The following is a 115,343-nucleotide window of genomic DNA, read 5'->3' as shown; positions in this document are numbered from 1 at the left end:
CAGGTCGAAGCGGCGCCGCCGCGACAACCTGCGAGAAGACCTTGACCGACCAATTCAACCAGAGCGACATCGACGCCGTCTACCGCGTTATCGCCGCGCGGCGCGACGTGCGGCACTTCGTGCCGGGCGCCATCGACGAGGCACTGTTCGCAAGGCTGGTCAACGCGGCGCACCAGGCGCCCAGCGTGGGGCTGATGCAGCCGTGGCGCTTCATCCGCATCCGCAGCGAAGCGGTACGCGAAGCCATCGTGAAGCTGGTCGACGAGGAGCGCCTGGCCACGGCCGACGCGCTTGGCGAGCGCGGGTCGGAATTCATGCGGCTCAAAGTCGAAGGCATCCGCGAATGCGGGGAACTGCTGGTGGTCGCGCTGATGGACCGGCGCGAGGAATATGTGTTCGGCCGCCGCACCCTGCCCGAGATGGATCTTGCATCGGTCGCCTGCGCGCTGCAGAACATGTGGCTGGCCTCGCGCGCGGAGGGGCTGGGCATGGGCTGGGTGTCGCTGTTCGATCCAGACAAGCTGGCGGCGCTGCTGTCGATTCCGGAGGGAGGCAGGCCGGTGGCGGTGGTCTGCATCGGGCATGTGGCGCAGTTTTATCCGATGCCGATGCTGGAGATGGAGGGGTGGGAAAAGCGCAGAAAGCTTGAAGATCTGGTGTTTGTCGATAGCTGGGACCAGAAGGATGTGTCAACTGCGTAATCGCACCGAGGTTCCAGCTTCCGCTGCCCGCTTGAGTCGCTTCCGCCACCTCCACCGTCGGTTCTGGCAGTGCCAGAGACGACGGCGGCATCAAGGCTTCCTCGGATACCCCGTAATCTCCGCAATCTGCGCATACATCGGCTGCAACCGCGCGTACATCTTCCGGTACACCTGCTTGTACAAGCGGTCGTACATCGCCTGGTTCGCCGCAATCGGCTCGAACACCCGTCCAATGCGCGTCATCCCCGCAATCGCCGCCGCAAAGTCCGGATACAAACCCAGCCCCACCGCCGCCGCAATCGCCGCTCCCAGTCCCGACGTTTCATACACATGCGGACGCGCGGTCGGCAGCCCGAAAATGTCGGCCGTCAGCTGCATCGCCGCGTCGCTCTGCGACCCGCCCCCCGACACGCGCAACTCGGTAATCGGCACCCCGCTGCGCTTTTCGGTGCGTTCCTTCCCCTCGCGCAGCGCATACGCCAGCCCTTCCAGGATCGCGCGGTACACATGCGCGCGCGTGTGCACATCGCCAAAGCCGATAATGGCGCCCTTCGCCTCCGGCCCCGGCACGCGGATGCCCGGACTCCAGTAAGGCTGCAGCATCAGTCCCATGGCCCCCGCCGGCACCGCGTTCACCAGTTCATCGAACAGCTGCTCCGGTGCCACATCCTCTTCCAGCGCACGCGCGCGTTCGTGGTGGCCGAACTGCTCCTTGAACCAGTTGACCATCCAGTAGCCCCGGAAAATCTGCACCTCGGTGCTGTAGGTATCCGGAATGGCCGCCGGATACGGGGGAATGAAGGGCGTCACTTCCACATAGCGCTTGCTGGTGGTGTTGATGGTGGCGGTGGTACCGTAACTGAGGCAGCCGATATGCGGCGCCTGGCAGCCCGCCCCGATCACTTCGCACGCCTTGTCGGCCGCCGCGGCCAGCAGCGGAATGCCGGCCGGGATGCCGGTCAGCGCGGCCACCGCGTCGCCAATGAGGCCGATCACGGTACCGGGCGCCACCAGCTCGGGCAGCATCTGCGGCGTGATCGCGAGCGCCTGCCACTTCCAGTCGCGCGGCCCGGCCCAGCGCTGGCACTTGTAGTCGAACGGCAGATACGCCACCTGCGAGCCTGTCGAATCGACGTAGCGCCCGCACAGCCGGTAATTCAGGTAGCCGGACAACAGCAGCACCTTGTGCGTGCGGTCCCACACCTCCGGCTGGTGCGCCTTGATCCAGTTGATCTCGGCCTCGCCGCGAAAGTAGTCGATCGTGCCCTTCACGCGCGCCACCCGGAACGCGGCGTTCCACCACATGCCCACGCGCGGCGCCAGGTCGGTGCGGCGCTGGTCCAGCCAGGTGATGGCCGGGCGTAGCGCCTTGCCATCCTGGCCCACGTTGATCACCGTGCCGCGCTGGGTGGTGACGGCCACGCCCTGCACCAGCGCCTTGTCGGCACCAGGCTGCTCCCATAGCTGCTTGCAGGCGCGGCACAGCGACTGCCAGTAGTCTTCCGGGTCGTGTTCGGCCCAGCCGGGATGCTCCGAAAAATAGCTCTCGAAGTGCACCTGGGATTTGGCGACGATATTACCCTGCAGGTCGAACAGGATCGCACGCACGCTCTGCGTGCCGTTGTCGATGGCGAGGATGGTCTTGTCAATCATGGCTGTTCATCCTCTCGGTCGGGCTGGAAGGCCGTAGTGCGCCTGCCATAATGCCAGATAGGCCGCTTCGCTTGCATTCCAGCGGGCGTCGTCCCATTCCAGCTCGCGCTGGCAGATGGCCCGGATGCGCGCCATGTGGCGCACCCCGCCGCCGCGCAGCTGCAATCCGAGCCGCGTGCGGCGCAGCAGCAGGTCTTCCAGATGCTGCACCGCTTCGGTGCGCGCAGCCCAGCGCAGTTCAGCCCACAGCGATTCGGTGCCGGGGATGGTATCAAGCTCGCCCGTTTCGGCAGCGTCGATCAATGCCTGTGCGTGCGCGCCGTAGCGGCCCCGCAAGCGGCGCACCACTGCCGCGCGCAGCGGTGCGATCACCGACGGCGCTGGCGCGAACACGGGGCGCGGCGCAAGGTCGTCGCGCCAGCCTGCCAGCAACGGCATGGCGTGGCGCAGCGCATCGAGGGCGATCACGCGGAAGGTGGTCAGCTTGCCGCCGGTGACGCTCAAGAGCCCGTTTTCCAGCCACACGGCATGGTCGCGCGATGCCTTCGACGGATCGCCCGCGCCGCTGTCGATCACCGGCCGCACGCCGGCGTAAGTGGCAATCACGTCCGACTCTTGCAGCGCCAGCTGCGGAAACTGCGCATGCAGCGCCGCCATCAAATAGTCGAGTTCCGCCCGCGTGATGGCGGCTTCGCTGGCCAGGCCGTCGCCATGATCGACGTCGGTGGTGCCGACCAGCGTAATGCCTTCCCAAGGAAAGGCGAACACCGGGCGCCCGTCGGCCGGGTGCATCAGGCTGACCGCCTGCGCCAGCGGCAGGCGCCACGCCGGCAGCACCAGGTGACTGCCGCGCAGGGGGCGCAGGCGCGGCGCGGCGCCGGCATGGCCGCGCAGCTCGTCGGCCCAGGCGCCGGTGGCGTTGATGACCAGGCGCGCGCGCACCTCGTGGGCGGCGCCATCGCGCCCATCATGCAGCAGCGCGCCGTTGACCGTGCTGCCACTCCTGAGCAGCGAGCGCGCGGCCATGTAGTTGATCGCCACGCCGCCATGGGACTGGGCTTCCTGCAGCACGCGCAGCACCAGGCGCGCGTCGTCGGTCTTGGCGTCGGTGTAGAGCATGCCGCCCTGCAGACCCGCGCGCGCCACGTTGGGCGTCATCATCGCGAATTCAACGTCGTTGACGTAGTGGCGTTCGCGCTTTCCGGCCATCAGGTCGTAGATCGCCAGTCCGACCAGGAAGGTCTTGCGGCCCGGTTTGCGGCCCACGTAGTCGCCGAAGGCGAAGCTTTGCGGTTCCACCAGCCCGGCGGCGCCGGCCAACAGCGCGTCGCGCTCGTGCACCGATTCGCGCGTGAGAGCGAATTTGCCCTCTTTCAGGTAGCGCAAGCCGCCGTGCACCAGTTTCGACGAACGGCTTGACGTGCCCCAGGCAAAATCGCGCTGTTCGACCAGCAGCGCCTTCAGGCCGCGGCGCGACGCCTCCAGCAGGATGCCGGCGCCGGTGATGCCGCCGCCGATGATCAACAGGTCCCATTCGCGCGCCAGCAGCACTGGCAAGGTCTCATGCCAGCCGTTCTGCCAGTGGGCAGTCACGGCGACACCAGCTTGCCCGGGTTCATGCGCCCGTCCGGATCGAAGTGGCGGAACAGCGTGCGCATGGCGCCCATGCCCAATAATCCTTTTTCGGATGCGAGGTAGGGCGCGTGGTCGGCGCCGACACCGTGCTGGTGGCTGATGGTGCCGCCATTGATGACGATCGCTTCCGACACGGTGCTCTTCAAACGGCGCCAGCGCCGCAAGTCTTCTTCGTAATTGCCCGACAGGCGGTACACGAAGGTGGTGTAGACGCTGGCGCCCTGCGCGTACAGGTGCGACAGGTGGGTGTAGGCGTGCACCCGCTCGCCGCAGGATGCCATGGCCTGCGTGGCGGCATCTTCTAACGCGTGCATCATCGGGGTGACGCCCGGCCAGTCGACCGCCGTCTCCACCGTGTCGATGGCGTAGCCCTGCTCCCATGCGGCATTGCGCAGGTAGACGTTGCGGAAGCGGTTCTGCTTCCATTTGTCGCCCATGGTGCGGCCCACGTGCACGCCGCCGCCGGCGCGCGCGACCGCCAGCGCGGCGCGCAGCGCATGTTTCGCGTTGGCGGCGGTGCCGCTGGCGCCGATCATCAGCATGCATTTGCCGTCGGCGCAGCCGCGCCAGCGCAGCCAGGTTTGCAGCGCGCCGATCAGGCGCTTGTGGCCGGCCAGGGTCAGCATGGTCAGCGTTTCGAGGGGATTGGACAGGCGCAGCATCGACAGCGGCAGTTTGGCCTGGGCCAGTTCGCGCGTGGCGGCGGCCGCCGATTCCCAGTCGGGGAAGAACACGGCGTGGAACGCTTCGTACTGCGGCAGGCGGCTCACGCGCACCGTCGCTTCGGTCAGGATGCCCAGGCGTCCTTCGGAGCCGAGCACGATCTCGCGCAGGTCGGTACCCGCCGCCGACGCCGGAAAGGTCGGCAGGTCGAGCGTGCCGGCCGGCGTTTCGACCCGCCCGCCGGCGAACAGCTGTTCGATGCGCCCGTAACGCAGCGATTGCTGGCCCGAGGAACGCGTGACCACCCAGCCCCCCAGGGTCGAATATTCGAACGATTGCGGAAAGTGGCCCAGCGTGTAGCCGAAGGCGCGCAGTTGCGCTTCCAGGTCCGGCCCCAGCACGCCGGCGCCGAACGTAGCCAGCTGCGCTTCCTTGTCCAGGTCGATCAGGGCGCGCATGCGCGTCATGTTGATGGTGAGGACAGGCGCCGCTCCCGCTTCCACGCCGACATGGCCGGCCACGCTGGTGCCGCCGCCGTAGGGAATGACGATGGCGCCGCTGCGTGCCGCAAAATCGAGCAGGTCGCGCACTTCTTCCCCGCTTTCCGGATACGCCACGCCGTCCGGGGCGGTGTCGATTTTGCCGTAGCGAAGACGCAGCCAGTCGGGCAGGCTCTGGCCGAGCGCATTGGCCAGGCGCGCGCCGGCCGAGGTGTCGACCAGCGGATGCGGCGGCAGGCGGCTGGCGCCGATGCGCGCGCAGGCGTCGGCGTGGCTGGTCTCCGCCCCGGCGGTCCCGGGCCCGAGGCGCTCGCCCAGAAACGCCAGCGCGTCCGCATTCAACGCAAATTCAATGGCATCGTCGCCCCATCCGTTCCACCGCTTCATCGTTTTTTCCCGTTATACTTGGCTGTTCATCCACGGCCGCCAGCGTATGCGAAGGCGGGCTTCACGTATTGCGCTTTTATGACAACCGCTTTGTTCAAACATGCCAGCGATGCCCCCAGTGCTTCGGCCTGACGCGCGCCGCGTCACCGGGTCCTATCTGCAGCCGCTGCTCGAAGCGGCGCAGGCGCGCGGCGTGGCCCCGGCCGCGCTGGCCGGCGCCGCCGGCCTGCCCGCGACGGCGCTCGACCGGCTGCCCGACTCGCTCGGCGCGGCCGACTACGTGCGCCTGCTGGGCGCCGGGGCCGAGCTGGCGGACGACCCGCATTTCGGGCTGCACGTCGGCGAACGGGTAAAACTGGGTACTTACAGCGTGTACGGACTGATTTTGCTGTCGTGCCGCGATTTTGGCCAGGCATTTCAGCAGACCTTGCGCTACGAGCAGCTGGCGCACGACCTGGGGCGCTCGCTGCTGCATCTCGACGGCGAGCAGGCGCACTACGAATGGGTCAGCAACTACCCCGAGGGCAACCGCCATCTGGTCGAAAGCGTGTTTGCAGGCATCCGTACCTTCAGCACCTGGCTGGCCGGGGCTGCGCTGCCGGCGCCGCAACTGCGGTTCACGCATGCGCAGCAGGCCGACGGCGCCGAATACGAGCGCATTTTCGGCGTGCTGCCGCGCTTTGGCGCCCCGGTCAACGCGGCCGGCTTCGACGCCCAGCTGCTTGGCTGGCCGGTGCCAAACGCCGATGTGGGGCTGTATCCGGTGCTGCAGCAGCACGCCGAACAGCTGCTGCGCGAACGCAGCCGGCGCGACGATGGCGTGGCTGCCCAGGTGCATGCGGCCATCATCCGCAACCTGGCGCACGACCGGGTGCGGCTGGCCACCATCGCCGAGGAACTCAAGCTCTCGCCGCGCACCCTGCAGCGCAAACTGAGCGAGGCCGGGGCCAGCTTCCAGCAGGTGCTCGACCAGGCGCGCTACGCGCTGGCCACCGATTACCTGCGCCAGGGCAGCCTGTCGCTGGTCGATATCGCGTTTTTGCTGGGCTATCAGGAGCAAAGCGCGTTCTCCCACGCGTTCAAGGAATGGTCCGGCGTAAATCCCGGAGCATGGCGCGATGGCGGCCATTTGCGCCTATAATACGTCGCTGTTCCGATCTACGCTAACCCTGCGCTTCCCCTGCGCCAAACCTGGCAACGCCGTGAATCCACATCTCGATAAACTGCATCCCTACCCTTTTGAAAAACTGCGCCAGCTGTTCGCGGGCGTGACCCCGAACCCGGACTACGCCGCCATCAGCCTTGGCATCGGCGAGCCGAAACACCCGACGCCCGCCTTCATCCAGAAGGCGCTGGCGCACGGCGTGCCGGGTCTGGCCACGTATCCGACCACGGCCGGCACCGACGCCTTGCGCGGCGCCATCGCCGGCTGGCTGGAACGCCGCTACGGCGTGCCGGCCCTGAATCCGGCCACCCAGGTGCTGCCGGTGAACGGCTCGCGCGAGGCCCTGTTCGGAATCGCCCATTGCGTCGTCGATGCCTCCAGACCGGCGCCGCTGATCGTCTGCCCCAATCCGTTCTACCAGATCTACGAGGGCGCGGCCTACCTGGCCGGGGCCACGCCGTACTTCGTCAATTCGGAACCGGGCCGCAATTTCGGCTGCGACTACGCCAGCGTGCCGGACGATATCTGGCCGCGCGTGCAGTTGCTGTACCTGTGCACCCCGGGCAACCCGACCGGCGCCACCCTGTCGCTGGAAGACTGGAAGCAGCTGTTCGCGCTGTCGGACCGCCATGGCTTCGTGATCGCGGCCGACGAATGCTATTCCGAGATTTACCACACCAGCACCGCGCCGCTCGGCGCGCTGGAAGCGGCGCACCAGCTGGGACGCAGCGGCGGCGAGACCCCGTACGCGAACCTGATCGTGTTTTCCAGCCTGTCCAAGCGCTCCAACGTGCCGGGCATGCGCTCGGGCTTCGTGGCGGGCGATCCGGCCGTGATCAAGAAGTTCCTGCTGTACCGCACCTACTGCGGCGGCGCCATGTCGCCACCGGTGCAGGCGGCGTCCATTGCGGCCTGGGGCGATGAAACCCACGTCCAGGAAAACCGCGTCAAGTACCGCGAGAAATTCGCCCTCGTCACCCCGCTGCTCAAGGAAGTAATGGATGTGGAACTGCCCGACGCCGGCTTTTACCTGTGGGCCGATGTGCGCCGCAGCGGCCTGTCGGACACCGAATTCGCGCGCCGTCTTTACGCGGAATATAATGTCACGGTCCTGCCGGGCAGCTACCTTGCGCGCGAGGCCCACGGCATCAACCCGGGCAGCAATCGCATCCGCATGGCCCTGGTCGCCGAAGTCGACGAGGGTGTCGAAGCGGCCCAGCGCATCGTCCAGTTTTGCAAGGCCCTGAAGTCGCAATGAATCCGTCGCACCGAATCCGCCACACCACCTAACAAGATACCGATCATGACCCAACAACTTCAAAACCTCATCGACACCGCCTGGGAACAGCGCGCCGAGATCACCCCGGCCAACGGCACGGCGGAACTGCGCGACGCAGTGGCCCACGTGATCGCAGGCCTGGACGACGGCAGCATGCGCGTGGCGCAAAAAACCGGTGCCGACTGGGTCGTCAACCAGTGGATCAAGAAAGCGGTGCTGCTCTCCTTCCGCCTCGAGAACAACAGCGTGATGACGTCCGACGGCACCATGCAGTTCTACGACAAGGTACCGACCAAGTTCGCCAACTACACGGCCGACGATTTCGCGCGCGGCGGTTTCCGCGTGGTGCCGCCGGCAGTCGCCCGGCGCGGCAGCTTCATCGCCAGGAACGTGGTCTTGATGCCGTCGTACGTCAACATCGGCGCCTACGTCGATGAAGGCGCCATGGTCGATACCTGGGCCACGGTCGGTTCGTGCGCGCAGATCGGCAAGAACGTGCACCTGTCCGGCGGCGTGGGCATCGGCGGCGTGCTCGAACCAATGCAGGCCAATCCGACCATCATCGAAGACAACTGCTTCATCGGCGCCCGTTCCGAGATCGTCGAAGGCGTCATCGTCGAGGAAAACTCGGTCATTTCGATGGGCGTGTACATCGGCCAGTCGACCAAGATCTACGACCGCGCCACCGGCGAAGTGAGCTACGGCCGCGTGCCGGCAGGTTCCGTGGTCGTCTCGGGCAACCTGCCGTCGGAAGATGGCAGCTACAGCCTGTACTGCGCCGTGATCGTGAAACGTGTGGACGCCAAGACACGCGCGAAAACCGGTATCAACGAATTGCTGCGCGGTATCTGATACAGTAAAAGTCCAAACCAGGAGAAAAAAAATGGCAATGGACCGCTTGTTCCATCTGATGAAAGAAAAAAACGCGTCGGACATGTTCTTCGCGGTCAATTCGCCCGTCCACATCAAAATTAACGGCAACCTGATTCCCATCAATCAGCAAAAGCTGGAGCCGGAAAACATTTCCGCCCTGCTCGCGGAAATCTGCACCCAGGCGCAGATGGATGAGTTGATGCGTGAAAACGAGCTGAACCTGGGTATTTCGGTCGCCAACCTGGGCCGTTTCCGTTTGTCGGCCTTCCGCCAGCGCGGCACCATTTCGGCCGTGTTCCGCTTTGTGCCGGCCGTGATTCCGGCACTGGAAGACCTCGGCCTGCCGCACGTGCTGGCCGACCTGATCATGGAAAAGCGCGGCTTGCTGCTGCTGGTCGGCGCGACCGGTTCGGGCAAGTCGACCACCATCGCCTCGATGCTGGACCACCGCAACGAATTGCGCGCCGGCCACATCCTGACCCTGGAAGACCCGATCGAGTACCTGTTCAAGAACAAGAAATCGATCGTCAACCAGCGCGAAATCGGCAGTGATGCCAGCAGTTTCTACACGGCACTGCGTAATTCGATGCGCCAGGCGCCCGATTGCATCCTGATCGGCGAGATCCGCGACAAGGAAACCATGGCTGCCGCCCTGGCCTACGCCCAGTCGGGTCACCTGGTACTGGCGACCTTGCACGCGAACAACTCGTACAATGCGCTGAACCGGATCATCAGCTTCTACCCGATCGAAAACCGGCCCGCGCTGCTGCAGGATCTGTCGTCGGCGGTCAAGGCCATCGTCTCGCAGCGCCTGGTACGCTCGGCGGCCGGCGGCACGCGCCAGGCGGCGGTCGAAATCATGGTCAACACGCGCTATATCGCCGACCTGATCGACAACGGCGAGATCGGCCAGATCAAGGAAGCGATGGAAAACAGCCTCTCGCCCGGCTCGCAGACGTTCGAGTCGGCCTTGTACGAACTGGTCAAGAGCGGCCTGATCACCCAGGAAGAAGGCCTGGCCAATGCGGACTCGGCCACCAACCTGTTGTGGCTTCTTAACAACGGTCCGGAAGTGCGTGCGGCCAGCACCCAGGAGGCGGCGCCCAAGCCGGTCGAGGAATCGTCGTCGTTTACCGAGTTCACGCTCAATAGCTGATTCCGGCGGCGCCGCCGCTGCCCACCTCTGCGCCACCCGTGCAGGGGTTCTTCCCCGGCTACGCCACCCGCGCAGCGATCGCCACCCGGGCGACTGCGCTGGCAGGGTCGCGCCTGTGGTATCCTCCCGGGTTCCCCAAGAACACTCAGGCAACCACGCCCGCATGCCGGGTGACGGCTGGCCGCGCTCCTGATCGACCATGAAAAAAACCCTGTACGGCATTCCCAACTGCGACACCGTCAAAAAAGCCCGCACCTGGCTGGCCGACCACGAGCAGGCTTTCGACTTCCACGACTTTAAGAAGCAGGGACTCGAACGCGCCACCGTGGCCGCCTGGCTTGAGCAGCTCGACTGGGAAGTGCTGGTCAACCGCAAGGGCACCACGTGGCGCAAGCTGCCCGACGAGCGGCGCGCGGCCATCGTCGACAAGGCCAGCGCGCTCGAACTGATGCTCGAACAGCCTTCCGTCATCAAGCGCCCTGTCCTCGCAGGCGCCGGCAAGCTGTCGGTCGGCTTCTCCGACGACCAGTACCGCCAGATCTTTTCACTGTAATGCCCTGCTAAAGAACTCAATGACCTTTTCCCGTACCCTCGCGCTGACCGAAAAACTGATTGCGCTGTCGTCGATCACGCCCGATGACAAAGGCTGCCAGCAGCACCTGATCGACCTGCTCTCGCCGCTCGGCTTCGCGTGCGAGACCATCGAATCGAACGGCGTGACCAATCTGTGGGCGCGCAAGGGCAGCGCGGCCCCGGTATTCGTCTTCGCCGGCCATACCGACGTGGTGCCGACCGGCCCCGTCGAACAATGGCAATCGCAACCCTTCATTCCGACCCAGCGCGACGGCAAGCTGTATGGCCGCGGCGCGGCCGACATGAAGACCTCGATCGCGGCCATGGTCGTGGCGTGCGAAGAATTCATCGCCGAACACCCGGACCACACCGGTTCGATCGCCTTTCTCATCACCAGCGACGAGGAAGGCCCGGCCACCGACGGCACCGTGGTGGTGTGCCGCCTGCTGGAAGAGCGCGGCGAAAAGATCGATTACTGCCTGGTGGGCGAGCCGACATCGGCCAATGTACTGGGCGACATGATCAAGAATGGCCGCCGCGGTTCGCTGTCGGGAAAACTGACCATCAAGGGCATCCAGGGCCACATCGCCTACCCGCAGCTGGCGCGCAACCCGATCCACCAGAGCGCCCCGGCGCTGGCCGAACTGGCCGCCGAGCAGTGGGACGCGGGCAATGAATACTATCTGCCGACTTCCTGGCAGATGTCGAACATCCATGCAGGCACCGGCGCCAACAATGTGATCCCGGGCGACGTGGCGATCGACTTCAACTTCCGCTTTTCAACCGCCAGCACGGCCGAGGACCTGAAAGCGCGCGTACATGCGATCCTCGACAGGCACGGCCTCGAATACGACCTGGCGTGGACCTTGTCCGGCCTGCCCTTCCTGACCCCGCGCGGCACCCTGTCCGATGCGCTATCCAGCGCCATCCTCACCGAGACCGGCTTGCAGACCGAGTTGTCGACCACGGGCGGGACCTCGGACGGGCGCTTCATCGCCCGCATCTGCCCGCAGGTGATAGAATTCGGCCCTCCGAATGCCAGCATCCACAAGATCGACGAGCACATCGACGTGCGTTTCATCGATCCGCTCAAGAATATCTATCGCCGCACGCTCGACAACCTGCTGGCGCCTGCGCCGCACAACACATGACCCGAGAACAGCCATGACCACTACCCTGTTTACCACGCCGCGCGACCTGCTGCGCTATGCAATCACCCGTTTCAACGGCGCCAAGCTGTTTTTCGGCCACGGCAGCGCCGAAGCGCTGGACGAAGCGGCTTACCTGATCCTGCATACGCTCAAGCTCCCGCTCGACAAGCTCGATCCCTTCCTCGACGCCCGCCTGCTGCCGGACGAAGTACTGCAGGTGCTGGCCGTGATCGAACGCCGCGCCAACGAGCGCGTGCCGGCCGCCTACATCACCAGGGAAGCGTGGCTGGGCACCTATGCTTTTTATGTGGACGAGCGCGTGATCGTGCCGCGTTCCTTCATCCATGAACTGATCCCGCACCAGTTCAGCCCCTGGGTGGAAGATCCGTACGCGGTCGAGAACATCCTCGAACTGTGCACCGGGTCGGGCTGCCTGGCGATCATGATGGCCGACGCCTTCCCCGACAGCGTGGTCGATGCGGTCGATATTTCGCCCGATGCGCTGGCCGTGGCCGAGCACAATATCCGCGAATACAAGCTCGAAGGGCGGGTCAACCCGATCGCCTCGGACCTGTACCAGAATGTCCCGTTCAAGAAGTACGACCTGATCATCTCGAACCCGCCGTACGTCAATTCGGCGTCGATGGCGTCGCTGCCGCCCGAGTACCTGCGCGAGCCGCAGATCGCGCTCGATGGCGGTGCCGACGGCATGGACCTGGTGCGCAAGATCGTCGCCGGTGCGGCCGAACGCCTCACGCCAAACGGCATCCTGATGGTCGAAATCGGCAACGAGCGCGATTACGCGGAAGCGGCCTTCGGCCACCTCGGCCTGACCTGGGTGACCACCAGCGCCGGCGACGACATGGTTTTCCTGCTCACCGCAGAACAGTTGCAAGCACAGTAATCCCCACTCATTACAAAAAGTAGAACATGATCCGTTTCCTGAACGTTAGCCTGATGCGCGGCACCAAGCCGCTGCTGGAAGGCGTCGACCTTACCCTCAACCCGGGCGATAAAATCGGCCTCATTGGTGCCAATGGCGCCGGCAAATCGAGCCTGTTCGGCATGCTGCGCGGCGAACTGCACCCGGACCAGGGCGAGATCGATTTCCCCGCCAAATGGCGCATGGCTTACGTGGCCCAGGAAACGCCGCCGCTCGAACGCGCGGCGCTCGACTACGCCATCGACGGCGACGTCCACCTGCGCAAACTCGAAGCGGAACTGGCGCGCCTGGAATCGGAACCTGAATCGACCGAGAACGGCATTGCCATCGGTGAGATCTACAGCGCGCTGGCCGACGCCGACGCCTACACGGTGCAGTCGCGCGGCGAACAGCTGCTGCTGGGCCTTGGCTTTTCGCTCTCGCAGATGCAGCAGCCGATCGCCAGCTTCTCGGGCGGCTGGCGCATGCGCCTGAACCTGGCGCAGGCGCTGATGTGCCCTTCCGACCTGCTGCTGCTCGATGAACCGACCAATCACCTGGATCTGGACGCGATCATCTGGCTGGAAGACTGGCTCAAACGCTACGCCGGCACCCTGATCATCATTTCTCACGATCGCGACTTCCTCGACGAAATCGTCAACGTCATCGTGCACATCGACGAGCGCAGGCTGAAACGCTACTCGGGCAACTACTCCGGCTTCGAGCGCCAGCGCGCGGCCCAGATGATCCTGGCCGCCGGGGCGCTGGCCAAGCAGCAGCGCCAGCGCGCCCACCTCGAGTCGTTCGTGAACCGCTTCAAGGCGCAGGCCTCGAAAGCGCGCCAGGCCCAGAGCCGCATGAAGGCACTCGAAAAGATGGAAGAACTGGCGCCGTTGCGCGCCGCAGCCGAATTCTCGTTCGAGTTCCGCGAGCCGCTGGCCGCACCGAATCCGCTGCTGGTCATGGAAGACGTGGACGCCGGCTACCATATCCTCGACGAGCATGGCGACAAGGTCGGCGACAAGGTGATCGTCTCGAACATCAAGTTCTCGCTGCAGATCGGCCAGCGCATTGGCCTCTTGGGTGTGAACGGCGCCGGTAAATCGACCTTGATCAAGACCATCGCCGGCGAACTGATGCCGCTGACCGGCGACGCCACGCTCGGCAAGGGCCTGTCGATCGGCTACTTCGCCCAGCACCAGGTGGAAATGCTGCGCCATGACGAATCGCCCCTGTGGCACCTGGCGAAAATTGCGCCGACCGTGCGCGAGCAGGAACTGCGCAACTTCCTGGGCGGCTTCAACTTCCCGGGCAATATGGTCACCAGCCCGATCCGCCCGTTTTCCGGCGGCGAGAAGGCGCGCCTGGCACTGGCGCTGATCGTCTGGCAGCGCCCTAACCTGCTGCTGCTCGATGAACCGACCAATCACCTGGATCTGGAAACGCGCGAGGCGCTGACCATGGCGCTGGCGCAGTTCGAGGGCACGCTGGTGGTGGTATCGCACGATCGCCACCTGCTGCGCGCCACCACCGACCAGTTCATCATCGTCGCCGACGGCAAGCTGCAGCCGTTCGACGGTGACCTGGACGACTACAAGGACTGGCTGTTCCAGACCAAGCTTGGCAAGGGCACCACCGTGCTGCCGGCGGCGGGCAAGGACAACAAGACGGCCTTCCCGGTCGCAACCGCGGTGGCCACGCCAGCCGCTCCGGTGGCCGACAAGAAGGACCAGAAGCGCCAGGACGCGGAGCTGCGCCAGCGCACGGCCGCGCTGCGCAAGCCGATCGAGGGCAAGATCAAGCGCCTGGAAGAGCAGATCGCCAAGCGCAACGAGCAGAAGGCGGACGTTGACGCCAAGCTCGGCGAAGCGAGCATCTATGAAGCGGCCAACAAGGCCAAGCTGAAAACGCTGCTGGCGGACCAGTCGTTCTACAAGAAGGACCTGGCGCAGCTGGAAGCGGAATGGCTGGAGCTGCAGGAGCAGCTGGAAGGTTTGGCGGCTTAACCCCACGGTCGCCGCGCACTCCCCGTCGGCCACGATCCCCCGTCGCCCCCGCCCCCGCGCAGGCGGGGGCGACGGGGTTGCGTTCAGCGGGAGAGCAAATGCGCAAATGCGCGCGGAGACGGCGCCAAATGCGCGCCGGGGCGGCAGTGCTTATGCGGCCTTTTGCGCGCCGGCGACGGTCTCGCGCCGGATCGACATCAGCTTGTCGATGTCGACCAGGATCAGGCGCCGGCCATCGGTTTCGCCCAGTCCCATTAAATAATCGCAATCGCTGTCGCGGGTCAGCCCCGGAATCGGCGTGATCTGATCCGGATACAGGCGCACCACATCGGTTACCCCATCGACCACCATCCCCATCACGCAAGTCGACAACTGCAGGATGATCACGTCGGTCATCGGGTCGGGCGAGGCGGCGCGCTCGTTGAACGCGACCCGCATGTCTACCAGCGGCATGATCACGCCGCGCGACACCGCCACCCCTTTAACAATCGCGCCTTCGGACGCGAAGCGTTCGAGCGACTTGAATGTGCGCAATTCCTTGACCTTACGAAAGTCCACCCCGTATTCCATACCCCCCAACTGGAAGCTCAGGAACTCCATCTTGCCGATGGGGGCAGACTGCGTTGAAATCGTGTGCATGGTGGTCCTTTCGTCTCTGCGGGGGCTGCGGCAAGGTCGCGAAACCCCATCGTAATGCGCGTGTGCAAGCCTCTCGTTGAGCGCGATCAAGGTTTCCAGCCGTCTGGCTGTGCTTGCAATGCAAGCGGAACGCTTTACAATGGGGCGGCAATATTCCGGGGCGACAATTGCAAACTTGAAGGATGGATAATGTATCAATGGGTGAAGCGAATTTTTTCGGCTTCCGAGCCGGCGCAGGATGCGCCTGGCCAGGTGCCACGCAGCCAGCCGGCACCTGCCGTTGCCGCAAGCGCGGCGCCAGTGGGCAGCGCCGCCCAGCTATCTTTCGAGCAACGCGACGGGGTCAACGGCAGCTACTTCAATTGGCTGTTCGACAATGCCGACGTAACCGGCCTGGACACCACGCCGCATGAAAACCGGGTACTCGATGCGCTGACGGCCATCCTGGCGTCGCAGCAGTCGGGCGCGGCGCTGGTGCGGCGCCTGCCAGGCCTGCTGCCGCAGCTGCTGCAAAGCCTGCGCAGCGATAACTTTTCGGGCGCGCAACTGTCGCGTACCATTTCCAATGATGTGGTGCTGGTGGCGGCCGTGATCCGCATGGCCAATACCTCGTTCAAGGGCAGCGGCACCACGATCAGCAGCGTCGAACACGCGGTCATGCTGATCGGCCAGGAAGGCTTGCGCCACCTGCTCACCAGCGTCGCCTTCCGCCCCATCATCGACCTCAATTCGGGCCAGTACACGCGCCTGCTGGCGCCGCGCATCTGGGACCAGTCCGAGCGCTGCGCGGTGGCCAACCGCATGCTGGCCGAGGACATGGGCATCGATCCCTTCGAGGCCTTCCTCGCGGGCCTGGTGCAGAACGTGGGGCTGATCGTCACCCTGCGCATCATGGACCAGATGAGCCGTGACGATAAAGAATTGGGCTCGGAGATGTTCTGCGCGCGCCTGGTGCGCGACGCCCGCATCCTCACCTGCAGCATCGGGCGCGAATGGAATTTCCCCGAAAGCGTGGTCACCGCCATCGGCGAACAGGCCGGCATGCGCAAGGGCGTGACGGTGTCGCCGCTGGGACGCTTGCTGACCCAGTCCGATTACCTGAGCAAGGTGCGCCTCCTGGTCGATAACGAGCGCCTGGACAAGGACGATCCGGTGCTGTTCAAGGGCCTCTCGCCACGGGCGATGGCGTGCTATCGCGAGCTCGATGCGATCGCTGACGATGCGCCGGCGCCGCCGGGCGCTGCGCCGGCGCCGTGAGCGCGGTCATCGATCCGGGCGAAGTGGAGTTTTCCGCGATCCGCGCCCAGGGCCCGGGCGGGCAGAACGTGAACAAGGTCTCGTGCGCGGTGCACTTGCGCTTCGACGTGGTGGCGTCGTCGCTGCCGGACGCCATCAAGGAACGGCTGCTGGCCTTGTCGGATCAGCGCATCACCCAGGCGGGCGTGGTGGTGCTCAAGGCGCAGCAGTCGCGCAGCCTGGAACAGAACAAGGAAGATGCGCTGCGCCGGCTGCAGGAACTGGTCGACAGCGTGGCCGTGCTGCCCACCGTGCGGCGCGCGACGCGGCCGACCCGCAGCTCGCAGCGCAAGCGGCTCGATTCCAAGACGCGCAGCGGGCAGACCAAGGCGATGCGGGGCAAGGTCAGCGAATAAACGGCCGTGTTTCACGCCCTTTGCCGCAGCGTCGCCTCATGCGCCCGATGCGCCGCTCTGCCAGTCCACCGCCCCCTCTTCCGCCACTAAAATCACATCGCCCACGGCGCGCTTGGTGCGCAGCTTGAGCTTGATGTCCTTGGCGGGAAAATCGTAGATGCTGGTGCCGTCCGGGTTGTAGGTCATCGAACGCACCACGGTTTCGCCCTCAAGCCGCTTGACCGCCACCGAACTGACGCCGGTGCTGTCGCTGCGCTGCCGCACCAGCTCCGCCACCAGCGCGGCGCCGGCCTGCTGCTCCGTCTCGGCCGCCTTCACATCCAGCGATACCTTGGCGATCGCCTTCAACGCCGGCCCCACGGCCAGCGCCATCTTCTGGAACATCGGCACCTGCTCCTCGGTGAGAATCAACTCCTTCTTGCGCACCTTGGAGGCCAGCATGACGTACTTGCGCACCTCGGGCTCGTTGGTCATCGCTTCCATCTCGGCCTTGCGGCGCGCCGCCAGCTCGCCGAACTGCTCGACCCGCGCGGACATCGCCGCGATCACCTCGTCCAGGCGCGCCGTGTCGGGCTGCAGCGCGAAGATGCTCATCTCGCTCTGGCGGCGCGGCCCGGCGCTGTTGATCGCGACCGTGCGCGCCGCGATGGCGCAGCCCTCGGCCTGGCTGATCACGACTTCGTCGGCCATGATCTCGCAGTTCACCGCATGCGTGATCGTCACGCGCGTGCCCGACACGATGCAGCTCTCGGCGCGGTTGATGACCACCTCGCCCAGGCTGGCCTGAATCACCGAGCCCGAGGCCACGCCCTTGACGCGGATGTCGCCGCGCGCATTGTGCGCGCTGCCGCCGACCAGGTTGCGGTTCAACAGGACCGCCCCGCCGCGCGAGATGATGCTGCCGAAGACGTCGGCGTGGATGGTGATGCCCTCGCCTTCGACCACGCGCTTTTCCTGCACCTCGCCGAATTCCTCGAAGTCGCCGGCCAGCTTGAGGTTACCCGTGGTGCGCGCGCTCACGCCATCGCGGCTGACGATCTTGTCGCCCACCGAAATCCGTCCGGTCGCGCTGTCCACGTTCAGAAAGCCGGCCTGCTGGGCGATCAGGAATTCTCCCTCGCCCGACACCTCGACCACAGTGCCCTCGCCGGCCATGGGCGCCACTTCGGTATCGTTGGGAATGGGCGGATCGATGCGCAATCCGGACAGCTCGAAACCGGCCGTGCCGGGCACGCGCGGCACCTTTTTAAGCAGCCGCACGCCCTTGTCGACTTGCGGAAAGCGGTTCTGGAACGCCATCAGATCGAGCTTGCCGTTGGCCAGTTGCAGCGGCGCGTCGCTGCGGTGCAAGTCGCTGGTCACTTCGATCACGTGCGCGTCGCGCCCGGGGCGCGGTTCGAGCAGGCTGGCCACCACCACGCGCTCGGACTTGCCCGCGTCGATGGCCTGGCGCACCGCCTCGACGTCGATGCCGAAGCGGATGCCCTTGCCCCACATGTCGGCGATGAATTCGTCCACATCGAGCTGGGCCAGGATTTCCGGCCCTTCCGGATCGTCGGGGTCGGGCACGTACACCGGCTCGAAAAAGTATTCGGCCTTGCCGCGGTTGATCTTGACCGCCTTGTAGAGCGGCCGGCGCAGCGGACTGAACGGCTGGATATCGGAAGCGAGGCGGATGATCATGTGGCCGTCGGGCGAGCGCGGCAAAGGAGCACCGGCGCCGTAAATGGCCTTGATCATCAGCGGATAGTCGAGGTCGACCAGGTAGCTGGTGGCGAAAATGCGGTCGATGGCGGCCCCGAAGGTCGTGCCCAGCACGCTCGGGTCGCCATACACGCCGTCGGGGCGCTTGATGATGCAGTGGTCCAGCTCAAGTTGCGCATCCCCCGCTACCGCGGGCGAACGCGGCGCACTGAGGCCAGATGATTCAATCGACACGACGGCACTCCATTGCAGGCTTATATACCTGGCAAGTATATTTCGCTATTAGTAAGTTTTTCCTAGCGTAACAGGTTGTGCCGCCCAAATAAACATGCGGACGCGTAAAACTCAACAAATGTAAGGTTTTGGACGGGGAGGCGGACGGCGCGGGTGGTGCCAGCGGGAACGGGCGCCGTGGCGCGCCCGGAAAGGCGGTCAGCGGCGCGGCGCGTTCCGGTAGATGTCGACGCCGGCTTCGTTGATCTGGCGACGCAGGTCGCGCCGCTCGTCGGGCGTCATCATGCGGCCGCCGCGGCGCGCCGCATCGGCATTGTTCTGCGCATTCTGGTCCTGCTGGGCCTGCAGCTGGCGGCGCTGCTCGTCGGCGCGCGCCTCGAACTGGCGCTGCGTATCCTGGCGCTGCTGTTGCTGGGCACGCTGGGCATCCGCGATGCGCTGGGCATCGCGCTCCTTGTCGCCGGAATTGGCCTGGGCCATGGACAAGCTGGCGCAAGCGAGCAGGCAGCACACGGCCACACGACGGACGAACGCACGCCCGCAGCGCTGTGCGCTTGCGACTGCCTTGGTTTGTGTGTGCGCGTTATTCATAATGATTCCTCTTCCGCGATGCCTGGTAAACATATAAGCTTGACTTGCTTGAACCCAGTGTATGACCATTTGCACCGAGGCATAAGCCGAATTGGGTAAAGTTTGTAACAGTATGTAATGACCTTCGTGCTGGGTGTTTTATCGGGCGATATGACGTTACCATAGCGACATGAATCTGACAAATCTGACAGCCAAATGAACACACCCTCGACCCCGATCTCAGGCAACAATACAACGCAGGCTAACGCCAATGGTCATGCCGCCAAAATTATGGTAGTCGACGATGACGTGCGCCTGCGCGATTTGCTGCGCCGCTACCTCACCGAACAAGGCTTTTCGGTGGTCACAGCCGAAAGCGCGCCGGCCATGAACAAGCTGTGGCTGCGCGAGCGCTACGACCTGCTGGTACTGGACCTGATGCTGCCCGGCGAAGACGGCCTGTCGATCTGCCGCCGCCTGCGCGGCGCCGGCGACCAGACCCCGATCATCATGCTCACCGCCAAAGGGGAAGACGTGGACCGCATCGTCGGCCTCGAAATGGGCGCAGACGATTATCTCCCGAAACCGTTCAATCCGCGCGAACTGGTGGCCCGTATCGGCGCCGTGTTGCGCCGCAAAGGTCCGGACGAGATCCCGGGCGCGCCATCGGAAACGCCGCAATCGTTCGAGTTCGGCCAGTTCGTGCTGGACCTGGGCACGCGCACGCTCAAAAAGAATGGCGACACGGTGCCGCTGACCACCGGCGAATTCTCGGTGCTCAAGGTGTTCGCACGCCATGCGCGCCAGCCGCTCTCGCGCGAAAAACTCATGGAACTGGCGCGCGGACGCGAATACGAAGTCTTCGACCGCAGCCTGGACGTGCAGATTTCGCGCCTGCGCAAGCTGATCGAACCCGATCCCTCCTCGCCGCTGTACATCCAGACCGTGTGGGGCCTGGGCTATGTGTTCATTCCTGAAGGCCAGCCACGCTAGTGTTTTCGCGCGATTCGACCACGCCCCCGGGCACGCGCCTGAGCTGGCTCAGGAGCGGCCTGTTCTGGCGCACCTTCCTGCTGCTCAGTATCCTGACCACGGTCTCCATGGCCTCCTGGATCGGGATGATCAGCGCGGTGCAGCGCGGCCCGCAGGTCGAGCAGACGGCCGACCTGGTCATTTCGGTGGTGACTATCACCAAGGCCGCCCTGACCCACTCGGCGCCCGAACTGCGGCGCGAGCTGCTGTTTGAACTGGTCAGCAACGAAGGCATCCGCATCTTTACGCTGGAAAGTTCGGACGCGGTCGATCCGCCGCCCGACAGCGCCCTGATGCCGGAAATCGAAGCCATCATCAAATCCAAGCTCGGCGCCGACACGCGCTTTTCCAGCCGCGTGAACGGTACCGCGGGCTTCTGGATCAGCTTCAAGATCGACGACGACGGTTACTGGCTGATGCTCGAACGCGAACGCCTCGAAGGCCTGACGGGCGTGCAGTGGCTCGGCTGGGCCACGGTGGTAGGCGCCCTGTCGGTGGTCGGCGCGGCGCTCATTTCGAGCCTGGTCAACCTGCCGCTGGCGCGCCTGACCGCGGCCGCGCGCGCCATCGCCCAGGGCAAGAAGCCGGACCGCCTGCCCGAAAAAGGCTCGAAGGAGATCATCGAGGCCAATCGCAGCTTCAACCAGATGGTGGAGGATTTGCAGCAGGTCGAATCGGACCGCGCCGTGATTTTGGCCGGCATTTCGCACGACCTGCGCACGCCGCTGGCGCGCATGCAGCTCGAACTGGAAATGGCCAAGCTCAGTAACGAGGCCCGCGAAGGCATGCAGTCCGATATCGGCCAGATGGACGCCATCATCGGCCAGTTCCTCGACTACGCCAAGCCGACCGAGGCGGCCACGTTCGTCCCGATCGATATCAGCGAGCTGCTGCAGGACACCGCGCGCGAAGCGGAGCGCATGCTCGACATCCATGTGAGCACCCACATCGAAGAAGGCGTGCACGTGATGGGCAACGCGACCGACCTGCGGCGCGTCTTCAACAACCTGGTGGAAAACGCGCGCCGCTACGGCAAGACGCAAGGCAGCGACTTTACGGAACTCGACATCTCGTGCCGCATCAAGCCGCACGGCCTGGGCAAGCGCGTGGTGATCGAAGTGCAGGACCACGGCCAGGGCGTGCCGGACGACCATATCGAACTGCTGCTCAAGCCCTTCACACGCATGGACAGCGCGCGCGGCCAGGCCAACGGCGCCGGGCTGGGGCTGGCGATTGTGGAACGGGTGGTGTTGCGCCACAACGCCGAACTGCAGGTCAGCAATCGCGAAGGCGGCGGCCTGCGTATCGCGCTGGTGATGCCGCTGGCGAGCTGACGCCACATGCCGCGCGCGCCGCCGTGCGGCGGCGTGCAGGGCCCGCTGTCAGCGCGATTACGGCGATGGAGTGCGCGCTAAAAAGCGCCAGCTTCCGCTAGCTTTGTCGCGATTCCAGCCGATGCTGGTCGACACGCAGAGAAAATTGCTCTGGCAACTGTTACCTCGCACATCCAGATACGTGTGCGTGTCGTTAATAACCTTACGATTTAGCAAATGGATTTCCTGCTCTAAATTAATAGACTGTCCCGTCGGCACCCCACCCGCAGGAAGAATCTGCCAGCTACTGCTACTGGCGCTGGTATTTTTTGTCAGGGACGTCGACACGCACAGCACGTTGCTTTGGCAACCCTCGCCACGGGCGTCGAGGTAGCCGCCGGGAGCGCCATCGCCTGTCCCGGTTGTCGCTGGATATTGATTTATCACATACACGTGATCTCCCTCGATCACCGGGTCCCCGTTCCTCTTCGTCACATCCACGGGAAGGATCATCCAGCTGCCACTGCCCCGGTCCCGATTGACCAGTTTAGCGGTGGATACACACAAGGTGTTGCCGTTGCAGCGGCTATCGCGCACGTCAAGATAACCGCCGGTCCAGTTCATGTAGCCATTTTGCACGTGATAAATCTGGCCATAGCGCATGGGGACGGGGTCTGCCCCCATGCCTGCTTCGCTCGTGTTCGCTGCGCTTTCCTGTGCGAAAGCAGGTGGAATGAAACAACACAGCAGCATCATTCCGATGAAGCGGACAAGGCTGGCGCGTGCTGAGGAACTTGCTGACATACATCTATTTTTATTCATGAACATGGTTTCTCCCGATGGGTTAACTACATGAAAATGATCTATTTGAAGATGTGAAGCCCATTGAGCTTACAGGAGATAACACTGCTGCTCCACCTTTCCGAAACAAGAATTCGCTGCTGTCATCGCGTGTCGCAACGACGCGACGCATACCTTCATGCGCTTCCCATTTCAAGCCCGCACGATGTAGTTGCCGATGTCGAAGCGGCGCGTAGCCCTGCGGTAAGTAAAAGTGAAACCGGGCCAGATCGCGTAGTTCCTGCCATGGCTGTCGAGGTACCAGTTCTTGCAGCCGCTGCTCCACACGCCGCCGCGCAGCTTGCGCTGCAATGCCGCGTTCCAGGCGCGCTGCACGTCCTCCTTCACCTCGACCGATTGCAGCTTTCGTGCGCGCATGGTCTTGATGGCGTCGACGGCGTAATTGACGCCCGATTCGATCATGTAGATCATCGAGCTGTGCCCCAGGCCCGTATTCGGCCCGACAATTGTGAAGTAGTTCGGGAAGCCGGCCACGGTGCAGCCCTTGTAGGCTTCCAGGCTGCCGGCGAACATGCGCTTGCCGCCACGTCCGCGCACCTCGACGGCATGCAGCACGCGCTCGACCTCGAAACCGGTGGCGAAGATGATCACGTCGGCCGCCAGTTCGGCGCCGTCCTCGCTGACGATGGCGCTTGCGCCCACCTGCTTGACGCCGCCGGTGATCAGCTTCACATTCGAGCGCGTGAGGGCCGGGTAGAAATCGTTCGCCATCAGCACCCGCTTGCAGCCGAACTTGTAGTCGGGCGTGAGCTGGCGCCGCAGCAGCGGATCGGCGATTTGACTGTGCAGGTGGCGCCGCGCCAGCCACTGGGGCAGCGCCAGCATGCGCGGCGTGTAAAGGAACAGCGGCGCGCGCGATTCGTACAGCAGGTAGTTCAGCGCGCGGTAGGCCAGCCGCAGCGGCGCCACGCGCGCCAGCAGGGAGCGCTCGCGCGGGCCGATCATGCGGTCCGGACGCGGCATGATCCATTGCGGCGTGCGTTGATAGACATCGAGCTGCGCGACCAGCGGCGCAATCTCCGGAATGAACTGGATCGCGCTGGCGCCGTTGCCAATGACGGCAACGCTTGCCGCGCAGGTCGACCGTATGGTCCCAGCGGCTCGAATGGAATGTGGGGCCGCTAAAGCCGTCCAGGCCGGGCAAGGCGGGAATGGCTGCGCGGCTCAGGGCACCGGGAGCGCTGATGACGCTTCTGGCGGTCAGCGCGCCGGCGCTGGTGCGCACGGTCCAGTAGCCGCCCGCTTCGTCGAACTGCGCGCCTTCGTATGCGGTCGACAGGCGCAGGTGCGGCGCCAGGCCGAAGTCGCGCACCACCGAACGGGTGTAGTCGAGCAGTTCGCCCTGCCCCGCAAAACGGCGCGTCCAGTGCGGGTTGGGTGCGAACGAAAATGAGTACAGATGGCTGGGAATGTCGACCGCGCAGCCGGGGTAGGTGTTGGCCCACCAGGTGCCGCCGAATTGCTTGTCCTTTTCGAGGATGACGAAGTTGTCGATGCCCGCCTGCTTGAGGCGCACGCCTGCGCACAGGCCGCCGAAGCCGCTGCCGATGATGACGGCATCGAACTGCGGAACTGTCATCGATTCGGCACGCGCCTCTGCACCAGTTCGGCCCTGAAGCGCGGCTTGCCGTCGCGGTCGAGCGCGTAGCTCAGTTTCAGGCCGTCGGGCGAGACGCTCAGGGTCCAGACATTGGTGGCGGCGGCGGGAATCAGCTTGGCTGTGTAGGCGTCGGCATGAAACGATTGCGCAATGGCGCTGCCGTTGCTGCCGGCCGCGCCGCCGTACATCGTTTGCGCGTCCGGCGTGCCGTCGGCGTGGCGGTGATCGTGCTGCAGGGTGAGGCCGGACGGCGTACGGGTGACGATCCAGGTGCGCGACGTGTCCTCGCCGACGGCGAAGGGAATCCGGATCTCGCTGGCATTGCAAGCGCTGACGGTGGCGACCAGCTTCTTGCCGGCGAAGGCTTCTCCGCCATCGTTGGGCGCGACCGATGCGCCTTCGTAGACGGCGCCGCACAACTTGCCGAGGTTGGCGAAAAATGCGTCGCGCGCGCCGTTGGCGTCGGCCGCATTGCAGGGCAGCGCCAGCGCGCTGGCCAGGACGACGGCTGTGGTGCGCAGGATCATGGGCTTATTCTCGTAGGGTGATGGTGGCGATGACGATAGGCGCGCGCTACGTAAAAGTCAACATGTTGCGCGCGAAACGCTATGCGCGAATCCGCACATACGTGCATTTATGCAAGAGGTATAACGGTAGAACACTGTTCATAACCAGGAGAAGAAGATGATGAAGAAACTGTTGATTGCCGCCCTAATTGCCGGCTCGCTCGGCAGCGCCGCCATACCCGCCAGCTCGGCGGTGATCATCGTGCGCGAAGCGCCCCCGGAACCGCGTTCCGAGCGGACACCGCCGCCACGCCGCGGCTATGTATGGGCCCCGGGCCACTGGGACTGGCGCAACAATCATCACGTGTGGGTGCGCGGTGCCTGGATCCGCGACCGCAAGGGTTACCACTATACCGCGCCGGCATGGCAGGAGCGCGATGGCCGCTGGGAAATGCAACGCGGTAACTGGGCACGCGGGCGACGCGATAACGACGGCGACGGCGTTCCGAACCGTCACGATGAACGGCCAAACAATCCGAATCGTCAGTAATTGATGGCTGGGGCCTGGCCCGGCGCCGCGCGCCGGGTTCAGCGTCCCGCTCAAGCCGCGCACTGCAGCTTGAACCGTCGCCCCGCCCGCACGGGGCAAAAGCAACGGATGGCGCGAGGTTCAGCAAGGCGACGGCTGGCCGCCGCATTGCGTGACAAGGTAGTCGCGCACCGCGCTCACGTCGGTAAACGGCATTTCCCCGATCACCTGGCGGATATGCCGCAATGCATCCCACAAGAATTCATACTGCCCCTCCCGCACCGGCACCAGGCTGTACACGCCCGTGGTGGTGGTGAAAAAGTGGCGCTCGTTAGGGACAGTGAACGCCGGCATCAGCGGTGCCCCCTCGTCATCCCAGAAACGCCACAGCGTCGCCTCGACATCGACCGCGTCACAGTAGGCGGACGCCGTCAGCGCGTCGGGAAAGACGAGCAGGGAGCATTCTTCGGTGTCGGCGGCAAAGATCATGATGTCCAATCGGGTGCGCGGGGCGATGTTTTTCTGGCATCACCCTTACCTCAACCGTAACACACAAAACAACATTTCGCGACTGTTTGCCCCGTAAATGCAGCGCTCCTGGGTAAGCGAGCTCCATCCGGGCAGGATTAAGCGTTTTCATCGCCATCCGCGCCGTCATGACGCGTCCGCATTTCACCCGCGTTCGCCGTAGGAGCCGGTTGGGACAGCTTGACAGGGATAGGGATAGGGAGGCCGCCGCACGCGCTGGCGGGCAGGCAATGGCATGCGTCTACGCCGCCAGCGCCTTGCGCACTTCGTCCGTATCGGCCGGCCGCACCACGCGCGCCACTTCCTGCCCATCTTTGATGACCACCACGGTGGGCCACAGCTTGACCTTGAAGGAACGGCCAAGCTTGCGGCCGCTGCCATCTTCGACCTTGATATGGCGCGCATCCGGAAACGCGCCCAGCGCCTGTTCGATCAGCGGCGCCGCCGCGCGGCAATGGCCGCACCAGTCGGTGCCAAAGTCCAGCACCACGACGCCCGGCGAGGCGTCGATGTCGCTGCGTTCCGGCTGCGCCGGGGAATACGGTGTGCTCATGCGCTTGCTCCTGATGTCATCCGCATAAGCCTACCGCAAAAATCCGCGCGAGGCTGCACAACTCAGACTATATGAAACGGAAACATTGCCAAAAACCAATTTAAGGCTTAGAATAAACCATTTTATGAGTAGGGTCATTATGGCGATCGAACTGTTCAATAACGGCAAGCACATTTGCCTGATGTTTTCCGACCTGGTCGATGAAGGCGAGGGGGCGTCGGTGCAGTCGAACCAGTTCCTGATTGTTCAGGACGGCACCGGCATCCTGCTCGATCCGGGCGGGATACTGACCTACAATGAGCTGTACATGGAAATGAGCAAGTACTTTCCGCCCAAACAGCTACGCTATGTGTTCGCTTCCCATGCCGATCCCGACATCATCGCCTCGCTGCCGCGCTGGCTTGCCGGCTCGGATACCAAACTGCTGATCTCGTCCATCTGGTCGCGCTTCGTGCCGCATTTTTGCGCGCAAGGCAAAACCGAAGGCCGCATCATCGCCATTCCGGATGAAGGCAGCCTGGTGCCGCTGGGCGATACCGAATTCCAGATCCTGCCCGCCCACTTCCTGCATGCCGAAGGCAATTTCCAGTTCTTCGACCCGGTCAGCCGCATCTTGTTCTCGGGCGACATGGGGGCATCGATGCTGCCGGAGGGGCTGGCCATGGACCCGGTGCAGGATTTCGACAAGCACCTGCCCTACATGCGCGGCTTTCACTCGCGCTACATGGTGTCGAACAAAGTCTGCCGCTACTGGGTCGAGATGGTGCGCAAGCTCGATCCCGAATGGATGGTGCCGCAGCACGGCGCGCCGTTCAAGGGCCGCGCCATGATCGCGCGCTTCCTCGACTGGATCGACACCCTGCCCTGCGGCGTCGACCTGATGACCCAGGAAATGTATCAGGCGCCGCGCCGCATCAACGTCGCCCTCTGATAATTGCCGAAGACAAATTTATTTTCAATCGCGAGGATTGCCCCAAGTAGTCTCGTACTGACATAGTCGCGGGAGCTGCCGCAGCTCCCCGGCCGTGCGATGTCGATAGTCAGCTGGTCCGTTGCGCGCCTCGCGCGGCGGCAGTCACTTTGGGAGTCACCTTGGTAATGCGTAGTCAAAAATGGCTTGTCGCCGCGTGCAGTCTGCTGGTTTTCCAATCCTCGTTCGCCCAGCAAAAACTGTCCCAGCCTCCTCCGTCTCAAGTTCCCCTGCTGCTGATCGGTGCCTCGTTCGCCGAAGGTAAAACGCCGTCTCACGGCGCCGACGCGCCACTGGGAGGCATCGCCGTTGGCTTCGGCAATTACCTCAGCCTGGGCCAGGCGCTCACCCGCCACCGCAAGCTGCCAGGCTATGTGATCAGCGAGGCACAGGCCGGCGCGGGCACCTTTGCCCGTGCGTTCTGCGCACCCGGAGCCGCCACCTGCGGACCGGCCGGCTGGGACAGTTACCAGACCCAGCTCGAACGTGCCCTGTCGCGCGTGGCCCTGCCGCCGACCTTTACCTCGTACACGGCCAAGTACGTGGTGGTAACCACCGCGAACGATTGCCTGCATGCGGACGCCGCGGGCATACCCCAGTCGGAATCGCAGCCGTGCACGCTGAACGACATGAACGCAAGCATCGACCGCCTCGTTGCGGTGGGCAAATTCGCGCTGTCGAAAGGCGTCACACCGATTTTTGATGTCGCTCCACAGTATGACCACCTCGATCTGCCGAAGTTCCAGTCGGCATTCGGGCTGGCGTGGGTGATCGGCGAGCAGGATTACACCCAGTTGCGCACGCTAGGTACAACACGCCTCAAGGCCGAGCTGCCGGGCGCCATCGTGCTCGATATCTGGAAGGATTACACGCATATCGGCGACGGCATCCATCCCGATTACGAGACGGCCGAAAGGCGGCGGACGTGATCGCCAGACACTTGCGCAAGCTCGACCGCTAAGAACCAGGTAGGCAGGCACAATGATTGCGAATTCAGTTCCGAAATCTTTCATCAAGATTCGGCTTCGCTGAGCAACTGGTTGCGTTTCTGACTGACGAAGCGCCGCCAGAAATAATTGGGCTGCTTTCACAAGTTTTCGATCCGGCTCAACTCAGGCAGGTAAGGCGACAGGTCATACAGAAACAGCCCTATACCATCAGGCCGGCCTGTAACGGCGGCGCATAACTGCAGTATGGTTACAGTCCGTGCTGGGCTATTTTTTCAATCCCGCCTGTTTTCGCAACACTCGCGTTTGCGAGGTTGCCCGGATCAGCCGGTAGGAATAGACTTTAAAACGCGGGCGTTCCACCTCGTAGTCGCTTACTCGCTTCTTCTGGAGAATGGGAGAGTCACGTGCATATTAATTTTCGCCGCACCAAGGCGTCTATAGCCATCAGTCGATTGATAGGTGTTGCCCTGCTGTTTTCGCAACTACCGTCCAGCGCCCAGAAAGACTGCCCCCCGTTGACCCTTCCTCCTGTTTCTATTGCGTCGTGGGATGCGGATACCGCTTACGAAATGACCGTACGCGACCTTGGAGGAGGACAGCTGCGCATAACCATCGTCGGAGACATCCTGATGGTCGATGCGGCACGGTTCGCTTCGTTGGTGCGCACCGTGGACAAAGCACCAGGCAACGTGGCAGAGGTTGTCTTAGATGCGCGGGTCGTAAGAATATTAGAGCCGATCGCGCTGCAAAGTGGGATGCTGCGCATATTCGCTGACACGGTGTCGATTGAAGAACGGGGCTTGGTGGCGCTCACCAAAGCACCAGGTTCTGCCACGGACGGCTTGGAGATCAATGCCACAATGGTTGACGTACGCAGCGCGATACCAATCCCACTCCAATTGTCGGTGAAGGCAGGCAGCCCCCGGCGAGTCAAAATCAGGGCCGCACGCCTCATGACCAGCGCCGGCCAACTTCAAGGAGCGCAGGCAGCCCGCACATTATGGCGGCGCAGTGCGAACTTCGACGGAATCATCCCCGACAAGCTGCCGCCGGAATGGGAGGTAGACATCAGCGATAAGGGCGGTGCTGATGCCATCATGGCGATGCAGCAGCCTGCTGCATGGCCCGGCTACCTGGCTTACAAGCTACGGAAACACCATTCTCTAGCGCCGTTCGATAAAGCCCATCAGCTGGACTTGAATGGTCGTATCCGCGTCGTCCGCCCGCTCATCGAACAACTTCAGCGGGCCGACGTGTTGATGGAGTTGGACGCAGTCTCGTTGCTGATGAATCGCAACATTGATCGTCGCGGCTACGGACCTGCGCACGTACCGTCAGAAGACCTTGTCGTGGCGATGCGTCGTTTCGCCACCACGCGGATCGAAGCACAAAAACAGCTGATTAATTTGCGGACGATTATCGCTTCAGCCCACCAAAGTCCAAAGCTCGATGTGGGGGCACTTAATACGGCAAGATCGCGGATCCGGTTGCTCAACGATGCGCAAGAACAGACTCGAGCGGAAGTAGGTGTAGTCTTCACAGACATAGCCGTACTGCAGGCGCAAGGGAAGGAAATCGACGCGGCGATCGTCATCGAACGAGAAAACAGTCGGAAAGCGCTCGAAGACCTCAAGAAGAAGCAGAAGGATTTGGACAATATCAAGCTGGCGACCACCGTGGTCGCCGTTGGCGCTTCATTTGTCGGTACCCCGGCCGCCGGCGCTGCAATCGCCACTGGTGTCGGAGTGGCAGGCGATTTGGTGTACGCCCATAATGCCGGAAAGCCAATGAATGTTGAAACGCTTGTGACGATCGGTGCAAAAAGCGCAGCGAATTTCAAGAAATTTCAAGATGCGCGCGAGGCCTGGGATAAGCACAGTGAAAACCTCAGCATCGCAAAACAGGTTTTCGACGGCAAAGCTGTGACCATGAAGGGGGAGAAAAAGATCCTCACGAAGATGGATGCGGCAAAGCGCGTTGGCGATTCGGCCGGAGATTTTGCCAAAAAAGTAAAAGCGGTGGCAGACGGGCTTGGTGCAATCCCTAAGCCAGATATGATGTCCCAAAACGGTATTGAGGCAGAAAATACGGAGCTGCAGCGACATCTTGGAAGGCTCGTAGAAGTGCAGCGGCAGTTATCGGAAAAAGCGGCGCGTTTGGACGGGCTGCAGAGCGCTCTCACAGCAGATGAGGCGGCGCTAGCGGAGACCCGTTTGGTCGAACAGGTGCTTCTTGAACTGAAACCCGCGAACGATCAGGAAGTTATGCGTTGGAAGACCGCAGCGCTTCAGCTATGGGCGCGCGAGCTGCAAAGCCTGTACCAAGACGCAATGGACCTTCGTCGCAGCCTTTTTTTCGAGACCTGGAAGACACCTACCTTGTCGCAAGATGTGCTTCACTATCCCGAAGAATTCACAGCCTATCTCGCGGCAGGGAGATATTCGCCAGAGGCCCCGAACGCTACCTCTCCAATCGCGCTAACCACGGCCCATCTTGATAATGAAATCGCGAGACACATGGCTGTGCTCGATGGGATTGCGCGCAGCGTTAGCGATACATGGAATGTTTACCAGGCCGAACGCGCAGCCGGTGCACAGCCTTTTTTCGATCAGCAAGAGATATCCAGCAGGGAAAGCGCACCGCCCTCGGTTAAATTTTTCATCGAACAAGTGAATGCCCAGATCCGTCGGCAGATCGAAAGGCCTGAAACCCGCGACAATCTTCAATTTACCTTGCTTATTCCGTTCGACATGACGCCCCCACCAACTGATCTTCCCGAAAGGTTATTGCAGGCTGGCGTAGTCACCCCAAAATTCGAGAATCCGACTTCGCTAGTAGGCAAGAAACTCATGTTTGACGTTACCTACCGACTAGCCGGCGAAATCAAGCGCAACCAGCAATGCGCCTATGTCGATCTCAGCGTCCCGGGCGGAAACAAGACGTCCGTTTGGCGCAGCTCTTCAGATGAAATAGCAAGTATCGAGTCGAAGCGCGCAGAAGCAGAGCAACCACTTACGTTTACTTCCTTACGTCAGTCACGTGCAGCACCGCCAGCCCGCACTCTCTACTTTCTCTCGGTAATTGTCGGCGGATCGCCCCAACACGGCAATTGGAAAAATGTCCCGACACTCGACAGTTTCACTTTTTGGAGGAGGATCGTGCAATGAGATTCCATGGTTCAAAAGTGTCACTTGGCAGACCGGTTACAGCTGCCGTATTTCTCGCTGCGGCGGCTCACCATGTGCAAGCTGCCGATGTCCCTTTTAGGGTGGCTTTCGAGGCTGCTTCCGGGCAGGACGTGATCTCTATCGCAATTCCCGATAGCGACACACTCGTGTTCGACGGAGGATCCTTCTACACCCAGGGGCGTCGAATCAATGTTGTGGCCGCTAAGGCACGAGCGACCGACGCAACCCGAATCGGCTTTTTTGCTCCCGATAATCGTCCATTACCCAAGACTGGCGTTGCAGGTACCGGCACTGCGGGTGCAGGGGGACCGAATGCCGCGTGTGGCGGTAACGGCTGCAACGGCACTGTCGGCGGAACCGGTGCACAAGGCGTCGCTGGTGACCCCGGTGCTGCTGCGTCAACTATGGTCTTCGACATAGGTACGCTTACAGGCGGAGGCAAAATTCATTTGTCAGCCACAGGACAAGCGGGAGGTCAGGGGCAAAAAGGTGGAAAAGGAGGCACAGGTGGGCCTGGAGGCGAAGGTGCGCAACGCTCGTGCGGTGGCTTTTTTGGCCTCGACACAAGATCAGGACCGGGTAACGGGGGGGCAGGCGGGACCGGCGGGACGGGTGGTATCGGCGGAACTGGAGGGCAAGGCGGTGGCAGCGGGTTCCTCGCACTCTCTTCGAACCTTGAAGCGCTTGTGAAGTCAGGCATATTAATTACCGACCTCGTCCCCGCGGCCGGTGGCCCGGGAGGAGATCCGGGCGATCCCGGCGACCCGGGCGGCCCCGGTGGCATGGGGCGCGGTAACAGCTGCGGCGGTGGCGGCAGCGGAGGGAACGTTGGTTCGCCTGGATCGCCAGGCGCCATTGGCGGCACGGGACTTAGCGGTGGCCAGGGCACATTGCGCTATTTGGCAAGCGAGCTGGCGAGGCCTGTCGCTGTGCCAACGCCCGGAGATAAAAAATAGCCCGTTCCCCGTATCAGGCGTTAGTCGCAGGCAAGCACGGAGGATTTACCGGGTCCCAATGCGATAGGTAGAGTAGCCCCCGCAGCAATCCGATTTTTTGACGAGAGGCGAGCCCAATGAACAGGAACTGCGACATTTTGCTCACTTGTCGTCAAATCTTTGTGGCGGCAGGATTCTCGATTGCCGCCATCATGCCGACCACGGCTGCGGACATGTCGTTTAGGGCCGCGTTCGACGCAGCCTCAGGCCAGGACGTGATCTCAATCGCGGTTCCCGACACAGACACGTTGGTGTTCGATGGCGGCGCTTTTTATTCGCAAGGGCGTCGTATCAACATCGTCGCAACGAAAGCCAGGGCGACGGGAGAGACGTGGATTGGATTCTTCGCGCCGGAAATTCGGCCCCCGACCTTACCCGGTGTCGCCAACACCGGTGAGGCGGGCGCAGCCGGTGCCGGAGGCGCTTGCAGCAGGAGCGGATGCAATGGCGCTGGCGGCGGACAAGGGGCGGAAGGGGCAAAGGGAACGCCTGGCGCTGCGGCCCCGTCATTGGTATTCGACGTTGTAAAGCTCGAAGGTGACGGCCGAGTCGTTCTAGCATCTGCCGGACAGGGAGGCGGGCAAGGCCAAAAAGGTGGAAAAGGGGAACTGGCGGCAGCGGCGGCGACGGCGCCAAAAGATCCTGCGGAGGCCTCGCGGGCCTGGATACCAAAGCTGGTCCGGGAGATGGCGGCACGGGTGGAGCCGGTGGCGTGGGAGGCATGGGCGGGACTGGGGGCCAGAGTGGCGACAGCGGCCTCATCTGGGTGAACACAACGCTAGGGGAAATCATCAAGGCCGGGGTCTTGGCCGTTGACCTGAGTCCGGCCGCCGGCGGCGTCGGCGGTGAACCGGGAGATGCCGGGAATTCCGGCGGGGGTGGCGGCATGGGACGGGGCAGCTCGTGCGGAAAGGGTGGCAAAGGTGGATCGAGAGGCGCTCCTGGCACACCGGGCCCTCGTGGCGCTAACGGGGCGACAGGGAAGGCAGGATTGATGCAGTATTTGGCCAGCGAAATCCCAGCTCCCGTGGCGACATCGGCGGCGCGCAGCGATTAGTCTAGTTTTCTAAGGCAAGTACGATGCAGGCAGTCGCGCCAATTGATTGTGAATACGGCTCCAAGAGCTTGCATCAAAAATACAACGCTGTCGACTAACTCGCTGTCTTTCTGCCTGTCGAGGTAAGTCAGAAATACTCGGGCTGCTTCCACTAGATTTCGATCCAGTTCAGCCCAGGAATGTAAGGCGGCAGGTAATACAGAAACAGTCCTGGTGCCTGCGTTGGCGTTTTTCGATAACCGAAGGCGGGCCGCCTCAGCGCGTCAGTACCGTCGCGCCCAGCCGGTCGGCCAGGAAGTCCACCAGCGCCGCCACCCGCGGCGCCAGCGCCCCCTGCTTGTAGAACACCGCCCACACCGGCTGCGACCATGGCAGGGTCAGCGGTTCGAGCACCGGCACCAGCCGGCCAGCCGCGACATCGGCGCGCGTCAGGAAATCCGCCAGGCAAACGATACCCGCGCCCGCCAGCACCAGGTGGCGCAGCGTTTCGCCGCTTGATGCGGTCACGGCCGGCGTCACACCGACGCCCTCCACGCCCGCGTCCGCCAGGGGCCAGGTGTTGAGCGAGGCCGGCGCGGTGAAGCCCAGCAGCCGGTGTGCGCCGAGTTCCCGTACCGTGGCAGGCATTCCGTGCCGGGCCAGGTACGATGGCGCGGCCAGCAGACGCAGGGCGCTGCTGCCGAGGTGGCGCGCATTGAGGCTGGAATCGGCCAGCTGGCCGATGCGGATGGCAACATCGGCCCGTTCTTCGATCAGGTCGACCAGCGTTTCGCCGCTGGCCAGTTCAAGCCGGATCAGGGGATAGGCCTCCAGAAAGGCCGGCACCAGCGGCGCAACCAGATGGTCGAGCGCCGGTGTGGCGGCGTTGACCCGCACCAGCCCGGACGGCTGGGACCGGCGCGCCGACACCTGTGCTTCGGTATCTTCCAGTTCGGCCAGGATCTTGCGCGCGCGGCCGAGCAGCCAGTCGCCCTCTTCGGTCAGATCCTGGCGCCGCGTGGTGCGGTGCATCAGCGTCATGCCGAGCTGGGATTCGAGGCGGGCAATGGCGCGGCTGATGCCCGATGGCGTTTGCCCGAGCCGTTCGGCGGCGGCGGAAAATGAACCGGTATCGATGACTGCGGCAAACGCACTCAGCGCTTCGACGTCGATCATTACTCGCTCTCCCCTGTTTGGCTCATGTCAGAAGGCATTGTACGGGAGAGCGGCGGCAGGGGTTTCAGAAAGCCGTCCCGGTCACGGCCGCCTCCGCCGGGGGGGCAGGCAGGGCAATGCTGCGCTGTGCGAACGGCTCGGTTGCTTGTCCGCCTCGCTTGCCGAACAGGATGCCGAATAGCGATTCCACGACAATCACTTGCCCGTCGCGCACCGCGCCGCTGACCGGCTCGGCCAGGCCGTCGGCAAGCGTGGTCAAGCTTGGCCGACGGCCGCGCAGGTCGAGGATCGTCACCCGTCCGTTGCCACCGTCGATGTCGTTCCCGAAGGCGAGCAGAATTCCGCGGGACAAACTGCGCAGCGCATCGTCTCCCGCAAGCGGCTGCGGTGTCGATGAAATGCAGCATGACAGCTGGGGAATTCATGAAAAAGGGCTTTGCACTCATCGGATAACTGAATATGATTCAGCAATGACCAATATGAATCTGGACGCCTTGTCCGCCTTTGCCGACATCGTCCGCTGCGGCAGCTTTCGCGCGGCGGCGCCGGAACGCGCCGTCACGCCATCCGCCCTGAGCCATGCCATGACCAAGCTGGAGCGCGACCTCGGCGTGCGCCTGCTGCGCCGTACCACGCGCGCCGTGGCGCCGACCGACGCCGGAAAGCGCTTGCTGGCCCGCGCCAAGCCGGCGCTCGACGATATTGCCGGGGCGCTGGAGGAGTTGAACGAGGTGCGCGACACGCCGTCCGGACGGCTTCGCATCACGGCGCCGCGCATGGCGGCGGCCACCGTGCTGGCGCGGGCGCTGCCCTCGTTCGCGCGCGCCTATCCGCGCATCGCGCTGGAGATCAGCGTCGATGACGGTTTCCAGGACCTGGCGGCAAACGGTTTCGATGCCGGCATCCGCCTGGGAGAAGCCTTGCAGCCGAACATGGTAGCCGTGCCGATCAGCGCCCCGGTAGCGATGGCTGTCGTTGCTGCACCAGCCTATCTGGAGGCGCATCCGGCGCCCGCATCGCCCGAGGACCTGGCAGCGCACGCCTGCATCGAGCTGCGGCTGCTCAGTTCCGGAACGCTGTATGGATGGGAATTCGAGCGCGGCACGCAAAAGCGGGTCGTCAACGTCGGCGGCAGGCTGCTCATGGATGATCAGGAACTGATTGTGCGGGCCGCAATGGACGGCTTGGGGCTGGCCTATTCGGCACTCGACTACGTTGCGCCGCACATCGAGCAAGGCCGGCTGCGCCGCGTACTGGCAGACTGGACGCCCGAGGGACCGGGGTTTTATTTGTACTATCCAAGCCGGAAACATTTGCCAGCGGCATTGCGCGCGCTGATCGAGCATCTGCGCCACAGCGCGTAATCGTCCCGCATTACCTTCGCACAGGCGGGATGAATGTATCCCAAACCCCTTCATTAGTGACTCACAGTCAAAAGTCTAGTGTGCCGTGGGGCATTTTTCTTCCTTCTCGTTCCGGGCACACTGCATAGCATCGCAAACGCCTCAACTGGAGAATCCATGCCACTCGCACTCTGGGCGCTGACACTGAGCGCTTTCGCCATCGGAACCACCGAATTCGTCATCGTCGGCCTGATCCCCACCATTGCCGCCAGCCTTGGCGTGTCCGTTCCCTCCGCCGGCCTGCTGGTGAGCCTGTACGCGCTGGGCGTGGCCATCGGCGCGCCCGTCCTGACCGCCCTCACCGGGCGCGTGCCGCGCAAGCAGTTGCTGCTTGGCTTGATGGCACTGTTCACCATCGGTAACCTGGTCGCCTGGATGGCTCCCGGCTACTTCGCCCTGATGGCCGCGCGCGTGCTCACCGGCCTGGCGCACGGCGTATTCTTCTCGATCGGCTCCACCATCGCCACCAGCCTGGTGAGCAAGGAAAAAGCCGCCAGCGCCATCGCCCTGATGTTCACCGGGCTGACCGTCGCGCTGGTCACCGGTGTTCCGCTGGGCACCTGGATCGGCCAAAGCTTCGGCTGGCAATCGACCTTTCTGGCGGTCTCGCTGCTGGGTGTGATTGCCTTTATCGGCAGCTACTTCCTGGTGCCGCCCACCATCGCCATGAGCCCGCCAGCGAGCCTGATGACGCAACTGGCGGTACTCAAAAAGCCGCGCCTGCTGCTGGTGTACGCCATGACCACCCTGGGCTACGGCGGCACCTTCATCGCTTTCACCTACCTTGCCCCGATCCTGCAGGAAGTGTCCGGCTTTTCGGCATCGAGCGTGAGCCTGGTGATGCTGGTCTACGGCGTGTCGGTCGCATGCGGCAATATCTGGGGCGGCAAACTGGCCGACAAGAAAGGCCCGATCAAGGCGCTGCAGATTGTGTTTGCGCTGCTGGCCGCCGTCTTGCTGCTGCTGACCTTTACCGCATCGAACATGTGGCTGGCGCTGGGCACGGTGCTGCTGTGGGGCGCGGTTGCCTTCGGCAATGTACCCGGCCTGCAGGTCTACGTGGTGCAACGTGCCGAACGCGACGCGCCGCAGGCCGTCGATGTGGCATCGGGCCTGAATATTGCCGCCTTTAACGTCGGCATCGCGCTCGGCGCCTGGGGCGGCGGGCTGATCGTGGCGCACGTGGGACTGATGGCCACGCCGTGGATCGGCGCCATTGTCGTGGTCGGCGCACTGGGACTGACGACGCTGGCCGGCTGGCTCGACCGCCGCGACGGACTGGTGCATGTGGCGGGAACCGGCCGCGCGGTCGCCGCGCACTGAGTGCCGGCGTGCGGCCACAGGCTGCGCGGGCTGCGGGGTGCGACAGAACCCGCAGCCAGTACCGTACTGTCCTTCACCCCAGCGCCCCCCGCACTCAGCGGTCGAGTTCGGGGTAATGCCGGAATATGCCGTCTTCGTTAAACGCAATCCTCCGCTTCGAGGCCAGGTAGGCGGCAATATTCGGCCGTTGTGCCACGTGGTCGTGCAGCGCGACCAGCCCGGGATAGTCCGGTTCCAGCCGCTTCATTGCCTTGGGAAACGCATAGCGCAAGCCCTCCGTCACCTGGAACATGGACAAATCCGCATAGGACAGGCGCGAACCCGCCAAAAACCCGCCACGGCGCTTGGGCTGCTGCAGCACACCCTCAAAGTAAGACAAGAACTTGGGGATCCGGTTCCCGACAAAGTCGGCGGCGCGTCGTTTGGCTTCCTTTTTCTGATCCTCGTAATACAGCGACACGCCGACAGGATGATGGGTGTCGTGCGCTTCGTTGACGAGGTCGGCAATGGTCAGCTGCAACTGATGCACCCACAAGCGGCCCGCTTCGGCGCGGGGCGCGAGGCCATGACGGGCGCCGAGGTACAGCAAAATATTGGCAGTCTGGCCGATGGTCAGCGCGCCGGCGGTGAGAAAAGGCGGCGCGAACGATGGCGTGGCCTGTGCCGCGAGGGCGGCGGCGACCTTGCCGGCGCCATTTTTCTGGCGTCCCACGTCGACATACGCGGCGCCGGCTTCCTCCAGCGCCAGGCGGACGAATTCGCCGCGCCCCTGGATCGTCGGCCAGTAATAAAGTTCGTACGTCATCGTGCCTCCCTTGCATGGATCAGTCGAGGGACGATGATGGCCCATCCGCCGTTTTCGCCCGCCTCCCGCAAGAATCCCGTGCTTGAGCGATAATCTCCCACCACCAGTTTGCCCATACAAGGAACCACCGTGCTCAACTTCGACTTCTACAATCCGACGCAGATCCTGTTCGGCCAGGGCCAGATCGCCGCCATCGCCAAACAGATCCCCGCGTCCGCGCGCGTGCTGCTCGTCTACGGCGGCGGCAGCATCAAACAAAACGGCGTCTACGACGAAGTGCTGGCCGCACTGGCCGGCTTCACCGTCACCGAATTCGCCGGCATCGAACCGAACCCCAGCTACGAAACGCTGATGCGCGCCATCGCCCAGGTCAAGGCCGAAAAAATCGACTTCCTGCTCGCCGTCGGCGGCGGATCGGTCATCGACGGCACCAAGTTCATCGCCGCCGGCGCCCTGCTCGAAGAAGATCCGTGGACGATCCTCGAAAAGCGCGGTAACAATATCGCCGCCGCCATGCCCTTCGGCGCGGTGCTGACCTTGCCCGCGACCGGCTCCGAAATGAACAGCGGCGGCGTCGTTACCCGCAAATCGACGCACGAAAAATTCTCGTTCATGAGCCGCAAATGCTTCCCCAAGTTCGCCGTCCTCGACCCGAGCAAGACCTATTCGCTGCCCACGCGCCAGGTCGGCAACGGCGTGGTGGACGCCTTTGCGCACGTGATGGAGCAGTACATGACCTACCCGGTCGGCGCCAAGGTCCAGGACCGTTTTGCCGAAGGCCTGCTGCTCACGCTCATCGAAGAAGGCCCGCAGGCACTGGCCAATCCCGACGATTACGACGTGCGCGCCAACGTCATGTGGTGCGCCACGCTCGCCCTGAATGGCCTGATCGGCGCCGGCGTGCCGCAGGACTGGGCGACTCACATGATCGGCCACGAGCTGACTGCCCTGCATAATCTCGACCACGCGCAGACGCTCGCCATTGTGTTACCGAGCATGCTGCGCGTGCGCAAGGAGGGCAAGCGCGCCAAGCTGCTGCAGTTCGCCGAACGCGTGTGGAACCTGTCCGGCGGCGATGAAGATACCCGCATCGAGGCAGCCATCACCCGCACCGAGGAATTCTTCGAGCAGATGGGGGTGAAAACGCGCCTGGGCGACTACGGCCTTGGCGCCAAGGACCTGGACGGCATCTTGAGCGCGCTCGAAGCGCACCGCATGGTCAAACTCGGCGAACAGCGCGACGTCACGCTCGACGTGAGCCGCAAAGTGCTGGAAATGAGCCTGTAATACGGGCGTCAGGCACGCCACACACGCTGGCGCGGGCAGCTGCGCCCGTGCCAGCTGTGATAAAATCGCCATTCGCTAGGGGTCCTGGAAGTTACTTTCCGGGTGAGAGATACCCTCCGTACCTGATCTGGATAATGCCAGCGAAGGAAAGCGCAAAGTAGTCCCCTCCTTTGTTTGCTCCCCCGTTGGCTCCGGCTTTTTCAAGCAACGCACCGCACGCCGGCGCGTAATACGAGCACACTATGTCATCGCCAAAATTCAAGCAGTCCGTCATCGCCCTGTCCATCGTGCAGGCGTTCGCCTTTTCCGTTCACGCGCAAACGACCTCGCAGTCGATGCCTGAAGTTGTCGTCACCGGCGCCAAGCAGATCGCCGCCGAGCGCGCCAGCGTGGCCGGTTTCTCCGACACGCCGCTGCTGTACACGCCGGCGACGGTGGTGTCGATCAGCCGCGAGCAGATGCAGGACTACAGCATCCGCAACAGCACCGACGCCATGAGGTTCGACGCCAGCGTCAGCGATTCGTACAACGCCGTCGGCTACGCCGAGCAGTTCTCGATCCGCGGCTTCGCGCTCAATAACGGCGCGAGCTACCGCAAGGACGGCATCGCCATCTCGGGCGACACCCAGATCCCGCTCGAAAACAAGGAGCGCATCGAGATCCTGAAGGGCTTGTCCGGCCTGCAGGCCGGCGTGACCGCGCCGGGCGGCATCGTCAACTACGCGCTTAAACGCCCGACCGCCACGCCACTGCGCTCGGCCACCGTGGAAGCGCGCGAGCGCGGCACCGTGTACGGCGCGGTGGACCTGGGCGGCCGCTTCAACGACAAGCGCTTCGGCTACCGCGTCAACGCCGCCGGCGAGCGCCTGCGCTCCTACGTCAAGGGCGCGGACGGCGAGCGCTCCTTCGTGTCGGGCGCGTTCGACTGGCAGATCTCGCCCCAGGCGCTGCTGCAGCTCGACATGGACTACCAGAAGAAATCGCAGATCACCGCGCCCGGCTACCAGCTCATTGGCGGCGTCGCGCTGCCGACCAATATCTCGGCCAAGACCTTGCTCAACGAGCAGCCCTGGACCAAGCCGGTCGACACGCGCACCAGCAATATCGGCCTGCGCTTCGAGTATCTGATCAACGACGCATGGCGCACCACCATTACCGCCAACAAGCATGAATTCAAGCGCGACGACTTCACCGCCTTCCCTTACGGCTGCAGCAACGAGGGCGAGGGTTTCTATCCGGGCTACTGCTCGAACGGCGACTACGACGTGTATGACTACCAGAGCGTGGGCGAACGCAAGTCGCCGCTCGGCGCGCAAGCCCTGTTGCAGGGTAAGTTCGCCACCGGCGCAATCGGCCACGAACTGACCATCGGCGCGACGTATCTTGAGCGCAGCGACAAGGCCGGCGAATACGTGTACGACTACGTCGGCTTCAGCAATATCTACAACAACCTGATCGTACCGCCGGTGGACGCGAGCCGCACGACCGGACCGCTCACGGAACGCCTGAACGATCATGAACGCGGCTTTGTGGTGCAGGACATCCTGTCGCTGAGCGCGCAGTTCAAGCTGCACACCGGCTTGCGCTACGCCGCCATCAAGCGCAACGCAAGCACCGACACCAGCTTCCTGCTGCCGAACGTCGCGCTGGTGTACAACCCGACGTCCGACTGGACGATCTACGGCTCGCTGGCGCATGGAATGGAACACGGCGGCGTGGCACCCAAGCGCACCACCAATCAATTCGCGTCGCTCGAACCGAGCCGCTCGAAGCAGGTAGAATTTGGCGTCAAGGCAATGGTCAACGAGGCGCTGAGCATGTCGGCGTCGGTGTTCAGCATCGAAAAAGGGCTGGAATACACCAACGCGGCCAATACGTTCGTGCGCAGCGGCGAACAAAAGCACAGCGGGCTGGAACTGGCTGCCCAGGGCAAGGCTGGCAAGGATTTGAAGTACAGCGTCTCGCTGATGGCGCTGGACACGCAGCAGGAAGGCACCGGCACCGCATCACTGGACGGCAAGCGCGTGACCAACGTACCGAAGTTCAAAACGGCGACGGTGCTGGAATATGCGGTGCCGGCGGTCGCGGGTTTGAAGGTGAACGGCATGTGGCAGTACACCGGCAAAAAGGCGTTCGACATCGAGAACAAGACGATGGTGCCGGGTTACAGCGTGTTCAATCTGGGAACCGCGTACGCGACGCGTATCGCCGGTGTGTCGACGACAGTGCGTGCGACCGTGGACAACGTGGCGGACAAGTTCTACTGGCGCGATGTGACGCAGGAACTGGGCGGATACCTGCTGCCGGGTGCCCCGCGTACGGTACGGGTGTCGGCGCAGTTTGATTTTTAAGTAAGCCCAAAAACCGTCGTTCCTGGCACTGCCAGAAACGACGGCGAAGAGTTAGCGGAACGCGGTGAGTAACCGTACCGCCTGCACCATCCGCTCTTCCAGGCTACCTGTGACAAGCGAATACCTGATCCCCCGCTCATCGAGCATCTGAACCACCCGCTCGTGAATCGTCTGGCGCACCGCCTCCGATTCACGCTGCAACCCATCCGCTTCCCAAGGCCCATCGGGCGCCGTCACCAGGGTATACGCATACGCGTGGCGCTGCTCCAGCACCGATAACTGCGCATCGACCCTGTTCCAGTACCAGCGGCTGTAAATGGCCGTCATCAGCGGCGTGGTATCGCAGAACAGAAAACGGCTGGCTTGCCGAGCCGCCGCGTCTTCGCGCGCCATCTGGGTCAGCGCAATCGAAAACTGGTCGCACTCTTGCGGCACGCGGCCGCTGGTATGGACAAATTCGCGCAGGTACTCGGGCACCCACACGGTTCCGAAGTGCGCCGCCAGCGCCGCGGCCAGCGTCGATTTTCCCGACGATTCAGCGCCCAGGATGGCAACCCGCAGCACCGGCGTCATAGCTTGCCGTCCGCAATGCGCACCCAGGCGCGCCATCCGAACCACGCCATCACGACAAAAGCTGCGTACAGCACTGCCGTCACATGCAGGTTCTGGTGGATGTACAGGCCGACATACAGCACGTCAACCACGATCCACACGAGCCAGTTTTCGACCTTCTTGCGCGATAAAAGCAGTTGGCCGAGCAGGCTGCCCGCCGTAAGAAAGCCGTCGATGCGCCACACGTGGGAGTCGGTGTATCTGTGCAGCGCGTAGCCGATCACGGCGTACAGCACCAGCCAGCCGGCAATACCGCCAATCCAGCCGATGAGGCTCGACCGCGTCGCCACGAGCGGGGAATGCTGCTCGCCGCCATACAGCCACTGATACCAGCCCCACACCGACACGGCGATGAACACGCCTTGGAGGCACATGTCGCCGTACAGGCGAGCGTTGAGGAAGACGATGCCGTAGACGGCCGACGAGATGATCGCAAACAGCCACGCCCAGTGAGTCTGGCGGATATTGAGTACGACGGTGATGACCGCCAGGACCGACGCCGTCAGTTCGAGCGGCGTGGTGGCCAGGCCAAGCAGGACAATGGATTCGTTCATACGGAGGGAGTGGCGGAAAGTGGCGCAATTGTAGCGTATGCGCCGCTTTCCAAAAGGTGGAAACGCCGTCCCCACCTCGCCCGCATTTATTTGCGCGGGTACTTGATGGTCATTTCCTTGAGCAGGTTGTCGGCATGATCGACTTCCTTCATCACCCACAGCATGTAGCGGATGTCCACGTGAATGGCGCGGGTGATGTCGCTGTCGAAGTACCAGTCCTTGGTCACCGATTCATAGGTCGAATCGAAGTTCAGGCCAACCAGTTCGCCGCGCTTGTTCATCACGGCGGAACCGGAATTGCCGCCCGTGGTATCGGCGCTGGACAGGAAATTGACCGGCACCGTGTTCAGCACCGGGTCCTTGAACACGCCATAACGCTTTTCCTTGACCGCGTCGAGCAGCGGCTTCGGTGCGTTGAACGGCTCTGCCGCGGTATGCTTCTCGACGATCCCTTCGACGGTCGTGAACGGACCCTTGACGATGCCGTCGCGCGGCGAGTACGGCGCCACCGTGCCGAAGGTCACGCGCAGGGTCGAATTGGCGTCGGCGTAGACCGGCTTGCCTTGCGATTTCTTCCACGCGATCACGGCCGACATGTATTGCGGGATGATGCGTTCGAGATTGCCGTCAATTTCCTTGCGGCGGTTTTCCAGCGCCATGGTCACGTCATGCAGCTTGACGGCAAGCTGGATGAAGGCGTCGTCCGATTTCGCAAACGCCGCCGCGTCCTTGCCGATCCAGCCCAGGCGCTTGGCGGTCTCGCCCAGTTCCGACTGTTTGTACAGCGTACCGACGGCGCCAGGTGGCGGCAGCAGCGCGTCCAGGCCCTGCGGATGCATCTTCGCGGCCAGCTTCTGGTAGCGCTGCAGGCCGGCGACGAAGCGCGCCTCGTCCACGCTGCCCACGTACGATTGCTCAAGGCGGGTCAGGCGCGCCTTGATGAACGACAGGTCGCGCTCCTGGTAGCCGGTTTCGCGCTTGGCATCGGGCTTGGCCGCTTCCAGCGCCAGGCGGTAAACCGTGCGCGCACTTTTCAGCAGGTCGCTGTTGCTGGCGACTGACCATGCAAATTCCTGTTCCGACAGCGCCATGTCGGCGGCGATGGCGGCGTCCAGGTCCGCCAGCAGCGTTGGCGACACGCCCTGCTGGTTACCCGGCTTGTTGAACCAGGTGCGGAATTCGGCGTCCTGCACGTCCTTGATCGAGGCGATGTCCTTGCGCGCGAAGCCGTCGAGCAGGCCCTGGGTTTTTTTGAGCACGTTGTTGATGCTCTTGACCACGCTGGCGTAGCGCACGTCGTGGGCGGCGTTGCCCTTGGTGGCGGCGGCGATGACGGCCAGGTCGGCCTGCATGTCGGCCACGCGAACCGGGAAGTTGGCGTCGCGCGCGAAACGGATCTCGGACGGCAGTTTGTAGCGGCTGGTGCGGCCTGGATAGCCGGCCAGCAGGATCGGATCGCCGTTCTTCAGGCCTTCGGCCGAGACGACCAGGAAGTCTTTCGACTTGTACGGCACGTTGTTCGGTGACGGATCGGCCGGACGGCCATCCTTGCCGACGTAGGCGCGCAGGAAGGCGTAATCGCCGGTCTGGCGCGGCCACTCGAAGTTATCGACGTCGCCGCCGAAATTGCCGATCATGTCCGACGGCGCGTACACCAGGCGCACATCGCGAATCATCAGCTGGCGGATGCGGTAGTACTCAAGGCCGCGGTGAAAGCTCGGTACCGAGCAGCGATACGCTTTGTCGGTCTCGCATTCGGCGGTCAGGGCCTTGATCCGGTTCTGGACTTCTTCGTTGCGCTCGCGCCCGGACATGGATGGCGACAGGCCCTTGAGCACGCGGTCGGTGACGTTTTCGACTTTTTCGGTGACGTACACCAGGGTATTCGGGCCACCCGGCAGTTCGGCGTCGCGCGTCTTGGCGAGGAAGCCGTTGACGATGTAGTTCTTGTCGGCGGTCGAATTGCGCTGGATGGCGCCGTAGGCGCAGTGGTGGTTGGTGACCACGAGTCCATCGCCCGACACGAACGACGCCGAGCAACCGCCCAGCGACACGATGGCGCTCATGGGGTGCTTGGACAGGTCGGCGAGCTTCTCGGCAGGGATGGTGATGCCGATGCGTTTCAGTTCCGACGACAGTTGCGGAAGCTGGTATGGCTGCCACTGGCCTTCATCGGCATTCGCGGTAGCGAATACGCCGAGCAGGGCGACGGGTAAGGCGATGGATTTCAACAAGATATACCCCAGAAGATAAAAGCAAGCGGGGAGTATATCGCTGATGCAAAGCGGTGGAAATGATTTTGTCGGCGTCGTATTGACGGCCCGGCATGGCGCGAGTCGATGCGGGGCGGCGGGCCGATGGCACCGGCGAAGCCCTGCGTTACAATCAACTGTTGACAAATAATTACCCTCGCCCCATGCCTATATCGCCTGTCCTCATCAGAAACCCCATGAAAGCAGCGGGCGAACTGCCCGATCTGCTGGTGCTTCATCATGGCCAGGTGCGCCAACCTGTCCCCGCCGTGTTGCAGGTGCTTGGTGCATTTTGCGACGACGGCACCGGCGGCGCCATCGCGGCGGCAGTCGCTGTCGACGGGCGCCATGGCTACCTTGACGCCAGCGGCGACTGGGTCGTCGAACCAACGCTGAAGGACGCGCGTTCGTTCGGCAGCGATGGACTGGCGCGCTTTTGCGACCAGGGCCTGTGGGGTTACCGCAATCTGAAAGGTGAGGTCATCATCGCGGCCCAGTACGGAAAGGCGGAAGCGTTCAATTTCGGCCTGGCCGCCGTCATGATCGGCGAGCGTCGATGGCGCTACATCGACACCAGCGGGCAGTTTGCATTCGATGGTTTCCTGCGCCATGCCGGGCCATTCAGCGCGGTCGGCCTGGCGGTGGCCCGGGGCTCGACGTACAAATGCGGCTACATCGACCGCACCGGCGCCTGGGCAATCGCGCCGCGCTTCGAGCGTCCGGCGCCGTTTTCACCGCTTGGCGTGGCCCCGGCCACCGAGAACGGCGAGCTGTATGGCCTCATCAACCAGCAGGGCGAGTGGGTACTGCAGCCATGCTACAGCCAGATCGACGCCTTCAACGACGACGGCCTGGCGTACTTCCGGGTGGACTGGAACCACGAAGGCTACCTCGATGCCGCCGGCATCCCCGTGATCAGCGACATGCACCACCTTTCGCGGACCATGCGCAGCGGTATCGTCGTGGAGACCAGCCGCTCGTACCTGACCGCATCCGGTCCGCTGGTATTCGACGCGGCCCTGAACTGGTGCGACGACTTCAACACGCACGGCTTCGCGCTCGCACGTGCCCTCGACCCGGCACAAGGGCCGGTGTGGGGCATCGCGCGTCCGGATGCAAGCTTCGCAATTGCCCCAGCCGACATGCTCGAACCGCTGACGGACAAGGACCACAACATCGCCGCCCCACCGGTCGGCACGCCGCTGCTTGCCTTCCTCGCCCGCGATGGCAGCATCGCCATGCTCGACCGCGATGCCCGTGTGGCCTACCGCTTGCGCGCTCACACGGGCCCGCAGGGTAGCTACGCGGCGCTGTACGACGATGCGGACCGCTTGCTGTGGCAAGGCCCGCCGTGCGCCGCGCTGCAGCTGCCGCAGCCCTACTTTTGCGCGTCCCCCGATGCGCTGCTGGCCGAATTACGCACCGTCGACGAGCTGGTGGACTACGCCGAATCGATGGTTGCGGCAACCGAGGCCAAACTCCACAACATCGGCGCGCTGCTGCTGGCCGTGGAAAACGGCGAATCGGAGCCCGACGACGCATATGCCTACAACACGGGCAATGATGACGTCTTCAACCACGACGATGATCTCGACGCCGGCGGCAGGCTGGCAAAATCGCTGCATACCAGACGCCGGATTTTCCGCTCCTACCTCGACGAGGGCGAGAACATGAGTTTTGAATTCCTCAACGATGAGCGTTACGAGATGATGAAAACGGTGCACGCACGCTGCGTGGAGCGCCTGACCGCGCATTTCGGCCCACCGTCACTCGATCCCGACTACGCCGGCGCAGCGGCGCCGCCGGACACGCAAGCCTGGGGTATCGGCCAGCTATGGCTGGGAATCTGGGCCGACAGCGAGTATGGCGACGGCGACTCATGGCATCACATCTGGCTCGTCTGCACCCCCTCCCGGCAAGCGCTTGATACGGCTTTGGCGAGCCACCGCGCGCCCTGAGCGCAAACGATCACTACCCAATTGAACGAGACACGCGACATATGATTACCCAGCCTACCCTCATCAGAAACTACATGATTCGACCAACCGACGAGTGGAACGAACTGCTCGTGCTTCACGACGGCGAGGTGCATATCGCTTCCCCCGGCCTGCTGCAAGTGTTCGGGCCATTTCTCGATGACGGCGCGGGAGGCACCATCGTTGCCGCCATGTCCGTCAACGGCAAGTACGGTTACCTGAACGCCACTGGGGCCTGGGTGGTCGAGCCGGCGCTGGAGTATGCATTCCCATTCAGCGAGGGACTTTCGCACTTCTGCGAAGATGGCTCATGGGGTTACCGGAACGTGCGTGGAGAGGTCGCCATCCCGGCTCGATTCATGCGGGTAGAACCGTTCCACCAAGGCCTCGCCGCGGTGCAGATCGGGCGTGACAAATGGCGCTACATCGACACCAGCGGCCAGTTCGCTTTCGACGCCAGCTTCGGCCACGCCAACTCGTTCAGCGTGGTCGGCCTGGCCGCCGCGCGCGGCACCTCAAGCAAATATGGCTATATCGACCGCACTGGCGCCTGGGCGATTGCGCCGCGCTTTGCGCTGCCTTACGCATTCGCACCGGCAGGCGTGACGCCGGCGACCGAGAAAAACAACAAGTATGGCCTCATCAACCAACAAGGAAAATGGATTCTGGAGCCGGCCTACGAGCAAATCCACGACTTCAATGACGACAATCTCGCCTTTTGCAGGGAGTCGTACAACCATGAAGGCTACATTGACACGCATGGTGTGCTGGTGATCCGCGACATGGACCGCTTGTCGCAAACCATGCAGTGCGGGATTGCCATCGATTCCCATCGCACGTGCATGACCGCGCAAGGCGCGCTGGTATTCGACGCTTCCCTGGACTGGTGCGACCAGTTCAACGCCGACGGCTTCGCGGTCGCGCATCTGCGCAGTGCAACGCAAGCATCTGCATGGGGTATCGCCCGCAGCGACGGCACCTTCGTCGCGACACCCGCCGACGTCATCGAACCGATCAAGGTTCAGCATGCGCATGTCGTTCCGTCGGAAGCGAACACCCCGCTGGTCGCCTTCCTGGCGAGCGACACGCGCGTTGCCCGGCCGGACGGCGCCCCTCGCGCCAGGAGCATCGTCCTGATCGACCGCGACGCGCGCATCGCCTACCGCTGGTATTCAGAGCCCTGCCCCGAGGGCAAATACCCCGCGCTGTACGACGGCGCCGGCCAGCTGTTGTGGAAAGGGGCACCGAACGCCGTGCTGCATGCGCCGATGTTCTTCTTTTCAGCGTCCGCCGATTCCCTGCTCACTGAGCTCGGAAAATTCGACGATCTGACCGGGCTGGCCGAATCGATGGTGCAGGCAGCCGAGGGCAAACTTCACGATATCGATGGGTTGCTGCAGATGCTGGCAAGCGGCGAGGACGAAGGAACCATTTACAACAACGATAAAGATGACTTCGAGGAGTACGACGATAGCCTCAGCAACGAAGAGCAGCTGGCGAAGTTGTTACGTACGCGACACCGCATCTTCCGTTCCTATCTCGACGAAGATGAAAACGCCCGCTATGAGTTTCTCGCCGCCGAACGGCAAGCGCTGATGGAAGCGATGCATGCGCGCTGCGTGGTGCGCCTGACGCAGCGCTTCGGTTGGCCGGAGCGCGACCCCGATTACGCCGGCGAAGCGGCCACCCCCGACACCGTGGCCTGGTGTATCCAGCTTACCCAACCGGTGGCAGGACCGGAATCGGCGCGGCCGGAATCGAACCAGCTCTGGCTGGGAATTTCCACCCAGGTCGGCTATGGTGACGGCGACGTATGGCACCACATCTGGCTGGATTGCGCACCGTCGAAAGAGACGCTGGAGGCAGCTCTCGCCGGCCGCACTTTGCCCCAATACGGGCACGACGTAGACGACGGCGATCCCGTACCAGACACTGGCAACGACTGGCTGGCGCGGGTACGCGCATCGCCTGAAACCATCCTTACCATGCCAGAGGAACTGATCGACGACGCAATCGCCGATGCCGCCATCGAGTCCGACATCCGCGCTTACCCGTTCCTGCCGCCGCGTTTGCAAACCGCTGCACGGCTGGAAGTGCTGATTCGGCGTGACGCATCGACTGCAGCAAACATCCCGCCGATGGTCATGAACGCCGACGGCCTGGCCCTGGCGCGCTCGCTATATGCCGGCAACCCTGAATGGAAGTACTACGACGCGCGCAATTCGGCCATCCCCTCCAAACTTGATCATGCGTGCCTGGACCACATCTGGGGCTGCCTGCTCGACGAGAAAATGTGCGAGACGGCCTTGTTAAACGATGCGGATATCCGCCATGTGCCGTGGTGGCTGCACAGCGAGAAGATCGCCGGCATGGCGCTGGCCGAGAACATCAACAACATCTATTTCATTGCCCGTTCGGCGATCACGCCGGAACTTGCCGAGTACGTGGCCAGCCGGGGCAACCCGAAGCTGATCGCACGCATCCCGCCCGCGCTGCTGACCGAGGAACTGTGCCTGCGGGCGGTTCTGAAGAACGAGGACGCGTTTGCAGCGGTGCCCGATGCGCTCAGGGAGGCAGTGGCCAACGCGCTGATCGTGCGCGATCCGGACGCGGCGGGCGGCACCGGCAGCCGCTGGCATGCCTTGCGCGCCTGGACACATCTGGCAAATGGTGATCGCGATGCGGCAATCGCCGATGCGCAGTGCGCAATCGGCCGCACCGACTCCCCGGTGCACATGCACTACGTACTTGCCAGCGCCTGGCGCGACAAAGGCGATCTTCGGCGCGCCGCGCTGGAAGCGGCCAAGGTGCTGTCGCTGTGGAGCGACTACGTTCCCCGTTTCGACCCGGACGCCGACATCGCCTGGCTGCACGCCCTGGCACAAGGGGCGGCAAGCCAGGCGGACGACGCAACGCTGCTGGAAGAACTGGCATCGCAGCCGCACCTGCTGGCAAACATCCCGGGGCGACGCATCACGCGCGCGATGGTCGACCTGGCCGTTGGCGTCGATGCGCAAGCCGTGCAATTCGTGCCGCGACGCCTGATGACGACAGCGCTCTACGAACTGGCATTCAGCGAAGGCTGCAAGCAGTTCGAGCAGCTTGCGCCGTCGGTGATGAGCGAGGCGTTTTGTCTCTCCGCCGTGAACGAGCAAGGCTACGAACTGAAACATGTGCCGCCGGAGTTGCGCACGCTCGCCCTGTGTATCGCATCGGTGCGCGCACGTAGCTGGGTGATCGACGACGTGCCCGCACCACTGCGTGAAGCCGTCCTTGGCGCGCTCGCCACGTCGTCCACCTGAACAATCACTTACACGAAAGCCGTCCGCACATGATCGAGCAGCCCATCCTCATCCGAAATTACATGCACGGGCACGATGAAGAGCCCTACCTGCTGGTGCTGAACCATGGCCAGGCAACACAGCCCGCCCCGGCCCTGGAACATGTCCTGGGCGCGTTCCACGACAATGGCCAAGGCGGGGGCATCGCGGCGGCCAAGGCGACCGATGGCCGCTATGGCTACCTTGATACGCACGGCGCGTGGGTGATCGAGCCGACCCTCGACAACGCGCGTACCTTTGGCGACAACGGCCTGGCGCGCTTTTGCAGCGATGAGCGATGGGGCTATCTCGACCTGACAGGGAACACCGTCATCGCGCCGCAGTACGAGAGCGCACAGGCGTTTAGCGCAGGACTGGCAGCCGTGCGGACAGCCGCGAACAAATGGACCTACATCGACACCGGCGGCAAGCCAGCCTTCAAAGGCACCTTCCGCGAAGCGCGTAGCTTCAGCGCCGCCGGCCTGGCCGTGGCGAGCATCAAGCGCGACCTGTTCGGCTACATCGACACCAGCGGCGCCTGGGCCATCGCGCCGCGCTTCGCAAAGGCACTGGCGTTCAGCGCACAAGGTGTGGCGCCGGCCTCGGAAGACGGTGAGCTGTTTGGGCTGATCGGCCTGCGGGGAGAGTGGATCTTGCAGCCTTGCCACCGGAAAATCGGCCAATTCAATGTCGACGGCCTGGCCTACTGCGAAGAAGCCGGCGAGCGCTGGGACGATGGCGGCTATATCAACACGCGCGGCGAGCACGTGATCCGCCACAAACGGCGCCTGTCGCCGAGCATGTCGTGCGGGTTCGCGGTGGAAGCCGACAGCGCGTACGTCAACGCGCAAGGAACGCTGGACTTCGGCGTGTACGTCAGCTGGGCGCATCGTTTCAACCAGTTCGGCTTCGGCATCGCGCGCTTCGCCGGCGTCGAACAAACACCGCAGGGCGCGGTCGATCTGCCGCCCGTGTGGGCCATTGCCCGGGACGACGCAAGCATTGCGATGCCACCCGCCGGCGTGCTCGAACCGGTAACGGATGACGACTGCATGGTTGTATCGGCCGAGGCGAATACACCCCTGGCTGCCTTCATCGCCAGCGACAAGAGCGTCGCCCTGCTCGACCGCGACGCGCGCGTGGCGTACCGCCTGCGCGCCGAGCGGGGGCCGCAAGGCCGCCATGCAGCACTGTACGACGCCGCTGGCGCCCTTCTCTGGCAAGGTGCGCCACATCCGGCGCAGCACATGCCCCATCCGTTTTTCTCCGTGTCCGCCGATGCGCTGCTCGAAGAGATCGATAGCGTGGACGATCTGATCACCTTCGCGGAAGCGATGATGCTGAAGGCGGAAGAAAAACTGCACAATATCGACGCCCTGCTGCAAGCGCCCGACGGCACGGATGAGGATGAGGATGAAGATGAGGATGAGGATGAGGATGAAGAGGACGACGAGGACGAGGAGGATGATGACGAGGACGATGACCTCGACAGCGATGGGAAACTGGCAAAATCGGTCAGCACCACACGTCGCATCTATCAGTCCTACGTGGACGGACACGTGAACGCCGTGTACGAATTCCTCAGTTTCGAACGCGAGCGGATGTCCGAAGCGATGTACACGCGTTGCATGGAGCGCCTGGTGGCGCACTTCGGCCCGGCCGACCCGGACCCGGACGTTCCGGACGGCTCGCCCGGGGACGGCCTGCCTGGGTGGCAGGTTGCGCTGCGCCAGCCGATTGCCGGTCCGGATGCGACCCGGCCCGAATCGAACCAGTTATGGCTGTCCATCGAGCTGGAAAGCGACAATGGCGACGGCAACGAATGGCACAACATCCGCCTGCTTTGCTCCCCTTCCAAGGAGACGCTGGAGGCCGCGCTCGCAGGGCGCTGCCCGGCCGCACCGACGCCGCCGGTCGAAGAAAAACCGGTGCCGCAAACCGCGCAGGAATGGTTTGACTGGGCCTACGGCACGAAACACGCCATCACGCACATGCCGCCGGAACTGATCGACGACGCCGTCGCGGATTACGCCGTCGAGCGCGACGCAGAAGCCCTCCAGGAACTGCCGGCGCACCTGCAAACGCCGGCACGACTGGAACGCATCATCAGGCGTGGCGCCGATCACGCCGCGGATGTACCGGGCCGCTGCATGACGGCCGAGGGACTGGCGCTGGCCCGCTCGCTGTACGGCGATGACGATGACTGGTGCCGGCGCGACAAGCGCAGCTCGCGCGTCCCCACCACATTTGACGTCAACTGCCTTTACGACGTCTGGGGTTGCCTCATCGACGAACAATTTTGCATGAGGGCCCTGGCGGCCGGCGCCGGTCTCGGCTCGGTACCCCTGTGGCTGCGCAGCGAAACCATGTACGCCACCGTGCGACTGGGCAGCAGCGCCAACCTGCGCCACATTCCCCGGGCATCCATCACGGCGGACATGGTCATGCGCGTCGATGCCAGCGATCTCGCGCTGATCCCCGAGGCGCTCCTGACCACCGATGTATGCCGGGACTGGATCAGGACCGACCCGATGGCGCTGGGCTACCTGCCCGAAACGCTGCGCAGCCCCGAGCTTTGCCTGGCGGCCGTCAAGCGCAACGCGCAGGCGTTTTCCGGCGTGCCGGACGCGCTCAGGGAAGATATCGCCACAAGCATCATCGCGCGCCACCAGGGCCCGGCCGGGACAAAGGAAACCGGCTGCCGCTGGCACGCACTGCGTGCCTGGACCCGGCTATGGAACAGAAATTGGGAAGGCGCGATCAGCGACGCGTTGCTGGCCCTCGGGCATGTCGACGAGCCCGCGCACATGCACTACGTGCTGGCCAGCGCATACCGCGCGAACGGGCAGGCGTTTCGGGCTGCCGGGGAGGCCGCCAAGGTGCGGTCCTTATGCAGCGATTACGAGCCCGAATTCGGGCCGGCGGTCGATACGGACTGGCTGCGCACCATCGCGCGCACCGCTTTCAATGAAGCCGACGAGGCAACGCTGCTCGAGGAACTGCGCTCCAATCCGCTGGTACTGTCGCAAATTCCCGCGCGCCGCATCACCCGGGCGATGGTGGACCTGGCGGTCGGCATTGACCCGGAGGCGGCAGCATATGTGCCGAAACGCCACAAGATAAACCCCAGAAGATAAAAGCAAGCGGGGAGTATATCGCTGATGCAAAGCGGTGCAAATAATGTCGTCGTACGCGTATTGACGGCTTGCGCGGCCGGATGCACCGGCAAAGGCCTGCTTTACAATCGATGCTTAAACAATCGTCGCTCCACGCCCCATGCCGCCCGCGCCTGCCGTCGCCCAAAACCACTTCCATGCGGAGGGTGCCGCCGCCGAACTGCGGCTGGTGACCGCAGGCCGTGTCGGCGCTGCGGCCATATCGACGCCAGCGGCGTATGGATCGGCACTGCTGACATGGATGACGCGCGCGGCTACTGTGACGAGGGCATGGCGCGCTTCAGCGACGCCGTCCCGGCCCCGCTGTCGCCTGGCTTACAGACTATCGAACCATCCATCAGCGGAAGGCACGCCGACCAGCTCGATCACTGCCGCGGAATGGCCGGCCCGCTCGGGCGCATTCAGGTCGCCCGACGTGCGTGGGGCCGAGATGGTGTTGATCGCGGCGGTGATCGGAGCGTGCATATACATGACATCCGTTTCGTTCGTGACACTGGCCAACAGCCCGCGCGCGGCGGCTGCCGCCGCACTGCCGCTGTAAGCCGCCGCCCGCTCGACCGTATCGAGAGCGAAGGTGAAGGTCGATGCCACATCAATCTTGTTCGCCACCGTGGTGCTGTCAAGCAGCCCCTGGGCCGAGGTATTCGACTGGGCACCGGCCATGATCGACAACGATGCGTTGGCGCGGGTCAGTACGCCCGAGTCGATCGCCTCCGACCAGAACTTGAGTCCACTTTCGGCCGGCGCCCGGTTCAGCACATTGTGGAAAATGGCGTCAACGAAGGACTTGCTGTCGCCCTGGTAGAGAAGCTTCGATTCCGCACTCAAGCCGAAGGAATCGATCAATCCCTTGATGGCTGGATCGAGCGCATATTTCGCCGCCAGCTCATTCGCACTGCGTGGCGCACCCATGCCGATCAGCTGGTCCTGGAAGCTTGCCAGGCCCTTGGGGTCGGCCGCGCGCCCGAAATACGCAATGTACAGCGACTGGGCCAGGTCGTTGTAGGTGATGGTGAGCGGCTTACCGTTAAATTCGATCTTTTCGATGTTGGTCAGAATATCAAGATCGGCAAAGACTCCCGCCTGGACGCGCAGTTCGGCGCCGTGTTTGACAATCGAATACCCGACCTGCTGTACTTTATAGACCACCGTGTCGATGCCGGCACCACCGTCGATGTTTTCGTTTTTCGCAGTCGCAGTCAAGCGGTCATCGGCTGCCGTTCCGATCACATTTTCGCCCACCGGGCGGACCGCGTCACCGTGAATAGCAATGCTTAACGCGCTCGAAAAGGGGCTTTTGTCCCACCCGGGTGTGATGTAGAACTTGCCGGAATAGGGAGCGACGAAGTCACGGATCATATCCGTTGCAGCCAGGTTGTCGTTACTGTACGCGACAACGTTACCGAACCTGTCGTACAGTTGCAAAACGAGGAACGGATATTTGTTGTTGTTGGCGTTGTTATCGCTGGACAAGGAGTAGCTCCTGTCCTGAACGGCGTCAAAAGCAAACGTAACATGATCAAACGCGGTTTTCCCGCGGTTTTGAAAATAGGCGATGGTGTTATCCCGTTGAACAACTGACGGGTCTCCAAACGGGCCGTAAGGCTGGAACGTCAAAACATGGGCGCTGGCCATCTGCTCGGCGCTCAAATCAGGCAGCGCATCAATCGTCAAATAATTCATGAATTAGGATTTCAATATGATAAAAGTTGCTTAATTATAACATATATTTCCCAATATACTTGATGATCGATACCGCCCAAGCGCCGGACGGCGTGTAATCGATACCACACCGGCAAGCAATCAGGCGGCAAGCGGCTCAGCGACGCTTGCGTTTTTTCGGTGCCAGCATGGTGCCGGTGCAGGTGGGCGCGCCGCAGCGGCATTCGAACGCCTTTTTCACGGCCGGCGTGTGGCGCTCTTCGTAGATCAGGGCGTAGTTATATTTGAGTTCTTCGTCGCGCATGATCGGGTGCAGCGCATGGATGAACACCCTGCCCTCGTCTTCCTGCGCTTCGCAATTCGGTTCGCAGGCGTGGTTGATGAAACGCGAATCGTTGCCGCCACGGCCACCGTCGATGACCATGCCGTCGGCCAGCGAAAAGAAAAAGGTATGGTTGACCGGGCCGCCGCCGGCTTCGGCGCGCGCCGCCGATTCGTCGGCCGTGATGCGCTCGCCCGTGTATTCGGCGATCTGCTCGCCCGGTTCGATATCGCGTGTGGCGAATACGCCGTTGCCGTGGATGGTGGAACGCCGTACTTCGTAGCAGGCGGGTTCGGTTGTACCGGATGTGGAGGGTGTGGTCGTCATCCGCGTATTTTACTGCGCTTGCCAGCCGCCGCCCAATGCCTGAATCAACGAAATCGCGGTGCTCTGGCGGTCGCCCTGGGCCTGCACCAGCGCGCGCCGCGCCGACAGCGCACTGGCCTGGGCCTGCACCACATCGCTGTATCCCACCTGCCCCGCCTTGTAGCGATTGAGCATCTGCGCCTCGACCTGGTCGGCCGATTCGGACGCCTGGCGCCGCAGCACCAGCTGCTGCGCCAGCACGCGCGTGGAGGAGAGCTGGTTTTCCACGTCGCCTAAGGCGTCGAGCACCGTCTGGCGGTAGCGTGCCACTGCCGCCTGCTGCCCGGCCTCGGCGCCCGCCACGCTGGCACGCGTGGCACCGGCGTTGAACAGGCTTTGCGCGGCACTCAGGCCGAAGGACCACAGCGCGTTCGAGGCGCTGAACAGGTCCGACACGCGGCTGCCCGCGTTGCCCACGGAGCCGCTCAAGCTGATATTCGGATAATAGGCCGAGCGCGCGATGCCGATCTGCTCATTGGCCGACGCCACGCGCCGCTCGGCGGCGGCGATGTCGGGCCGGCGCTGCAGCAGCGCCGACGGCACGCCGACCGGAATCTCGGGCACGAAGGCCTGCCACGGCGCACTTGCCAGGGTAAAGTCGGCCGGCGCCTTGCCCAGCAAGATGGCGATGGCGTGCTCGAACTGGGCGCGCTGGCGCGCCAGCGACAAGGCGTCGATCCGGGCGTTTGCCAGTTGGGTGCTCGCCTGCAGCACGTCGGACTTGGTGGCGATGCCGGCGTCGAAGCGGTTCTGGGTGATCTGCAGCACCCGCTGGTAGCCTTCGATGGTCGTCGCCAGCAGCGCCGCCTGGGCGTCGGTCTGGCGCACCACAAAATAGTTCGCGGCCAGTTCGCCCTGGGCCGACAGGCGCGCCGAGGCCAGGTCGGCGGCGCTGGCCTGGGCGTTGGCGCTGGCCGCGGTCACGCTGGCGCGCAGCCGGCCCCACAGGTCGGGCTCCCAGCTGGTGCCGATGTTGAGACGGTAGTTGTTGTCGGCGCCGGCATTGCGCGTGCCCGAACGCTCGCCGCTGGTACTGAGCGACACGCTCGGGAACAGGCCCGCGCGCTGCTGCTGCACCAGCGCGCGCGATTGCGCATACGAGGCCACGGCGGCCGCCACGTTCTGGTTCGACACCTCGATCTGCCCCGCCAGTTCGTTCAAGACCGGATCGTTGAAGAGGGTCCACCATGGACCGCGGTCGAGCGCATCGGCCGGCGCGGCGGGAGACCAGCCCTGCGCTTCCTTGAATGCCGCCGGTTCCGGCGTGCTGGGTTTCACGTACGCCGGACCGACGGCGCAGCCGGCAAGCAGGAAGGCGGCCAGCGGTAAAAGACGAAGGAACGGGGTCGCGCGCATAGGAATACTCATTGTGGATTAGGTGAGGCAGTGTTGTCGGCGTGATGACCGGGCTGGCGCTCGGTGGGGCTGCGGCGGCGCAGCTTGTCCATGACGACGTAGACCACGGGTGTGGTGAGCAGGGTCAGGACCTGGCTGGCGATCAGGCCACCGATGATGGCGATGCCGAGCGGGCGGCGCAGCTCCGAACCTTCGCCGAAGCCGATCGCCAGCGGCAAGGCGCCCAGTGCCGCCGCCAGGGTCGTCATCAGAATCGGGCGGAAACGCAGCAGGCAGGCCTCGCGTACCGCTTCGAGCGGGGTCAGGCCACGCGTTCGTTCCGCTTCCAGCGCAAAGTCGATGATCAGGATCGCATTCTTTTTCACGATCCCGATCAGTAAAAACACGCCGATCAGGGCAATGATCGAAAACTCCATCTTGAACAGCAGCAGGGCCAGCACCGCGCCCACGCCGGCCGACGGAAGGGTGGAGAGCACGGTGATCGGGTGCACCAGGCTTTCGTACAGGATGCCGAGCACGATGTAGATGACGACGATGGCCGCCGCAATCAGCATCGGCTGCTCCTTGTTCGACTCGTCGGCCGCGCGCGCCGTACCCTGGAAGCTGCCGCGCACATTGTTCGGCATGCCGATGTCGGCCTCGGCCTGCTTCACAGCCGCCTGTCCGTCGGCCAGATTGCTGCCCTGCGCCAGGTTGAACGACACGGTCGTGGCCAGTTCGCCATCCTGATGGTTGACCGAGGTCGGGGTCGAGCTTTCGGCAAAGCTGGCAATGGCCGACAGCGGCACCATGGTGGTAGCGGCACTGCTCAGGGCCTGGCCGCTGGACGGATCGCGCGCGGCCGTGGTGTTGGCCGGCGCGGCCGCGCCACCGGCGCTGGCGGTGCCGCGCGAAGGCACATACACGTCGTTGAGCGCCTCGGGCGTCTGCTGGTACTGCTTCGCCACGCCCATGATCACGCTGTACTGATTAAGTTCATCGTAGATGGTGCTGACCTGACGCTGGCCAAAGGCGTTGTAGAGCGCATTGTCGACGTCGCGCGGGTTGATGCCCAGGCGCGCGGCACTGTCCTTGTCGATCTGGACGAACATCTCGACCCCGTTTTCGGCCTGGTCGGTGTCGACATCGACCAGCGCCGGTTGGCGCTTCATGGCGTCCGCCAGCTTGCCGGCCCACTGTTTGAGGTCGGCCCGGTTGTCGCTCTTCAAGGTGTACTGGTAGGTCGAGTTGGACTGGCGCCCGCCCATGCGCAGGTCCTGCACCGGATTGAGGAACATCGACACGCCGGTCACCTTGGCCAGTTGCGGGCGCAGGCGCGCAATCACCGCCTGGCCGCCGTCGCTGCGTTCGGACACCGGTTTCAGATTGATGAACATGAAGCCGCCGCCGGCCCGTCCGCCGCCGGTAAAGCCGACCACCGTGGCCACCGCCGGATCGCGCCGGATGATGTCGACCAGTTGCTTCAACTTGGCTTGCATGGCTTGGAACGAAATGCTCTGGTCGGCGCGAATGCCGCCGCTGATCTGGCCCGTGTCCTGCTGCGGAAAGAAGCCTTTCGGCGCGGCGCTGAACAGGTACACGTTCAGGCCGATCACGAACACGAAAATCACCATCACCAGCGCAATGCTGTCGAGCGCCCAGTCGAGCGAATGCTCGTACGCCTTGTGGATGCGGTCGAAACCCCGCTCGGCCCAACTCGCAAGCCGGCCTGGCTGGCGGTCATGGCCGGTGGGTTTGAGCAGCCAGGCGCACATCATCGGCGTGGTGGTGAGCGAAATGACCAGCGAAATCATCACTGCCGCCGACAGCGTAACGGCGAATTCGCGGAACAGGCGGCCCACCTGCCCGCCCATGAACAGCAGCGGGATGAACACCGCCACCAGCGACAGGCTGATCGACAGCACCGTAAAACCGACTTCGCGCGCGCCGAGCAGCGCCGCCTGCATGCGCTCCATGCCGTTTTCAATATGGCGGGCGGTATTTTCCAGTACAACGATGGCGTCGTCGACCACGAAACCGGTGGCCACGGTCAGCGCCATCAGCGACAGGTTATTCAGTGAAAAACCCAGCATGTACATCACGCCGAAGGTGCCGAGCAGCGACACCACCGTGGCCACCGCCGGGATGATGGTGGCGCGTACGCTGCGCAAAAACAGGCTGACCACCAGCACCACCAGCAAAATGGAGATCATCAGCGTCAGCTCGATCTCGGCCAGCGAGGAGCGGATCGAGTTGGTGCTGTCGGAGGCCACTTCCAGCTTCACATCCTGCGGCAACTGCGCCTGCAGCATGGGCACCAGGGCGCGCACGCCGTCCACCGTTTCGATGACGTTGGCGCCGGGCTGGCGCGTGATCAGCACGATCACCGCCGGCTGGCCGTTAAACAGGCCCAATGTATTGACGTTTTCGACGCCATCGATCACTTGGGCCACGTCATCCAGGCGCACGGCGGCGCCGTTGCGCCAGGCCACCACCAGGCTGCGATAGTCGGCCGCGCTGCGCCCGCCCGTGGCGGTGCTGGCCTGCGAATAGATTTGCAGGCGCATGCCGTTGCCTTCGATTGCGCCCTTGGGGCGGTTGGCATTGGTCGACTGGATCGCGGCGCGCACGTCTTCCGTGGAGACGCCGTAGCGGTTCAGCGCATACGGCAGCAATTCGACGCGCACCGCCGGCAGCGAGCCGCCGCCGATTTCCACGTCGCCCACGCCCTGTACCTGCGCCAGCTTTTGCTGCACCAGGTTCGATACCGACTCGAAGATCTGGCCCGGCGACTTGGTTCTGGACGTCAGCGCCAGAATGATGATGGGTGCGTCGGACGGATTGGCCTTGCGGTAGGTCGGGTTACTCTTCAGGGTGGACGGCAGGTCGGCGCGCGCGGCGCTGATGGCCGCCTGCACTTCGCGCGCGGCGGAATCGATCTTGCGGTTCAGATCGAACTGCAGGCTCACGCGCGTCGATCCGCTGCCGCTCGACGAAGTCATTTCGTTCACGCCGGAGATCACGCCCAGGCGCCGTTCCAGCGGCGTGGCCACGCTGGTCGACATGGTGTCGGGACTGGCCCCCGGCAGCGATGCACTTACCGAGATGGTCGGAAAGTCCACCTGCGGCAGCGGCGAGACCGGCAGCACAAAGAACGCGCCGATACCGGCCAGCGCGATGCCGAGCGTGAGCAGGACGGTGGCGATCGGGCGCCGTACGAAAGGCTCGGACAGATTCACTTGGCTACCTCGCCCGCAGTCACGGTGTCTTTACGCGACCAGCGCCGCGCCAGGCTGTCGAAGCCGAGGTAAATCACCGGCGTCGTAAACAGCGTGAGCATCTGGCTGACGATCAGGCCACCGAAGATGGCCAGACCAAGCGGGCGACGCAATTCGGCGCCCTCGCCCCAGCCGAGCATCAGCGGCACCGCCGCGAACAGCGCGGCCAGGGTGGTCATCAAAATCGGGCGGAAGCGCAGCAGAGCGGCCTGCTGGATTGCCTCGCGCGGGGCCATGCCCTTCTCCCGTTCGGCCTCGATGGCAAAGTCGATCATCATGATGGCGTTCTTCTTGACGATGCCGATCAGGAGGATGATGCCGATGATGCCGATCACGCCCAGGTCCTGGCCGCTGATCATCAGCGCCAGCAGCGCGCCCACGCCGGCCGACGGCAGGGTGGACAGAATCGTCAGCGGATGCACATAGCTTTCGTACAGCACGCCGAGCACGATGTAGACGCATATTACCGCCGCCAGAATGAGCCACAGCTGGTTCGACAGCGACGCCTGGTAGGCGCCCGCCGCACCGAGGAAGGTCATGCTGACCGACGCCGGCAGCTTGATCTCAAGCGCGGCGGCGCGAATCGCCTCCACCGAATGGCCCAGCGAGACGCCCGGCGCGGTATCGAAACCGATGGTGGTGGCCGGGTACTGCGCCACGTGGGTGATTTGCAGCGGTGCCGGCTGCTCGGTGATGCTTGCCACCGCCGACAGCGGCGTGGTCTTGCCGGAGCCGGTCTTGATCGGCAACTGGCCCAGGGCGGCGATCGACATTTGCGGGTCGCGCTGGGCTTCCAGGATCACGCGGTACTGGTTGGTCTCGGTGAAAATGGTCGAGACGATGCGCTGGCCGTAGGCGCTGTACAGGGCGTCGTCGATCGAGGCGGCCGTGATCGACAGGCGCGACGCGGTATCGCGGTCGATGCTCACAAAAGCCGAGACGCCCGTGGCGCCGGCGTCGGTCACCACATTCGTCACCTGCCTGTTCTGCTGCAGATGCCTGACCAGGGTGCCCGCCCATTGGCTGACCGTGGCGCTGTCGGCTCCTTCGAGCGAGACGCGGTACAGCGTCGGCCCGCTTTCGGCGTCGATGGTCAGGTCCTGGGTTGGTTGCAGGTACAGGGTGACGCCAGCCACGTCCGCCACGCGGCGGCGCAGGCGCTCCATGATCTCGGCCTGGCTGGACGCCTTGTCGCGTTTCAGGTTGATCAGCATGCGGCCGGTGTGCAGCATGGTGTTGTTGGCCGCGTCGACGCCGACGTTGGAACTGAGCGACTCCACATCGGGATCGGCCAGGATTGCCTTGCCGGCCGCCTGCTGCAGTTCGGCCATGCGGTCGTACGAGATCGACTGGCGCATTTCGACCCGCGCCTGGAGCTGGCCGGTGTCCTGGGTCGGGAACAGACCCTTGGGAATGAGCACATACAGCACGGCCGTGAGCACCAGCGTGGCCAGCGCCACCAGCAGGGTCAGGCCCTGGCGCGCCAGCACCCAGTTCAGCGCATGGTCGTAGCGCACGATCACGCGGTCGAAAAATGCCTGGGTACGTTGCGCCATGCGCCCCGGTTTTTCATCTTCGTGGCTGCGCAGCCAGCGCGCCGACATCATCGGCACCAGGGTCAGCGACACCACGCCCGAAATAAGGATCGTGATGGCCAGGGTAATGGCGAACTCGCGGAACAGGCGCCCCACCACGTCGCCCATGAACAGCAAAGGAATCAGGACGGCGATCAAGGACACCGTCAGCGAGATGATGGTAAAGCCGATCTGCGCCGCACCCTTGACGGCGGCCGCCATCGGCGTTTCGCCTTCTTCGATGTAGCGCGCGATGTTTTCGATCATGACGATGGCGTCGTCGACCACGAAGCCGGTGGCGATCGTCAGCGCCATGAGGGAAAGGTTATTCAGGCTGTAGCCGAGCAGGTACATGGCGCCGCAGGTGCCGATCAGCGAAATCGGCACCGCCAGGCTGGCAATGACGGTGGCGCGCACGCTGTGCAGGAAGGCGAAAATCACCAGCACCACCAGCGCCACGGCCAGCAGCAGTTCGAGTTCGACGTGGGTGACGGAGGCGCGGATGCCGGTGGTGCGGTCCGACAGCACATCGAGCCGCAGCGCGCCGGGCAGGCTGGCCTGCAGCTCGGGCAGGCGCGCCTTGATGGCGTCCACCGTGGCGATGACGTTGGCGCCCGGCTGTCGCTGCACGTTGAGGATGATGGCCGGCTTCATGTTGGCCCAGGCGCCCAGCTTGACGTTTTCGGCGCTGTCGACCACCTTGGCCACGTCGGACAGGCGCACCGGGGCGCCATTGCGGTAGGCGACGATCAGTTTTTCATAATCGGGCACGGTCAGGAGCTGGTCATTGGCGTTGATTGCGTAAGAGCGCGTGGGACCGTCGAAGTTCCCCTTGGCGCTGTTGGCGTTGGCGCCCGAGATCGCGCTGCGCAGCGTGTCCAGGCCAAGGCCGTAGGTGGCCAGCGCGCCGGTATCGGCCTGGATGCGCACCGCCGGCCGCTGCCCGCCGCTGAGGGTAACCAGGCCCACGCCCGACACCTGGCTGATTTTTAGCGCCAAGCGTGTGTTGACCAGGTTCTGTACTTCGGTCAGCGGCACCGTGTCGGACGTAATGGCCAGCGTGAGCACCGGCGCATCGGCCGGGTTGACCTTGGCGTACACCGGTGGCGCCGGCAGGTCGGCCGGCAGCAGCGAGCCGCCGGCGTTAATCGCCGCCTGGACTTCCTGTTCGGCCACATCGAGCGTTTGCCCCAAGCCGAACTGCAGGGTGACGATGGACACCCCGGAGGCGCTGGTGGAACTCATGCGCTGCAGGCCGGACATCTGGCCGAAGCGGCGTTCCAGCGGCGCCGTGACGGTACGCGCCATGACTTCGGGACTGGCGCCCGGATACAGCGTCTGCACCTGGATGGTGGGGAAATCGACCTGCGGCAGCGCCGACAACGGCAGGAACTTGAAGCCGACGAAGCCGGCCAGCACAATGGCCAGCATCAGCAGCGACGTGGCGACCGGGCGGGCGATAAACGGGGCGGACGGATTCATCGCGCACCCCTCGTGCTGCGCGCAACCATCATCGCGGCGCTCCTTCGCGCTGGCGGCGACGCCCGCCACCGGCGCCGGCAGCCGGCTTGTCGGTCGCCAGGGTCACCCTGGCGCCATCCTTGAGGCGGTCGGCGCCTTCGGTAATCACCTGCTCGCCCGCTTTCAGGCCCGTTTTCACTTCCACCTTGTCCACCGTGGCCTGGCCGCGCGTCACGGGGCGCACGGCGACCGTGCGTTCGGCGGCATTGAGCACGTAGACAAAGTCGCCCGTGCTGCCGTGGCGCAGCGCGGTCACCGGCACCACGACGGCATCCTTGATGGTGCGCAGCTCCAGGCGCAGGTTGACGAACTGGCTGGGGAACAGCGCCTGGCCGCCGTTGGCGAAACGCGCCTTGGCACGCACGGTACCGGTCTGCACGTCGACCTGGTTGTCGAGCGCCTTGAATTCGCCTTTGGCGAGCGAGGTGGTACGGGTGCGGTCGAACGCGGTGGCGGCCAGGCTGGCGCTGTCGCGGATGCGCGCCTGCAGGTCCGGCACGCGGTCTTGCGGCACCGCGAATTCGACATCGATGGGCGAGAGCTGGGTGATGACGGCGATGCCGTTGGCGTCGCCGCTGCCGACCAGGTTGCCCATGTCGATCACGCGCAGGCCCACCCGGCCCGTGATCGGCGCCTTGACCTGGGTGTAGCTCAGGTTCAGGCGCGCCACGCCTTCGGACGCGCGGTCGGTCATGGCGGTGCCTTGCAGCTGCTTGACCAGCGCGGCCTGGGTATCGACCTCCTGGCGCGCGATCGAGTCCTGCGCGAGCAGGGTGCGGTAGCGCTCCAGCGTGACCTTGGCGCTATCGAGCTGCGCTTCGTTACGCTGGCGCGTGCCGGACGCCTGCATCAGCGCCATCTCGAACGGGCGCGGGTCGATCGTGGCCATCACCTGCCCCGCCTTGACCAGTTGCCCTTCGCTGAAGTGGATCTTTTGCAGGATGCCCGACACCTGCGGGCGCACCGTGGCAGTGGCGGCCGCCGTGACGGTGCCGAGGGCGTCGAGGATGACCGGGATGTCGGTGCGTTCAGCCGTAGCCACGCCGACCGTGGTGGCCATGCCGCCGCCGCGTCCACCACGGCCACCGCCGCCACCGCCACCGCCCGGACCGGAAGCCGCGCCATGCGCGCCGCCAGGGCCGCTCGCCGGGCTCTGGTGGGTCAGGTACCAGGCGAGTCCGCCCAGTCCGGCCATGGCGAGTACGGCAATCACACTACCGATAAGCTTGGCACGGCGGCTGCGCCGTGGCTGGGAGGGTGATGGGTTCATGCTTTTCCTTGTCTTGATTGCAACGATTATTGAAGGAACTCTAGCACGGACAAGGGTTTCGACATGTTTCGGCCGGGGCAGGTTCAAGCCCCAAAGCAGGCCGATTCATGGGCGGTCATGAAAGCACATGCCGCCGCCACCCTTCAGGCGGTGGCGGGGCATGCATTGTCATGGGGGAATGGGTGACACGGGCGAGTTTGTAACAAAATACATGGCGTTACAAACTCGCTACAAATCGATGGCGTGGCGCGCGGATGGGCATGGACTGCCCATCCGTGTACAGCAAGGCGTCAGGGCGCCGTGCACATGCAGTGGGTGACCGCCGTGAATGGCTTGCGATCCTTGGCCAGATCGGCCAGCCAGCTCAGTTCCTTGCTCACTTCGGCCACGGCGCTCGACGGCACGCCAGTCGGCATCAGGCCCAGTTTGACCTCGATGTTGACCGCGTGCGCGGCGCTCACGCCGAACACGGAGGTGAGCACGCGCTCGAATGCCGACACCTCGCGCTCGACGTAAGCGACGCGGTAGCCGTCTGCCAGCTTGGCGCGTTTGGCGGCCGACTTGAGCGCATCGGTGTAGCTGCCGATGGTGTCGACCAGGCCGCGTTCCTTGGCCTGCACGCCGGTCCACACGCGGCCCTGCCCCACTTCGTCGATCTTCGGCTGGGTGGTCTTGCGCGCCGCGGCGGCCTTGGTGGTGAAGTCGCTGTAGATATGGTTGATGCTGCTCTGGATCAGCTGGGCGAAGCGCGGGTCGAGCGGACGCATTGGGTTGTAGGCGTCGGCCAGCCAGGTGGTGGTCACGCCGGCGGTGTGGATGCCCAGTTTCTCGACCACTTTTTCGGCCGTCGGCAGGATCGCGAACACGCCGATCGAACCGGTGATGGTGGCGCGGTCGGCGAATACTTCGTCGGACGCCATCGAAATCCAGTAGCCGCCCGATGCCGCCACGCTGCCCATCGACACCACCACGGGTTTACCGGCGGCGCGCGTCAGTTCCAGCTCGCGCCGGATCAGTTCCGAACCGAAGGCGCTGCCGCCGGGCGAATCGACGCGCAGCACGACGGCCTTGATCTGCTTGTCCTCGCGCGCCTTGCGGATCAGGTTCGCGGTGGACAGGCCACCGATCGAGCCCGCAGGTGCATTGCCGTCACTGATTTCGCCGGAGGCCACGATCACGCCAACGGCGTCGCCCATCAACTCCGGGGTCACGCGCATCAGGTACTCGCCGAACCCGACCTGGCGAAAGCTCGTGCCTTCATCGTCCTTGGCGCCGCGCGTGATCATCATGGCGCGCACTTCGTCGCGCGTTTTCAGGCCGTCCACCAGTTTGCTGGTCAGGGCCAGCTTGCCGGTGTCGCCAGCGGCTTGTTCCGTCTCGGCAGGCAGGGTCTCGATGCGCTGGGCGATCCAGCCGGCCGGCAGCTTGCGGTTTTTCTCGACGTCGGTGGTGTAGCCGCTCCACAGCGCTTTAAAGAGGAAGGCGTCCGCTTCGGCCGCTTCCGGCGAGGGGCCATTGCCGATGTACGGCTCGGCGAAGCTCTTGTAGGTACCGACCTTCATCAGGTTGACCGTCACGCCGACCTTGTCGAGCGCATCGCGGTAGTAATTGCGGTAACGGCCGAAGCCTTCGATCATAACCGCGCCCATCGGATGCATATACACCTGGGTGGCGTGCGAGGCGAGCAGGTACTGGCGCTGGTCGAACGCGCTGCCCCAGGCGATGACGGGTTTGCCCGACGCCTTGACGCGGTCGATGGCCAGGCCGACTTCATTGAGCATGGCAAGTCCCGCGCCGTCCATTTCGTCGAGCAGCAGCAGCACGCTGCTGATCTGCGGGTCCTTGGCGGCGCGATCGAGCACGGTGAGCACGTCGCGTAGCTGCACCGACCGGCGCACTTCGCCGGCGCCGGCATTGGCCATGAGCGCCTCGCGTACGTTGCCGCTGTGCTGCTCGACCAGGCTGCCCTTAATTTCGAGCACGAGCGCGGTCTTGGTCGCCATCGGCTTGACGCCGCCGCCGCTGAAAACGGCGATCAGCAGGAACACGACGATGGCCAGGAACAGCACATTGAGCACGCCCCGGCGCGTGCTGTCGACCGCTCTCCAGAACACGCCGAAACCCCGGCGAAGGGAAGACAAGGGTTTGAATGACATCGGTACTCCGGCAGAAAATGTGGGGGTTGGTAAAGGCTAAACGTCTACTGTAAGCGAAATCGCCGGGTCCCGTCCGAAATGCGGGGCGCGCCCGGGGCTGGAAATCGCCCACAAGCCGGCAAACACCAATATGCCATTAATCATGAGCAACTCAAGCCCGAGGCGATAACTTCCCAACAGCAATGTTTGATTATATTCAAGGAAAGCGCAGATCACGGGGCCGCCGACGGCCACCAGCGGCACCCAGCGGTCCGTCAGCGTGCGCCGGGTCAGGATGCCGAAGGCGAACAGGCCAAGCAGCGGGCCGTAAGTATAGCTGGCCACTTTCAGGATCACGCCGATCATGCTGGGACTGTCGACCCATTTGAAGGCCATCACCAGCACCAGGAACAGCAGCGCAAAACCGAGGTGCACGCGCTGGCGCCAGCGCACCTTGTCCTGCTCCGTCAGGTCGTGGCGGCGCGTGAGGCCGAGCAGGTCGATGCAGACCGTGGAGGTGAGCGCGGTGATGGCGCCATCGGCGCTGGGGAACAGCGCGGAAATCAGCGCGATCAGGAAGATGATCTGCAGCGCCGCCGGCAAGTGGCCCATGACGATGGCGGGGAACAGCTTGTCGCCGCTGGCGGTGGCGCCCACCACCGGCGCGTACAGGTACAGCAGGCCGCCCAGGAACATGAACAGCGATAGCACCACGAACAGGATCACGGTGAGGCTGAGCAGGTTTTTCTGGGAGTCGGCCAGGGTTTTGACGGAGATCGTCTTTTGCATCATCTCCTGGTCCATGCCGGTCATGGCGAGGACGATGAAGGCGCCGGCCACGATCTGCTTGAGGTAGAAATTGGGGCTGTCGAAGGACGTGGTAAACACGCGCGCCAGGCCGCGCTCCTGCATCTGGGCCAGGCTCTGGCCGACCGACAGGTCCATCTGGAACAGCAGGATGGCGATGCAGGCGAGCAGGCCGAATAGCATGCAGCTCGTTTGCAGGGTATCGGTCCAGACGATGGTCTTGACGCCCCCCTGGTAGGTGTACATGAGGATCATGGCCAGGATGACCAGGGTGGTGAGCCAGAACGGCACGCCCAGGCTGTCGAGGATGATGGCTTGCAAAATATTCACCACCAGGTACAGGCGCGCGGTGGCGCCCAGCAGGCGCGAGATAATGAAAAAGGAAGCGCCGCTCTGGTAGGCGCGCCGGCCGAGGCGCTGGTTCAGGTAGTCGTAGATCGAGGTCAGTTTCAGGCGGTAGTACAGCGGCAGCAGGATATACGCGACGGCGATGTAGCCGATCACGTAGCCGATCAGGACCTGCATGTAGCCGAAGCCGTCGCGCCCCACCGCGCCGGGCACGCTGATGAATGTCACGCCGGACAGGGTGGTGCCGACCATGCCGAAGGCGACCAGCTTCCAGTTGCTGCTTTTATTACCGATGTAGAAGCTGTCGTTGGTCGCATTGCGCGAGGTAGCCAAGGCTACGCCGAGCAGCAGGGCGAAGTAGGCGATGAGGATGCAAAGAAGTAAAGCCGGGGACATGGAAGTGCCTTGGATGATAGAACCGGCAGCAATATACACCGGGCCGGGCCGGGGCATCGGACGAGGGGGCTTTCGGGGATGGCCTCAACGGCGCGAAATCAGCTCGACGATGTTGGCCCTTACCCGGTCGCCATCGACCAGCAGTTCGGCCGCAGTGACGGGCAGGCTGAAACGGCGCGGACCGGCGCTGCCGGGATTGAGGTACAGCAGCTGGCCGCGCTGCTCGGCCAGCGGCCGGTGCGAGTGGCCGCACACCACTACCTTTACATCATCAGGCAGCGCGGCCGCATCCAGATCGGCGATGTCGTGCAGCGCGTACAGACTCACCCCGCCCACGGTCAACAGAGCGCTGTGCGGCACGGCGGCGGCCCAATCGCCCTTGTCGTTATTGCCGCGCACGACCGTCAGGGGCGCGATCGCGGCCAGGTCAGCCAGGATGGCGGCGTTGCCGATGTCGCCGCCATGGACGATGTAGTCGCTACCGGCGAGAAAAGCCATGGCCTCGGGACGCAGCAAGCCGTGGGTGTCCGAAATGACGCCGATGCGCAGCAATCAGATCTCCTTGCCTGCGACGCGCCGGAACGGGCCGATGCAGGCATCCAGCGACTCGGCGGCGCACATCACAAACAGGGTGCCGGACGGATGAAAGCGGATGTAATTGGTGCCCGTGGCGCCGGTTTTCATGACCTTGCCCGCGCAATCGGGCTTGCCGTTGACTTTGACGTTCTTGTCGACCAGCTTGTAGAAGCCGGCGGCGCTCGGCTTGGCGGGAATCTCGAATTTGCTTTCGGAGACCTCGGCGGCGCTGATCACGAGCGTGGTGCCGTCTCCGCGGAAGCGGTAGGTTTCGGAGCAGCCGCCGCCGGGCAGCTTGAGCGTCCAGATGCCGAGAATGGGATGGCTGGCCGCCAGCGGGGCGCCGTGGGCGACGGGCGCGAGCACGGCCAGTGACAGCGCAAGGGCGGTGAGCATACGCATGGCGGGCTTCCTTTTCGGACGATCATGGCGACAGCTTGAAGTTTGCACCATTTTGCGATTGCGTGCAGGGGCGGCACATGTGTGCGCGGCACGTGGAAAGCGGCCATGCATGCGGCATATCGGGAGCGTCACGGGGACAGCGATGCTGGTGGACGGTGGATTGGCGCTGCAATCGGCCGTCGATGCGCGCGGGAGCGTGGCGCCCCCGCGCTGATGCGGATTACTTGCTTTTCGCTGGCGCCTTCGGCTTGGCCGGACGGCGGCTGCGCGGGATCGCCTTGCGGGCCGGCTTGGCGGCGGCTTCGTCGCCTGCCGGCAGCTCAAGCGCCGCCGGTTCCGGCTCCGGTTCCGCTTGCGGTGCTGGTTCCGGCTCGGCTTGCGGCGCCACGTCGGCCTGCTTGGCCGCCTTTTTCGCCGCGCTCTTGCGCGCGGGGCGACGTTTTTCCTGCGCTGGCGGCGCCGGGGTCACTTCCGCTTCGGCCGGCTGCTCCGTGTCCTCGACCTGCGGGACCGGGTCGTACCATGCCGGAGCGGCTGCAACCGGCTCCTCGGCTTGCGCCACGCTGGCCTCGGCCACCGGCTCGTTGCGGTTGCGTCCTCCTCGGCCACGACGGCGCGACGACTCGGGAACGACCGGCGCGGCATCGGCCGTTTCCGGCTGCGGGTCGTACCAGGCTGGCACGCTCGTTACCGGCTCGGCGTCCAGCGCTTCGACTGCGTCCTCCACCTCCACTACCTCCGGCGCGGCCGCTTCGACCGTGTCGTTGCGGTTGCGTCCACCGCGACCACGGCCGCGGCGCGACGATTCCGGCTTGGCCGCCACTTCTTCCGCTACCTCGGCGTCCACTGGCGCGTCCTGCGCGGCTGGCGCTTGCAGCTCCACCGCGAGCGCATGGTTGTTGTTGGCGGCATTGCTGCTGCGGTAAACGTAGGCGCCGGATTTTTCGTCACGGCCGAATTCGAGCATGCCCCGATTCTGCGCCTCTTCCAGCAGGTTGCCGAAGGTGCGGAAGCCGTAATAGGTTTCGTTGAAGTCGGGACGGCGGCGCTTGAGCGTATCTTTCAGCAGCGACGCCCAGATCTTGCCGCTGTCGCCGCGCTCGGATACCAGCGCATCGAACATTTCGACCACCAGATCGATCGCCTGCGCCTTGCGCGCTTCGAGTTCTTCCTTGCGGCGGTTGCCTTCGTCGGGCGAGCGCTTTGGCTGCGGCTGCACCTTGCGCTCGTCGCGCTTGGCGGCCGCGCGCTTTACTTCGCGCACCAGATCGTCGTAAAAAATGAATTCGTCGCAGTTCGCCACCAGCAGGTCCGAGGTGGACTGCTTCACGCCCACGCCGATCACCTGCTTGGCGTTTTCACGCAGCTTGGACACGAGCGGCGAAAAATCGGAGTCGCCGCTGATGATCACGAAGGTGTTGACGTGCGATTTGGTGTAGCACAGGTCCAGCGCATCGACCACCAGGCGGATGTCGGCCGAGTTCTTGCCGGACTGGCGCACATGGGGAATCTCGATCAGCTCGAAGTTCGCTTCATGCATGGTGGCCTTGAAGCCCTTGTAGCGCTCCCAGTCGCAGTACGCCTTCTTGACCACGATGCTGCCCTTGAGCAGAAGCCGTTCGAGGACCGGCTTGATGTCGAATTTTTCGTAGTTCGCGTCGCGCACGCCGAGTGCGACGTTCTCGAAGTCGCAAAACACCGCCATGCTGATATTGTCTGAGGATGAAGCCATATGATCTGTTCTCTAATAATGGTTTTGCCAAGCTGATCTTAGATTATACGCAACAACCCGATATGGGCAATTACTGCCAGTTTTCGGGTGTGGCGCGGGCGCTGTAACCGGAGACAAAACGCGTGGCGGCGCCCGTGGCTGCGTCGTACACATGGCGCTCCACGCGGCCGATGTCGGCGCCATACACGTGAATGCTGACCGAAACCGCACCTGGGCAGGCATTCGAGACGCGGTGTATGTCGCCCACGCGCGGCGACACGATGTCGATGGCGCCCGCCGGCAGGTGGTGCGTACCAAGCGCTTGCAGCGGACCGCCTCCCGCCGGAAGGGCGAATTCCTCGCACTGTTCGGCGCCGCGCAGCACGCCGACCATGCCCCAGACGGTATGGTCGTGCACCGGCGTGGCCTGGCCCGGACCCCATACAAAACTCACCACCGAGAAGCGTTCGCGCGGGTCGCAATGGAGCAGGTATTGTTGATAGCGGTCGGGGTGAGGCTCGGCGAAGGCCGCGGGCAGCCAGTCATCAACTGTAACCAGATCGGCGAGGAGCGTCCTGCCCTGCTCCAGCATAAGCACTTCATCCTGCGCCGCCTTATCGGCAAGGCTGGTAAAAGCGCGCACGAAGTCGCGCAGGCGGGCGGGGTTGGTCATCGCTTCAGCTCCATGGTGCTCCTTCGCGCAGGGCGGTTGCAGCGAATATAACATTGTCCTCGCGCTTGACGCGCCTGTCCTCCACTGTCACACTTCCCACTTTAATTCACTTCCACAGGAGACTACACCATGCATACGAATGACATTGCCCTCCTGTCGGCTGCCTGATCCCGCCACAACCCGCCTTACTGCTGTTCTTCTGGACTGAGCATCGTGTGTTGATGCGCGCCTGATCGCGCGCCGACCTCCGTTTTCCTTTGCCTGCGTGCTGTTGCGCGCGGCTTGTGCCCGCGCGCGTCGCGGGCTTGACGAATCCGGGAACACATTCTCACCATGATCCACATCGATTTTGAATCACTGCGCACTATCGGGCTGACGCAATCGGTCGCCAGCCAACTCGCCACCATCAACGCCCCATCAGAGGGCACGCGCCTGGCGCGCGTCACCGAAATCCATCGCGACTGGGCCGTCATCAATGACGGCGTGGCCGAATCGCGCGCGCGCTCGCTCAATAAACTGATCCAGTCGCTGCAAGCGAACGACGCTGCCCTCGCCGTGGGCGACTGGGTACTGGTTGAAACCCACGCCCACGACGAGCAATGGCTGTCCGAACGGCTGCCGCCGGTGACCCACCTCGCGCGCCGCACCAGCGAGGGGCGCCGCCAGTCGCTGGCCAGCAACGTCGATACGGCGCTCCTGGTCATGGGGCTGGACCACGACTTCAACCTGCGCCGGCTCGAACGCTATCTGGCGCTGGCCGAATCGTCCGGGGTCGAACCGGTGGTGGTGCTGACCAAGGCCGATATCGGCGTTGACGTCGAGGAGCGCATGCGCCAGCTCACGGAGCGCCTGCCGCGCCGGGTGCAGGCGTTTGCGCTCAACGCCCTGGGCGACGAGCCGGGGCGCGTGCTCGCACCCTGGCTGGCGCCCGGGCAGACGCTGATCCTGCTGGGCACCTCCGGCGCAGGCAAGTCAACCCTGACCAATGCGCTGTCGGCCAGCAGCCAGGAGACCGGCGGGGTGCGGCGCGGCGACAACCGCGGGCGCCACACAACCACCGCGCGTTCGCTGCACCAGTGCCCGAGCGGCGCCTGCATCATCGACACCCCCGGCCTGCGCTCGTGGCAGCCGGACGCCGATGAAGAAGCGCTGGCGGCCAGCTTCGACGACATTGGCGAGCTGGCGCGGCATTGCCAGTTCCGCGATTGCGCGCATGAAGAGGAACCCGGCTGCGCGGTGCGCGGCGCGGTCGATCCGGACCGTTTGCTGAACTACCGCAAGCTGCTGCGCGATGCACGGCGCAGCCAGCAAACGCCGCTGGAGCGCATCGCTGCCCGCAACAAGTGGAAGGTGATCATCAAGGCGCACAACACCAAAGAACGGCAGCGTTAAGGCACCTGCGCACCGACCCGCTGCTCGACTTTGGCGCGCTCGATGAAACGGGTGACGTCTTCGTCGAGCAGCAGGCCCTCGTCGCGCAGGGCTCGCGCGGCAAGCGCCACCGCCTTGGCGTATTCCAGCCGCGTCGGATAGCGCTGCGAGAGCGCGCGGCGCGGATCGCCCGCGCGCGGCGCCGCCGCAAACGGCACCGACAAGCCATTCAGGCCGCACAACTGGCCTTCCGCAAAGCCGCCGCGGCGCAGGTTCCAGCCAGCGTAGGTGGCCAGCGGCACCTCGACATCGGGCAAACGGATGCCTGCGATATCGTGGCCGTCCACGTCGGCCATCGGCACCAACACCTGATAGCGTTTGTCTGCCGCCGGCTTGGGCGGCAGGCTGGCGTAATCGACCACCGTCAACTCATTCAAGCCTTCCGGATAGGTCACCCCCAGCGCGCGCAGGTCGGGAAAACCGACCGCGTCGCGCTGCGGCGGCACCAGCATGGCGTTGCCGATTTGCGGAAAGCGGCTGGCCGGCGGCTCCTTGCCGCTGCGCGCCCACGCCACCAGACGATCGAGCAGCACGCGCACGGCAGGCCCCTGCTGCGCCGTATTATTCGTCCACTTGCAGATGCCGACCGTCGCGCGGCTGGCGGCCATGTGCTGGGTCGATGCCATGAGGTAGGCGCGCACGCCGGCCGGCAGGGCGATATCCTTGCCGGCGCCGTCGGTCACCACCAGCGAGGCGCGGCCCTGCCAGAATTCGGTGCTGCTGTCGACGTGCATCAGCTTGGGGCAGCTGTCGTTCGCCCGGCAGCGCGCGAAAATGCCGTCGGTGGCGCCGCTGACCGGGTCGGTGGTGACCGCATAGCTGAACGGGAACTGGTCGCCGTAGCTCCAGTGGTTCAGGTGCTGGGTGGAGTAGCGTTCCGGCCGGCCGAAGCGGCGGTTGACGAAGCTCTTGCGGCTGCCGGCGAGGAGCGGCATGGCGCCGTCGAATACCCTGCCGCCGCGCGGGTCGGCATTGAAACCCTGCCAGATCAGGTCACGCAAAAAGCGTCCCGGCTGCGACACGCCCAGCGCCAGCGTGACGTCCGGTTTGATGTCGGCCAGGGGATTGGGCTGGCCGGCGCCGTCGGCGAGGCCGGATTTGAGGTGGCTGGTGACGTCGCGCAGCGCCGCCATGCCCAGGCCCATGACCACCGGGTCAACCGCCTCGTACTGGAACTGGTAGATCGCGCCGGCGTCGAAGCCGCGCGGGCGGGTGACATCGATCCGCGTGGGACTGGTGTAGCTCCACGCGCTGGCCGGCAGGATGAGCGGCGCGGCGGTGGCATGGGCGCGCACGCTCAGCACCGCCCCCGCCTGGCCGGTCGACGCTGCCCGATACGCCAGGTCGATGGCGCCGGTGGGCTTGATATCGTCGAAGACCTTCTCTTCGACGCTCTGGCCGGTGATCGGCTGGCCGTCCGCGCGCGCCGTGGGAAAGGCGGTGCCGGCCGATTCGCCGTTGGCCGACAGGCCGATATCGCCCTGCCAGCCGATCCACGCCAGCGTATGCCCGCGCCGCATCAGGAAGCCGTTGCCCGCTTCGCCTGCGCCGGCCTCGTTGACCATCTGGAGCGCCAGCTTGCCGCCGCGGTTGGGGATATCGAGCAGGAGCACGCGCGAGGCACTGGCCGCGTTACGCGGGCGCAGGACGATCACGTCGGTGCGGTACCTGACCCAGCCGCCGCTGGTGGGCGCCTTGTCGAGGTCCACGATGGCGCGGTTGGCCGGATGATGCGGGTCGATGCGCATATGCGCCATGGCGACGATTTTCTCGTAGACGCCGGCGTCGTCGAAGACCTTGCCGTCAAAGGCGGGGCTGCGGCTGACGATCTCCAGGCGCTCGATCTGCGCGGCCGGCGAGCCGGTGCCGCCGGGCGCGGCGCAAGAGGCCAGCATGGTGAGCGCGAACAGGCAAAACAGGCAGGACAGGCGGCGCAGGCAGGTCAATTTCGGCTCCTTGTGAGAGCGGGACGATAGCATGACGGGGCGTGTCAGGCAAAGACCACCGAGCGGTGGGCGGCCGCGCCGGCGGTCACGCCATCGGCGGCGGCCCAGGTGGCGTTGTGCGGCATGCGCGCCACGTCGCCGGCGGCGAACACGCCGGGCACGGTGGTTTCCTGGAACTCGTTGGTGCGCACGTAGAGACCGAGCGGGCCTTCGTCGAAGGCGCATCCGAGCTGCTGCGCGAGCGGGCTTGTGGACACCTGCGTGGCCAGGAACGCGGCGTCGGCCGGCACCAGCGTGCCATCGGCAAGGACGATGCCGTCCAGCGCAGGCGCCACGCCACCGAGCGATACCACCTTGCCATGTTCGATGCGAATGCCGCGCGCGCGCAGGATCTGCTCCTGCTCCGGCTCGAGCGCGATGCCGTTGGCGCAGTAGGTGACGAACGGCGACCACTCGGCGATCAGCTGCGCCATGTGGGCCGACATCGGCATCATGCCGATCACCGCGAGCTGCCGGCCCAGGAATTCGTAGCCGTGGCAGTAAGGGCAGTGAAGGATCGATGTGCCCCAGCGCTCGCGCACGCCGGGAATGGCCGGGAACTGGTCGACCACGCCGGTCGCCAGGATCAGGCGCTTGCCGCGCATGCGCTCACCGCCGGCCAGGACGATTTCAAAGCCGCCGTCGACCCGGGCCGCGCTGTCGACTGTGGCATCGATGACGCTGGCGCTTGGGTAGGCCAGGAGCTGGCGGCGCGCGTCGTCCATGATGGCGTGCGGGGCGCGTCCGTCGTGACCGACGAAGCCGTGGGCGGCGGCGGCAAAGCGGTTGCGCGGCTGGCCGGCGTCGATCACGCGCACCGGGCGGTTGGCGCGCGCCAGTTGAATGGCCGCGGCCATGCCGGCGAAGCTGCCGCCGACGACGATAAAGTCTGTGTCCATAGGGGTATCCATCGTGTGCCTTTCGAGTTGGTTGAGGGCTCGGCCAGCTTGCCGAACTTTAACGTAACAATGATAGTTACGTTAACTGGCGATGTCAAGCCGAAGGCAGTCGCGAACGCGGGACCGGCCGGAAGACGCGGTTTTTGCTACAGTAGCGGGATCATGAAACCTGAACACCTCCAGCTGCTGCTGACCCGTGAGATGCCGTACGGTAAATACAAAGGCCGCGTCATCGCCGACCTGCCCGGCCACTATCTTGGCTGGTTCGCGCGCGAAGGTTTTCCGCGCGGCGAGATCGGCGAACTGCTCGCCCTGATGTACGAACTCGATCACAACGACCTGCGCAGCCTGCTCGACCCCTTGCGCGGACGCCGCTGACCGGTACGGAGACGGTCAGGAAATCCTCGGCCCGCGCCGGCGCGCGTCATTGCTGCCCGCCGCCGCGATCACGCGCCGGAAAAACGCGACCAGTTCGGGCACGTGGGCGTCGAAGGTGAACTGCGCGCGCTGCGACCACACCTGCTCGCGTAGCGCGTCCATGCGCGGGCGGTCGCGCAGCAAGGCGCCCAGGTGCCCGATCGAATCGTAGAACAGGCCGGTGCCGAGCCGGTGCGACAGCGACTGCGTCGCCACGATGGCGCCCTCGTTACTGCGCTGGATCATCGGCAGGCCGGCTGCCGCCAGGGTGGCCATGCGCGCCGGATAGTTCAGGTCATCCCAGTTGGCGCGCCGCAGTTCGCCGTCGTTGCTGCTGGCGAAGGCGTGCAGCCAGCCGGCGTCGTAGCGCGAGAATTCTTCCACCCAGCGCGACTGGTCGACATTGGCATGCAGGTGCAAATGGCGTGGCGCCAGGCCGCGTGCGTCGGCTATCCATTGCCGCCACTGGCCTTGCGTGAAGTCGCCGTAGAAATGCAGGTGAATGCCCTGGGCGGCCAGTTCGCCCACGGTGTGCGGATGCAGGCCGATGGGGCGGCCTGGAACGACGGTGTGGAATTCGCCGCCGTCCGCGGCGGACAGCAACCTGGTGCGCGCCTCGCCAAACCAGCTCGCCTTGGGCAGGTCGCCATCGAGCACATGGCAGGGCTTGGAGGTCGACAGACCCGGCAACACGGTATCGAACCAGTCGCGCATTTCCGGGCTGCTGAAGATGCACCCGTCGGCGAGCTCGAACAGGTCCACCAGCTGCGGCCACGTGCCTTTTTCAAGACAGATGAACGGGCCTTCCTTGAAGTGCCACACGAACGGCACGCCTGGCGTGGCCAGCATCAGCTGGTGGCAAAACGGCACCGCTTGCCAGTTCAGCTGGGCATGGATGATGTCCGGCCGCTGCTGCCCGAGCGCCTCGCGCCAGCGGCCGGACGGCAGTTCGCGCACATGCCCGAACGGCAGCGGCCCGACCGTGTTGTACCAGTACGGCTCGCGCATCCACAGCCCATGCAGCGTGTGGCCCCGCTCTTCCAGCGCCAGCACGCGGTCGGCGTTATAGGCCAGTTCGCCGGCCAGCAGAATATTCAAGCCATCGCCGGCAGCCGGCGTGGACGGGCGCGCGCGCATGGCGTGGTACTGCGCCACCTCGTCGATCGCGTTGCCGGCCGTGGTGTGAAAGCGCAGCGGCTCGCGCACCCGGTAATGCTGGCGAAACGGGTTGATGCCGCCCACCGGCTCCTGCATCAGCTTGTGGCGCTGGGCCGGGTGACTGGTCCATTCGCAACTGAGCTGGCCGGTGCCGGTAAACGGGCCAAGTTCACGCAGTCGGCCCCAGAACAGGCGTTCCAGGTCGTCCGATTCGAGTTCGTCGCGGTCGGTCCAGCGCAGCTCGCTCCTGCGGTACATGCACTGGACCAGCTGCAGCGCGGTGCCGGCGATCAGGCCGTCGGCCTCGCGGTTGTAATGATGGCGCACGCCCGCGTACGCGAGAACGGCGTCGGGCCGGGCGTGCAGCGCCGCGCACAATGTGGCCAGGTGCTCGCGGTAAAACACGTCGTCGCTCGGCAGACAGGCGATCAGCGGCGCGCGCGCCAGGTTCAGCGCGCAGTTCAGGGCATTGCCCAGGCCCGTGTTGTGCGGCAAGGCGCTGGTAGCGCACGCGTTCATCACTTAGGTACGGTGCGACGACGCCGGCCGTGTCGTCGGGCGAGCCGTCGTCGATGACGATGGCTTCCCACGCGCCAAGGGACTGGGCCAGCAGGCTGTCGAGCGCGCGCCGGATGAAGTGGCACTGGCCGTATGTCGGCATCAGCACAGTGACCTGCGGTTCGGTTGGGAAAGGGCTTGTCAAAGCAGACTCTTCAAAGGATGGTTGACCTGTGAAGAAAGCATGCGCGGAAAATACGCGCCGTGTTTGATGTTGAACAGAGGTGCGCGCAATGAGCGCGCCGGCGCCTCAGCGGCTCACCATCAGCCGTTTCGCTTCGCGCTGCATGCGGGCAAATTCATCGGCGCACACAGCCTGGCTGAACAGGTAGCCTTGCAGCTGGTCGCAGCCGAGGTCGCGCAAAAAGGCCATCTGCTCGGGCGTTTCGACGCCTTCTGCCACGATTTCCTGGCGCAATTGCTGGGCCATCGTCACGATCGCGCGGGCGATGGCGCAATCGTTTTCCTCGTACGGCAAGCCGACCACGAACGAACGGTCGATTTTCAATGTGCTGATCGGAAATTTTTTCAGGTAGGCCAGACTGGAATAGCCGGTGCCGAAGTCGTCCAGCGCCAGCGCCAGGCCCATGGCCACCAGTTCGTTCATGATGGCGATGACGCCGTCGGTGCCGCGCACCAGCAGGCTCTCTGTAATCTCCAGCATGATCTGCGCCGGCTCCACGCGGTGCTGGTCCAGCACCGCGCTGATGCGGCCCGGCAGGCTGCGGTCGAACTGGCGCGCCGACACGTTGATCGCAATCGGCGGCATGGACAGCCCGGCGTCGTCCCACGCGCGGATCTGGCGGCACGCTTCATTCATCACCCAGTTGCCGATATCGAAAATCAGTCCCGTCTCCTCGGCCAGCGGAATGAACACGCCCGGCGAGACCATGCCGCGCTCCGGATGGCGCCAGCGGATCAGCGCTTCGGCGCCGACGATGCGGCCGCTGCGCAGGCTCACCTTGGGCTGGTAGTGCAGCTCGAACTGGTTCCCGGCCAGGGCTTCGCGCAGCTCGGTTTCCAGGCGCAGGCGCTCGCGCGCGCGCTGGTCCATTTCGTCGCGGTAGAACAGGAAGCCGCCGCTGCCGAATTCACCGGCCTTGGCCAGCGCCACCTCGGCAAAGCGCAGCAGCGAGGCGGTATCCATGCTGTCATCGAGGTATAGCGCGATGCCGATATTGGCGCTCACCTGCAGGCCGTGGCCCGCCACCAGCAGCGGCGCGGCCAGTGTCGCCAGCAGCTTTTGCGCGACGATGCCGGCGTGCTCGCGCTGGCCGATGGTGGGCAGGGCGATGGCGAATTTGCTGCCGTCGATGCGCGCCAGGATGTCCGGCTCGCGCAGCACGCTGCGGAACTGGCCCCCCACCATGCACAGCACTTCATTGGCCACGTCGTGGCCGAGCGTGTCGCTGATGGCGCCGATGCGGTTTACTTCGACCACCATCAGCGCGCCGTATTCGTTACAGCGCCGCGCTTCGTTGAGCACTTGTCCGACCAGGTGATTGAACAGCGAGCGGTTCGGCAGGCCGGTCAGGCTGTCGTAGTTGGCCATGCGCTGCATGCGCGCTTCGGCGTCCTTGTGCACGCTAATGTCGGAAAACAGCGAGAACGTGTGCGTGATCCGGCCCTCGGCATTGCGCACCACGCTGATGGTGACCGATTGCGGAAACAGCTCGCCATTTTTGCGCTTGCCGACAATCTCGCCGCGAAACGGGCCATTGCCCTGCATGGCGGCGCGCACCTTGGCGCGGAACTCGGCGTCATGCACGCCGGAGCGCAGCAGGTCGGGCGTCTGGCCGATCGATTCGTCCGCCGAGTAGCCAGTGATGCGGGTGAACGAACTGTTGATCGAGACAATGCGCTCGCTGGCGTCGGTAATGAGCACGCCCTGGTCGCTGTCTTCGATAATGCGCGCGTACAGACGGATCTTGTCTTCCTCGGTCAGGTGCTCGGCCAGCGGCGAGAGGTGCACCAGCATGCCGATCGCGTCGCCCTCGTCATCGTGGATCAGCGACAGCGCCAGCCGCACCCAGATCACGTCCCCGCTCTTGCGGCGGCGCCGCACTTCGACCAGGCAGCTGCCGTGTTCGAGGAACAGTTCGGCGATGCCGGGGTCGCTTTCATCGGTGTCGTCGGCGTACAGGAACAGCACGTGCTGGCCGATCGCTTCCTCGCTGGTGTAGCCGAACACCGCTTCGGCGCCGCGGTTCCAGCTGGTGAGGTAGCCGGACAAATCAAGCACGATCACCGGTTCGTCGGACGATTCGTAGGTGTCGGCGTGGTGCCGCAGCAGGCGCCGCGCCGGCGGCTGCTGCGCTTCTTTTGCCAGCATCAGCTCGGCCTCGAGCCGCACCAGCATCTGGGTCAGCGCGCTGCCCTCCATCTCGCGCGCGGTGCGCACGAGGTCAAGGCTGCGGTCGAGGGCCGATTCAGCCATGATGACGCGCGCCGGTGTCGCGCAAGGCGCCCAGCATCCAGCGGTTCGCTTCGATGATGGCGCCGTTGAAGTCGCACGGCGTCATCTGCAGTGCTGTCACGCGCGCCGCCAGCGCATCGGGTTCGCCCCGTTCGGCGCATTCGACGAGGTCGAGCAGCGCACCCAGTTCACCGTCGCGGTGCAGCAGCGCGCCCAGGACCGCATCGCTGATCGAAAGCGGAGCCAGGATCGCGGGCAGCGGCATGCCGAACAGGACGCCGAGCAGCGAGAACATCCCGGTCATGAATGCCTGCTCCTGGGTCAGCTTGTCCAGGCCGCGCGTGCGCGCCAGCAGTTCGAGCGCGCGCGAGCGCACCGCCACGCGCGCCAGCAGCATGGGCGAGCGGATATCGTCCTTGTTGGCGGCGAACAGCATCAGATTGAGCCAGCGGCGCAGTTGCTGGCGCCCGAGGATCAGCAGCGCCTGGCCGAAACTGGTGATGCGCCGCACCACGCCCATGCCGAGGGAATTGACAAGGCGCAGCAGCTGGTACGACAGGGTCGGGTCGAGCCGCAGCAGCGCTTCGATTTCGTGGGTGTCGGCGTCGGCGGCGACCAGTTGCACCAGCTGCAGGGCGAGCGAGCGCGATGCCGCCTGGCGGGCCGGCTCCCTGGCCGGCGCGGCCATGCACCAGTCGCCATCGATCCAGCGCGCTTCGGCGGGCAGCAGCGCCGCGCTCAGGCGCTCGTCGGCGCAAAACAGGCTGCGCGCGGCCAGCTCGGTCCAGCCCTGGCCACGCAGCACACCGGCCAGCCGCGTGTCAAGGCTGCTGTGGTACAGGCAGGGAAACTCATCGCACAAGGCGCCCAGCGCGGCCACGACGGACGGCGCGGCGAGCGCATGGTCCGCTGGCGCTCCCGCCTTGATCAGCAGACCGGACGGCAAGCCGCGGCGGTCCGCTAATACGCGTAAAACAAGGAGTGGCGCCGGGCTCGAGCAGGTCATTGGGATCGAGAAGGTGGGTAACAGTGAAGTTCATGGTACCCCCGAGTTATTTACCCTCACCAACGTTTCGATCAAGAACTAAGGTGATTCACGGAAAAAAATCTCCTTGTTTCAAGCAGGTGTTGCAAATCCGCCCGGCACAAAATCGGCCAGTTGCGCGAACAGGTTGGGGCGCTGCATGCGCTCGCGCCACCAGCGCAGGGCCGCGCCCTCCTCGCCCACGCGCCAGGCCAGGTAAAACGTTTCGGCGCCACGGACTTCCTCGACCTATTTTTCGATCAACAGTCCGCGTTCGATGGCCGGCCGGGCGCAGGCTTCGGGCAGAAAGCCGAAGCCCAGTCCGGCGATCTGCAGATCGTATTTGGCTTGCATGGTCGGCACCGTCAGCGCGTCCTGGCCCATCAGCAGGCCGACCGTGCGCGCCGCCATGTTGCGGGCCGAATCGGCCACCACGATGGCGCGGTGGTTCTGCAACTGGCTGCGCCCGAGCGGCTCGGGCATGCCGGCCAGCGGGTGGCCGGGCGCGACCGCGAACACGAAGGGCATGGAGCCGATCACGCGCGCCACGTAGCCGCCGCCGGCCGGACCGTCGCCGGCCACGCCGACCAGCAGGTCGACGCGGCGGTCGAGCAAGGCTTCCCACGGGCCGGACAGGGTTTCCTGCACGATGCGCAGGCGGGTTTGCTGCGCCACTTCATAGAACGCACGGATATCGTCCCGCAGCGCCAGCGCGGAAAACATCGAATCGATGCCGATGCCCAGTTCGGTTTCCCAGCCGGAGGCGACCCGGCGCACACGGTGTTCCAGGTCTTGCGCAGCCTTGAGCAGGTAGCGCCCTTCGGTGAGCAGTTCGCGCCCGGCCGGGGTGAGCAGGATGCGCGGGCCGTTGCGCTCGAATACTTGCACGCCCAGGTCATCCTCCAGCTTGGCCACTGTGTAGGAAATGGTCGAGGGCACCCGGTGCAATTCCTGCCCCGCCTTGGAGAAGGAGCCGCGGCGGTCGATGGCGTCGATGATCAGCAGTGCTTCGAGGCTCAGTTTTAACATTCGATTTTTTCGATCATAGAGGACAAAATTTTCCGTTTTTTGATTCGCTTGACGCCCCCTATACTAGCTTCATCGGTGCAGCGAAACAGAAATCCACCGATAACGTGGATCGAAATTATTGCACATTAACTTTAAAGAAACGGAGCATATCATGTTAGAAATTCGTCCAGGCGCAGAACGTGGCAACGCAAACCATGGCTGGCTGCAATCCAGGCATACGTTTTCTTTCGGTCACTATCACGATCCGAAACACACCGGTTTCGGTCCTCTGCTGGTGATTAACGAAGACAAGGTAGCGCCTTCGCAAGGTTTCGGCACTCACGGCCACCGCGACATGGAGATTATTTCCTACGTGCTGGAAGGGGCGCTGGAACACAAGGACAGCATGGGCACCGGTTCGGTGCTGCATTACGGCGATGTGCAGCGGATGAGCGCCGGGACCGGTGTGCGGCACAGCGAGTTCAACGGCTCGGCGACGGCGCCGGTGCATTTTCTGCAAATCTGGATCCAGCCGAACGTGACCGGCATTGCGCCGAGCTACGAGGAAAAGCACTTCACGCCGGAAAGCAAAATCGGCCAGCTGCGCCTGATTGCGTCGAGCGACGGACGCCACGATTCGGTGCTGATTCACCAGGATGCCGCGATTTATGCGGGGATTCTGAATGGTGGCGAGGCGGTCGAGCACACCTTGGCTGAAGGGCGTACCGGCTATGTGCACCTGATTCGCGGCGCGCTGACGGTCAACGGCGTGCGGCTCAACGGCGGCGATGCGGTGAAAATGACGCAGGAGAGCGCGATCAGGATCGACCACGCCGAGGCGGCCGAAGTGCTGGTGTTTGACTTGCCGTACTAAGCCGGGGCACCGGCTGCCCGGTGCCGTGGGCCTGCGGCGCCACGGCGCTTGCGCGGGGCGCCCGACCGCGGTCGCCGGCGGACGCCAGAATCCGGCTGGCGATCACTTATAATGCCCGAATGAAATGGCCTTATTTTGACAATCAATCAGCGCGCGCCGCAGGCGGCACCAGGCCGATGGAAGCGCGCATGCGCGCACTGGACTGGGCCAGTACCCCGGTGGGGCCGGCCGGGGCCTGGCCGGCGGGCCTGAAAACGACCGTCCGGCTGCTGCTCGACTGTCACCTGCCGATGTATCTCGCATGGGGCCCGAACTTTACCCAGTTTTACAACGATGCGTACGTGTCCATCCTCGGTACCAAGGATGAGGACGCACTGGGGGGCGACGCCAGGACGACATGGGCCGAGATATGGCCCACCATCGGGCCCATGTGGGAACAGGTGCTCGCGGGCGAGAGCATGGGATCGGAGCGCTTCAAACTGACCATTGAACGCTACGGCTATCCGGAGGATTGCTACTTCACGTTCTCGTATAGCCCGGTGCCCGACGAGCATGGCAATCCTGCCGGCATCCTGGTGACGTTCGCCGAAACGACGCGTGAAGTGCTGGCCGAAGGGCGTCAGGCTTTCCAGTTGCGTTTCGCCGATGCCTTGCGCAAGCTGGACGATCCCGCCGCCATCACGGAACGGGCGGCAAGCATGCTTGGCGACTATCTCGGTGCCGGGCGGGCTGGCTACGGCGAAGTCGACGTCAGCGCGGACACGGTATCCGTCAGGCGCGACTGGACCGATGGCCGGATGGAAACGCTGGCCGGTGAAAGCCGGCCGTTGAACAGTTTCGGCCCGGATATCATTGCCGAGCTCAAGGCCGGACGCACGTTGCGCTTGAACGAGATCGGCGCCGATCCCCGTTCGGCGCCGTATGCCGGCGGGTATGCCAGTATCGGGGCCATCAGCCTGTTGGTGGTTCCTTTGGTAAAAAACGGTGCCCTGGCCGCCATTCTGTATTTGCATTGCGCGCAAACCCATCGCTGGAGCGACACCGACGTGCAGATTGCCGAGGACGTTGCGCACCGCACCTGGGATGCGATGGAACGCACCTATGCCGAAACCGCCCTGGTGCTGGCGGACCGCCGTAAGGATGAATTCCTGGCGATGCTGGCGCACGAAATGCGCAACCCCCTCGCCCCCATCAGCAGCGCGGCCCAACTGCTGGAGGCGGGCCGACTCGAGCGGCACGGCGTACGCGATACGGCCAGGATCATATTGCGCCAGGTCGGCCACATTACCACCCTGCTCAACGACTTGCTCGATGTCTCACGGGTAACGCGCGGCATCGTGGAACTCGATCTGCAACAGGTGGATGTGAGAACGGTTGTCGACACGGCGATTGAACAATTGCGCCCCTTGATCGAGGCACGGCGCCACCAACTGCGGTTCAGCGCCCCTTCCCGGCCGATGCCGGTGCAAGGCGATGCCGTTCGCCTGGTCCAAGTGGTGGCCAACGTGCTGAACAATTCGGTGAAGTACAGTCCCAAGGGAGCGAGCATCACACTGACCCTGGCCAGCGAGGGCGATACCGTACGCTTGCAGGTGCGCGACAACGGTAGCGGCATCGCACCGGAACTGCTGCCCCATGTATTCGATTTATTTGTCCAGGGCAAGCGTACCCTCGGGCGGGTGCAGGGTGGGCTCGGCCTCGGTCTGGCATTGGTCAAATCGCTGGTCGAACTACACAAGGGCACGGTACAGGCAGTGAGCAGCGGCGAAGAATGCGGCACTTGCGTGAGCATCGATTTGCCGCGCATGCCGGGCGTGGCGGACGACGGGGCGCGCAGGCCCGGGGAGCACGGCGCAGCCGGAGAGCCTGCGCGCAACGGGGGGCACGAGGCGCCCGGCTTGCCAACTGCTCTGCGGCCCGGATTGCGCATTTTGCTCGTCGACGACAACGTCGACGCGGCGGCCATGGTCGCGATACTGCTTGAGCTGCGCGGTCACACCACCACGGTCGTGCACAGCGCGCAAGGCGCGCTGGCACGCGCCGCTTCGCTTGCCCCGCATGTGGCCATTCTCGATATCGGCCTGCCGGATATGGATGGGTACGAATTGATCGGTAAATTGAAGACCGACGCGGGCTGCCGCGATACCCGCTTCATTGCCTTGACCGGTTACGGCCGCGAGCAGGACCGGCAACGCGCTTTCTCCGCCGGCTTCTGGCGCCATATGACCAAACCGACCTGCGTCACCGCCTTGCATCCCCACCTGGACGAGGTTGCCGCCGCAGTCGAGCGGGACTGCGCCTGAGCGGCGCCGCCGGGCGCGCCTCGGCGTACTGCACGGGTCGGGCGCGCCGCCCCCCGTGGGCCAGGCCTCGGTTGTTTCATTCCAGCCCGCTAAGAGCGCTACCGTACGGAAACATTTATTGAATTCAGTATTATTCATCATCCCTTTACTTCGAGTTAGCGATGCTTACGTTGGATCATCCCCTGTTTTCCCAGTTGCACGACGTGTGTGAAAACGCCACTGTGGCCTTGTTCGCAATGGATGAACAGCAGCATTGCGTATACATGAATCCGGCGGCGCAGGCGCTGACCGGTTACCGCCTGGAAGAAGTACAGGGCGCGCCCTTGCACGATTTCATTCACCACCTGCGGGCCGATGGCACGCCTTACCCGCTGGCGGAATGCCCCATCGATCGCGCGGCGCCGGCCAGGCTGCAAGAGCGCGGACGAGAAACCTTCATTCACCGCGACGGCACCGCCTACCCGGTCGAGTTCACCGCCAGTCCGGTTCATCGCGACGGCAAACTGGTCGGCACGGTCCTCGAAGTGCAAGACGCGCGTCCGCGCCAGCAACAAGAGGGTGAACGCACGGCGTTACAGGAAATTAGCGCCCTGATCCTGGAGGAACTGGACCGCGAGAAGATCGTCCAGGCCGTCACCGACGCGGCCACCCGGCTGACCGGGGCGCAGTTTGGCGCCTTCTTTTACAACGTCACGGATGAGGCAGGCGAAAGCTATACGCTGTACACGATTTCCGGGGTTCCCAAAGAGCACTTCACGCAATTTCCCCTGCCGCGCGCGACCGGCCTGTTTGGCCCGACCTTTCGCGGCGAAGCGACCATTCGCAGCGATGACGTGCGCCACGATCCCCGCTATGGCAAGATGGGGCCGCATTTCGGTATGCCGGAGGGGCATCTCCCGGTGCGTTCCTACCTGGCCGTTCCGGTGAGCCTGGGAAGCGGCGAGGTGGTGGGCGGCCTGTTTTTCGGCCACGCGAAGACCGCGCAATTTACGGCCAGTCATGAGACGCTGGTGGAAGTGCTCGCAGCCCAGGCCGCGCTCGGGCTGAAGAAAGCGGCGCTGTACCAGGAGGCGCTCTTTGCGCGCAAACGCGCCGAGCAGGACGCCATTGAAAAACAGCGTTTGTACGAAGAGGCCGCCAGGGCGAACAATGCCAAGGATTATTTCCTGGCCACCGTCTCGCACGAACTGCGAACCCCGTTGACGTCGATCCTCGGTTGGGCGCAAATGCTCGGCTCGGGCAAGCTCAATGACACACAGCGCGCGCGCGCCGTTGTCACCATCGAGCGCAACGCCCGGGTGCAGGCGCAGATCGTCGAAGACCTGCTGGACATTTCGCGCATCGTCAGCGGCAAGCTGCGTCTGGCTGCGCGCGTGCTGGACCCGCATGCCATCGTCGAAGCGGCGCTCGACGCGATCCGCCCGGCAGCACTGGCGAAACAGATCGAGGTGCGCTTTTCTTCCCATCCGTTGACACGGGCCGTCTCGGCCGACCCCGAGCGCCTTCAACAGATCGTGTGGAACCTGGTGTCGAACGCGGTCAAGTTCAGCCAGCCCGGCGGCGCCGTCGAGGTCAGTCTCGACGGCGGCGATCAAACGCTGGCGATCCGGGTGTGCGACTACGGGGCCGGTATTCCCGAAGCGTTTTTGCCCAGGATTTTCGACAATTTCAGCCAGCTGGACCCATCGTCGACGCGCCAGCACGGCGGCCTGGGCCTGGGATTGGCGATCGTCAAACAACTGGTCGAACTCCATGCAGGCACGGTCAGGGCGTACAGCGCGGGAGCGGGACGCGGCGCCGAATTTACGGTCACCTTGCCGCTGGCCGCGGGTGCGGCGGGCAGCGCCGATGGCGCCGGCCACCCTGCCGACACGACAGCGGCGCTCGGCCTGGCCGATCCGGGGCGCTTCGGTCTGCAAGGCGCCGTCATCCTGCTGGTGGAGGATGACGATGATGCGAGGGAAATGCTCGCTTCGGTCTTGCACAGCGCTCAAGCGCTCGTGCAGCCGGCGTCGAATGCGCACGATGCCTTGCTCCTTTTCGAGTCCGGCTCGCCGGATTTGCTGGTCAGCGATATCGGCATGCCCGGGATGGATGGGTTGACCTTCATCGACCACCTGCGCAAACGGGAACGGGCGCTGGGGCGCGCGGCTGTGCCGGCCTTGGCGTTGACGGCGTTTGCCAGCGTCCACGACAGGATGAAGGCGCTGGAGCATGGCTATCAGATGCATGTGGCCAAGCCGGTGCAACCGGCGGAACTGTTAGCCGTGCTCTCGAGCCTTCGCTCCTGGAAAGGGAACACCTGACCAGCGGCGCCGGCGCAAACATGGCAATTGCCGGAACCGCAGTCCGCCGCCGTGGTATCGTTTTGGATAATGCCACCGGGCAGCGCTCCTAACTTGCCGGTTCAACCACCGAATGTGTTAATTTTTTCGACCTCATGAAAGTCCGCTCCCATATCGCCTTGCTGGTGGCAGCCATCCTGGTGCCCATCGTCCTGCTATCGATCGTGGCGATTTCGGTTCTGCTCGCGGCCGAGCGCAAGGCCGCGCTCGGCGGCATGGAAGAGCTTGCGCGCGCGACCGTACTGATCATGGACCAGGAGATGTTGCTCGCCAGGGCGACCGCACAGACCTTGGCCACATCGCGCAGCCTGGCGCGCGGCGACTTCGACGATTTTTACCGCCAGGCGCAGGGCGCCAATGCCGGCCGTGCCATGCACACCGCCTTCATCAGCGAACAGGGCCAGCAGGTCTTCAATACGATCCGCCCCTATGGCGCCCAGATCGCAGCACCGACGGACCTGGTGAAAGCGCGGGTAGCCGGCGTGTTCAACAGTGGCGGGCCGGTCTACAGCAACCTGATCAAAGGCAGCGCCACCAAACAGTATGTCGTCAGCCTGGAGTACCCGGTGGCGATTGCGGACGGGCGCCGCTTCCTGATCAGCCAATGGTTATTTTCGAGCAGGTTGAACGAATTGCTGCCCGCAAAAAGCATCCCGCCGTCATGGCTGATTTCCGTCTTCGACAGGCAAGGGATTACGATCGCACGCAACAAGGGGGCGCACCAGTATGTCGGGCAACCGCCCAAGACCAAAGTGCAGCAGGCGATCCTGGCGCGCCACGAGGGCATTTCACGCAGCTACGTGCGCGAAGGGACGGAAATGTATGGCGCCTGGGCGATTTCCCCCACGACCGGCTGGAGCGTCGGCATCGGTGTGCCGGTGGTCGAAGTCGAGCACGCCGCCGTCAAATCGGTGGCCCTGATCGCGCTCGGCTTTGTCTTGGCCATTGTGTCGGCCATCACCGGTGCCATCCTGTTCAGCCGGCGCCTGGTGGGAGCGATCAACAAGGCGTCGCGTGCGGCCGACATGATCGGGCAGGGCCAGATCCCGCCCCTGGAAACCTTGCCGGTTGAAGAGATGAACCGGCTGCAGTTATCCTTGCACCAGGCGGGCAGCCTGCTCAGGGAGAGCGAAACCGAACGCAACCGGCACCTCGCCGCGGCCCAGAGCGCGCGCGCGGCGGCTGAACAGGCCCAGGCCGTGGCGGAAGCGCAAAACCAGGCAAAAGATGAATTCCTGGCCATGCTCGGTCATGAACTGCGCAACCCGCTCGCGGCGATCACCTCGGGCGTAACACTGTTGAGCATGCCGGGCACCGATGCGGTGCGGGCCGGCAAGGCCACGGCCATTATCGAACGTCAGACCCGCCACCTGGTCCACCTGGTTGACGAGCTGCTCGACGCGCACCGGATTGTGAGCGGCAAGCTGACGCTGTCGAAGACCGCGCTCGACCTGGCCGGTGCGGTCGAGTCCTGCCTGGCGTCGTTCGAGGCGCGCGGCGCCATGCGCAGTCACCGCATCACGTGCGCGCTGGCGCCCGCGGTGATAGAAGCGGACCCGACCCGTCTCGAACAGATGGTCAGCAATCTGCTCGACAATGCACTGAAATATACGCCGGAAGGTGGGCTCATCCACGTGACGGTGGCCAGCGACGATGGCATGGCGCTCCTGTCGGTGGCCGACACCGGCGTCGGCCTGTCCGGGGACCTGTTACCGCATGTATTCGACGTCTTCGTTCAAGGCAAGGTCATCAACCGCTCAAAAGGTGGCCTGGGCATCGGGCTGGCGGTCGTCAATTCGCTCGCCAAGCAGCATGGCGCCATCTTGCTGGCCGAGAGCGCGGGCGCGGGTCTGGGAAGTACGTTCTCGATCCGTTTTCCGCTCGCCGCGGCGGTGCCGGCCACGCCGGCCGCCAGCCGGACCGGCAGTGCCGGGCACAATGGCGTGATCCTGGTTATCGAGGATAATCGCGATGTGCGCGAAATGATGTGCAGCCTGCTCACCGAGCTCGGCTTCCAGGTCCTCTCGGCCGAAAGCGGACAACGGGGAATTCAAACGGCCGTGGCCACGCTGCCCGATGTGGCGCTGGTCGACATCGACCTGCCGGACATGTCCGGCTACGACATCGCGCGCGCACTGAAAGGCGATGCGCGCACAGCCGCGATCCGGCTCATCGCCGTGACAGGGTACGGGCAGGAATCGGACCGCCGCGCCGCCATGTCGAGCGGATTTGACGGGCACTTGAAAAAGCCGGTACGCATCGAGGATGTGCTCGCCGCGACCGGCCTGACGGCGGCTCCCTAAGCCGGGTCCATGCCCGACCCTCAGCCGGACACGGCGCGCAGGCGCGTGGCAACGTCCGCCAGCCGGTATGGCTTGACGATCAGGTCGAACTGCCCCAGCGCGTCGCCGAAGCGCTCGCGCAGCGGCCCGCTCATGTAGCCGGAGGTGAGCAGGATATTAATCTGGGGCACGAGCTTCCGGGCCGCTTGCGCCAGCGCCACCCCGTCCATGTCGGGCATGACCACATCGGTAAACAGCACTTTGATATCGGCATGCTGGCGCAACAGATCCATCGCCTCCTCCCCGCTGTTGGCGGCGAGCGCGTCGTAACCCAGGCTTTGGAAGATGGCCACCGTCATGTCGAGCACATCGGGCTGGTCATCGACGATGAGTGCCTTGTCGAGACCGGGCGCGATGGCGTCCATTCCGTGCTGCGCCACCTGCGCCGGGAAATACAGGGAAATCGCGGTACCTTGCTCCGGCGCCGACTTGATGACCAGGTGACCGCCCGATTGCTGCGTCAAGCCATACACCTGGCTCAGCCCGAGGCCGGTTCCCTTGCCGACCGCTTTGGTGGTGAAAAACGGTTCGAGCGCGCGGGCGGCAACCTCGGGCGTCATGCCGGCGCCGTTATCGCTGACGATAATGACCGCATACGTACCGGACGGGAGTTGATCGACTTCATTTTTTTCGAGAAAGACGTGACGCGTTTCTAGGGAAATGGTGCCGTTTTCGCCCACCGCGTCGCGCGCATTGATCACCAGGTTGAGCAGTGCCGATTCGAGTTGCGACACATCGGTCTGCACTTTTCCGACGCGCCCCTTTTTAATCACCAGGCTGGCCGAGTTGGGGACCGCGCGCCTTAACACGGCTTCGAACGAGGCGATGATCTGGTTGATGTCGAGCACTTCGAAGGTCAGCGGCTGCTGGCGTGCGAATGCCAGCAATTGGCCGGTCAGTGCGGCGCCGCGCTGCGCTGCGCGCTCCATGCTGTCGATGATCTTGCGGTACTGCCCGGTATCGGCCGACGTCGCACGCATCAGATCGATACCGCTGCAAATCACGCTTAACAAGTTATTGAAGTCGTGCGCGATACCGCCCGTCAGCTTGCCGATGGCTTCCAGCTTTTGCGACTGGGCCAGCGCTTCGCGGGTGCGTTCGAGCATGAGCGCCGCCTCGCGCCGCTCGGTAATATCGCGCGTGATCTTGGCAAAGCCGATCAGCTGCCGTGCCGAGTCGAATACCGGATCGATCACCACGTGCGCCCAGAAGCGCGTGCCGTCGCCGCGCACGCGCCACCCTTCAGTCTCGTAGCGGCCCTCGCGCTCGGCTGTGCTCAGCGCTTTCTCGGGAATCCCGTTGTGCCTGTCCTCCTCGGTGTAAAAGCGCGAAAAATGGCTGCCTTTGACGTCCTCGAAGTTGAGCCGCTTGATGCGCCTGGCGCCCTCGTTCCAGTTGGTGATCAGCCCCGCCGGCGACAACATGTAGATGGCGTAATCGGTCACACTCTGCACCAGCAGCCGGAACCGCTCTTCGCTGGCGTGCAGCGCTTCGGCGGTGCGGCGCTTTTCCGTGATGTCGCGCGTAATCTTTGTGTACCCCAACAACCCGTCGTCGGCACCGAAGATGGGATCGATCACGACGCTGGCCCAGAACAGCGACCCGTCCTTGCGCACGCGCCAGCCCTCGTCCTCGAATTTGCCGGTGGTGCGTGCCAGGTGCAGCGCCTTGATCGGCACGCCGCGCGCCCTGTCCTCGGCCGTGTAAAACGTCGAGAAGTGCTTGCCGATGATTTCATCGGGCGTATAGCCCTTGAACAGTTCCGCGCCCGCATTCCAGCTCACCACATCGCCGTCGGCCGACAGCATGTAGATCGCGTAATCGGTGACCTTCGAAATGAACAGTTTCAGGCGGTCGGCCTCGAGATAGGATTGGGACATGGCAACTTTATGTCTAAAATTACAATTGTACTCTTTTTTGTCCACCCCACATTTCCGCTTGGAACGCCCATTGCAGGGGATGCGGGAGCCTTTGTACGATACGCCGATTGCCGGTTCATGGCGCGCTCCAGCCCGGTGTTTAGAGCCCCTCCCCCAACGGCCCCCCCCGTTTTCCGCTACACTTGCGGCTACAGCAATAGATTTGAGAACATGGCCATGCCCTCCCCCGTCACTGAAGAACTCCTCGATTACACCACCTCGTGCGCGCTGCCCACCCCCTGGGCGCAGTTCACCTTGCACGCCTTTGTCGAGCACGCAACGGGCAAGGAGCACCTGGCGATGACCCTGGGCGACATCGGCGACGGCGCACCGGTGCTGGCGCGCGTGCACTCCGAATGCCTCACCGGTGACGTGCTGTTTTCGCAACGCTGCGATTGTGGCGCCCAGCTCGAAGGCGCGCTCAAGCGCATCGCCGAGGAAGGCCGCGGCATCCTGCTCTACCTGCGCCAGGAAGGCCGCGGCATCGGCCTGGTCAACAAGATGCGCGCCTACCGCCTGCAGGAAGCCGGCGCCGATACGGTCGAGGCCAACCTGGCCCTCGGCTTTCACGCCGACGCCCGCAACTACGCGCTGTGCCAGCCGATGTTGGCCCATTTCGGCATCCGCGCGCTGCGCCTGATGACCAACAACCCGCGCAAGATCGATGCGATGGAAAAACTCGGCGTGACCGTCAGCGACAGGGTGCCCCTGCTGGTGAACCGCAACGCCTTCAATAACAGCTACCTGAACACCAAGGAAGCCAAACTCGGCCACATGATGACCCCGCTGGCCGAGCCCGTCGCGCAGGACGGCGAACTGTAAGGCCCGAAACACGCGCAAATAAGCTAAGCTGGTGGCAAGATAGCGCAAACAGCTCTTGCCACCGAAGGATTGCATGAAATTTGTCAATACTGCAGTGCTTGCTTATTGTTTTGCCGCCCATGCGGTCGCGGCGGCCCCGCCGGCGACGCCTCCCGCGCCCGCCCGCCCGCCCGCTCCCCTGACCATTCCCGCCGTCGTAGCCCCGCCTGCCCCGGCCGTCATTCCGCCCGGCGCCCAGCCCCCGGCCACCACGCCCGAAGTCGAGGAAAACGCCGCCCTGCCGCCGCCGTCCTCGGCCGCGCAAAAGGTGTATTCCGCCGCCAAGGGCGACCTGTTGCAAATTCGCATGCTGCTCAAGAATGGGCGCAGCCAGTCGACCGTGGGCTCGGGCTTCATGGTCGGCACCAGCAACCTGGTGTTGACCAATTACCACGTGGTGTCGCAGATGGCGCTCGACCCCGATGTGTACGTGGGCGAATATATCGATACCGACGGCAAGAGCGGCCCGGTCGAGCTGCTCGCCGTGGACGTGCTGCATGATCTGGCCGTGGTGCGCATCAACCGCAACGGCAGCGGCTTTTTCAATATCCCCGAGAAACTGGTGAAGCTGACCCAGGGCCAGTATCTGTATTCGCTCGGTAATCCTCTCGACCTCGGCTTCGCCATTTCGGAAGGCTCCTACAACGGCATCATCACGCGCAGCTTTTACGACCAGCTGATGTTCACCGGCCCGATCAACTCGGGCATGAGCGGCGGTCCCAGCGTCACCGTGGCCGGCGACGTGGCGGGGGTGAACGTGTCGAAGCGGCGCGATGGCGAATTGATCAGCTTTCTGGTGCCGGTGCGCTATGCCCAGGAATTGCTGAAAAAGGTCGCGGCCCAGACCAGCACGCCCAAGGACTTCAATCCCCTGATCGGCCAGCAATTGCTGGCGCACCAGCGCGGCATGATCGACCGCCTGCTCGACTCTGCGCTCTCGCTCAAGACCATGGGCCCGTACCAGGTGCCGGTACGCGAGTCGGAACAGGTGCGCTGCTGGGGGCGTTCCAACGTCAAGGCCGAAGCGACCTTCAATGCCGACACCATGGCCTGCGCGATGGAGTCGGCCATCTTCGTGTCGGACTCGCAGCAGACCGGGCACGTATCGATGACGCACCAGTACGTGCGCTCGGCCATCCTGGACCCGGTGCGCTTCGCGGTGCTGGCATCGACCCTGTTCAAGACCGATAACCTGGGCAGTACCAAGGACACGCGCCTGACCGGGCCGATGTGCACCGAAAAATTCGTCAAGACCAAATCGCTGCCGCTGCGCGCGGTGACCTGCGTGCGCGCCTACCGCAAGTTCGCCGGCCTGTACAACTTCACACTGCTCACCGCCAGCACCGACGACGCCCGCGCCACCTTGCAGAGCCGTCTCGACGTCTCGGGCGTGTCGTACGAAAACGGCCTGCGCACCACGCGCGCCTTCCTCGAAGCGCTGGCGCGCGGACACAAGCAATGAACGCGCCCTACTTCATCGAAACGCTGGCACGCAACGGCGACGTGCTGCACCGGCACCAGGTCAACACCTTGCCGATCCGCTTCGGCCGCGGCTACGACAACGACTTCATTCTCGACGATGCCTTCGCCGCGCCGCGCCACGCCGTGCTCGAAGCGGACGGGAATGGCCAGGCCGTGCTGCGCGACCTCGGTACCAAAAACGGCGTGGTCCACCTGGGCCAGCGCAAGACCAGCCTGGTGATGACCGGCGACACCGTGATCCGCATCGGCCACACCAGCCTGCGCGTGCGCGGGGCCGACTTTCCGGTCGGGCCGGAGCTGGTCGACCGCACCATGCACGGCTGGGAGGGCGGCATCCCCGGCCTGGTCGGCATGCTGCTGATCGGCGCCTTTGCGCTGTTTACCACGTGGCTGAGCGACACCCAGCCGTTCCAGCTGATCCGCTACCTGCTCGGACTGGCCTACGGCGTCGGCGCCGGCCTGGTATGGAGCGGCGCTTGGGCGTTCGCCAACCGCCTGTTCGGACGCCACGCGCGGCTCGGGCGCCACCTGTTCATCTTCGGCTGCGGCCTGACGGCGATACTGGTCTACAAAATGGCATCGAGCGCCGCGGCCTACGCCTTCTCGCTCGAAGCGCTGACCGGCTACAGTTCGCACGTGGCGATCGCCATCGTGGCCGGCGTGATCTTCTTTCACCTGGGGACGGTCAAACCGCACCAGACCCGCCGCTTCGGACTGGCCTGCCTGATCCTGGCCCTGATCGGCTCGGGCCTGACCCTGATCAGCAACCAGCAGCGCTATGGACGCATGGCCGACGAACTGTTCATGTCGGTGCTGATGCCGCCGTCGGCACGCGTCAGCCCCGACCACAGCGTCGACGAATTCATGGGCGACGTCGCCGCCATGAAGGCCAGGCTCGATGCGGAACGCGGCAAGAAGGTCAAGGGCGAAGGCGGCGACGACTGAACCGCATCAGGCTTTCTTGTCAGTTTTTTTGGCCATCAAGGGATGCAGCGTTTCGCCGCGCGCCAGCATGGCCGCAAAGGTGGCGATGCGGCGCGCGCGCGTGTCGGGCTTGACGGCGGTCTGGACGCGAAACAGCACCGCGTAGCGATTCTGCGAGTTCAGCGTGGCGAAAAATTCGCGCGCGCCTGGGTGCGCATCGAAGGCCGCTTCCAGGTCGGGCGGCACCTGCGCCGTGCTGGCCGGCTCGTACGCCGCGTCCCAGCGGCCATCCTGTTGCGCGCGCTCCACCTCGGCCAGGCCGGCCGGCTGCATCTTGCCCTCGGCGATGTAGCCGAGCGCCTTGTCGCGGTTCACGCGCGACCAGATGCTCCTGGCGCCGCGCGGCGTCCAGCGCTGCAGCCAGTGATACTGGTCCTCGCTTCTTTTCTGACCGTCGATCCAGCCGAAACACAGCGCCACTTCCAGCGCTTCCTGGTACGTCACGGTCGCCTCCGGCGCACCCTTCTTCGCGTGGCGCAGCCATACGCCGCGCGAGCCGGCATGGTGTTCAGCCAGCCACCGCGCCCATGCGGCCTGCGAGGCGAATGCGCGCGGGGCGTCATCTTGCGCCAGCGGTGTCTCCAATGTGCCTCCCATCCGGTTTCTCCCGATTCTTTGACATGCCAGACAGAATACGCAATCATCAGCGCTTCGACCAGCCCCTGCGTCACGCACCCCCGCCCAATCATGCGACTTCAACGCTCCACCACCGTCATCGGCGTCGCCTGGCTGCTGTTCTGGGCACTGATGGTATCGGTCGCCGTCGAAGACTATCTGCGCGACGGCGGCAAGACGCTGTGGCAGCCCGTGCTATGGGAAAGCTCCTCGATGCTGGCCGCAACCAGCCTGCTGGCGCTGCAGCGCCGCCTCACGCGCAACTACGACCATCTGCTGGCGACACCGTGGCGCTGGTTCGGCCTGCAGGCGCTGTTCCTGCCGATGTACTGGATGGCGTTCGTGCCGATCGCATTCGGCATCCGCCATGGCGTGTACGCGCTGGCCGGGGCGCGCTACGAACACGCAGCCTGGGGCCCGACCTTCTTTTACGAGTCGCTCAAGCTGTCGGTGTTCGTCGGCCTGTTCGTGGTGATCGTGTTCGGCATCCTGTCGTACCAGCAGCTGCTGGAGGCGAAGCTGCGCGCCGAGAAGGCCAACGCCCTGTTGCGCGAGGCGCACCTGCAACGCCTGCGCCAGCAGATGCAGCCGCACTTTCTGTTCAATGCGCTCAACACCATTTCATCCCTGATGCATACCGATGTCATGCGCGCCGACGCCACGCTGATCGAGCTGGCCGACGTGCTGCGCGCCACGCTCGACGTGGGCGAACTGCAGGTCGCGCCGCTGTCGACCGAACTGCGGCTGGTGCGCGGCTACGCGCGCGTGATGCAGGAGCGCTACGCCGAGCGCGTGACCATCGATTGGCGGATCGACGACGAGGTGCTGGCCTGCCCGGTGCCGGTGATGAGCATCCAGCCGCTGCTCGAAAACATCTTCAAGCACACCGTGGAGAAGCGGCGCGAGACGGCGCATATCGCCATTAGCGCCAGCCGCCGCGACGGCATGCTGGTGGTGACGCTGGACGACGATATCGGCACCCTGGCGCCCGATGCGCCGCCGGGGGTGGGCCTGTCCAACCTGCGCGAGCGCATGGCGGCCCTATACGGCGAACGCGCCAGCCTGGCCCTGTCGCCGCTGGCGCCAGCCGGGGTGCGCGTGGAAATGAGGGTGCCATGCGCATCCTGATCGTCGACGACGAGCGCCCCGCGCGCGACAGGCTGCGCCGCCTGCTGGCGCAGGAAGCTGGAGTCGAAGCCATTGCCGAAGCGCGCGACGCTGTCGACGCCATGCAGCGGATCGCGGCGTTCGCGCCGGACGCGCTGTTTTTGGATATCCAGATGCCCGAGGTGAGCGGCCTCGAACTGGCCGCGTCGCTGCCCGCGCCGGCGCCGCTGATCGTGTTCGCCACCGCGTACGACCAGTATGCCGTGCAGGCGTTCGACGCCAACGCCATCGATTACCTGCTCAAGCCCTACGACCAGGCCCGCCTGGGGCGCGCCTTGCAGCGCCTGCGCGAACGCCTGCTGGCGCGCAGCGCGCAGCTACTGCCGCCGTTCGCGGGCGAGCATGCGCTGCGCCAGTTGCTGGTGACCGAACGGGGCGTCACGCGCGTGATCCGCGTCGACCGGATCGGGTGGATCGAAACGGCCGACAATTACGTGGTGCTGCATACGGCCGGCGAGCAGCCGCTGATGCGGCAGACGCTGGCCGGCCTGCTCGACAAGCTGGGGCCGGGATTTGTACGCTGCCACCGGCGCGCGGCCGTGCAGCTGGCATGGATCGAGCGGGTCGACACGCTCGACAAGGGCGACTGCGAACTGGTGCTGCGCGACGGCGCGCGCGTGCCATGCAGCCGGCAGTACCGGGCCGCCGTCATGGCGCTGTTGTAAGGCCGTGCCGTAAGGCCGTGCCGTAAGGCTGCGCGCCGTTTCGCCCCACCACGGGCCCGGCTCGCCCCATTTCGCTGGCGCGCCGGAGCGTGCTGCTTCAGGCTAGGGTTTTCCACTCACCAGGCGCGCGCCATGACTTCCTCCCCCACCCGACTCTGGTTCCTCGACTGGGTCCGCATCCTCGCTTTTTTCGTGCTGATTCTCTACCACGTCGGCATGTATTACGTGACGTGGGACTGGCACGTCAAAAGTCCGTTCGCCAGCCATGCCATCGAGCCGCTGATGCTGCTGTCGTCGCCGTGGCGCCTGGGATTGCTGTTCCTGGTGTCCGGCGTGGCATCGAGCCTGATGCTGGCAAAGATTGGCGCCGGCCGCTTCCTGCGCCAGCGCAGCGCGCGCCTGCTGCTGCCGCTTATCTTCGGCATGCTGGTGATCGTGCCGCCGCAGGCGTACTTCGAAGTGGTGGAAAAGGTGGCCTACCAGGGCGGCTACGCCGACTTCATGCAGCTGTATTTGGGCCGTTACCGCGGCTTCTGCCGGGGCACCGATTGCCTGATCATGCCGACCTGGAACCATCTGTGGTTCGTGGCCTACCTGTGGGTGTACACGCTCCTGCTGGGCGGCCTGGTGATGGCGCTCGGCGCACGTTTCGACCGGCTGGCCGCGCGCGTCGGCGCGCTGCTGGCCGGATGGAAGATCATCGTGCTGCCGGTGGCGGTGCTGTCCATCGCGCGCATGGCGCTGATGTCGCGCTTCCCGACCACGCATGCGCTGGTGGACGACTGGTTCAACCACGCGACCTATCTGTTCCTGTTCCTGCTCGGCGCCATGCTCGCGCGCACGCCGCAATGTTGGCCGCGCCTGGAAGCGCTGCGCTGGCACGGCCTGGGAATGGCGGCGGCCGGCTGGGCCGCGCTGACCATTTATTATGCCCTGCCGGATGACCTGGTTTCCGCGCAGTTGGTCGAACCGCTGATGCACGCGCAGCGCATCGTGTATTGCCTGTTCGCGTGGAGCGCAATCGTGGCCGTGCTGGGATTTGCGCACCGCCACCTCAATCGCGACAGCGCCAACCGGCGTTATCTGGCGCAGGCGGTGTTCCCCGTGTATATCGTGCATCAGACGCTGATCGTCGTGATCGCGCATGCGATCCAGCCGGCCAGGCTGGCGCCGCCCATCGAAGCGCTGGTACTGATCGTGCTGACCTTGTGCCTCAGTTTCGGTATAGCCGACATCGTGCGGCGCTCACGCGTGCTGGGACCGCTCTTCGGCATCGCTCCCGGCACCAGCGCTCACGCGGTTGCCGGGACCGACAGGCAGCCCGCCCCGGCAACCGCGTGACAGAGTCCGGCCGGCTCCATGCCGGCCGGACTCCGGCGCGTACTCTTAGCTGTTCTTGCCGGTGCTGGCGCTACCGGTTTTACCGCTCGCGCTCGCGGAGCTGCCGGCCTGACCAGCCGACGTGGCGCCCGCACTCGTGCTGTTGCCCTGCATGCTGCCATGCATGTCGCTCTGGCTGCTGCCGGCCGAACCGCCCTGCGCGTTGCCATTCTGGCCGCTCTGCATGCTGGTGCTGCCGCGCACTTCGGTGCTGCCGTTGCCACGCCATGCGCCGGCGTTCTGGGTGAACGGATCGCTGAACTTGCGCATGCTTTCCTGTTGATTACGCACGCTGCGCTCGGTTTCTTCGGAAGCGACGCGGGCCACTTCGTCAGCCAGGGCGCGCGCGGTGCGGGTGGTTTCCTGCACATGCTGCTCGGTCACGCGGGCCAGTTCGACCTGCGCATCGGCAGCCACGCGGGAAATGTGCTGTTGATAGGCGCGCAGTTTTTCGCTGGCAGGCTGGGCGCGCGATGCGGCTGCACTGATCACGTCGGTCTGGCGGTCGGCGGTCAGCAGTTGCTGGCTGCTGATGGCGGTTTCTTCCAGCAAGGTCTGGGTCAGCTGAATGTTCAGATTGCACAGTTGCTGGAACGAATTGAACAACGATTTCGACATATCGTTGAGGAAAGAAACTTGTGCGTCCAGGTGGCTTCGCACAGCGGGAGTCACGGATTGTGAATATGGAAACATGTAGACCTCGATAAAGTAGTTTTTTCAAATAAACGGAGTTGCTGTACCGGGGACAAGCGGCCTGGTGTGTGACCCTTATCGCGCCGCCGCAGCGCAGGCGTGGTGAAAGCTCCTTGTCTCGTATCAAACCTTCTGCAAGATCTTGTCTTCAGCACGAGCCCCAAGACTAGGCGACAAGAGCGATCAGAGTTTGATATAGATCAAATGTGTTCAAGTCGGCAACGTTCTCGGCAGCCTTGCTGGCTTGAAACGGTGCGAGGGTGCTGCATCGCACCATAACAATGCCGTTTTCGTACCCGCGCGGCGCCGCCGCAGGGGAAAACAGGCGCACTCGGCCATGGCGTGAAACTTGCATGGATGCACGCACTAACCAACTCGACAAGGGAGCGCTGCCATGCTGCTGAAAAATGACTTGCTCTATTACCCGGCGCAGGCGCGCACGATCCGCATCCTGTGGATCGATAGCGCCGCCAGCGTCGCCTACACCTTCGAACTGGGTGCGAAAGGGGCGCACCCGGTGCTGGCGCCGCTGGCGGACCTGAGCGCCGACCTGCGCGAACAGCGCGCGCAACTTCTGGCGAGCGACCCGCATGCGAGCAGCGGCGACGCCACGACCCTGCCCGCGCGCCATCGCCAGGTGCGCGACCGGGCCTGGGCCGTGGTGCAGGTGCTGGTCGCCGACGAACCGGCGATCTACCAGGCGCGCCACCGCGGGCGCCTGGTGATGGCGCAAAGCGCGCTGCACGGGGTGTCGCATCCATCGGTCTACCGCTATCTGCGCCGTTACTGGGAGCGCGGCCAGCATCCGGATGCGCTGCTGCCGGACTATAAAAACTCCGGCGCGCCGGGCAAGACGCGCGGTTCCAGCGCCAACGTCAAGCGCGGCCGGCCGCGCAAATCGGGCAGCCATCCGGGCCTGAACGCCGACGATGGCATCCGCCGCACCTTTCACGCGGCGGTGGAGCGCTACAGCGCCACCCATGCCCAGTTCTCGCGGCGCGGCGCCTACCGGCAAATGATCCAGGATTTCTTCGACGCCCGCGATGCGGAACTGCTGCCCACCTTCGGCCAGTTCAATTACTGGATCGGCAAGGACGCGCCCGCCGCCAGCGCGGCGGCCTGAACCATCGTCCCGTGCACCGCGTCAGTGTTGTGCAGCGCATCAAAAAAGGCTGCTTGCAGCAACAGCGGCCTCCTCCGGGAGGCCGCTGTTGTTTGCGGCTAGAAAGAGCGTGCACGCGATTGATTGTTCGTCGCCAACAAATAAAGGGCGACGCGGATGCGCACCGCAGGCGCGGCGGCTTTGTTACAGATCAAGTGCGTGAACCAGAGTGCGCGGCCCCCTGGCGTCAGGATTTGTCGTACTCATACGCCGGCAAGGTTTCCCCGCAATCCTTGCAGTACTTCGCCTCCGGCTCGTGCCCTTCGCTCAGGCACGAGGGACACGTCCGGGTGGTCGGCTTCCAGTTCATCCGCTGCGATGTCATTTCCGCCGTCACGATCCCGGTCGGCACCGCCAGCACGCCCCACCCCAGCAGCATCATGAACGAAGCGATGATGCGTCCCAGGGTCGTCTGCGGGGTAATGTCGCCGTAGCCGACTGTCGTCATCGTCACGGTGGCCCAGTACATCGCCATCGGAATGCTGGTGAAGCCGTTTTCCGGACCTTCGACCACGTACATCACCGTCCCCAGAATGAGCACCGCCATCATCACCACCGACAGGAAAATGAGGATCTTGCGCCCGCTCGCGCGCAGGGCGCGCCCAAGCCGGATGTATTCGGTGATGTACAGCGTGAGCTTGAAGATGCGGAAGATGCGCAGCAGCCGCAGGATGCGGATGTCGAGGAAGGCCGACGCTTCCGGCACCAGCAGCGCAAAATAGGTCGGCAGTACCGATATCAGGTCGATCACGCCGAAAAAGCTGGTCGCGTAACGCCACGGATGGCGCACGCAGCACAGGCGCGCGATGTATTCGACCGTAAACAGCAGCGTGAACGTCCACTCCATCACGTTGAGCGGGCGCCCGAAACGGGCCACCACCGATGGCACGCTGTCGAGCAGGACGACCACGATACTGAGCAGGATGAGCGCCACCAGCAGCACGTCGAACGTCTTGCCGGTGCGCGTGTCGGCTTCAAAAATAATCGTGTAGATGCGCCGCCGCAGGCCGGTGTCGGGCTTGCCGTAGGCAGGCGGCGTGTGCGGAGCGATGTCCGCCGCCGGCGTGGAATTATTCGTCATCGTCGTGCGCGATCAGCCCGGCCAGGCCGGCCCCTTAAGCTCGACGGTATTGCCTTCGGGGTCGTCCAGGTAGATCGACGGTCCCTCCCCTTCGGCGCCGTAGCGCGATTCGAGCGCGCCGGGCGTGACGCCGCATGCAGTCAAATGAGTCCGGATCGCCTGCGCATCGAACGGTTCAACCCGAAAGCACACATGGTCCATATTGCGCCCCTCGCGCCCGGGCGCCGCACCGCCGGCCCGCCCCAGCTTGCCGTCCACCGGCACCAGATCGACCAGCGCACGGCCGGCGCGCAGTTGCACCAGGCCGATGTGGTCCTGGCGCCGCTCGATCGCGCAGCCAAGCACGTCGCGGTAAAAGCCGATCATCGCTTCCAGGTCGACCACGCGCAACACCACGTGGTCGATCTCACGGATATGTATCATCGCGGCGTCCCGGGTTCAGTCGGCGTGACGTTCGACCCAGACCGCGAACGCGTCGATGAACTTTTGCAGGAAGGCCTTGGTGCTGTCGTTGGTGAGGTTCTCGCCCTCGTACTGGCTGCCGATATTGGCCAGGTAGGCTTCAGGCTGCTGCATGGTGGGCATGTTCAGGAACACCAGCGACTGGCGCAGGTGATGGTTGGCGCCGAACGCGCCGAGCGCGCCGGGCGTGACGCTGACCACGGCGCACGGTTTGCTGCCCCACGCGCTCTGGCCGTAGGGACGCGAGCCGACGTCGATCGCGTTCTTCAGCGCGGCGGGCATCGAACGGTTGTATTCCGGGGTGCAGAACAGGACCCCGTCGAATTCCTTGAGCTTGTCGCGGAACTCGGTATAGACCGGCGGCGGCGCGGCGTCGTCGTCCTGGTTGTACAGAGGCAGCTGGCCAATCTCGACGATCTCCATGTCCAAGGTGGGCGGCGCCAGCAGCATCAGCGTCTTGGCGACCTTGCGGTTGAACGAATCCTTGCGCAAGCTGCCAATGATGACAGCGATTTTTCTTGAAGCCATGGCGGTCCTTTCGGGGGTGGTCGGTTGGTCGGCGGTGGAGCAATTGTAAATCTTAACAATTTTTACAGCACCGTGTGCACTTTCCCGAACACCCCGTCGAGCGGGTACTTAGTAAGCCAGCGTGAAGCGCTGGCGGCTATGCGCCGGGTGTTCCAGTTCATCGATCATGGCCACCGCGTAGTCTTCCACCGAAATGGCGCTGTTGCCGTCGGCGTCAAGCAGCAGTGCGTCGCCGCCGAGGCGGAACACGCCGGTGCGCTCGCCGGGCGAAATCATGGCGGCGGGGCTGAGCATGGTCCAGTCGAGCGAGGCTTGTGCGCGCAGCAGCGCGAGCGCCTGGCGCGCGCCTTCGGCACTGGCGCGGTACGCCTCCGGAAAGCCCGGCGTGTCGAGCAGCTGCACGCCCGGCGCCACTTCCAGCGAACCGGCGCCGCCAACCATCAGCAGGCGTGGCACGCGCGCTTCCTTGACGGCGGCGACGATGTTGCGTGCGCCGGTGAGGTAGTAAGCCTGCACGTCGCCCTGCGCATGGCCGCTGAAAGCCGACAACACGGCATCGGCGCCGGCCAGTTGCGCGGTCAGCGCGGCGACGTCCATCACGTCCGCCGCGCGCGCCTGCAGGCGCTCGCGCGCGGCCAGCTTGTCCGGACGGGTCGACAGTGCGGTGACCGCATGGCCGCGGTTCAGGGCTTCATTAAGCAAGGCTGTGCCGATGAATCCGGTGGCGCCGATCAGTACGATGTTCATTGCGAAACTCCTGCTGTTGTTTGGATGAGATACATGATGACAGCAAGCATTGATTCGATAAACGTCGATTGAAATAATTCATTGTTACCAAATTCTAATCAATGCGACCGCTTGGACAATCCTTACCAGCGTTGCGACGGCATAAAGTGAGCGGGCCTACAAGGCAGACCATTTAATCACTATTAACGAAGCGACGGATGCGATCCGGATGCTCAGCCAATGATGCTCCTCTTCCATCATGTTGCTCGCCAGGCGGCCCACCTTGCCGCACGGACGAACGACCTCATGGGTTTGTAAAAAGGAGCGGCGCCCAAGCAGCGGTCCAGCCGGACGCGATGCGGCGAGTAACGCCGGTCGCTCCTTACCAGCACGACTGTACGTGGGTCGCGTCCGGCCGGACAGTCTCTGTGCAGTGGCCGCAATGCGCGGCATTTACAGGAGCGTGTGATGGGCAATCAATCCAAACTGCAAGGCCGGCCGGGCGGCCAGTACGACCGCGCGCGGGTCGTTGTGCGTTTTCACGAGAACACCCGTCTCGATCCGACGGGCGACCTGGGCGAGCAGATCGACCGGTCCAATCTTGGGTCGTGGAAGAAACTGCTCGGGCAATTTCCGGGCCTGACGATCAGCCCGGTGTTTACCCTCATCAAGGGCAACGAGCTGGAGGAACTGATCCAGCGCGCGGTTCAGATGGACCGCACTTACAAGCCGGCCAACTTCGGGGCGTTTTATTATATCGACGCGCCTGCCAACATCGATCTGGTCGCCCTGGCCAGGACGCTGCTGCGCTGGCCCAGCGTGCAAACGGCCTACATTGACCATGCCGCGCCGGCTCCCGTGAATCCATCGGATGACCCGGAGCGCGTCAATCAGGGCTACCTCGACCCGGCGCCGGACGGCATCGATGCGGAATACGCGTGGGGCCAGCCTGGCGGCGACGGCGTGGGCCAGCGCCTGGTCGACCTCGAGAGCGGCTGGACCCTGGACCACGAAGACCTGGCGGCGCACGGGGCCACGCTCCTGCACGGATTTATCGACGACACGATGCGCAGGCACGGCACCTCTGTTCTCGGCATCATCTGCGCTGTTGACAATACGGTCGGCTGCGTGGGGATCGTGCCGGAGATCTCGGTCGATGTCGTCTCACATTACGGCAGTACGCGGCCGAACGCCATCTTCGCCGCCATCGCCCACCAAAGCTTCGGCGAAGTGCTGTTGCTGGAGGCGCAGGTCTACCTGAACGGTACCCCGGTGCGCGGGCCGATCGAAGCCTACGACGCGGATTACGAAGCGATTCGCCTGGCCACCGCGCTGGGCATCATCGTGATCGAAACGGGCGGCAACGGGACCGGCGGCTCGCCGCCGGCCCTGAATATGGATACCTACACCACCTTGTCGGGCCAGGCCATCCTTAACCGCGATGAGGCCAATCCAGAATTCCGCGATTCGGGCGCGATCATGGTCACGGCCGCAAGTGCGGCTGCGCCGCATACGCGGCTGCCGTTTGCGCCACACGGCAAGCGGATCGACTGCTATGCGTGGGGAGAGAGTATTACCACACTCAACTCGATTCCCGGCAGCCTGACCAGCGGGTACACCACCGGATACGGCGGAACCTCCGGCGCTGCGGCGATCATCGCTGGCGCGGCGCTCGCCGTCCAGGGCGGCGCGGTAGCGCAGTCGCCCGCCAGCGGGCGCCTGAGCCCGCGCCAGATGCGCGATATCCTGAGCGATACAGCCCGGGGAACCTTGCCGTCGCCCGCCGAAACGACGCGCATCGGGGCGATGCCCAACTTGCGCAAGATTTTCGATGAAGTCCTGGGCGTCACGCCCGACATCTATATCCGCGACTTCGTCGGCGACACGGGCGACCCGCACGGCGGCGCGATTTCAGCCAGTCCGGACGTGTTCATCCGTGCCAGCGCTTCCGCCGATCCGCAGGCCGAGTTCGGCTCCAGCAGTACCCTGGCGGACAGCCTGGATCTGGGCTCGACAGCCAACCCGAGCCACGACAACTTCATCTATGTGCGGGTGAAAAACCGCGGCGGAGCGGCCGCCACCGCAGTGACGGCCACCGTATTCTGGTCACCGGTGGCCACCCTGGTGACCCCTGACCTGTGGACGCTGGTCGGCAGCACCACCCTGCCATCGGTGCCGGCCACCGATTTGCTGACCGTGTCGCCCGCCATCGTCTGGCCGGCAGCGGCGATCCCGGCTCCCAACCACTATTGTTTTGTCGCGCTGATCGGCAGTGCTGGCGACCCGGCGCCGGCCCCCGCCGACTTCCTCGTCTGGGACAACTTCACCACCTTCATCAGGGCGAACAATAACGTCACCTGGCGCAATTTCAACGTCGTGCCTTATGAGGTGGAACTGATTGATGCCCCGGCGCTCGAATTTCTGGCGCCGGGTGCGCCCGACCAGGGCCGCGAGATGGCGCTGGAGATTGTCGGCAGGCTGCCGCCCGGCACAGCTCTTGCCCTGGAAGTGCCACTGGTTTTCCTGCAGATGCTGCGCGAGCGCCAGCTGGCGCCCGGTAACGCCGTCATCGACCAGGACCGCCGTGTCGCCTTGATCGCACTCAATCCAAACATGCCCATCCGCCTGGGCAATGTGCTGTTCCCCGCCAAGTCGCGCATGGCGTTCCGGCTGCTGGTTCGCATTCCCGAGGAGAACCGTGGCCAGACCTTCCAGATTTTCGTGCGGCAGGTGTGGCAACAGCAGGAAGTCGGGAGGGTTACATGGCAGCTTCAGCCAAAGAGCTAGTAGCGGTCAACGGCTGATCCGGCCGGCTCGGGCGTCGGGCCGGCTGCGCATGGTTGATAAGGAATTGATTTCGATTCCTTATCAATCCAGATGACGCCTCTCGATCAGATCGACCTGAACAGCCTGACCATCTTCCATACCGTCGCCGAGGCGGGCAGTTTACCGCCGCGGCGGACCGGCTAGGTGGCGCCCACCGATCAATCGCCACCCGGTTTGCGACGTCACAAAGCCGGGCACATGCACAAAGCCGACGATGCAAGACAGTGCTGATGAAGCACAGGGCTGCGATCCGGGTGCGCTTTGCGAGTGATGTTCCCCCTCCAAGTCTTGTACGCCAGGTGGCCCCTGGTGCCACCGGGCGGACAGCCTCCGTGCAGCGGCCGCAATGGGCGGCATTTACAGGAGAATATGATGGACAAACAAGACAACCTGCAAGGCAGGCCGAATGACCCTGCTTTCGGCCGCCCACGGGTGGTGGTGCGTTTTCGGGAAGGAGCGCGACTCGACGACACGGGCAACCTCGGCGACCAGATCGAACAGACCGGCCTGGGATCGTGGAGCAATCTGCTCGACCAATTTCCGGGTATCACGGTCACCCCGGTGTTTAGCAGCGAGGTAAGAAACAAGCAACTGGGCGCCGTCACAACACGCGCGCTCGAGTTGGACACCTCCTACAAGCCAGCCGACTTCAGCACGTTCTTTTACATCGATGCGCCTGGCGATACCGATATGGTCGCACTTGCCAAGACGCTGCTGAACTGGAACAGCGTGCAAACCGCCTACATCGACAGGGCCGGGCCGCCTCCCGTCATTCCATCGGATGACCCGCAACGGGCCAATCAAGGCTACCTGGACCCGGCGCCGGACGGGATCGACGCCGAATACGCATGGACCCTGCCCGGCGGCGACGGCGCGGGCCAGCGCTTCATCGACCTGGAGGCCGGCTGGACGCTGGAACACGAAGACCTGGCCGCGCACGCGATCACGCTGCTGCACGGCGACATCTACGATCCGCACCGCTTCCACGGCACCGCTGTCCTTGGCACCATCTGCGCCGTGGACAACGCGATCGGCTGCGTGGGTATCGTGCCGAAGGCCGATGCGGATGTGGTCTCCTTTTACGGCAGCACGCGCGCCGATGCCATCCTCGTCGCCATCGCCAACCTGAGTTTCGGCGACGTGCTGCTGATCGAGGCGCAGGTCTACCTCAACGGCACCTCCATGCTCGGGCCGATCGAAGCCTATGACGCGGAGTTCGAAGCGATCCGCCTGGCCACGGCAACGGGCATCATCGTGATCGAAGCCGGCGGCAACGGGACCGACAACGGCGCCACGCCCGAGCTGAACATGGATACCTACACGACCCTGGAAGGCAAGGCGATCCTCAACCGCGACGACGCCAATCCCGACTTTCGCGATTCGGGCGCCATCATGGTCACCGCTGCCAGCGCGGCCGCGCCGCATACGCGCCAGCCCTATGCGCCACACGGCAGGCGCGTCGACTGCTACGCCTGGGGCGAGAGCATCACCACCCTCGACTCGGTACCAGGCAGCGTGACTAACGCCTACACCAGCAGCTTCGCCGGCACCTCCGGCGCCTCGGCCATCATCGCTGGCGCCGCCCTGGCGGTACAGGGCGGCGCGTCAGCGCAGGTGCCGCCGCAACCGCGCTTCGGCCCCCTGCAGATGCGCGCCATCCTGAGCGATATGGCGAGGGGGACCCGGGCTTCGCCGGCCGAAACGACGCAGATCAGGGTGATGCCGGATTTGCGCAGGATTTTCAACGACGTCCTCAACGTCGCCCCTGACATCTATCTGCGCGACTTCATCGGCGACACCGGCGAGCCGCACGCCGACGCGGTGTCGGCCAGCCCGGACGTCTTCCTCAGGCGCACTGTCTCACCCGATCCGCAGTTCGAATTCGGCGCCGCCAGTGCAGTGGCCGAAAGCGTGGCGCTCAGCATGCCGGCGGCAAGGGGCCAGGACAATTACATCTATGTGCGGGTCAGGAACCGGGGCGGGACGGCCGCCACCAACGTCGTGGCGACCGTGTTCTGGGCTCCTGTCGCCACCCTGGTGACCCCGAACCTGTGGACGCGGATCGGCAGCGTCACCCTGCCGCTGGTGCCGGCTGGCGACCTGCTGACCGTGTCCCCTGCCCTGGTCTGGCCCAAGGCGGCGATCCCGGCGCCGGGGCACTATTGTTTTGTCGCGCTGATCGGCACCGCCGCCGACCCGGCCCCGCGCCGCGCCGACTTTCTTGTCTGAGAAAATTTCATCACCTACATCCGGGCGAACAATAACGTCACCTGGCGCAACTTCAATGTCGAGGACAACGAGCCCGATGCGCAAGATCCATCGGCGCCCGGCTTCAAGGCGCTGCCGTTTCTTGCACCGGGCGCCCCTGACAGGGGCCGCGAGATGGCGCTGGAAATCGTCGCCAGACTCCCGCAGGGCGCCGCGGTCCTCCTGGAAATGCCGCTGGTATTCTTCCGCATGCTGCACGCGAGCCAACTGGCGGCGGACGCCATCATCGACGACAAACGCCGGGTCGCCCTGATTTCGGTCAGTCCAAGCATGCGCACCAACTTTGGCTACGTCCTGTTCCCCGCCAGGTCGCGCATGCCGTTCCGGCTGCTGGTCCAGATTCCTGAAGAGAACCGCGACCAGGCCTACCAGATTTACGTGCGGCAGTTGTGGAGGAAACAGGAAGTCGGTAGGGTCACGTGGCAGCTTCAGCCAAGGGACGCACAGCCGTAAGCGGCTGATCCAGCCGGCCGGCAGCGTGCGCCGCCGGTGGCGATTGATCGCCAACCTCGCATGGTTGATAATGGATTGATCTCAATTCCTTATCAATCCCGATGACGCCTCTCGATCAGATCGACCTGAACAGCCTGACTATCTTCGACGCCGTCGCCGAGGCGGGCAGTTTTACCGCTGCGGCGGACCGGCTGGGCGTGGCCAAGGCCAGGATCAGCGTGCAGATCGCGCGCCTGGAGCGCCAGCTGGGTGTGTCGCTATTCACCCGCACCACGCGCCAGGTGGCACCCACCGATGCCGGACGCGCGCTGCACGCGCAATGCCAGCCGCTGCTGCGCGCCCTGTCCGACGCGCTGGCGCAGGCCGGCAGCGACCAGGGCGAGCTATCCGGCATGCTGCGCATCTCCACCACGGCGCTGCAGGTGGCCCACTCCATCGGCCCGGCGCTGGTGCAGTTCATGGCGCGCCACCCGCGCATCACGGTCGACCTGCGCACCGCCGACAAGGTGGCCGACATGATCGCCGAAGGCATCGACCTGTCGTTTCGCATGGGCTGGCTGCGCGACTCGACCCAGCGCGCCATCAAGCTCGGCGAATTCACCCAGCACGTGGTGGCGGCGCCGTCGTACTTGCAGCGGCGCGGTTATCCGGCCACGCCCCAGGACCTGGCCCAGCACGACTGGGTGGCGCTGTCGCTGATGCGCACCCCGCACACCTGGACCTTCACCGGGGCCGACGGCGCCCAGACTGTGGTGCAGACGGCGTCGCGCATCCAGGTCGATTCGCCGGCCGCCTTGCTGGCGCTGATCGAGCAAGGCGCCGGAGTGACGGTAATGGAAGGGCAAACGCTGCGCGCGAGCTTCAAGGCCGGCACCGTGGTCGAACTGCTGGCGCCATGGTCGCTGCCGCGCGGTGGCATGTACGCCGTGCTGCCGCCGGGACGCCAGGCACCGGCGCGGGTACGCGCGTTCATCGACTTTTACCGGGACTATCTGCAGCGTGCCGACACTATTTCATGAGCCGCAAGCGCATTGTGCAGTATGATTTTTCTACGCATTTTTTAACCGGGATAGGCATCATGAGTAAAAAAGATGAAGTAGTGCGGGAAATGGCCGGCGTACTGCTGGAATTCATGGCGCTGACCAAGCTCGATTGGGATGCCACCTATTTCCGTTTTGCCAGTCCTGGCGGAGGGACCACCAGCTCCGAATGGCTGTATCGGAAAAACAGGGAATTGGACTATTTTCAGGGTATCGCACAACTGGAAATGACATATCAGACCACGCTGGAGAAGCTCGCCGAGAAGTTATCCGACGAGATGGTGAGCGAGGGGCGGGAGCGGCCTGTCGTCATCGTGGCCACGGTCGATAGCGAGAAAAATTACGATCTGAAGTTCGATTATAAAAACCCGTCCGCACTGGAAATTCGGCCGTTGAGCCTGGGAGCAGCAAATTCCTATTTTGGTGATGAAATCGTCATCGATAAAAACATCGAGGAATTCCAGGATCACTTGAAAGGTCTGGCATCGTAAGAAGGCAAAACCCGGCGATGCCTCGAATCGGGACCTTATAGCCAGCGGTTGACAGGTGCGTTGCGCAGGCACGCCGCCATGCGCGCTTCGTCGACGATGCCGCGCCCTGTCAGCTCCCCGCCAATCTCAAGGAAGAGCGCGTGGTCGTCCGCGCAGCCAGTGTTCGCGGACAGCAGATCGAGCGCCTGCTCCAGCACCCGCACCTGCCCCGCTCCATGCGCCGCAACGATCAGGTCGCGCATGCGCAGCTTCAGGCGGCGGTTGGCGCGCGCGCCCTCTTCCTCGCTGCCAAACTCAATGTCGTCGTAGCGACCGACATCCTCTTCGAGCGCGGCCAGTTGCTCAAGCAACTCCATCGCTAAATCCTGCCGCGCCGGAACTCGGCCAGGAATTTCTTTGCCTGCGCGGCGCTCAAAACGACCACCGGGTCGCCATGCCACGCATACAAAAACGGCGTGCCACCCAGGCGGTCGGTCAGCTTGGCCGACAGCAGGAAGCGCGTGCCGGCCGGATGCAGCGCCGGATCCGCCAGCGCGCGCGCGCACTGCACGCGCAGGCTGGGGGCAAAGGCCTGCCCCGCCATCGGGCGGATGCGCAAGGCGCCAGTGCGCGCATCTTCATACGATTCGACCGCCACGTCGCGGTAAGCCCAGGTATCGCGTGCCATGCTTATGCTTTCGCTGCCAGGGCCGGTTCGCGAACGACATGCGCTTCGCGGATCGGCAGGTTGATGAGGGCCGCGGCCAGCGCGAGCACGATGTCGGCGTACCACATCCAGGTAAAGTCGCCATAGGCCACGAACGAGAGCCCGCCGAGCCACGCGCCGAAGAAGCCGCCCACCTGGTGCGACAGCAAGGTCAGGCCGAACAGCGTGGACAGGTAGCGCATGCCGAACAGTTTGCCGACCAGGCCCGCCGTCGGCGGCACCGTCGCCAGCCACGTGAAGCCGAGCGCGCCGGCGAATACGTAGAAGGTCATGGGCGTCTTCGGCGCCAGCAGGTAGGCGATGACGATCACCGCGCGGCTAGCGTACATCAGGGCCAGCAGGGACTTCATGCGGTAGCGGGTCGACAGCGCGCCCGCTGTCAGGCTGCCGGCGATGTTGAATAAGCCGATCAGCGCAAGCGCATTGGCCGACACGCCTGCCGGCAGGCTGCACAGGGCGACCTCGCCCGGCAGGTGCGTGACCAGGAAGGCGATGTGAAAGCCGCAGGTGAAAAAGCCGGCATGCAGGCACAGGTAGCTGCGGTCGCGCAGCGCGATCTTGATCTGCGCGCCCAGGCCGATGCCGGGTGCATCAAGCGGCTTGGGCGGCGCCACGACAGCCGGATCGGCCTTCGCCAGCCCGGCGCCCTTGCGCAGCGGCCAAGCCAGGGGAATGGTGAGCAAGGTGGTCGCGGCCATGGTCAGCATCGCCGCAATCCAGCCGGCGCTGTTGATGATCGCCTGCATCAGCGGTGCGAACACGAACTGGCCGAACGAGCCGCCGGCGTTGATGAAGCCGGCCGCGAACGGACGGCGCGCGGCCGGCAAGCGCTGCGCGGTGGCGCCGATCAGGATCGAGAAGCTGCCGGCGCCCGCCCCCGCCGCCGTCAGCAAGCCCATGGTCAGCATCAAGCCCCACTGCGAGGACACGAACGGCGTCGCCGCCATGCCGGCGGCAAGCATGACGGCGCCCAGGATGATGACCTTGGCCGAGCCCCATTTGTCGGCCACGGCGCCGAACACCGGCTGCGCCGCGCCCCACACGAACTGCCCGATCGCCATGGCGAAGCTGATCGATGCCACTCCCAGCCCGGTCGAGGTGTTGATCGGCGAGAGAAACAAGCCGGTGGTCAGGCGCGCGCCCATCGTGATCATCAAAATCGCCGAGGCGGCGAGGATCAGCAGCCACGCGGCGCGCGGCGTCATCTCATTCTGGGTGGGCATGGGGCAGGTCCTCGATCAATGGCGTTAATTGGGCAAGCGTGGAGTCAAGTTGGGTGTGCAGGGCGCGCACGGCCTCGCGCCCGACCAGTTGTTCGAAGGCGCGCTGGGCGCCGCACCACACCGGGTAGGATTCGGCAAGTTTTTGCTGCCCGGCCTCGGTGATGGTGACGATGCGCTGGCGGCTGTCGGCGCCGGGGCGCGCGACGACCCAGCCGGCCTCCATCAGCGGTTTGAGGTTACGCGTGAGCGTGGTGCGTTCCATGCCGAGGCGTTCGGCCAGCTCGGCCACCGGCAGCGCCTCGCGCGCGACGTTGGCCAGCACGCTGTACTGGGTGGTCTTCAGGCCCACGGTGGCCATGTGGTGGTCGTACACGCGCGACATGGCGCGCGTGAGCTTGCGCAGCTTGAAGCAGGTACAGCCCAGCGGTTTTTCAATCGGATCGGTCATATCGTGGTGTTGCGGAAATAGGTGCAGTTACACTGATTGTTTGAAGTATATTACAAGTCACGCGCCGTGTGCGCCTCTCCCGGCTTTTTAACCATCAAGCAAAAGGATGATCATGGAACAGCAAGACAAACGCCAGCAATGGCTGGATGAGGCCGCTGCAATGCGCGCCAGACTGGCCGCGCCGGGCGTGGCGGACCGCGCCACCTTGCGTAGCAGCAGCGGCATGGAATTTTTGGAAGGCATCGGCAGCGGCGCCCTGCCCCCGGCGCCGATCGCGCACTTGATGGGGATACTGCCGATTTCGGTCGAGCCCGGCCGGACGGTATTCCAGGGAACCCCGGAGCAGGCGCACTACAATCCGAGCGGCGTGGTGCACGGCGGCTACGAGGCGACCATGCTCGACACCGCGCTCGGCTGCGCGATCCACACGATGCTCCCGGCCGGCAAGGGATACACAACCCTGGAGCTGAAGGTGAACTATCTCCGCGCGATGACCGATACGACCGGGCCGGTGCGGGCCGAGGCGACGGTGGTCAGCGTGGGGGGGCCAGGTCGGCGTGGCCGAAGCGCGCATCACCGATGCCAATGGCAAGCTGTACGCCTTTGCGACGACAACTTGCCTGGTGTTCGAGATCAGCGCTGGTTGATGATGCTGACATTGCCGCTGCCGTTTTGCAGCACGCTGGCCGTGAAGGCGTTGCCGGTTTGCGTGATGCTCGAGAAGTTGCCGGTCGTCCAGCTGAGCGCGCCATTCTGCACTGCGGTGGCGCGGTTGTAGCTGCCGGTCTGGACGATCTCCGATACGCTGCCGTTCAAGGTCGACGTCGCCGAGGCAAGGTTCTCGTTTCCGGTCTGGACGATGGTCGAGCCGTTGACCTGCCCGCTTTCATCGGCGCGGGCGACGTTGCGCTCGCCCCGTTGCACGATCGACTGGTTCACCGTGAAGGTGGTGCCGTTCTGGCGCACGTAGGCGTCGTTCATCGTGCCGGCCTGGTCGACCCGGACGAAGGAATAGGCGGCTTCGGACTGGTCGATGAGTACCTTGTTGGCGCTGCCGGCCTGCTCGACGTCCGGTCCGCCGTATCCCGAAAAGTAATGCTGCACCACGATCCGGTTATCCGCACCGCTCTGGCGCGCGCGCACCGCGAAGGTGGGAATGTCCTTCTGGTTGATGGATGTGTAGTTGGCGCTGCCGCGCTGTTCGAGGGTCAGGGTTGAACTGTTCGCATTGTCCTGCCTGAACACGGCCACATTACCCTGGCCGATCT

88 protein-coding genes, 3 pseudogenes and 1 riboswitch are annotated in these 115,343 nt (G+C 64.4%); of the genes and pseudogenes, 43 read left to right on the top strand and 48 right to left on the bottom strand.

All coding sequences use genetic code 11. The features are described from left to right. The first annotated feature begins 41 nt into the window (after window positions 1–41). Window positions 42–701, top strand: coding sequence for a 5,6-dimethylbenzimidazole synthase (gene bluB / locus RBA40_RS01570; RefSeq protein WP_306645364.1), 660 nt, complete (start codon window positions 42–44; stop codon window positions 699–701). A 90-nt stretch (window positions 702–791) separates the two neighbouring features. On the opposite strand, the gene RBA40_RS01565 is transcribed toward bluB, so the two are convergent. From RBA40_RS01565 to RBA40_RS01555, 3 genes are read right to left on the bottom strand one after another with little or no spacing between them, the layout of a single operon-like run. Next, complete coding sequence (locus tag RBA40_RS01565; RefSeq protein WP_306645362.1) at window positions 792–2,354, bottom strand: FGGY-family carbohydrate kinase; 1,563 nt, start codon at window positions 2,352–2,354, stop codon at window positions 792–794. Window positions 2,355–2,360: 6 nt separating this feature from the next. Next, on the bottom strand, window positions 2,361–3,947 hold the full coding sequence (locus tag RBA40_RS01560; RefSeq protein ID WP_306645360.1) for a glycerol-3-phosphate dehydrogenase/oxidase: 1,587 nt from the start codon (window positions 3,945–3,947) through the stop codon (window positions 2,361–2,363). Continuing rightward, window positions 3,944–5,539 carry an FAD-binding oxidoreductase gene (locus RBA40_RS01555; RefSeq protein ID WP_306645358.1) on the bottom strand — a complete coding sequence of 532 codons (1,596 nt, stop codon included), beginning with the start codon at window positions 5,537–5,539 and terminating at the stop codon, window positions 3,944–3,946. The genes RBA40_RS01560 and RBA40_RS01555 overlap by 4 nt, the downstream gene beginning before the upstream one ends. A gap of 109 nt (window positions 5,540–5,648) precedes the next feature. Here RBA40_RS01555 and RBA40_RS01550 point away from each other — a divergent pair, with 109 nt between their 5' ends. From RBA40_RS01550 to RBA40_RS01515, 8 genes are all read left to right on the top strand, one after another. Next, complete coding sequence (locus RBA40_RS01550; RefSeq protein WP_306645356.1) at window positions 5,649–6,680, top strand: AraC family transcriptional regulator; 1,032 nt, start codon at window positions 5,649–5,651, stop codon at window positions 6,678–6,680. Between the two features lie 61 nt (window positions 6,681–6,741). After that, window positions 6,742–7,962, top strand: coding sequence for a succinyldiaminopimelate transaminase (gene dapC / locus RBA40_RS01545; RefSeq protein WP_306645354.1), 1,221 nt, complete (start codon window positions 6,742–6,744; stop codon window positions 7,960–7,962). 45 nt (window positions 7,963–8,007) lie between these two features. Next, a complete protein-coding gene (gene dapD / locus RBA40_RS01540) occupies window positions 8,008–8,835 on the top strand; it encodes a 2,3,4,5-tetrahydropyridine-2,6-dicarboxylate N-succinyltransferase (RefSeq protein ID WP_099876801.1) in 828 nt (275 codons plus the stop codon). A gap of 31 nt (window positions 8,836–8,866) precedes the next feature. Continuing rightward, window positions 8,867–10,012 (top strand): PilT/PilU family type 4a pilus ATPase, encoded by a 1,146-nt coding sequence (locus RBA40_RS01535; RefSeq protein WP_306624303.1) that lies wholly within the window; start codon window positions 8,867–8,869, stop codon window positions 10,010–10,012. Window positions 10,013–10,211: 199 nt separating this feature from the next. Then, window positions 10,212–10,565, top strand: coding sequence for an ArsC family reductase (locus RBA40_RS01530; protein WP_306645352.1), 354 nt, complete (start codon window positions 10,212–10,214; stop codon window positions 10,563–10,565). Between the two features lie 19 nt (window positions 10,566–10,584). Then, window positions 10,585–11,736 carry a succinyl-diaminopimelate desuccinylase gene (gene dapE / locus RBA40_RS01525; protein WP_306645351.1) on the top strand — a complete coding sequence of 384 codons (1,152 nt, stop codon included), beginning with the start codon at window positions 10,585–10,587 and terminating at the stop codon, window positions 11,734–11,736. 13 nt (window positions 11,737–11,749) lie between these two features. Next, a complete protein-coding gene (gene prmB, locus RBA40_RS01520) occupies window positions 11,750–12,640 on the top strand; it encodes a 50S ribosomal protein L3 N(5)-glutamine methyltransferase (RefSeq protein WP_099876790.1) in 891 nt (296 codons plus the stop codon). A gap of 26 nt (window positions 12,641–12,666) precedes the next feature. Next, window positions 12,667–14,664: an ATP-binding cassette domain-containing protein gene (locus RBA40_RS01515; protein ID WP_306645350.1), complete on the top strand. Its 1,998-nt coding sequence runs from the start codon at window positions 12,667–12,669 to the stop codon at window positions 14,662–14,664. Between the two features lie 150 nt (window positions 14,665–14,814). Here RBA40_RS01515 and RBA40_RS01510 read toward each other — a convergent pair whose 3' ends face one another. Beyond that, the gene (locus RBA40_RS01510) at window positions 14,815–15,303 is read right to left on the bottom strand and encodes a chemotaxis protein CheW (RefSeq protein WP_306645348.1); all 489 of its coding nucleotides are present in this window, start codon (window positions 15,301–15,303) and stop codon (window positions 14,815–14,817) included. Between the two features lie 201 nt (window positions 15,304–15,504). Between RBA40_RS01510 and RBA40_RS01505 the strand changes: the two genes are divergently transcribed. Together RBA40_RS01505 and arfB are read left to right on the top strand one after the other, a co-directional pair. After that, window positions 15,505–16,560, top strand: a complete 1,056-nt coding sequence (locus tag RBA40_RS01505) for an HDOD domain-containing protein (RefSeq protein ID WP_306645346.1) — start codon at window positions 15,505–15,507, stop codon at window positions 16,558–16,560. After that, complete coding sequence (gene arfB, locus RBA40_RS01500) at window positions 16,557–16,955, top strand: alternative ribosome rescue aminoacyl-tRNA hydrolase ArfB (RefSeq protein WP_306645344.1); 399 nt, start codon at window positions 16,557–16,559, stop codon at window positions 16,953–16,955. The genes RBA40_RS01505 and arfB overlap by 4 nt, the downstream gene beginning before the upstream one ends. A gap of 36 nt (window positions 16,956–16,991) precedes the next feature. Here the strand turns inward: arfB and RBA40_RS01495 are convergent, their stop codons facing one another. After that, window positions 16,992–18,893 (bottom strand): flagellar assembly protein A, encoded by a 1,902-nt coding sequence (locus tag RBA40_RS01495; protein ID WP_306645343.1) that lies wholly within the window; start codon window positions 18,891–18,893, stop codon window positions 16,992–16,994. A gap of 198 nt (window positions 18,894–19,091) precedes the next feature. Then, window positions 19,092–19,484, bottom strand: coding sequence for a hypothetical protein (locus tag RBA40_RS01490; protein WP_306645341.1), 393 nt, complete (start codon window positions 19,482–19,484; stop codon window positions 19,092–19,094). Window positions 19,485–19,754: 270 nt separating this feature from the next. Here RBA40_RS01490 and ompR point away from each other — a divergent pair, with 270 nt between their 5' ends. Both ompR and RBA40_RS01480 read left to right on the top strand, forming a co-directional pair. Then, complete coding sequence (ompR, locus tag RBA40_RS01485) at window positions 19,755–20,456, top strand: osmolarity response regulator transcription factor OmpR (protein WP_229413824.1); 702 nt, start codon at window positions 19,755–19,757, stop codon at window positions 20,454–20,456. Continuing rightward, window positions 20,456–21,829: a sensor histidine kinase family protein gene (locus RBA40_RS01480; protein WP_306645340.1), complete on the top strand. Its 1,374-nt coding sequence runs from the start codon at window positions 20,456–20,458 to the stop codon at window positions 21,827–21,829. The genes ompR and RBA40_RS01480 overlap by 1 nt, the downstream gene beginning before the upstream one ends. Before the next feature lie 57 nt (window positions 21,830–21,886). Here RBA40_RS01480 and RBA40_RS01475 read toward each other — a convergent pair whose 3' ends face one another. The 4 genes and pseudogenes from RBA40_RS01475 to RBA40_RS01465 form a co-directional block, all read right to left on the bottom strand. Next, window positions 21,887–22,636: a hypothetical protein gene (locus tag RBA40_RS01475; protein ID WP_306645338.1), complete on the bottom strand. Its 750-nt coding sequence runs from the start codon at window positions 22,634–22,636 to the stop codon at window positions 21,887–21,889. 165 nt (window positions 22,637–22,801) lie between these two features. Continuing rightward, window positions 22,802–23,632 carry a flavin-containing monooxygenase gene (locus RBA40_RS01470; RefSeq protein WP_306645336.1) on the bottom strand — a complete coding sequence of 277 codons (831 nt, stop codon included), beginning with the start codon at window positions 23,630–23,632 and terminating at the stop codon, window positions 22,802–22,804. A 178-nt stretch (window positions 23,633–23,810) separates the two neighbouring features. Further along, a pseudogene (locus RBA40_RS33505) lies at window positions 23,811–24,248 on the bottom strand (flavin-containing monooxygenase); the annotation flags it as partial. Next, a complete protein-coding gene (locus RBA40_RS01465; RefSeq protein ID WP_306645334.1) occupies window positions 24,245–24,796 on the bottom strand; it encodes a hypothetical protein in 552 nt (183 codons plus the stop codon). The pseudogene RBA40_RS33505 and the gene RBA40_RS01465, both read right to left, overlap by 4 nt. Before the next feature lie 157 nt (window positions 24,797–24,953). Here RBA40_RS01465 and RBA40_RS01460 point away from each other — a divergent pair, with 157 nt between their 5' ends. Then, a complete protein-coding gene (locus tag RBA40_RS01460) occupies window positions 24,954–25,325 on the top strand; it encodes a YXWGXW repeat-containing protein (protein ID WP_370663822.1) in 372 nt (123 codons plus the stop codon). Between the two features lie 120 nt (window positions 25,326–25,445). Here the strand turns inward: RBA40_RS01460 and RBA40_RS01455 are convergent, their stop codons facing one another. Next, window positions 25,446–25,793 (bottom strand): hypothetical protein, encoded by a 348-nt coding sequence (locus RBA40_RS01455; protein ID WP_306645332.1) that lies wholly within the window; start codon window positions 25,791–25,793, stop codon window positions 25,446–25,448. Between the two features lie 280 nt (window positions 25,794–26,073). Further along, window positions 26,074–26,385 carry a thioredoxin family protein gene (locus tag RBA40_RS01450; protein WP_306645331.1) on the bottom strand — a complete coding sequence of 104 codons (312 nt, stop codon included), beginning with the start codon at window positions 26,383–26,385 and terminating at the stop codon, window positions 26,074–26,076. Between the two features lie 139 nt (window positions 26,386–26,524). On the opposite strand from RBA40_RS01450, the gene RBA40_RS01445 reads away from it, so the two are divergent. The 3 genes from RBA40_RS01445 to RBA40_RS01435 all read left to right on the top strand — a co-directional run bounded on the left by RBA40_RS01445 (window position 26,525) and on the right by RBA40_RS01435 (window position 31,472). Further along, window positions 26,525–27,316: an oxygen-binding di-iron domain-containing protein gene (locus tag RBA40_RS01445; RefSeq protein WP_306645583.1), complete on the top strand. Its 792-nt coding sequence runs from the start codon at window positions 26,525–26,527 to the stop codon at window positions 27,314–27,316. 167 nt (window positions 27,317–27,483) lie between these two features. Then, on the top strand, window positions 27,484–28,284 hold the full coding sequence (locus tag RBA40_RS01440) for an SGNH/GDSL hydrolase family protein (RefSeq protein WP_306645330.1): 801 nt from the start codon (window positions 27,484–27,486) through the stop codon (window positions 28,282–28,284). 425 nt (window positions 28,285–28,709) lie between these two features. Beyond that, window positions 28,710–31,472, top strand: a complete 2,763-nt coding sequence (locus RBA40_RS01435) for a hypothetical protein (protein ID WP_306645329.1) — start codon at window positions 28,710–28,712, stop codon at window positions 31,470–31,472. Window positions 31,473–33,800: 2,328 nt separating this feature from the next. Here the strand turns inward: RBA40_RS01435 and RBA40_RS01430 are convergent. Together RBA40_RS01430 and RBA40_RS01425 are read right to left on the bottom strand one after the other, a co-directional pair. Beyond that, the gene (locus RBA40_RS01430) at window positions 33,801–34,700 is read right to left on the bottom strand and encodes a LysR family transcriptional regulator (RefSeq protein ID WP_306645327.1); all 900 of its coding nucleotides are present in this window, start codon (window positions 34,698–34,700) and stop codon (window positions 33,801–33,803) included. A 64-nt stretch (window positions 34,701–34,764) separates the two neighbouring features. After that, window positions 34,765–35,052 (bottom strand): hypothetical protein, encoded by a 288-nt coding sequence (locus RBA40_RS01425; protein ID WP_306645325.1) that lies wholly within the window; start codon window positions 35,050–35,052, stop codon window positions 34,765–34,767. A 118-nt stretch (window positions 35,053–35,170) separates the two neighbouring features. Here RBA40_RS01425 and RBA40_RS01420 point away from each other — a divergent pair, with 118 nt between their 5' ends. Together RBA40_RS01420 and RBA40_RS01415 are read left to right on the top strand one after the other, a co-directional pair. Continuing rightward, on the top strand, window positions 35,171–36,064 hold the full coding sequence (locus tag RBA40_RS01420) for a LysR family transcriptional regulator (protein ID WP_306645323.1): 894 nt from the start codon (window positions 35,171–35,173) through the stop codon (window positions 36,062–36,064). A 156-nt stretch (window positions 36,065–36,220) separates the two neighbouring features. Further along, complete coding sequence (locus RBA40_RS01415; RefSeq protein WP_306645321.1) at window positions 36,221–37,426, top strand: MFS transporter; 1,206 nt, start codon at window positions 36,221–36,223, stop codon at window positions 37,424–37,426. A 94-nt stretch (window positions 37,427–37,520) separates the two neighbouring features. Here RBA40_RS01415 and RBA40_RS01410 read toward each other — a convergent pair whose 3' ends face one another. Further along, window positions 37,521–38,231: a glutathione S-transferase gene (locus tag RBA40_RS01410; RefSeq protein WP_306645319.1), complete on the bottom strand. Its 711-nt coding sequence runs from the start codon at window positions 38,229–38,231 to the stop codon at window positions 37,521–37,523. 129 nt (window positions 38,232–38,360) lie between these two features. Here RBA40_RS01410 and RBA40_RS01405 point away from each other — a divergent pair, with 129 nt between their 5' ends. Then, on the top strand, window positions 38,361–39,518 hold the full coding sequence (locus RBA40_RS01405) for an iron-containing alcohol dehydrogenase (protein ID WP_306645317.1): 1,158 nt from the start codon (window positions 38,361–38,363) through the stop codon (window positions 39,516–39,518). 67 nt (window positions 39,519–39,585) lie between these two features. Further along, window positions 39,586–39,684: riboswitch (TPP riboswitch) on the top strand. A gap of 76 nt (window positions 39,685–39,760) precedes the next feature. Continuing rightward, window positions 39,761–41,869 (top strand): TonB-dependent siderophore receptor, encoded by a 2,109-nt coding sequence (locus tag RBA40_RS01400; protein WP_306645315.1) that lies wholly within the window; start codon window positions 39,761–39,763, stop codon window positions 41,867–41,869. Window positions 41,870–41,920: 51 nt separating this feature from the next. Here RBA40_RS01400 and RBA40_RS01395 read toward each other — a convergent pair whose 3' ends face one another. From RBA40_RS01395 to RBA40_RS01385, 3 genes are all read right to left on the bottom strand, one after another. Continuing rightward, window positions 41,921–42,442: an AAA family ATPase gene (locus tag RBA40_RS01395; RefSeq protein ID WP_306645313.1), complete on the bottom strand. Its 522-nt coding sequence runs from the start codon at window positions 42,440–42,442 to the stop codon at window positions 41,921–41,923. Continuing rightward, window positions 42,439–43,035: a nicotinamide riboside transporter PnuC gene (gene pnuC, locus RBA40_RS01390; RefSeq protein WP_306645312.1), complete on the bottom strand. Its 597-nt coding sequence runs from the start codon at window positions 43,033–43,035 to the stop codon at window positions 42,439–42,441. Before pnuC ends, RBA40_RS01395 begins: the two co-directional genes overlap by 4 nt. A gap of 86 nt (window positions 43,036–43,121) precedes the next feature. Further along, on the bottom strand, window positions 43,122–45,269 hold the full coding sequence (locus tag RBA40_RS01385; RefSeq protein WP_306645310.1) for a S46 family peptidase: 2,148 nt from the start codon (window positions 45,267–45,269) through the stop codon (window positions 43,122–43,124). A gap of 215 nt (window positions 45,270–45,484) precedes the next feature. On the opposite strand from RBA40_RS01385, the gene RBA40_RS01380 reads away from it, so the two are divergent. The 3 genes from RBA40_RS01380 to RBA40_RS01370 all read left to right on the top strand — a co-directional run bounded on the left by RBA40_RS01380 (window position 45,485) and on the right by RBA40_RS01370 (window position 53,720). Next, window positions 45,485–47,245, top strand: a complete 1,761-nt coding sequence (locus tag RBA40_RS01380) for a WG repeat-containing protein (RefSeq protein ID WP_306645308.1) — start codon at window positions 45,485–45,487, stop codon at window positions 47,243–47,245. 41 nt (window positions 47,246–47,286) lie between these two features. Further along, window positions 47,287–50,565 carry a WG repeat-containing protein gene (locus RBA40_RS01375; RefSeq protein ID WP_306645307.1) on the top strand — a complete coding sequence of 1,093 codons (3,279 nt, stop codon included), beginning with the start codon at window positions 47,287–47,289 and terminating at the stop codon, window positions 50,563–50,565. 62 nt (window positions 50,566–50,627) lie between these two features. Further along, window positions 50,628–53,720, top strand: a complete 3,093-nt coding sequence (locus tag RBA40_RS01370) for a WG repeat-containing protein (RefSeq protein WP_306645305.1) — start codon at window positions 50,628–50,630, stop codon at window positions 53,718–53,720. Between the two features lie 354 nt (window positions 53,721–54,074). Here RBA40_RS01370 and RBA40_RS01365 read toward each other — a convergent pair whose 3' ends face one another. The 12 genes from RBA40_RS01365 to RBA40_RS01310 form a co-directional block, all read right to left on the bottom strand. Continuing rightward, a complete protein-coding gene (locus tag RBA40_RS01365; protein WP_306645303.1) occupies window positions 54,075–55,442 on the bottom strand; it encodes a DUF4214 domain-containing protein in 1,368 nt (455 codons plus the stop codon). A gap of 136 nt (window positions 55,443–55,578) precedes the next feature. Continuing rightward, window positions 55,579–56,070, bottom strand: a complete 492-nt coding sequence (locus RBA40_RS01360; RefSeq protein WP_306645301.1) for an SET domain-containing protein — start codon at window positions 56,068–56,070, stop codon at window positions 55,579–55,581. A 9-nt stretch (window positions 56,071–56,079) separates the two neighbouring features. Next, a complete protein-coding gene (locus RBA40_RS01355) occupies window positions 56,080–57,465 on the bottom strand; it encodes an efflux transporter outer membrane subunit (protein ID WP_306645299.1) in 1,386 nt (461 codons plus the stop codon). A gap of 8 nt (window positions 57,466–57,473) precedes the next feature. Next, window positions 57,474–60,683, bottom strand: coding sequence for an efflux RND transporter permease subunit (locus tag RBA40_RS01350; protein ID WP_306645298.1), 3,210 nt, complete (start codon window positions 60,681–60,683; stop codon window positions 57,474–57,476). Next, window positions 60,680–63,778, bottom strand: coding sequence for an efflux RND transporter permease subunit (locus tag RBA40_RS01345; RefSeq protein WP_306645296.1), 3,099 nt, complete (start codon window positions 63,776–63,778; stop codon window positions 60,680–60,682). The genes RBA40_RS01350 and RBA40_RS01345 overlap by 4 nt, the downstream gene beginning before the upstream one ends. A 28-nt stretch (window positions 63,779–63,806) precedes the next feature. After that, the gene (locus tag RBA40_RS01340; protein WP_306645294.1) at window positions 63,807–65,087 is read right to left on the bottom strand and encodes an efflux RND transporter periplasmic adaptor subunit; all 1,281 of its coding nucleotides are present in this window, start codon (window positions 65,085–65,087) and stop codon (window positions 63,807–63,809) included. 290 nt (window positions 65,088–65,377) lie between these two features. Next, entirely contained in the window at window positions 65,378–67,243 is a 1,866-nt protein-coding gene (gene sppA / locus RBA40_RS01335) for a signal peptide peptidase SppA (protein ID WP_306645293.1), read from the bottom strand. 36 nt (window positions 67,244–67,279) lie between these two features. Then, on the bottom strand, window positions 67,280–68,773 hold the full coding sequence (locus RBA40_RS01330) for a sodium:solute symporter (RefSeq protein WP_306645292.1): 1,494 nt from the start codon (window positions 68,771–68,773) through the stop codon (window positions 67,280–67,282). An 84-nt stretch (window positions 68,774–68,857) separates the two neighbouring features. Next, entirely contained in the window at window positions 68,858–69,325 is a 468-nt protein-coding gene (locus RBA40_RS01325; RefSeq protein ID WP_306645291.1) for a metallophosphoesterase family protein, read from the bottom strand. Further along, window positions 69,326–69,751 carry a hypothetical protein gene (locus tag RBA40_RS01320; RefSeq protein WP_306645289.1) on the bottom strand — a complete coding sequence of 142 codons (426 nt, stop codon included), beginning with the start codon at window positions 69,749–69,751 and terminating at the stop codon, window positions 69,326–69,328. A 220-nt stretch (window positions 69,752–69,971) separates the two neighbouring features. Then, the gene (locus RBA40_RS01315) at window positions 69,972–71,483 is read right to left on the bottom strand and encodes an NYN domain-containing protein (protein WP_306645287.1); all 1,512 of its coding nucleotides are present in this window, start codon (window positions 71,481–71,483) and stop codon (window positions 69,972–69,974) included. Between the two features lie 70 nt (window positions 71,484–71,553). Further along, a complete protein-coding gene (locus RBA40_RS01310; protein ID WP_306645286.1) occupies window positions 71,554–72,135 on the bottom strand; it encodes a cysteine dioxygenase family protein in 582 nt (193 codons plus the stop codon). Between the two features lie 333 nt (window positions 72,136–72,468). Here RBA40_RS01310 and rsgA point away from each other — a divergent pair, with 333 nt between their 5' ends. Then, complete coding sequence (gene rsgA / locus RBA40_RS01305; RefSeq protein WP_306645284.1) at window positions 72,469–73,527, top strand: ribosome small subunit-dependent GTPase A; 1,059 nt, start codon at window positions 72,469–72,471, stop codon at window positions 73,525–73,527. On the opposite strand, the gene RBA40_RS01300 is transcribed toward rsgA, so the two are convergent. Together RBA40_RS01300 and RBA40_RS01295 are read right to left on the bottom strand one after the other, a co-directional pair. Then, the gene (locus RBA40_RS01300; protein WP_306645282.1) at window positions 73,524–75,512 is read right to left on the bottom strand and encodes an alpha/beta hydrolase domain-containing protein; all 1,989 of its coding nucleotides are present in this window, start codon (window positions 75,510–75,512) and stop codon (window positions 73,524–73,526) included. The genes rsgA and RBA40_RS01300 overlap by 4 nt on opposite strands. 44 nt (window positions 75,513–75,556) lie before the next feature. Then, window positions 75,557–76,450, bottom strand: coding sequence for an NAD(P)/FAD-dependent oxidoreductase (locus tag RBA40_RS01295; protein ID WP_306645281.1), 894 nt, complete (start codon window positions 76,448–76,450; stop codon window positions 75,557–75,559). Window positions 76,451–76,612: 162 nt separating this feature from the next. Between RBA40_RS01295 and RBA40_RS01290 the strand changes: the two genes are divergently transcribed. Next, window positions 76,613–76,828: a DUF3820 family protein gene (locus RBA40_RS01290; protein ID WP_054263608.1), complete on the top strand. Its 216-nt coding sequence runs from the start codon at window positions 76,613–76,615 to the stop codon at window positions 76,826–76,828. 15 nt (window positions 76,829–76,843) lie between these two features. Here the strand turns inward: RBA40_RS01290 and RBA40_RS01285 are convergent, their stop codons facing one another. The 5 genes and pseudogenes from RBA40_RS01285 to RBA40_RS01265 all read right to left on the bottom strand — a co-directional run bounded on the left by RBA40_RS01285 (window position 76,844) and on the right by RBA40_RS01265 (window position 83,052). Beyond that, entirely contained in the window at window positions 76,844–78,544 is a 1,701-nt protein-coding gene (locus RBA40_RS01285; protein ID WP_306645279.1) for a glycosyltransferase, read from the bottom strand. A gap of 37 nt (window positions 78,545–78,581) precedes the next feature. Beyond that, a pseudogene (locus RBA40_RS01280) lies at window positions 78,582–78,686 on the bottom strand (glycosyltransferase family A protein); the annotation flags it as partial. A 147-nt stretch (window positions 78,687–78,833) separates the two neighbouring features. Next, window positions 78,834–81,020, bottom strand: coding sequence for a putative bifunctional diguanylate cyclase/phosphodiesterase (locus tag RBA40_RS01275; protein ID WP_306645277.1), 2,187 nt, complete (start codon window positions 81,018–81,020; stop codon window positions 78,834–78,836). Next, entirely contained in the window at window positions 81,013–81,945 is a 933-nt protein-coding gene (locus RBA40_RS01270; RefSeq protein ID WP_306645276.1) for an EAL and HDOD domain-containing protein, read from the bottom strand. The genes RBA40_RS01275 and RBA40_RS01270 overlap by 8 nt, the downstream gene beginning before the upstream one ends. 171 nt (window positions 81,946–82,116) lie before the next feature. Continuing rightward, window positions 82,117–83,052, bottom strand: a pseudogene (locus tag RBA40_RS01265) (LysR family transcriptional regulator). 151 nt (window positions 83,053–83,203) lie between these two features. Here RBA40_RS01265 and RBA40_RS01260 point away from each other — a divergent pair. The 4 genes from RBA40_RS01260 (at window position 83,204) to RBA40_RS01245 (ending at window position 90,856) form a co-directional block, all read left to right on the top strand. After that, window positions 83,204–83,905 carry a pirin family protein gene (locus RBA40_RS01260; RefSeq protein ID WP_306645274.1) on the top strand — a complete coding sequence of 234 codons (702 nt, stop codon included), beginning with the start codon at window positions 83,204–83,206 and terminating at the stop codon, window positions 83,903–83,905. 188 nt (window positions 83,906–84,093) lie between these two features. Further along, window positions 84,094–86,208 carry an ATP-binding protein gene (locus RBA40_RS01255; RefSeq protein WP_306645272.1) on the top strand — a complete coding sequence of 705 codons (2,115 nt, stop codon included), beginning with the start codon at window positions 84,094–84,096 and terminating at the stop codon, window positions 86,206–86,208. Window positions 86,209–86,369: 161 nt separating this feature from the next. Beyond that, the gene (locus RBA40_RS01250) at window positions 86,370–88,514 is read left to right on the top strand and encodes an ATP-binding protein (RefSeq protein ID WP_306645270.1); all 2,145 of its coding nucleotides are present in this window, start codon (window positions 86,370–86,372) and stop codon (window positions 88,512–88,514) included. Between the two features lie 134 nt (window positions 88,515–88,648). Next, complete coding sequence (locus RBA40_RS01245; protein ID WP_306645268.1) at window positions 88,649–90,856, top strand: hybrid sensor histidine kinase/response regulator; 2,208 nt, start codon at window positions 88,649–88,651, stop codon at window positions 90,854–90,856. Window positions 90,857–90,876: 20 nt separating this feature from the next. Here the strand turns inward: RBA40_RS01245 and RBA40_RS01240 are convergent, their stop codons facing one another. Further along, window positions 90,877–92,775, bottom strand: coding sequence for a hybrid sensor histidine kinase/response regulator (locus RBA40_RS01240; RefSeq protein WP_306645266.1), 1,899 nt, complete (start codon window positions 92,773–92,775; stop codon window positions 90,877–90,879). A 216-nt stretch (window positions 92,776–92,991) separates the two neighbouring features. Here RBA40_RS01240 and ribA point away from each other — a divergent pair, with 216 nt between their 5' ends. The 3 genes from ribA to RBA40_RS01225 all read left to right on the top strand — a co-directional run bounded on the left by ribA (window position 92,992) and on the right by RBA40_RS01225 (window position 96,102). Next, a complete protein-coding gene (gene ribA, locus RBA40_RS01235; RefSeq protein ID WP_306645264.1) occupies window positions 92,992–93,636 on the top strand; it encodes a GTP cyclohydrolase II in 645 nt (214 codons plus the stop codon). 73 nt (window positions 93,637–93,709) lie between these two features. Next, window positions 93,710–95,137 (top strand): S1 family peptidase, encoded by a 1,428-nt coding sequence (locus RBA40_RS01230; RefSeq protein ID WP_306645263.1) that lies wholly within the window; start codon window positions 93,710–93,712, stop codon window positions 95,135–95,137. After that, entirely contained in the window at window positions 95,134–96,102 is a 969-nt protein-coding gene (locus RBA40_RS01225; RefSeq protein WP_306645262.1) for an FHA domain-containing protein, read from the top strand. Before RBA40_RS01230 ends, RBA40_RS01225 begins: the two co-directional genes overlap by 4 nt. A 6-nt stretch (window positions 96,103–96,108) precedes the next feature. On the opposite strand, the gene RBA40_RS01220 is transcribed toward RBA40_RS01225, so the two are convergent. Further along, a complete protein-coding gene (locus tag RBA40_RS01220; RefSeq protein ID WP_306645260.1) occupies window positions 96,109–96,738 on the bottom strand; it encodes a YdeI/OmpD-associated family protein in 630 nt (209 codons plus the stop codon). 90 nt (window positions 96,739–96,828) lie between these two features. Between RBA40_RS01220 and RBA40_RS01215 the strand changes: the two genes are divergently transcribed. From RBA40_RS01215 to RBA40_RS01205, 3 genes are all read left to right on the top strand, one after another. Then, entirely contained in the window at window positions 96,829–97,884 is a 1,056-nt protein-coding gene (locus RBA40_RS01215; RefSeq protein WP_306645258.1) for a sensor histidine kinase, read from the top strand. Further along, a complete protein-coding gene (locus tag RBA40_RS01210) occupies window positions 97,872–98,588 on the top strand; it encodes a LytR/AlgR family response regulator transcription factor (RefSeq protein ID WP_306645257.1) in 717 nt (238 codons plus the stop codon). Before RBA40_RS01215 ends, RBA40_RS01210 begins: the two co-directional genes overlap by 13 nt. Before the next feature lie 132 nt (window positions 98,589–98,720). Continuing rightward, complete coding sequence (locus RBA40_RS01205) at window positions 98,721–99,929, top strand: acyltransferase family protein (RefSeq protein ID WP_306645256.1); 1,209 nt, start codon at window positions 98,721–98,723, stop codon at window positions 99,927–99,929. Between the two features lie 45 nt (window positions 99,930–99,974). On the opposite strand, the gene phaP is transcribed toward RBA40_RS01205, so the two are convergent. After that, the gene (gene phaP / locus RBA40_RS01200) at window positions 99,975–100,661 is read right to left on the bottom strand and encodes a TIGR01841 family phasin (protein ID WP_306645254.1); all 687 of its coding nucleotides are present in this window, start codon (window positions 100,659–100,661) and stop codon (window positions 99,975–99,977) included. Between the two features lie 394 nt (window positions 100,662–101,055). Here phaP and RBA40_RS01195 point away from each other — a divergent pair, with 394 nt between their 5' ends. Next, entirely contained in the window at window positions 101,056–101,784 is a 729-nt protein-coding gene (locus RBA40_RS01195; protein WP_306645252.1) for a hypothetical protein, read from the top strand. Between the two features lie 226 nt (window positions 101,785–102,010). Here RBA40_RS01195 and RBA40_RS01190 read toward each other — a convergent pair whose 3' ends face one another. The 4 genes from RBA40_RS01190 to RBA40_RS01175 all read right to left on the bottom strand — a co-directional run bounded on the left by RBA40_RS01190 (window position 102,011) and on the right by RBA40_RS01175 (window position 104,641). Beyond that, a complete protein-coding gene (locus tag RBA40_RS01190; protein WP_306645251.1) occupies window positions 102,011–102,904 on the bottom strand; it encodes an ion transporter in 894 nt (297 codons plus the stop codon). Between the two features lie 12 nt (window positions 102,905–102,916). Beyond that, entirely contained in the window at window positions 102,917–103,327 is a 411-nt protein-coding gene (locus RBA40_RS01185; RefSeq protein ID WP_306645249.1) for a VOC family protein, read from the bottom strand. A gap of 15 nt (window positions 103,328–103,342) precedes the next feature. Further along, the gene (locus RBA40_RS01180) at window positions 103,343–103,894 is read right to left on the bottom strand and encodes an NADPH-dependent FMN reductase (RefSeq protein WP_306645248.1); all 552 of its coding nucleotides are present in this window, start codon (window positions 103,892–103,894) and stop codon (window positions 103,343–103,345) included. Window positions 103,895–104,002: 108 nt separating this feature from the next. Next, window positions 104,003–104,641, bottom strand: coding sequence for an NAD(P)-dependent oxidoreductase (locus RBA40_RS01175; RefSeq protein WP_306645246.1), 639 nt, complete (start codon window positions 104,639–104,641; stop codon window positions 104,003–104,005). Window positions 104,642–105,088: 447 nt separating this feature from the next. On the opposite strand from RBA40_RS01175, the gene RBA40_RS01170 reads away from it, so the two are divergent. The 5 genes from RBA40_RS01170 (at window position 105,089) to RBA40_RS01150 (ending at window position 111,698) form a co-directional block, all read left to right on the top strand. Then, entirely contained in the window at window positions 105,089–107,407 is a 2,319-nt protein-coding gene (locus tag RBA40_RS01170) for a S8 family serine peptidase (RefSeq protein WP_306645244.1), read from the top strand. 408 nt (window positions 107,408–107,815) lie between these two features. After that, complete coding sequence (locus RBA40_RS01165) at window positions 107,816–109,675, top strand: S8 family serine peptidase (protein WP_306645242.1); 1,860 nt, start codon at window positions 107,816–107,818, stop codon at window positions 109,673–109,675. A gap of 153 nt (window positions 109,676–109,828) precedes the next feature. Beyond that, entirely contained in the window at window positions 109,829–110,167 is a 339-nt protein-coding gene (locus tag RBA40_RS01160; RefSeq protein ID WP_306645240.1) for a hypothetical protein, read from the top strand. A gap of 101 nt (window positions 110,168–110,268) precedes the next feature. Next, window positions 110,269–111,186 (top strand): LysR family transcriptional regulator, encoded by a 918-nt coding sequence (locus tag RBA40_RS01155; RefSeq protein ID WP_306645239.1) that lies wholly within the window; start codon window positions 110,269–110,271, stop codon window positions 111,184–111,186. Beyond that, window positions 111,183–111,698 (top strand): hypothetical protein, encoded by a 516-nt coding sequence (locus RBA40_RS01150; RefSeq protein WP_306645237.1) that lies wholly within the window; start codon window positions 111,183–111,185, stop codon window positions 111,696–111,698. The genes RBA40_RS01155 and RBA40_RS01150 overlap by 4 nt, the downstream gene beginning before the upstream one ends. Window positions 111,699–111,733: 35 nt before the next feature. Here RBA40_RS01150 and RBA40_RS01145 read toward each other — a convergent pair whose 3' ends face one another. Genes RBA40_RS01145 through RBA40_RS01130 form a run of 4 tightly spaced genes read right to left on the bottom strand, consistent with a single transcriptional unit; the run spans window position 111,734 to window position 114,075 of the window. Continuing rightward, window positions 111,734–112,054 carry a hypothetical protein gene (locus RBA40_RS01145; RefSeq protein WP_306645236.1) on the bottom strand — a complete coding sequence of 107 codons (321 nt, stop codon included), beginning with the start codon at window positions 112,052–112,054 and terminating at the stop codon, window positions 111,734–111,736. 2 nt (window positions 112,055–112,056) lie between these two features. After that, window positions 112,057–112,365: a hypothetical protein gene (locus RBA40_RS01140; protein ID WP_306645234.1), complete on the bottom strand. Its 309-nt coding sequence runs from the start codon at window positions 112,363–112,365 to the stop codon at window positions 112,057–112,059. 2 nt (window positions 112,366–112,367) lie between these two features. After that, complete coding sequence (locus tag RBA40_RS01135) at window positions 112,368–113,627, bottom strand: MFS transporter (protein WP_306645232.1); 1,260 nt, start codon at window positions 113,625–113,627, stop codon at window positions 112,368–112,370. Then, window positions 113,611–114,075 (bottom strand): MarR family winged helix-turn-helix transcriptional regulator, encoded by a 465-nt coding sequence (locus RBA40_RS01130; RefSeq protein ID WP_306645230.1) that lies wholly within the window; start codon window positions 114,073–114,075, stop codon window positions 113,611–113,613. The genes RBA40_RS01135 and RBA40_RS01130 overlap by 17 nt, the downstream gene beginning before the upstream one ends. 112 nt (window positions 114,076–114,187) lie before the next feature. Here RBA40_RS01130 and RBA40_RS01125 point away from each other — a divergent pair, with 112 nt between their 5' ends. Then, a complete protein-coding gene (locus tag RBA40_RS01125; protein ID WP_306645228.1) occupies window positions 114,188–114,853 on the top strand; it encodes a PaaI family thioesterase in 666 nt (221 codons plus the stop codon). Window positions 114,854–115,343 lie beyond the last annotated feature (490 nt).

The sequence above is a fragment of the Massilia pseudoviolaceinigra genome, from assembly GCF_030846505.1.
Lineage (GTDB): Bacteria > Pseudomonadota > Gammaproteobacteria > Burkholderiales > Burkholderiaceae_D > Telluria_A > Telluria_A violaceinigra.
This window is presented reverse-complemented; position numbering and strand designations above follow the sequence as displayed.

Coding starts and splice junctions, on each gene's coding strand:
- RBA40_RS01565 (WP_306645362.1), bottom strand. CDS start 2,354: ATGATTGACAAGACCATCCTCGCCATCGACAACGGCACGCAGAGCGTG.
- RBA40_RS01555 (WP_306645358.1), bottom strand. CDS start 5,539: ATGAAGCGGTGGAACGGATGGGGCGACGATGCCATTGAATTTGCGTTG.
- RBA40_RS01550 (WP_306645356.1), top strand. CDS start 5,649: ATGCCCCCAGTGCTTCGGCCTGACGCGCGCCGCGTCACCGGGTCCTAT.
- dapD (WP_099876801.1), top strand. CDS start 8,008: ATGACCCAACAACTTCAAAACCTCATCGACACCGCCTGGGAACAGCGC.
- RBA40_RS01535 (WP_306624303.1), top strand. CDS start 8,867: ATGGCAATGGACCGCTTGTTCCATCTGATGAAAGAAAAAAACGCGTCG.
- RBA40_RS01530 (WP_306645352.1), top strand. CDS start 10,212: ATGAAAAAAACCCTGTACGGCATTCCCAACTGCGACACCGTCAAAAAA.
- dapE (WP_306645351.1), top strand. CDS start 10,585: ATGACCTTTTCCCGTACCCTCGCGCTGACCGAAAAACTGATTGCGCTG.
- prmB (WP_099876790.1), top strand. CDS start 11,750: ATGACCACTACCCTGTTTACCACGCCGCGCGACCTGCTGCGCTATGCA.
- RBA40_RS01515 (WP_306645350.1), top strand. CDS start 12,667: ATGATCCGTTTCCTGAACGTTAGCCTGATGCGCGGCACCAAGCCGCTG.
- RBA40_RS01510 (WP_306645348.1), bottom strand. CDS start 15,303: ATGCACACGATTTCAACGCAGTCTGCCCCCATCGGCAAGATGGAGTTC.
- RBA40_RS01490 (WP_306645341.1), bottom strand. CDS start 19,484: ATGAATAACGCGCACACACAAACCAAGGCAGTCGCAAGCGCACAGCGC.
- ompR (WP_229413824.1), top strand. CDS start 19,755: ATGGTAGTCGACGATGACGTGCGCCTGCGCGATTTGCTGCGCCGCTAC.
- RBA40_RS01475 (WP_306645338.1), bottom strand. CDS start 22,636: ATGTTCATGAATAAAAATAGATGTATGTCAGCAAGTTCCTCAGCACGC.
- RBA40_RS01470 (WP_306645336.1), bottom strand. CDS start 23,632: ATGCCGCGTCCGGACCGCATGATCGGCCCGCGCGAGCGCTCCCTGCTG.
- RBA40_RS01465 (WP_306645334.1), bottom strand. CDS start 24,796: ATGATCCTGCGCACCACAGCCGTCGTCCTGGCCAGCGCGCTGGCGCTG.
- RBA40_RS01460 (WP_370663822.1), top strand. CDS start 24,954: ATGATGAAGAAACTGTTGATTGCCGCCCTAATTGCCGGCTCGCTCGGC.
- RBA40_RS01455 (WP_306645332.1), bottom strand. CDS start 25,793: ATGATCTTTGCCGCCGACACCGAAGAATGCTCCCTGCTCGTCTTTCCC.
- RBA40_RS01450 (WP_306645331.1), bottom strand. CDS start 26,385: ATGAGCACACCGTATTCCCCGGCGCAGCCGGAACGCAGCGACATCGAC.
- RBA40_RS01445 (WP_306645583.1), top strand. CDS start 26,525: ATGGCGATCGAACTGTTCAATAACGGCAAGCACATTTGCCTGATGTTT.
- RBA40_RS01440 (WP_306645330.1), top strand. CDS start 27,484: ATGCGTAGTCAAAAATGGCTTGTCGCCGCGTGCAGTCTGCTGGTTTTC.
- RBA40_RS01430 (WP_306645327.1), bottom strand. CDS start 34,700: ATGATCGACGTCGAAGCGCTGAGTGCGTTTGCCGCAGTCATCGATACC.
- RBA40_RS01420 (WP_306645323.1), top strand. CDS start 35,171: ATGACCAATATGAATCTGGACGCCTTGTCCGCCTTTGCCGACATCGTC.
- RBA40_RS01415 (WP_306645321.1), top strand. CDS start 36,221: ATGCCACTCGCACTCTGGGCGCTGACACTGAGCGCTTTCGCCATCGGA.
- RBA40_RS01410 (WP_306645319.1), bottom strand. CDS start 38,231: ATGACGTACGAACTTTATTACTGGCCGACGATCCAGGGGCGCGGCGAA.
- RBA40_RS01400 (WP_306645315.1), top strand. CDS start 39,761: ATGTCATCGCCAAAATTCAAGCAGTCCGTCATCGCCCTGTCCATCGTG.
- RBA40_RS01395 (WP_306645313.1), bottom strand. CDS start 42,442: ATGACGCCGGTGCTGCGGGTTGCCATCCTGGGCGCTGAATCGTCGGGA.
- pnuC (WP_306645312.1), bottom strand. CDS start 43,035: ATGAACGAATCCATTGTCCTGCTTGGCCTGGCCACCACGCCGCTCGAA.
- RBA40_RS01380 (WP_306645308.1), top strand. CDS start 45,485: ATGAAAGCAGCGGGCGAACTGCCCGATCTGCTGGTGCTTCATCATGGC.
- RBA40_RS01375 (WP_306645307.1), top strand. CDS start 47,287: ATGATTACCCAGCCTACCCTCATCAGAAACTACATGATTCGACCAACC.
- RBA40_RS01370 (WP_306645305.1), top strand. CDS start 50,628: ATGCACGGGCACGATGAAGAGCCCTACCTGCTGGTGCTGAACCATGGC.
- RBA40_RS01365 (WP_306645303.1), bottom strand. CDS start 55,442: ATGAATTATTTGACGATTGATGCGCTGCCTGATTTGAGCGCCGAGCAG.
- RBA40_RS01360 (WP_306645301.1), bottom strand. CDS start 56,070: ATGACGACCACACCCTCCACATCCGGTACAACCGAACCCGCCTGCTAC.
- RBA40_RS01355 (WP_306645299.1), bottom strand. CDS start 57,465: ATGCGCGCGACCCCGTTCCTTCGTCTTTTACCGCTGGCCGCCTTCCTG.
- RBA40_RS01345 (WP_306645296.1), bottom strand. CDS start 63,778: ATGAATCCGTCCGCCCCGTTTATCGCCCGCCCGGTCGCCACGTCGCTG.
- RBA40_RS01340 (WP_306645294.1), bottom strand. CDS start 65,087: ATGAACCCATCACCCTCCCAGCCACGGCGCAGCCGCCGTGCCAAGCTT.
- sppA (WP_306645293.1), bottom strand. CDS start 67,243: ATGTCATTCAAACCCTTGTCTTCCCTTCGCCGGGGTTTCGGCGTGTTC.
- RBA40_RS01330 (WP_306645292.1), bottom strand. CDS start 68,773: ATGTCCCCGGCTTTACTTCTTTGCATCCTCATCGCCTACTTCGCCCTG.
- RBA40_RS01320 (WP_306645289.1), bottom strand. CDS start 69,751: ATGCGTATGCTCACCGCCCTTGCGCTGTCACTGGCCGTGCTCGCGCCC.
- RBA40_RS01315 (WP_306645287.1), bottom strand. CDS start 71,483: ATGGCTTCATCCTCAGACAATATCAGCATGGCGGTGTTTTGCGACTTC.
- RBA40_RS01310 (WP_306645286.1), bottom strand. CDS start 72,135: ATGACCAACCCCGCCCGCCTGCGCGACTTCGTGCGCGCTTTTACCAGC.
- rsgA (WP_306645284.1), top strand. CDS start 72,469: ATGATCCACATCGATTTTGAATCACTGCGCACTATCGGGCTGACGCAA.
- RBA40_RS01295 (WP_306645281.1), bottom strand. CDS start 76,450: ATGGACACAGACTTTATCGTCGTCGGCGGCAGCTTCGCCGGCATGGCC.
- RBA40_RS01290 (WP_054263608.1), top strand. CDS start 76,613: ATGAAACCTGAACACCTCCAGCTGCTGCTGACCCGTGAGATGCCGTAC.
- RBA40_RS01285 (WP_306645279.1), bottom strand. CDS start 78,544: ATGAACGCGTGCGCTACCAGCGCCTTGCCGCACAACACGGGCCTGGGC.
- RBA40_RS01275 (WP_306645277.1), bottom strand. CDS start 81,020: ATGGCTGAATCGGCCCTCGACCGCAGCCTTGACCTCGTGCGCACCGCG.
- RBA40_RS01260 (WP_306645274.1), top strand. CDS start 83,204: ATGTTAGAAATTCGTCCAGGCGCAGAACGTGGCAACGCAAACCATGGC.
- RBA40_RS01255 (WP_306645272.1), top strand. CDS start 84,094: ATGCGCGCACTGGACTGGGCCAGTACCCCGGTGGGGCCGGCCGGGGCC.
- RBA40_RS01250 (WP_306645270.1), top strand. CDS start 86,370: ATGCTTACGTTGGATCATCCCCTGTTTTCCCAGTTGCACGACGTGTGT.
- RBA40_RS01245 (WP_306645268.1), top strand. CDS start 88,649: ATGAAAGTCCGCTCCCATATCGCCTTGCTGGTGGCAGCCATCCTGGTG.
- RBA40_RS01240 (WP_306645266.1), bottom strand. CDS start 92,775: ATGTCCCAATCCTATCTCGAGGCCGACCGCCTGAAACTGTTCATTTCG.
- ribA (WP_306645264.1), top strand. CDS start 92,992: ATGCCCTCCCCCGTCACTGAAGAACTCCTCGATTACACCACCTCGTGC.
- RBA40_RS01230 (WP_306645263.1), top strand. CDS start 93,710: ATGAAATTTGTCAATACTGCAGTGCTTGCTTATTGTTTTGCCGCCCAT.
- RBA40_RS01225 (WP_306645262.1), top strand. CDS start 95,134: ATGAACGCGCCCTACTTCATCGAAACGCTGGCACGCAACGGCGACGTG.
- RBA40_RS01220 (WP_306645260.1), bottom strand. CDS start 96,738: ATGGGAGGCACATTGGAGACACCGCTGGCGCAAGATGACGCCCCGCGC.
- RBA40_RS01215 (WP_306645258.1), top strand. CDS start 96,829: ATGCGACTTCAACGCTCCACCACCGTCATCGGCGTCGCCTGGCTGCTG.
- RBA40_RS01210 (WP_306645257.1), top strand. CDS start 97,872: ATGCGCATCCTGATCGTCGACGACGAGCGCCCCGCGCGCGACAGGCTG.
- RBA40_RS01205 (WP_306645256.1), top strand. CDS start 98,721: ATGACTTCCTCCCCCACCCGACTCTGGTTCCTCGACTGGGTCCGCATC.
- phaP (WP_306645254.1), bottom strand. CDS start 100,661: ATGTTTCCATATTCACAATCCGTGACTCCCGCTGTGCGAAGCCACCTG.
- RBA40_RS01195 (WP_306645252.1), top strand. CDS start 101,056: ATGCTGCTGAAAAATGACTTGCTCTATTACCCGGCGCAGGCGCGCACG.
- RBA40_RS01190 (WP_306645251.1), bottom strand. CDS start 102,904: ATGACGAATAATTCCACGCCGGCGGCGGACATCGCTCCGCACACGCCG.
- RBA40_RS01185 (WP_306645249.1), bottom strand. CDS start 103,327: ATGATACATATCCGTGAGATCGACCACGTGGTGTTGCGCGTGGTCGAC.
- RBA40_RS01180 (WP_306645248.1), bottom strand. CDS start 103,894: ATGGCTTCAAGAAAAATCGCTGTCATCATTGGCAGCTTGCGCAAGGAT.
- RBA40_RS01175 (WP_306645246.1), bottom strand. CDS start 104,641: ATGAACATCGTACTGATCGGCGCCACCGGATTCATCGGCACAGCCTTG.
- RBA40_RS01170 (WP_306645244.1), top strand. CDS start 105,089: ATGGGCAATCAATCCAAACTGCAAGGCCGGCCGGGCGGCCAGTACGAC.
- RBA40_RS01165 (WP_306645242.1), top strand. CDS start 107,816: ATGATGGACAAACAAGACAACCTGCAAGGCAGGCCGAATGACCCTGCT.
- RBA40_RS01160 (WP_306645240.1), top strand. CDS start 109,829: ATGGCGCTGGAAATCGTCGCCAGACTCCCGCAGGGCGCCGCGGTCCTC.
- RBA40_RS01155 (WP_306645239.1), top strand. CDS start 110,269: ATGACGCCTCTCGATCAGATCGACCTGAACAGCCTGACTATCTTCGAC.
- RBA40_RS01150 (WP_306645237.1), top strand. CDS start 111,183: ATGAGCCGCAAGCGCATTGTGCAGTATGATTTTTCTACGCATTTTTTA.
- RBA40_RS01145 (WP_306645236.1), bottom strand. CDS start 112,054: ATGGAGTTGCTTGAGCAACTGGCCGCGCTCGAAGAGGATGTCGGTCGC.
- RBA40_RS01140 (WP_306645234.1), bottom strand. CDS start 112,365: ATGGCACGCGATACCTGGGCTTACCGCGACGTGGCGGTCGAATCGTAT.
- RBA40_RS01135 (WP_306645232.1), bottom strand. CDS start 113,627: ATGCCCACCCAGAATGAGATGACGCCGCGCGCCGCGTGGCTGCTGATC.
- RBA40_RS01130 (WP_306645230.1), bottom strand. CDS start 114,075: ATGACCGATCCGATTGAAAAACCGCTGGGCTGTACCTGCTTCAAGCTG.
- RBA40_RS01125 (WP_306645228.1), top strand. CDS start 114,188: ATGGAACAGCAAGACAAACGCCAGCAATGGCTGGATGAGGCCGCTGCA.